The 115066-nt window shown below is 62.6% G+C and carries 106 protein-coding genes and 6 pseudogenes; 35 read left to right on the plus strand and 77 right to left on the minus strand.

The annotated features are described in order from the left end of the window. Positions 1-55: 55 nt before the first annotated feature. Together IWY39_RS05885 and IWY39_RS05890 are read right to left on the minus strand one after the other, a co-directional pair. Positions 56-763, minus strand: coding sequence for a hypothetical protein (locus IWY39_RS05885; RefSeq protein ID WP_196871408.1), 708 nt, complete (start codon positions 761-763; stop codon positions 56-58). A gap of 65 nt (positions 764-828) precedes the next feature. Beyond that, entirely contained in the window at positions 829-1359 is a 531-nt protein-coding gene (locus IWY39_RS05890) for a hypothetical protein (protein WP_145169997.1), read from the minus strand. Positions 1360-2042: 683 nt separating this feature from the next. Here IWY39_RS05890 and IWY39_RS05895 point away from each other — a divergent pair. Beyond that, complete coding sequence (locus IWY39_RS05895; protein ID WP_107126268.1) at positions 2043-3455, plus strand: IS4 family transposase; 1413 nt, start codon at positions 2043-2045, stop codon at positions 3453-3455. A 54-nt stretch (positions 3456-3509) separates the two neighbouring features. Here the strand turns inward: IWY39_RS05895 and IWY39_RS05900 are convergent, their stop codons facing one another. Both IWY39_RS05900 and IWY39_RS05905 read right to left on the minus strand, forming a co-directional pair. Then, on the minus strand, positions 3510-3755 hold the full coding sequence (locus tag IWY39_RS05900) for a hypothetical protein (RefSeq protein ID WP_107126611.1): 246 nt from the start codon (positions 3753-3755) through the stop codon (positions 3510-3512). A gap of 17 nt (positions 3756-3772) precedes the next feature. Further along, positions 3773-4000, minus strand: a pseudogene (locus IWY39_RS05905) (transposase domain-containing protein); the annotation flags it as partial. 306 nt (positions 4001-4306) lie between these two features. Between IWY39_RS05905 and IWY39_RS05910 the strand changes: the two are divergent. Then, positions 4307-4486, plus strand: coding sequence for a hypothetical protein (locus tag IWY39_RS05910; protein ID WP_107126613.1), 180 nt, complete (start codon positions 4307-4309; stop codon positions 4484-4486). A 46-nt stretch (positions 4487-4532) separates the two neighbouring features. Beyond that, positions 4533-4817: pseudogene (locus IWY39_RS05915) on the plus strand (IS5/IS1182 family transposase); the annotation flags it as partial. 27 nt (positions 4818-4844) lie between these two features. Here the strand turns inward: IWY39_RS05915 and IWY39_RS05920 are convergent. Further along, positions 4845-5192 (minus strand): annotated as a pseudogene (locus IWY39_RS05920) (integrase core domain-containing protein); the annotation flags it as partial. Positions 5193-5430: 238 nt separating this feature from the next. Between IWY39_RS05920 and IWY39_RS05925 the strand changes: the two are divergent. Next, a complete protein-coding gene (locus IWY39_RS05925; protein WP_107124880.1) occupies positions 5431-6969 on the plus strand; it encodes an integrase catalytic domain-containing protein in 1539 nt (512 codons plus the stop codon). 151 nt (positions 6970-7120) lie between these two features. Here IWY39_RS05925 and IWY39_RS05930 read toward each other — a convergent pair. Beyond that, positions 7121-7600: pseudogene (locus IWY39_RS05930) on the minus strand (transposase); the annotation flags it as partial. Between the two features lie 241 nt (positions 7601-7841). On the opposite strand from IWY39_RS05930, the gene IWY39_RS05935 reads away from it, so the two are divergent. From IWY39_RS05935 to IWY39_RS05950, 4 genes are all read left to right on the plus strand, one after another. After that, on the plus strand, positions 7842-8873 hold the full coding sequence (locus IWY39_RS05935) for an IS110 family transposase (RefSeq protein ID WP_196871634.1): 1032 nt from the start codon (positions 7842-7844) through the stop codon (positions 8871-8873). Between the two features lie 655 nt (positions 8874-9528). Further along, complete coding sequence (locus tag IWY39_RS05940) at positions 9529-9828, plus strand: tyrosine-type recombinase/integrase (protein WP_229380828.1); 300 nt, start codon at positions 9529-9531, stop codon at positions 9826-9828. Positions 9829-10202: 374 nt separating this feature from the next. After that, entirely contained in the window at positions 10203-12479 is a 2277-nt protein-coding gene (locus IWY39_RS05945) for a TonB-dependent receptor (RefSeq protein WP_107126547.1), read from the plus strand. An 88-nt stretch (positions 12480-12567) separates the two neighbouring features. After that, complete coding sequence (locus IWY39_RS05950) at positions 12568-13989, plus strand: DUF1593 domain-containing protein (RefSeq protein ID WP_107126548.1); 1422 nt, start codon at positions 12568-12570, stop codon at positions 13987-13989. A gap of 27 nt (positions 13990-14016) precedes the next feature. On the opposite strand, the gene IWY39_RS05955 is transcribed toward IWY39_RS05950, so the two are convergent. Both IWY39_RS05955 and IWY39_RS05960 read right to left on the minus strand, forming a co-directional pair. Next, on the minus strand, positions 14017-15279 hold the full coding sequence (locus tag IWY39_RS05955) for an MFS transporter (protein ID WP_107126549.1): 1263 nt from the start codon (positions 15277-15279) through the stop codon (positions 14017-14019). 19 nt (positions 15280-15298) lie between these two features. Beyond that, the gene (locus IWY39_RS05960) at positions 15299-16942 is read right to left on the minus strand and encodes a glycoside hydrolase family 3 protein (protein ID WP_229380829.1); all 1644 of its coding nucleotides are present in this window, start codon (positions 16940-16942) and stop codon (positions 15299-15301) included. Positions 16943-17241: 299 nt separating this feature from the next. Here IWY39_RS05960 and IWY39_RS05965 point away from each other — a divergent pair, with 299 nt between their 5' ends. Further along, positions 17242-18285 (plus strand): LacI family DNA-binding transcriptional regulator, encoded by a 1044-nt coding sequence (locus tag IWY39_RS05965; protein WP_107126551.1) that lies wholly within the window; start codon positions 17242-17244, stop codon positions 18283-18285. Between the two features lie 556 nt (positions 18286-18841). Here IWY39_RS05965 and IWY39_RS05970 read toward each other — a convergent pair. Further along, the gene (locus IWY39_RS05970; RefSeq protein ID WP_196871635.1) at positions 18842-19873 is read right to left on the minus strand and encodes an IS110 family transposase; all 1032 of its coding nucleotides are present in this window, start codon (positions 19871-19873) and stop codon (positions 18842-18844) included. Positions 19874-20176: 303 nt separating this feature from the next. Between IWY39_RS05970 and IWY39_RS05975 the strand changes: the two genes are divergently transcribed. Both IWY39_RS05975 and IWY39_RS23995 read left to right on the plus strand, forming a co-directional pair. Beyond that, positions 20177-21348, plus strand: a protein-coding gene (locus IWY39_RS05975; RefSeq protein WP_107126597.1) for an IS3 family transposase whose coding sequence is annotated in 2 segments (ribosomal slippage) — positions 20177-20441 and positions 20441-21348 — 1173 coding nt in all. Because the reading frame shifts where the segments join, the coding sequence is not laid out codon by codon here. Next, entirely contained in the window at positions 21345-21839 is a 495-nt protein-coding gene (locus IWY39_RS23995) for a hypothetical protein (RefSeq protein ID WP_229380837.1), read from the plus strand. Before IWY39_RS05975 ends, IWY39_RS23995 begins: the two co-directional genes overlap by 4 nt. Before the next feature lie 323 nt (positions 21840-22162). Here IWY39_RS23995 and IWY39_RS05985 read toward each other — a convergent pair whose 3' ends face one another. Both IWY39_RS05985 and pdxR read right to left on the minus strand, forming a co-directional pair. Beyond that, the gene (locus IWY39_RS05985; RefSeq protein ID WP_107126599.1) at positions 22163-23569 is read right to left on the minus strand and encodes an aldehyde dehydrogenase family protein; all 1407 of its coding nucleotides are present in this window, start codon (positions 23567-23569) and stop codon (positions 22163-22165) included. A gap of 149 nt (positions 23570-23718) precedes the next feature. Beyond that, on the minus strand, positions 23719-25206 hold the full coding sequence (gene pdxR / locus IWY39_RS05990; RefSeq protein ID WP_196871410.1) for a MocR-like pyridoxine biosynthesis transcription factor PdxR: 1488 nt from the start codon (positions 25204-25206) through the stop codon (positions 23719-23721). Positions 25207-25396: 190 nt separating this feature from the next. Between pdxR and IWY39_RS05995 the strand changes: the two genes are divergently transcribed. Further along, on the plus strand, positions 25397-25906 hold the full coding sequence (locus IWY39_RS05995) for an antibiotic biosynthesis monooxygenase family protein (protein ID WP_107126601.1): 510 nt from the start codon (positions 25397-25399) through the stop codon (positions 25904-25906). 91 nt (positions 25907-25997) lie between these two features. On the opposite strand, the gene IWY39_RS06000 is transcribed toward IWY39_RS05995, so the two are convergent. Then, the gene (locus IWY39_RS06000) at positions 25998-26591 is read right to left on the minus strand and encodes a plasmid pRiA4b ORF-3 family protein (RefSeq protein ID WP_229380777.1); all 594 of its coding nucleotides are present in this window, start codon (positions 26589-26591) and stop codon (positions 25998-26000) included. After that, complete coding sequence (locus IWY39_RS06005) at positions 26588-27100, minus strand: IS66 family transposase (protein ID WP_196871411.1); 513 nt, start codon at positions 27098-27100, stop codon at positions 26588-26590. The genes IWY39_RS06000 and IWY39_RS06005 overlap by 4 nt, the downstream gene beginning before the upstream one ends. On the opposite strand from IWY39_RS06005, the gene IWY39_RS06010 reads away from it, so the two are divergent. Together IWY39_RS06010 and IWY39_RS06015 are read left to right on the plus strand one after the other, a co-directional pair. Then, a protein-coding gene (locus tag IWY39_RS06010) for an IS3 family transposase (protein ID WP_107124077.1) occupies positions 27090-28261 on the plus strand; the annotation gives its coding sequence in 2 pieces (ribosomal slippage) (positions 27090-27354 and positions 27354-28261; 1173 coding nt in all). The two genes, IWY39_RS06005 and IWY39_RS06010, sit on opposite strands and share 11 nt — an antisense overlap. Before the next feature lie 43 nt (positions 28262-28304). Next, the gene (locus tag IWY39_RS06015) at positions 28305-28571 is read left to right on the plus strand and encodes a winged helix-turn-helix transcriptional regulator (protein WP_229380591.1); all 267 of its coding nucleotides are present in this window, start codon (positions 28305-28307) and stop codon (positions 28569-28571) included. Between the two features lie 28 nt (positions 28572-28599). On the opposite strand, the gene ligA is transcribed toward IWY39_RS06015, so the two are convergent. From ligA to rimP, 18 genes and pseudogenes are all read right to left on the minus strand, one after another. Further along, entirely contained in the window at positions 28600-30711 is a 2112-nt protein-coding gene (gene ligA, locus IWY39_RS06020) for an NAD-dependent DNA ligase LigA (protein ID WP_107124079.1), read from the minus strand. Between the two features lie 52 nt (positions 30712-30763). After that, positions 30764-31138: a putative quinol monooxygenase gene (locus IWY39_RS06025; RefSeq protein WP_196871636.1), complete on the minus strand. Its 375-nt coding sequence runs from the start codon at positions 31136-31138 to the stop codon at positions 30764-30766. A gap of 99 nt (positions 31139-31237) precedes the next feature. Continuing rightward, entirely contained in the window at positions 31238-32902 is a 1665-nt protein-coding gene (gene recN, locus IWY39_RS06030) for a DNA repair protein RecN (RefSeq protein WP_107124081.1), read from the minus strand. Between the two features lie 51 nt (positions 32903-32953). After that, the gene (locus tag IWY39_RS06035) at positions 32954-33739 is read right to left on the minus strand and encodes an outer membrane protein assembly factor BamD (protein ID WP_107124278.1); all 786 of its coding nucleotides are present in this window, start codon (positions 33737-33739) and stop codon (positions 32954-32956) included. Between the two features lie 56 nt (positions 33740-33795). Continuing rightward, positions 33796-34815 (minus strand): sensor histidine kinase, encoded by a 1020-nt coding sequence (locus IWY39_RS06040; protein WP_017184377.1) that lies wholly within the window; start codon positions 34813-34815, stop codon positions 33796-33798. A 147-nt stretch (positions 34816-34962) separates the two neighbouring features. Beyond that, positions 34963-37299: a polyribonucleotide nucleotidyltransferase gene (gene pnp, locus IWY39_RS06045; protein ID WP_017184378.1), complete on the minus strand. Its 2337-nt coding sequence runs from the start codon at positions 37297-37299 to the stop codon at positions 34963-34965. Between the two features lie 298 nt (positions 37300-37597). After that, a complete protein-coding gene (gene rpsO / locus IWY39_RS06050; RefSeq protein ID WP_017184379.1) occupies positions 37598-37867 on the minus strand; it encodes a 30S ribosomal protein S15 in 270 nt (89 codons plus the stop codon). Next, complete coding sequence (gene truB, locus IWY39_RS06055; RefSeq protein ID WP_107124082.1) at positions 37868-38830, minus strand: tRNA pseudouridine(55) synthase TruB; 963 nt, start codon at positions 38828-38830, stop codon at positions 37868-37870. A 32-nt stretch (positions 38831-38862) separates the two neighbouring features. After that, positions 38863-39441, minus strand: coding sequence for a thymidine kinase (locus IWY39_RS06060; RefSeq protein WP_107124083.1), 579 nt, complete (start codon positions 39439-39441; stop codon positions 38863-38865). Positions 39442-39450: 9 nt separating this feature from the next. Continuing rightward, a pseudogene (locus IWY39_RS06065) lies at positions 39451-40360 on the minus strand (alpha/beta hydrolase family protein). Between the two features lie 71 nt (positions 40361-40431). Next, positions 40432-40833, minus strand: a complete 402-nt coding sequence (gene rbfA, locus IWY39_RS06070; protein WP_107124084.1) for a 30S ribosome-binding factor RbfA — start codon at positions 40831-40833, stop codon at positions 40432-40434. 4 nt (positions 40834-40837) lie between these two features. Beyond that, a complete protein-coding gene (locus IWY39_RS06075) occupies positions 40838-41212 on the minus strand; it encodes a helix-turn-helix domain-containing protein (protein ID WP_107124085.1) in 375 nt (124 codons plus the stop codon). Further along, a complete protein-coding gene (locus IWY39_RS06080; RefSeq protein ID WP_107124086.1) occupies positions 41209-41460 on the minus strand; it encodes a type II toxin-antitoxin system RelE family toxin in 252 nt (83 codons plus the stop codon). The genes IWY39_RS06075 and IWY39_RS06080 overlap by 4 nt, the downstream gene beginning before the upstream one ends. A gap of 79 nt (positions 41461-41539) precedes the next feature. Beyond that, positions 41540-44146, minus strand: a complete 2607-nt coding sequence (gene infB, locus IWY39_RS06085) for a translation initiation factor IF-2 (RefSeq protein ID WP_107124087.1) — start codon at positions 44144-44146, stop codon at positions 41540-41542. A gap of 10 nt (positions 44147-44156) precedes the next feature. Next, complete coding sequence (locus tag IWY39_RS06090) at positions 44157-44870, minus strand: DUF448 domain-containing protein (protein WP_107124088.1); 714 nt, start codon at positions 44868-44870, stop codon at positions 44157-44159. A gap of 63 nt (positions 44871-44933) precedes the next feature. Next, the gene (locus IWY39_RS06095) at positions 44934-45170 is read right to left on the minus strand and encodes a tautomerase family protein (RefSeq protein WP_017184174.1); all 237 of its coding nucleotides are present in this window, start codon (positions 45168-45170) and stop codon (positions 44934-44936) included. A 6-nt stretch (positions 45171-45176) separates the two neighbouring features. After that, positions 45177-46775: a transcription termination factor NusA gene (nusA, locus tag IWY39_RS06100; RefSeq protein WP_107124089.1), complete on the minus strand. Its 1599-nt coding sequence runs from the start codon at positions 46773-46775 to the stop codon at positions 45177-45179. An 11-nt stretch (positions 46776-46786) separates the two neighbouring features. Then, on the minus strand, positions 46787-47311 hold the full coding sequence (gene rimP, locus IWY39_RS06105; protein WP_019051723.1) for a ribosome maturation protein RimP: 525 nt from the start codon (positions 47309-47311) through the stop codon (positions 46787-46789). Between the two features lie 269 nt (positions 47312-47580). On the opposite strand from rimP, the gene IWY39_RS06110 reads away from it, so the two are divergent. Next, positions 47581-48714 carry a PQQ-dependent sugar dehydrogenase gene (locus tag IWY39_RS06110; RefSeq protein ID WP_107124279.1) on the plus strand — a complete coding sequence of 378 codons (1134 nt, stop codon included), beginning with the start codon at positions 47581-47583 and terminating at the stop codon, positions 48712-48714. A 93-nt stretch (positions 48715-48807) separates the two neighbouring features. On the opposite strand, the gene IWY39_RS06115 is transcribed toward IWY39_RS06110, so the two are convergent. The 3 genes from IWY39_RS06115 to tpiA all read right to left on the minus strand — a co-directional run bounded on the left by IWY39_RS06115 (position 48808) and on the right by tpiA (position 51812). Continuing rightward, positions 48808-50439, minus strand: a complete 1632-nt coding sequence (locus IWY39_RS06115; RefSeq protein WP_107124090.1) for a CTP synthase — start codon at positions 50437-50439, stop codon at positions 48808-48810. A 90-nt stretch (positions 50440-50529) separates the two neighbouring features. Continuing rightward, positions 50530-50886 carry a preprotein translocase subunit SecG gene (gene secG / locus IWY39_RS06120; protein WP_017184169.1) on the minus strand — a complete coding sequence of 119 codons (357 nt, stop codon included), beginning with the start codon at positions 50884-50886 and terminating at the stop codon, positions 50530-50532. Between the two features lie 185 nt (positions 50887-51071). After that, entirely contained in the window at positions 51072-51812 is a 741-nt protein-coding gene (gene tpiA, locus IWY39_RS06125; RefSeq protein ID WP_107124091.1) for a triose-phosphate isomerase, read from the minus strand. Positions 51813-51981: 169 nt separating this feature from the next. On the opposite strand from tpiA, the gene IWY39_RS06130 reads away from it, so the two are divergent. Both IWY39_RS06130 and trpE read left to right on the plus strand, forming a co-directional pair. Beyond that, complete coding sequence (locus tag IWY39_RS06130; RefSeq protein ID WP_107124092.1) at positions 51982-53934, plus strand: peptidylprolyl isomerase; 1953 nt, start codon at positions 51982-51984, stop codon at positions 53932-53934. A 1-nt stretch (position 53935) separates the two neighbouring features. Beyond that, positions 53936-55465 carry an anthranilate synthase component I gene (gene trpE, locus IWY39_RS06135; RefSeq protein ID WP_107124093.1) on the plus strand — a complete coding sequence of 510 codons (1530 nt, stop codon included), beginning with the start codon at positions 53936-53938 and terminating at the stop codon, positions 55463-55465. Positions 55466-55579: 114 nt separating this feature from the next. On the opposite strand, the pseudogene IWY39_RS06140 reads toward trpE, so the two are convergent. The 3 genes and pseudogenes from IWY39_RS06140 to IWY39_RS06150 all read right to left on the minus strand — a co-directional run. Then, positions 55580-56302: pseudogene (locus tag IWY39_RS06140) on the minus strand (extensin-like domain-containing protein); the annotation flags it as partial. Positions 56303-56305: 3 nt separating this feature from the next. Further along, the gene (locus IWY39_RS06145; protein ID WP_107124094.1) at positions 56306-57088 is read right to left on the minus strand and encodes an NUDIX hydrolase; all 783 of its coding nucleotides are present in this window, start codon (positions 57086-57088) and stop codon (positions 56306-56308) included. Between the two features lie 55 nt (positions 57089-57143). Further along, entirely contained in the window at positions 57144-58019 is an 876-nt protein-coding gene (locus IWY39_RS06150) for a LysR family transcriptional regulator (RefSeq protein ID WP_107124095.1), read from the minus strand. A gap of 106 nt (positions 58020-58125) precedes the next feature. Here IWY39_RS06150 and ilvD point away from each other — a divergent pair, with 106 nt between their 5' ends. After that, positions 58126-59973: a dihydroxy-acid dehydratase gene (ilvD, locus tag IWY39_RS06155; protein WP_107124096.1), complete on the plus strand. Its 1848-nt coding sequence runs from the start codon at positions 58126-58128 to the stop codon at positions 59971-59973. A gap of 178 nt (positions 59974-60151) precedes the next feature. On the opposite strand, the gene IWY39_RS06160 is transcribed toward ilvD, so the two are convergent. From IWY39_RS06160 to IWY39_RS06175, 4 genes are read right to left on the minus strand one after another with little or no spacing between them, the layout of a single operon-like run. After that, on the minus strand, positions 60152-60547 hold the full coding sequence (locus tag IWY39_RS06160; RefSeq protein ID WP_107124097.1) for a ketosteroid isomerase-related protein: 396 nt from the start codon (positions 60545-60547) through the stop codon (positions 60152-60154). Next, entirely contained in the window at positions 60544-61389 is an 846-nt protein-coding gene (gene fghA / locus IWY39_RS06165) for an S-formylglutathione hydrolase (RefSeq protein ID WP_107124280.1), read from the minus strand. The genes IWY39_RS06160 and fghA overlap by 4 nt, the downstream gene beginning before the upstream one ends. A gap of 5 nt (positions 61390-61394) precedes the next feature. Beyond that, positions 61395-61778 (minus strand): VOC family protein, encoded by a 384-nt coding sequence (locus tag IWY39_RS06170; protein WP_107124098.1) that lies wholly within the window; start codon positions 61776-61778, stop codon positions 61395-61397. 14 nt (positions 61779-61792) lie between these two features. Then, entirely contained in the window at positions 61793-62902 is a 1110-nt protein-coding gene (locus IWY39_RS06175) for an S-(hydroxymethyl)glutathione dehydrogenase/class III alcohol dehydrogenase (protein ID WP_019051711.1), read from the minus strand. A gap of 101 nt (positions 62903-63003) precedes the next feature. Here IWY39_RS06175 and IWY39_RS06180 point away from each other — a divergent pair, with 101 nt between their 5' ends. Next, positions 63004-63891 carry a LysR family transcriptional regulator gene (locus IWY39_RS06180; protein WP_017184157.1) on the plus strand — a complete coding sequence of 296 codons (888 nt, stop codon included), beginning with the start codon at positions 63004-63006 and terminating at the stop codon, positions 63889-63891. 71 nt (positions 63892-63962) lie between these two features. Here the strand turns inward: IWY39_RS06180 and IWY39_RS06185 are convergent, their stop codons facing one another. The 6 genes from IWY39_RS06185 to IWY39_RS06210 form a co-directional block, all read right to left on the minus strand. After that, positions 63963-64541 (minus strand): TetR/AcrR family transcriptional regulator, encoded by a 579-nt coding sequence (locus tag IWY39_RS06185; RefSeq protein WP_107124099.1) that lies wholly within the window; start codon positions 64539-64541, stop codon positions 63963-63965. Between the two features lie 44 nt (positions 64542-64585). Then, the gene (gene queA / locus IWY39_RS06190) at positions 64586-65614 is read right to left on the minus strand and encodes a tRNA preQ1(34) S-adenosylmethionine ribosyltransferase-isomerase QueA (RefSeq protein ID WP_107124100.1); all 1029 of its coding nucleotides are present in this window, start codon (positions 65612-65614) and stop codon (positions 64586-64588) included. Positions 65615-65773: 159 nt separating this feature from the next. Further along, positions 65774-66493 (minus strand): peptidylprolyl isomerase, encoded by a 720-nt coding sequence (locus tag IWY39_RS06195; protein WP_196871412.1) that lies wholly within the window; start codon positions 66491-66493, stop codon positions 65774-65776. A gap of 80 nt (positions 66494-66573) precedes the next feature. Then, the gene (gene coaD / locus IWY39_RS06200) at positions 66574-67086 is read right to left on the minus strand and encodes a pantetheine-phosphate adenylyltransferase (RefSeq protein ID WP_017184153.1); all 513 of its coding nucleotides are present in this window, start codon (positions 67084-67086) and stop codon (positions 66574-66576) included. Positions 67087-67091: 5 nt separating this feature from the next. Further along, positions 67092-68006: a polyprenyl synthetase family protein gene (locus IWY39_RS06205; protein ID WP_380790590.1), complete on the minus strand. Its 915-nt coding sequence runs from the start codon at positions 68004-68006 to the stop codon at positions 67092-67094. 5 nt (positions 68007-68011) lie between these two features. Further along, complete coding sequence (locus IWY39_RS06210; protein ID WP_019051707.1) at positions 68012-68284, minus strand: exodeoxyribonuclease VII small subunit; 273 nt, start codon at positions 68282-68284, stop codon at positions 68012-68014. 168 nt (positions 68285-68452) lie between these two features. Here IWY39_RS06210 and IWY39_RS06215 point away from each other — a divergent pair, with 168 nt between their 5' ends. From IWY39_RS06215 to IWY39_RS06225, 3 genes are all read left to right on the plus strand, one after another. After that, a complete protein-coding gene (locus IWY39_RS06215) occupies positions 68453-68833 on the plus strand; it encodes a hypothetical protein (protein ID WP_017184150.1) in 381 nt (126 codons plus the stop codon). A 215-nt stretch (positions 68834-69048) separates the two neighbouring features. Continuing rightward, positions 69049-71238, plus strand: a complete 2190-nt coding sequence (purL, locus tag IWY39_RS06220) for a phosphoribosylformylglycinamidine synthase subunit PurL (RefSeq protein WP_107124102.1) — start codon at positions 69049-69051, stop codon at positions 71236-71238. A gap of 167 nt (positions 71239-71405) precedes the next feature. Next, complete coding sequence (locus IWY39_RS06225) at positions 71406-71753, plus strand: GIY-YIG nuclease family protein (protein WP_107124103.1); 348 nt, start codon at positions 71406-71408, stop codon at positions 71751-71753. On the opposite strand, the gene IWY39_RS06230 is transcribed toward IWY39_RS06225, so the two are convergent. Continuing rightward, positions 71714-72496: a methyltransferase domain-containing protein gene (locus IWY39_RS06230; RefSeq protein WP_107124104.1), complete on the minus strand. Its 783-nt coding sequence runs from the start codon at positions 72494-72496 to the stop codon at positions 71714-71716. The genes IWY39_RS06225 and IWY39_RS06230 overlap by 40 nt on opposite strands. 57 nt (positions 72497-72553) lie before the next feature. On the opposite strand from IWY39_RS06230, the gene IWY39_RS06235 reads away from it, so the two are divergent. The 3 genes from IWY39_RS06235 (at position 72554) to bfr (ending at position 74651) form a co-directional block, all read left to right on the plus strand. Beyond that, the gene (locus tag IWY39_RS06235) at positions 72554-73792 is read left to right on the plus strand and encodes a DUF418 domain-containing protein (protein WP_229380592.1); all 1239 of its coding nucleotides are present in this window, start codon (positions 72554-72556) and stop codon (positions 73790-73792) included. Positions 73793-73851: 59 nt separating this feature from the next. Next, positions 73852-74022: a (2Fe-2S)-binding protein gene (locus IWY39_RS06240; protein WP_017182815.1), complete on the plus strand. Its 171-nt coding sequence runs from the start codon at positions 73852-73854 to the stop codon at positions 74020-74022. 149 nt (positions 74023-74171) lie between these two features. Further along, the gene (bfr, locus tag IWY39_RS06245) at positions 74172-74651 is read left to right on the plus strand and encodes a bacterioferritin (protein ID WP_017182814.1); all 480 of its coding nucleotides are present in this window, start codon (positions 74172-74174) and stop codon (positions 74649-74651) included. A gap of 36 nt (positions 74652-74687) precedes the next feature. On the opposite strand, the gene IWY39_RS06250 is transcribed toward bfr, so the two are convergent. Next, positions 74688-75095 (minus strand): (deoxy)nucleoside triphosphate pyrophosphohydrolase, encoded by a 408-nt coding sequence (locus IWY39_RS06250; protein ID WP_017182813.1) that lies wholly within the window; start codon positions 75093-75095, stop codon positions 74688-74690. A gap of 81 nt (positions 75096-75176) precedes the next feature. Between IWY39_RS06250 and IWY39_RS06255 the strand changes: the two genes are divergently transcribed. Beyond that, on the plus strand, positions 75177-75362 hold the full coding sequence (locus tag IWY39_RS06255) for a Flp family type IVb pilin (RefSeq protein ID WP_017182812.1): 186 nt from the start codon (positions 75177-75179) through the stop codon (positions 75360-75362). A 138-nt stretch (positions 75363-75500) separates the two neighbouring features. Beyond that, positions 75501-75662 carry a Flp family type IVb pilin gene (locus IWY39_RS06260; RefSeq protein WP_017182811.1) on the plus strand — a complete coding sequence of 54 codons (162 nt, stop codon included), beginning with the start codon at positions 75501-75503 and terminating at the stop codon, positions 75660-75662. A gap of 63 nt (positions 75663-75725) precedes the next feature. Here IWY39_RS06260 and IWY39_RS06265 read toward each other — a convergent pair whose 3' ends face one another. The 5 genes from IWY39_RS06265 to IWY39_RS06285 all read right to left on the minus strand — a co-directional run bounded on the left by IWY39_RS06265 (position 75726) and on the right by IWY39_RS06285 (position 81172). Further along, positions 75726-77204, minus strand: a complete 1479-nt coding sequence (locus IWY39_RS06265; protein ID WP_229380593.1) for a M48 family metalloprotease — start codon at positions 77202-77204, stop codon at positions 75726-75728. A 71-nt stretch (positions 77205-77275) separates the two neighbouring features. Then, entirely contained in the window at positions 77276-78220 is a 945-nt protein-coding gene (locus tag IWY39_RS06270; RefSeq protein ID WP_019051698.1) for an acetyl-CoA carboxylase carboxyltransferase subunit alpha, read from the minus strand. 11 nt (positions 78221-78231) lie between these two features. Further along, on the minus strand, positions 78232-79161 hold the full coding sequence (locus IWY39_RS06275) for a tyrosine-type recombinase/integrase (protein WP_107124107.1): 930 nt from the start codon (positions 79159-79161) through the stop codon (positions 78232-78234). Next, positions 79161-80978, minus strand: coding sequence for a hypothetical protein (locus tag IWY39_RS06280; protein ID WP_107124108.1), 1818 nt, complete (start codon positions 80976-80978; stop codon positions 79161-79163). The genes IWY39_RS06275 and IWY39_RS06280 overlap by 1 nt, the downstream gene beginning before the upstream one ends. A 5-nt stretch (positions 80979-80983) precedes the next feature. Then, a complete protein-coding gene (locus tag IWY39_RS06285) occupies positions 80984-81172 on the minus strand; it encodes a hypothetical protein (RefSeq protein WP_017182806.1) in 189 nt (62 codons plus the stop codon). A 94-nt stretch (positions 81173-81266) separates the two neighbouring features. Here IWY39_RS06285 and IWY39_RS06290 point away from each other — a divergent pair, with 94 nt between their 5' ends. The 3 genes from IWY39_RS06290 to IWY39_RS06300 all read left to right on the plus strand — a co-directional run bounded on the left by IWY39_RS06290 (position 81267) and on the right by IWY39_RS06300 (position 83533). Then, on the plus strand, positions 81267-81815 hold the full coding sequence (locus IWY39_RS06290) for a shikimate kinase (RefSeq protein ID WP_017182805.1): 549 nt from the start codon (positions 81267-81269) through the stop codon (positions 81813-81815). Then, positions 81806-82912, plus strand: coding sequence for a 3-dehydroquinate synthase (gene aroB, locus IWY39_RS06295; protein ID WP_107124109.1), 1107 nt, complete (start codon positions 81806-81808; stop codon positions 82910-82912). Before IWY39_RS06290 ends, aroB begins: the two co-directional genes overlap by 10 nt. Positions 82913-83197: 285 nt before the next feature. Continuing rightward, complete coding sequence (locus tag IWY39_RS06300) at positions 83198-83533, plus strand: hypothetical protein (protein ID WP_107124111.1); 336 nt, start codon at positions 83198-83200, stop codon at positions 83531-83533. 116 nt (positions 83534-83649) lie between these two features. On the opposite strand, the gene rpmE is transcribed toward IWY39_RS06300, so the two are convergent. From rpmE to rpsB, 12 genes are all read right to left on the minus strand, one after another. Then, positions 83650-83874, minus strand: a complete 225-nt coding sequence (rpmE, locus tag IWY39_RS06305; RefSeq protein WP_006954711.1) for a 50S ribosomal protein L31 — start codon at positions 83872-83874, stop codon at positions 83650-83652. Positions 83875-84063: 189 nt separating this feature from the next. Next, complete coding sequence (fabZ, locus tag IWY39_RS06310; RefSeq protein WP_107124112.1) at positions 84064-84543, minus strand: 3-hydroxyacyl-ACP dehydratase FabZ; 480 nt, start codon at positions 84541-84543, stop codon at positions 84064-84066. A gap of 6 nt (positions 84544-84549) precedes the next feature. Further along, positions 84550-85206, minus strand: a complete 657-nt coding sequence (locus IWY39_RS06315; RefSeq protein WP_017182801.1) for an OmpH family outer membrane protein — start codon at positions 85204-85206, stop codon at positions 84550-84552. After that, positions 85206-87893: an outer membrane protein assembly factor BamA gene (gene bamA, locus IWY39_RS06320; RefSeq protein WP_181316659.1), complete on the minus strand. Its 2688-nt coding sequence runs from the start codon at positions 87891-87893 to the stop codon at positions 85206-85208. The genes IWY39_RS06315 and bamA overlap by 1 nt, the downstream gene beginning before the upstream one ends. Positions 87894-87980: 87 nt before the next feature. After that, positions 87981-89114, minus strand: coding sequence for an RIP metalloprotease RseP (gene rseP, locus IWY39_RS06325; RefSeq protein ID WP_107124114.1), 1134 nt, complete (start codon positions 89112-89114; stop codon positions 87981-87983). After that, complete coding sequence (locus IWY39_RS06330; protein WP_107124115.1) at positions 89111-90271, minus strand: 1-deoxy-D-xylulose-5-phosphate reductoisomerase; 1161 nt, start codon at positions 90269-90271, stop codon at positions 89111-89113. Before IWY39_RS06330 ends, rseP begins: the two co-directional genes overlap by 4 nt. Next, positions 90268-91044 carry a phosphatidate cytidylyltransferase gene (locus tag IWY39_RS06335; protein ID WP_017182797.1) on the minus strand — a complete coding sequence of 259 codons (777 nt, stop codon included), beginning with the start codon at positions 91042-91044 and terminating at the stop codon, positions 90268-90270. The genes IWY39_RS06330 and IWY39_RS06335 overlap by 4 nt, the downstream gene beginning before the upstream one ends. Before the next feature lie 5 nt (positions 91045-91049). Continuing rightward, positions 91050-91790 (minus strand): isoprenyl transferase, encoded by a 741-nt coding sequence (locus IWY39_RS06340; protein ID WP_019051688.1) that lies wholly within the window; start codon positions 91788-91790, stop codon positions 91050-91052. A 43-nt stretch (positions 91791-91833) separates the two neighbouring features. Then, a complete protein-coding gene (gene frr / locus IWY39_RS06345; RefSeq protein ID WP_017182795.1) occupies positions 91834-92391 on the minus strand; it encodes a ribosome recycling factor in 558 nt (185 codons plus the stop codon). Between the two features lie 4 nt (positions 92392-92395). Further along, complete coding sequence (gene pyrH / locus IWY39_RS06350; protein WP_107124116.1) at positions 92396-93121, minus strand: UMP kinase; 726 nt, start codon at positions 93119-93121, stop codon at positions 92396-92398. Positions 93122-93301: 180 nt separating this feature from the next. Beyond that, positions 93302-94231, minus strand: a complete 930-nt coding sequence (tsf, locus tag IWY39_RS06355; RefSeq protein WP_017182793.1) for a translation elongation factor Ts — start codon at positions 94229-94231, stop codon at positions 93302-93304. Between the two features lie 112 nt (positions 94232-94343). Next, complete coding sequence (gene rpsB / locus IWY39_RS06360; protein ID WP_017182792.1) at positions 94344-95102, minus strand: 30S ribosomal protein S2; 759 nt, start codon at positions 95100-95102, stop codon at positions 94344-94346. 257 nt (positions 95103-95359) lie between these two features. Between rpsB and IWY39_RS06365 the strand changes: the two genes are divergently transcribed. Continuing rightward, entirely contained in the window at positions 95360-95587 is a 228-nt protein-coding gene (locus tag IWY39_RS06365; protein WP_107124118.1) for a hypothetical protein, read from the plus strand. 6 nt (positions 95588-95593) lie between these two features. Here IWY39_RS06365 and IWY39_RS06370 read toward each other — a convergent pair whose 3' ends face one another. Together IWY39_RS06370 and IWY39_RS06375 are read right to left on the minus strand one after the other, a co-directional pair. Further along, the gene (locus tag IWY39_RS06370; RefSeq protein ID WP_017182790.1) at positions 95594-96322 is read right to left on the minus strand and encodes a CDP-alcohol phosphatidyltransferase family protein; all 729 of its coding nucleotides are present in this window, start codon (positions 96320-96322) and stop codon (positions 95594-95596) included. Between the two features lie 50 nt (positions 96323-96372). Next, entirely contained in the window at positions 96373-97107 is a 735-nt protein-coding gene (locus tag IWY39_RS06375; RefSeq protein WP_107124119.1) for a phosphatidylserine decarboxylase, read from the minus strand. Positions 97108-97275: 168 nt separating this feature from the next. On the opposite strand from IWY39_RS06375, the gene IWY39_RS06380 reads away from it, so the two are divergent. Together IWY39_RS06380 and IWY39_RS06385 are read left to right on the plus strand one after the other, a co-directional pair. Further along, positions 97276-98496, plus strand: a complete 1221-nt coding sequence (locus tag IWY39_RS06380; RefSeq protein ID WP_017182788.1) for an NADP-dependent isocitrate dehydrogenase — start codon at positions 97276-97278, stop codon at positions 98494-98496. A 134-nt stretch (positions 98497-98630) separates the two neighbouring features. After that, positions 98631-100244 (plus strand): bifunctional GNAT family N-acetyltransferase/carbon-nitrogen hydrolase family protein, encoded by a 1614-nt coding sequence (locus IWY39_RS06385; RefSeq protein ID WP_017182787.1) that lies wholly within the window; start codon positions 98631-98633, stop codon positions 100242-100244. Positions 100245-100881: 637 nt separating this feature from the next. Here the strand turns inward: IWY39_RS06385 and glmS are convergent. The 3 genes from glmS to glmU form a co-directional block, all read right to left on the minus strand. Further along, the gene (gene glmS, locus IWY39_RS06390; protein WP_107124120.1) at positions 100882-102705 is read right to left on the minus strand and encodes a glutamine--fructose-6-phosphate transaminase (isomerizing); all 1824 of its coding nucleotides are present in this window, start codon (positions 102703-102705) and stop codon (positions 100882-100884) included. A gap of 129 nt (positions 102706-102834) precedes the next feature. After that, on the minus strand, positions 102835-103704 hold the full coding sequence (locus tag IWY39_RS06395; RefSeq protein ID WP_107124121.1) for a metallophosphoesterase: 870 nt from the start codon (positions 103702-103704) through the stop codon (positions 102835-102837). Between the two features lie 85 nt (positions 103705-103789). Beyond that, entirely contained in the window at positions 103790-105082 is a 1293-nt protein-coding gene (gene glmU / locus IWY39_RS06400) for a bifunctional UDP-N-acetylglucosamine diphosphorylase/glucosamine-1-phosphate N-acetyltransferase GlmU (RefSeq protein ID WP_409994360.1), read from the minus strand. 160 nt (positions 105083-105242) lie between these two features. On the opposite strand from glmU, the gene gph reads away from it, so the two are divergent. Beyond that, positions 105243-105911, plus strand: a complete 669-nt coding sequence (gph, locus tag IWY39_RS06405; RefSeq protein ID WP_181316663.1) for a phosphoglycolate phosphatase — start codon at positions 105243-105245, stop codon at positions 105909-105911. Then, positions 105908-106669, plus strand: coding sequence for an enoyl-CoA hydratase/isomerase family protein (locus tag IWY39_RS06410; RefSeq protein ID WP_107124124.1), 762 nt, complete (start codon positions 105908-105910; stop codon positions 106667-106669). The genes gph and IWY39_RS06410 overlap by 4 nt, the downstream gene beginning before the upstream one ends. 226 nt (positions 106670-106895) lie before the next feature. Here IWY39_RS06410 and lpdA read toward each other — a convergent pair whose 3' ends face one another. The 6 genes from lpdA to mdh form a co-directional block, all read right to left on the minus strand. Beyond that, a complete protein-coding gene (gene lpdA, locus IWY39_RS06415; protein ID WP_107124125.1) occupies positions 106896-108296 on the minus strand; it encodes a dihydrolipoyl dehydrogenase in 1401 nt (466 codons plus the stop codon). Positions 108297-108346: 50 nt separating this feature from the next. Then, positions 108347-108610, minus strand: a complete 264-nt coding sequence (locus tag IWY39_RS06420; RefSeq protein WP_107124126.1) for a GIY-YIG nuclease family protein — start codon at positions 108608-108610, stop codon at positions 108347-108349. 78 nt (positions 108611-108688) lie between these two features. Beyond that, positions 108689-109939, minus strand: a complete 1251-nt coding sequence (odhB, locus tag IWY39_RS06425) for a 2-oxoglutarate dehydrogenase complex dihydrolipoyllysine-residue succinyltransferase (protein ID WP_107124127.1) — start codon at positions 109937-109939, stop codon at positions 108689-108691. Positions 109940-109947: 8 nt separating this feature from the next. Beyond that, a complete protein-coding gene (locus IWY39_RS06430) occupies positions 109948-112743 on the minus strand; it encodes a 2-oxoglutarate dehydrogenase E1 component (RefSeq protein ID WP_107124281.1) in 2796 nt (931 codons plus the stop codon). Between the two features lie 82 nt (positions 112744-112825). Then, the gene (sucD, locus tag IWY39_RS06435; protein WP_019051676.1) at positions 112826-113710 is read right to left on the minus strand and encodes a succinate--CoA ligase subunit alpha; all 885 of its coding nucleotides are present in this window, start codon (positions 113708-113710) and stop codon (positions 112826-112828) included. 98 nt (positions 113711-113808) lie between these two features. Next, a complete protein-coding gene (mdh, locus tag IWY39_RS06440) occupies positions 113809-114771 on the minus strand; it encodes a malate dehydrogenase (RefSeq protein ID WP_017182653.1) in 963 nt (320 codons plus the stop codon). Between the last annotated feature and the right edge of the window lie 295 nt (positions 114772-115066).

Here is a 115066-nt window from a genome sequence, read left to right on the forward strand (position 1 = left end):
GCCGCCTCGCAGGAGAGGGTGTTCCGGCAAAATATGCGGGTAGTCGTTCGATCCATCATCGCTGAGTGGCGGTGACTCGCAGGGACTTGAAATAACCCTCCGACCCCGGCCCGACCCAAAGGCCGATGCCGCCTTTTGAGACTGGGAGCTTGAGGTCGTTGACGATCAGGGCCGGCTGCTTCGCACCGTTCACATACAGGCGTGCGGACGAACCTCTGACTATCAGTCTGAGCCGGGTCCATGCACCGGCTTCTAGATCGACGTGAGATTCATATTGCCCCGGCTGATTATTTCGCAGCTTTTCCCATGGATAGCCGGGATGCGAGATATATTGCGTGCTGTGATTACGCCGGAGCTGGTCGTCGGCCCGTCCGTTCGTAGGGCGGATGTAAATCGCCTCGAACCGCTCCAGATCGTCCGACACGCGAAATGCGATGCCGACGAAACCTCGCGCGCTTGACGTGGCATCGATGGGCTTTCCGGCGACCGAAACATCCAGCGTGAAATCCGTAAAAGCAATGCCATCCACCTTGGCGAACGTGGCATCATCGGCAGGATTGAAGGGGTCCACAGTCACAAGCGCAGCAGCGGATCCGCGATAGCGGGATGGTTTAACCGCGACATTCTTGACCGTTAGATTGTCTGCTTCCAAAGATACCAAGCCGGATGCTTCGGCAAGCGCGGTTTCAGCGTACAGCGCATTCACCGGGCACATTGCGAGAATGATCGGCGGCGTAAACAAGATTAGCCGAAGGCGTTTCATACTCTGCGATTCCGATCTCACATCCCAACCGTGCCAGTTCTTTCAAGCAATCGATTCGATCGTCGTTAGGGCGTGCCGTCCACGACAGCCTCATAAATCTGCGATCGATCCGGGCCTTCAGCGATGTGCAGCACTACCCATATGTTTGCACGTCGGGCGATCACTACCCGTATCTGGTCGTTGAAGAGACCGTCCGCCAGTCCCACCGGAGCTACCTTGCCCGAGTTGAGGATGAGTGCTCCCATATCACGTCCGCAGATGGGCCCTACGCACGAGAAGGCGATGGAAAACCCGCCCTTTCTCAACAGGTCTTCATAGTAGCGTTCGATCTGCAAAGGCGCGGTGGCCGGTTTCACGCGATAATCGATGTGCGTCACGCGCCCCTCGACCCGCTCCCTGTTGGATTGTGCCTCGGCATCGGTGATCGGGCCAGTGGGAATGACGATCTCATCGATCGAGGGCGCGCGATAACCGTCGATAACAGCGTCGGGATAACGCTGCAGTAGCGGGTGATCCGCACCGTTAATGTCTTGGGCGAGCAGCGGGGTGGCGAGGGCGAACATGGCGATCACCCCGAAGTATATTGTGGATTTCATGGGGCAATCTCTCGGATAAAGCTTTGCAAGGCCTGCCTCTACGCCGTGCAGACTGACGGTATCATCATATCGCGACAAGTCCACGCATGAAAGCATTCGCTACACGCTCCCTGAATGACTGCCTGCCTCCATAGACCGAACAGCGGAAGGTCTAAGCTGGGCGGCTGCTTTGAGATGTGCCAAGCGCTGCTTCTGGCAGCTTGGATATTCGTGCCGGTAGGTAAGTAGTCAACTGCCGCCCTTCCGCAGGTCGCAAAACGCATCGCAGTCGGCGGCCATCGCCCGTTTGCCGACGTCGGGACGGTAACGGTAATCAGGAAAAGGTATGCGCGCGATGATCGAGCAAACCGTTCTATGCTTAAGGATGTTTTGCGGAACCTTGAGCCTTGGTAAGTGCATCCTCGAAATCTGCTCTGTGTTCGGCCACTAAAGCAGGTAGAAGCTGCGGATCAACAAAGGCATTTGTCTTACCGGCTTTTCGCCGAGCCTGCCTGTCGAGAACGTCCGCCATCTCTGGATGACTGGTCAAAACGATGTCCGCGCGCATTGCGGGTATGCATCCGGTGAAGCTTGCTCTTACCCACAAGTGGTCGCGTGCGTGATTCGGCCTGCCGCGCGCCCATTGCGTGGCTGGAATCACCCATGATTCATTCTCCGGCACCTTTGGATAGTGAGGTGCCGGGATGGAACATAGCTGGGTGGACAAGGAAACGGCCGAGACCAATTTGGGTGATGCGCGGCTGAACCGACGACTTGGAGCGATGCTTGAAGCACTTGAACAGCGCCCTGGGCAATCTCTGCCGACGGCTTTTCAGGACTGGTCGAATACTAAGGCCGCCTACCGGTTCCTCTCGAACGAGAACGTGAGCGAAGACAAAATCCTGGAAGGGCATTTTGCAGCATCCGCCTTGCGCATTCAGGCAACCGAAGGTCCGATCCTCATCTTGCAGGACACCACCGAATTCAATTTCAAGCGCGCGGATCCGGATAAGATCGGATTTACGAAAAGCTCGACTGGTCGCAAGTTGAAGGATGGCCGGTTCCAGAAGTTCACGATCTGCGGCCTTCTGATGCATGTCAGCCTTGCGATTACGCCAGATGGACTGCCGTTGGGTCTCACGGCGGCGAAATTCTGGTCACGCTCCAAGTTCAAGGGAACTGCAGAGCTCAAGCGCAGGGTCAATTTGACCCGAATTCCCATCGATCAAAAGGAAAGTATCCGTTGGCTTGATAATTTGCGCCGGTCTACCGAATTGGCTGGAGAGCCGGGGCGATGTGTACATATCGGAGACCGCGAAAGCGACATTTACGAGCTTTATTGCTTGGCTGAAGAGCTCGGTACCAAATTCCTCGTGCGCAGCTGCGTCGACCGCCTGGCTCAAGATGGCAAGACGACCATCGCCCAAGTTATGGAAAGGACGCCGTGCAGCGGGACCCACGAGATCCAATTCCGCGATGCGAAAGGCAAGGAGCAGCGGGCAGTGCTATCGATACGATATGCAACAATGACGGTCCGGCCTCCAATCGGAAAACAGAAGAAATACATAAACCAAGAGCTTCAGATCATCCATGCCGAAGAACTCAATCCGCCGGAAGATCGCGAACGGATTCACTGGAAGCTTATAACTAATTTGCCTGTCAAAAACCACGCCGATGCCGTGCATAAGCTTGACTGGTACTCCAAGCGCTGGAAGATCGAGACATTCTTCCGGACCCTGAAAACCGGGTGCCGGATCGAAGAACTTCGCCTGACTACGATCAACCGCTTGGCCAATTGTATCGCCTTGTGCTGCGTCGTTGCCTGGCGCGTGTCATGGCTGACGATCCTGGCTCGTGAGGCTCCAGAGGCCACGCCTGCTGCCGTCTTCACCGAAACGGAGCGCAACCTTCTCGATAGCTCGACGCCAAAGTTGAGACGCGCGCCATCCCGCAACCTCGCATTCTATGTCAGAGCCGTCGCAAGGCTCGGAGGCTACCTGGACCGCGCGTCTGACCCACCACCCGGCACGACCGTCATATGGAGAGGAATGACGCGACTCGCCGATCTCGTTGAGGGAGCTCGAATCTCGAGGCCCCCAGCAGGCACTTGTGGGTAAGAGCAAGCCGGTGAAGGCCGCAGCTGAGGGCGGTTCACTGTTGGATTTTGTGGTTTACTTGCCGAGGAATGCCTCGACGCCCTCTTTCGCGAGGACATCGCGGAATGCCGCATCGGCATCGCGATCGGTTGGGAATAGATCGTCCCAGACCGTCGAGGTGCCGTGCTCGTTGACGACCTCGAGGGACCAACCGCGCTCGGTGGCGAGCCGCACGATGTTGATGGTCAGCCTTACGCCCGCCTGTTCGATGGACCGGCAGAGAGAGGATTCAATCAGTTCGGGTTGCGGGCCAAATTCCATGCCGTGATGCTATGAGATCACGGCTCCAGCTTCAACGCTGTTGGTTTCCAATTCCATGGGAGTAGATCGCCAAGCCGATTAGCCGGATGACCGGCGATGCGGGCGAGGACGTCGGCGAGCCAAGCCTGGGGATCGACGTCGTTGAGGCGACAGCTTTGAATGAGCGAAAACATGATGGCGGCGCGCTGACCGCCGCGATCGGAGCCGCAAAATAGCCATGCTTTCCGCCCGAGTGGCATCGCCCGTTCATTCTGCCCATGTCGGCGAAGAGCGGGAAGTTCACTATCTTTGGCATCCCTATTTCGGGCGGAAAGTAAGCGTTCGGCGGGTAGAGGAACGAGCGACCGGCAGGTTCCTTAGGGTGGAAGGCCCGTCTGGCATTGTCGTTTCAATGCCGGAGTGGATGGTGGATCCCGTCGCCTGCGCCGAGATGAGAGTCGGCCTGCCCCAAGTTGATGTCGCGGCGTTGACCGAGCTGAACGGGCTGGTCACCGCGGTGGCTGCTTCCCCAAACTCCCAACGCGATGATGGAGTCGCATGGGAGGAAGTCGATGAACAAGCACGACACGCCCGCACCGGCCTTGGGCAAACAGATGAGCCTGATATTCGAGCCCAGCAGGGTGGACGGGATGAGCGATGCGGAACGGGCGAAGGCCGTAATCACGCTCGCCCAAATTCTGATGCAGGCCGCCGGCCTCGTCGTCAAGGAGTTCGGCGATGACCGGCGCTAATCTGATCCCGGCGCAGCTGCTGAAGCGCAAGGCCGTCACCGGAGCGATACACAAAACACATGGTTTGATCCGAACCTGAGATGCCAGCGCTGCCAATGCCCATAACGGCGCAAGGCTGCCGGTTCTGATCAGCAAGGATAACACTGCCTCCGGCGTCTGGGCTGATACCACCTATCGATCCAAGAAGAACGAGACGTTCCTGGCGGATGGCATGTTCACCAGCCACATCCACCAGAAGCGAAAGCCGAGGCGACCGCTGCCCGAACGGATCGCCAGGGCCAATACCAGGCGCTCAAAGATCCGCGCGCAGGTCGAGCATGTGTTCGCCGGGTGACCTGCCCCCTCGTCAGTCCCTCGATCATAACGACAGTCTTGCGGTTAAATATGATGGCCCCTGCGCCTGCACAAGCGCGTCGGGCGTGATGCTCTCGTCCTGCTCGAACGCCCGACGCGCTTGTGCAGGCGTCCGATTTCCCAACGATGAGTGGGGCCGGACATTGTTGTAATCGTAGCGCCAGATGGCCAGCTTCCGGCGGGCATCGGCCAGGCTGTCGAACAACTCCTCGTTGAGTAGTTCATCGCGCAGCGAACCGTTGAAGGACTCGATGAACCCATTCTGCTGGGGCTTTCCCGGATCGATGTAATGCCACTCGACCTTGTTCTTGCCAGCCCATTCCAGGATCGCCCGACTGGTGAACTCGGTTCCGTAGCACATTGGGAAGCGCCGGTTCGGGAGCCGCTATGGCCCTGATGAAGACAAGGTCGCGAAGCGGCCGCAGGCTTCATCAGGGCAAGCCATGGCCGGTCAGCAGGTGTCTAAAGTGAAGTTGTCGAGACAACACTTTGGAGGCCAACCGACCATCGCATTGCCTCGCCTGAATTGCTCCTGAGTGTTGTCCAGTTGCCTCATCTAAAATGCTCCCGGCGGTGGCAGGGAGGAAACGATGAGGAAGGTGAGCATGGCAACGCGGAGAGAATTGGTTGAAGCGGTTGGCGAGCGGTATCGGGCGGCCGATCGCACGAGCAAGGGTAAGATTCTCGACGAGTTCGTCGCGGTCACGGGATTGCACCGCAAGCATGCGATGCGGATTTTGCGAGAGAAGGCGCCGTCGCGACAGACGGCGCGTCCCGAGCGCAGGATTTATACCGAGGCGGTGCGAACCGCGCTGATCCTATTGTGGGAGGCGAGCGATCGCCTCTGCGGTAAGCGGTTGCGGCCACTCATACCAATCCTGATCGAGGCCATGGAAGGCCATGGCCATCTTGACCTGGATCCGGAGATCAAGGCCAAGTTGTTGCAGGTGAGCGCAGCAACGATCGACCGGGCGTTGAAGACCGTGAGGGAAAGCAGTCCGAGGCTGCGGCGGCGGGGTGTGGCAGGATCAGAATTGAGGCGCAGCGTTCCGATCCGAACGTTCAGCGACTGGGGGGACCCGGCTCCGGGACATATGGAAGCAGACCTTGTGTCACACAGCGGGCCGATTGCGAAGGGGAGCTGGGCCTGGACGCTTACGCTGACCGATATCGCGACAGGTTGGACCGAGTGCGCACCGCTACTGGTTCGCGAACAAACGCTGTTGGTTGCCGTACTTTCCGAACTACGCAAGTTGATGCCGTTCCCGTTGCTGGGGTTCGATTCTGACAATGACAGTGTGTTCATCAATGAGACCGTACGCGACTACTGTGCCGCGACTGGGGTCACCTTTACCCGTTGCCGGCCCTATCGGAAGAACGATCAGGCCTGGGTTGAGCAAAAAAATGGCTCCGTTGTGCGTCGCCTGGTGGGATATCGTCGGTTCGAGGGACTGGAAGCGGCCAGGTCGCTGGCGGAGTTGTACGCCGCATCCCGTCTTTTTGTGAACTTCTTCCAACCTTCGTTCAAACTGGCCGAGAAGCAGCGGAACGGAGCCAGAGTGTATAAACGCTATCATGCCCCGGCGACGCCGTTCCAGCGCCTGATGGATGAGCCCCGGACCAGCGAGCAGACACGTCAGCAGCTTCGGCACATCGCTGCCGGGCTGGATCCGGTTCGGCTGCTGCGCGACATCCGCATGGCGCAGCAAAAACTGGTGATCCTCGCTGATGCGGTGGCCTCGGCGACACCGGCGGGGACAGCGTCGCCCCCGCCGCTGGATGCGTTCCTGTTGAGCCTGAGAACGTTATGGAAAAACGGCGAGGCGCGGCCTACGGCGACAGCGAGACCGCCGCAGAAACGGGGGCGTCGCCGACCAGATCCGCTGGTCCAGGTTGCCGACCAGTTGGAAACCTGGTTCGAGGAAGAACCCTGGCGCACCGGACGGGAGTTGTTGGAAAGGCTCCAGGCCGAGCAACCGGGAAATTACCCCAATGGTCTCCTTCGGACGGTCCAACGTCGGCTGAAAGGCTGGCGCACTGAAAAGGCACGTGCCCTCGTGTTCAGTCATATGCCTGCGGTAACCAGCGAAGGCACAGCAGGCACGATGGCCATGATAAGCGCTGCGTGACGGGTGGCCGCTCCGCCTCGCCTACGGCTCGGCTGCACGGCCACCCGTCACGCAAGTATCGCCATGACTGGCTATGTCCTGTAGGGAACATTTACGTGAGGCAACGATCACTCCATTCGGGAGCATTCCTCCGTGAGGCAATACGACCTCTCATCCAGATCGCCGCGCTATAGCCTTCGATCGGACGATCGAGAAAGGCCTTCACCCGCTCGTCGATCTCCACGCACAGTCGGCTGACCTGGCTCTTTGAGATCCCACTCATGCCCATGGCTTTGACCAGATCGTCCACAGAGCGGGTCGAGATCCCCTGGATATAAGCTTCCTGGATGACGGCCGTCAGTGCCTTCTCTGCCATACGGCGGGGCTCCAGAAACTCTGGAAAATATGTTCCCTTGCGCAGCTTGGGGATCCGCAGCTCGACCGTGCCTGCCCGCGTCTCCCAGTCCCGATCACGATAGCCGTTGCGCTGCGCGAGGCGCTCGGGATCCTTATCGCCATAGGCCGCGCCCGTAAGGTCGCCCACTTCCAGCTCCATCAGCCGCTGCGCGGCAAAGCCGATCATATCGCGTAGAAAATCGCCGTCGGCTGTCTTCCCAACCAGGGCGTGCAGGTCCATCTTGTCATTGGTCATCGGTGGTCTCCGTAAGTTGAGTCTCGCAACCCAAACTTATCCGAAGTTCGCCGGTGACCACCCGCGAAACTGACCGGCCGCTACAGCGCTTTATCGATGAGCGCGCGTCCGGTCAGCTTCGCTAACCCTCAAAACCTACACCACACCACTTAACGTAATCGCCACACTCGACCTCCGCTTCGTTGCGGTAGGATGTCATTGCCGCTTCGGCGCTCGGCCGGAGTCGAACGTGGAGGACGTTATGGGAGTTTTTGCAGCACTGGATGTGTCACAGGAGGAGACGGCGATTTGCCTGGTTGGGGCGGAAGGTGAGATTCTCGCGGAGGCGAAGGTGCCGACCTGCCCTGACGCGATAGCAGACTGGCTAGCGAAGCGCGCTGCGGATGTCGAACGGGTGGGAATGGAGACAGGTCCCCTTGCCGTCTGGCTCTGGAACGCGCTGACGAAGCGGCGTGTCCCGATCATTTGCCTGGATGCGCGTCACGCTAATGCGGTCCTCAAAATGATGCCAAATAAAACCGACAGACATGATGCTCGCGGCTTGGCTCAGATTGTCCGCACAGGTTGGTTCAAGGCTGCCCGGATAAAGAGTCATGAGGCCTATGTTAACCGGGCGATGCTGACAGCGCGCGATACGCTGGTTGGCATGCGTGTGAAGCTTGAAAATGAGATCAGAGGGTTGCTGAAAACGTTTGGCGTGATGTTCGGAAAACGGGTTGGGGGCTTCAAACGCCGTGCGACGGAGATCATCACAGGCGAGCTGGCAGTCGCACCGGAGCTCATACCGATCTTTGAAGCGTTGATGCACGCCCGGAGTGAAATTCTAGCCCGTATTGCCGCTCTCGATGGCAAAATCCGGGCGGTAACCAAACAGAATGGTACGGTACGTCTTTTGATGACAGCGCCGGGAGTCGGACCGATCACCGCGATGGCGGTAACTGCAGCATTCGACGACGCCGAACGCTTCAACCGATCTTCCAGCGCGGGCGCTTATCTCGGTCTGACGCCAAGGCGCTACGAATCTGGCGAAATCAGCCGGAACGGGCGCATCTCGAAAAGCGGTGACAGGTTCGCGCGAAAATGCCTGTACGAAGCAGCAAATGCGATCTTGTCTCGAAAGCTTGGCGGCCCTCGCCTGCGTGAGTGGGCACAGGCGATCGCAGGCCGAACCGGGCCTCGCAAAGCGAAAGTCGCCCTGGCCAGGAAGCTGGCGGTAACATTGCACGCAATGTGGCGTACCAACACGACCTTCCGGGAGGCGGCGATGGCCTGATCCAAATCCGAAGCAATACGCTGAACTCAAGCGCGACAGAACGCGTCCCGCTGGGACGCTTAGCGAGGGTGAGATCGTTCCCGCGAGTGCGGCACGGACCGCGCACACCACTTAGATTCACCCTACTTTGAACGCTAACATGCGGCGTCCAGCGCGACGACCCCGGAGAGAACCCTGGAGCCCAGCGCGCGTGACGAACCGCAAAGAGGTCAGCTGTTGACAGTGGTGATTAGAGAACGCGCCGGGACACGACCCGAGTGCCTATGCCGCGGAGCGCGCGAAGGCGCGCCAGCTGCCCGCCAAGTCGCCGATCGCTGGCATCTGCTTCGCAATTGCTCTGACGCATTACTCAATGTTGTGGAGCGTCGATACCGCGTGGTGCGAGAGGTCGGGAAATCCATAGCCTTGCAGGGGCCGACGCCTGCGAACTGCATATCAGGGGGGCTTCATCTGAAAAAGGCGGCGCGGCATCAGATAGAGCGGCGGCAGAGCCGCAGGGCCGTATTCGAAAAGGTTATCGAGCTGAGGCATCTGGGGTGGAGCCGGTTGGCGATCCAGCGCGAGTTGGGCGTGGATCTGAAAACCATCCGAAAGTGGCTGAAAAACGAGGCACCGGGATCATGGCAACGCACGGTATATAAGGCCAATGCAGCCGATGCGTTCGAAGCCTATCTTCGCCGGCGGGGGCACGAAGGATGCCGGAATGCCATGCCCCAGCATCGGCGCGAAGCGGGTCACGCCACATACGCTGCGCCACAGCAACGCGATGGACCTGCTGCATCACGGTGTTGATCCAGCGGTGATCGCGCTCTGGCTTGGTCACGAGAACGTCGAGACCACCCAGATCTACATTCACGCCGATGCGGATGAAGGAGAAGGCGCTCGCTCGCGTCGCTACTCCGCCCATCCCGTCAGGCCGGTTCCGACCTGCCGACCAACTCCTCGCGTTCCCTGAAGGGCTCTGATTATGCCGAACCGCCGCGCGGCCCAAGGCCAGAAAACTACCCTCAACCAGAGGTCGCGCGGCATAACCCGGGTCGCGGCATTATGGCAATTATGCCGATATCGGCATAACTCGCACGCGACCGGCATTGCATCGAGTTTAGCGATACATTTTTCATTGACAGGCCGGTCGCAGCTGTTATTTTTAACGCTAAATCGGCATGAGATCGAGATTGTTCAGGAGAGTCGAGTATGCCGTTGCGGCGCTGAAAGTATCACCCAACGAAATCAAAAAGCATCGCTCTGCGGTGCATTCAATCCGTGCATCCTCTAAAAAGCCGATCCAATAGAACCTCGCAAAGCGGGGGCATCCTCAGGGAAGAAATTATGACCAAGTTTACGCTGTGCACCTTTGTTTGCCTGCCCGCCCTTCTGGCCGCGTCCCTATCAAGCGCCGCTGCACAAACGGATGCGGACGGTGGCGTGCAGGAGATAGTCGTGACGGCGCAGAAGCGGACCGAGAATGCGCGCGATACGGCGGTCGCCGTCAGTGTCATCGCGCCTGAAGCGCTGGCCAATTCAGGCGTCACCACGATCGACGATCTGGGTAAGGCCGTGCCGTCGTTGACGGCGCTGCCCTCGGCCTCGACGCTTCGTCCCTTCTACACGCTGCGCGGTGTCAGTACGGACGTCATCACAATCGGTGCGCCCAGCGGCGTTGCGGTCATGATCGACGGTGTGACGCTCGCCCCAGAATCGCTGGCAGCCAAGCAACTGGGCGACATCGCCAGCGTCGAAGTGCTGCGCGGCCCTCAATCGACCCTTGGCGGTCGCACTGCGTCTATTGGCGTGATCAACATCGTGACGCGTGAACCATCGCAGCAGTTCGAAGGCAATGCTTCGGCCACCGTGACTGACGACCATGAATATCGCGTGTCGATGTTTGCGGCCGGGCCGGTAACCGACACCCTGTCCGCCAGCATGTCGGCGTTCGGCAATTCTACCAAATTCGATACCCGTAATATCGCAACGGGCCGGTACGACAGCACCGAATCCGTCGGCGTGCGCGGCAAGCTGAAATATGCGCCGACCGATGCCCTGAACATCACCTTGGCCGGCAACTATTCCTACACCAAGGACACTGGCGCGTTTCAGGCGTTCATCAACGTTGATCCCAATGCCCGTTTTCGGGGCGCCTATGCGCAATCTATCGCGCTGCCTGGCATCACGCCGGAACGTGGAAACAAAGATTACAACACGATCACCACGCCGGGACAGGTCGTGCGCGACCAACTCTATACCGCGAAGATCAATTATGAAGTCGGGGATTTTACCTTTAGTTCGCTGACCGCGCGCCAGATCGGCGACCGTACGCTGCGCTATGATGCCTATCTCCAGAAAGTCGACTTCTCCAGTCTCGCTTCGGGCGGCGTCTACTCGTGGGACAATATCCAGACATCGGACATCGCTATCCGCGGCTTCAGCCAGGAATTTAAGGTCGCCACGGAAGATCTGGGCTTTGGACGCTTTCTGGCTGGCCTTTATTATGATCACGCCGAGACCAGCTTCCAATTCGATCGTCCCGCCTTCGGCACCCCGATCCCGTTCGGCGCGTTCCGCGAATCCAACAACAAACATTACGCCGCCTATGCGCGCGGCGAATGGAATTTGACCGACACCACCACGCTGATCACCGGCGCACGCTTCAACTATGACAAGCTGGCCTACATCTATAATCTGCAATATAATTCGACGGTTAACGCTGGCGCGAACGCTTTCACCCGGACCGGCAACAATGGCAGCTCGACCTTCGTCGGCGATGTGACATTAAAGCAGAAGTTGGGTTCGCTGGCCAATATCTATGCGACCTATTCGCGCGGCTATAAGCCCAAGGTCTATAATCTCGACGCCAACATCACGACGACGAGCGCCTTCCCGCCAGTGAACAAGGAAAAAGTCGATAATTTCGAGGTCGGTTTCAAGGGCGACCTTTTCGACCGCGTCCTGTCAATTGCGGTCGCCGGCTTCTACACGACCTACAAGAATTTCCAGGTTCAGGCCGTCGACCCCACCCAGATCGCCCCGACCTTTGAAATCACTAATGCGGGCAAGGCCAGCACGCGCGGTGTCGAAGTCGATGCGACGCTGCGCCCCACGCGTTCGACCACGCTTGGCTTCTCGGGCGCCTATGTCGATGCGAAATATGACAGCTTCGTCGGAGCCAACTGCTATAGCGGTCAGACCGCTGCGCAAGGTTGCGTGGCGCAGGGCGGGGCACGCTTCCAGGATCTGAGCGGAGAGACGCTGGCCCGCGCGCCCAAGTGGAAGTTCGCGGTGAACGCGGATCAGCGCATTCCGCTGGGTGCCGATTACGAAGCCAAGCTTGGCGCCAACTACAGCTATCAGAGCAAGATCAACTTCGATCCCAACAAGAACCCGCTCGCCACACAGGACGCCTATGGCATCCTCAACCTGTCGGTCGGGATCGCGACGACGGATGAAAAATTTGCGCTAACGGCGTTCGTGAACAACGTGACCGACAAGAGCTATGTGTCGAACATCAGCGATGTCGGCGGCCGCTGGGGCGGGTCCACCGCTCTGACCGGCTGGTATGCGCGTGACGCCAGCCGCTATGCCGGTGTGCGGTTCGACTCGAAGTTCTAAAGGTCGGGACTGTCCGCACGATAACGCATATGATTGGGCCAGGGTCGTCATAGACCCTGGCCTGTTTTTTTGACTTAGGAGCGCTCCGATGGGCAAAGGGTTGACCGCTGGCATAATAGTGGGCGCAGCCCTCGCCATGGGCTTGCCTGCCACTGCGAATGGAAGCGCGGTCCCTGCCGCTACCTCGTCCAGTATCGCCAAACCGCGCGTCATCGTGCTGACCGATATCGGCAACGAACCTGACGACTCTGAATCGCTAGTCCGGTTTCTGCTCTATACCGATCAACTGGATGTGGAAGGGCTGATCGCCACGACATCGACCTGGCAGAAGGACCGCGTGCAGCCGCAGATGATCCGCGACAGGCTCACCGGCTATGCCGCCGTCCTGCCCAAACTGCGCAAGCACAGCGCCGGTTTCCCCTCCGCCAAAGCGCTGGAGGATGTTGTCCGCAGCGGCCGCGCTGCCTATGGGATGAGCGGTGTCGGCGACGGCAAGGATAGCGAAGCGTCCCGGCTGATCATCAATGCCGTGGACAAGGCCGATGCCCGCCCGGTGTGGATTTCCGTCTGGGGCGGCGCGGTCGATCTGGCGCAGGCGCTATGGACCGTGCGTGCCACGCGGACGTCAGCACAGCTGGACGCATTCGTTGCCAAGCTGCGGGTCTATTCCATATCCGATCAGGATGACGCAGGTCCGTGGGTAAGGCGGACCTTCCCCTCCCTGTTCTGGATTGTCAGCATCCATGGCTGGAACGAGTATTCGCTAGCGGCATGGAACGGCATTTCGGGGGACTTGATGCGCCCCGAGCTGGGCTGGCCATCGCCCGAACTGGTGAGCAACGTCTGGCTGAAGGAGCATATCCGCCGCGGGCCGCTGGGCGCGCTCTATCCGCCGCATAGTTTCATTATGGAAGGCGACACGCCGGCCTTTCTCTATCTGCTGTCCAATGGCCTAGGCGATACCGAACATCCCGAATATGGCAGTTGGGGCGGTCGCTATGCCAGATCGGACCTGGCTGCCGGGCATTTCGGCGACGTGGCTGATCGCTATGCTATGGCCGACGGCCGATCGTGGCGTAGCGCACCGGCGACGGTGTTTCGCTGGCGCGAGGCAATGCAGAATGATTTCGCCGCGCGAATCGGCTGGACATTGTCCGCCGATCGCCGCGCTGCCAATCATCCGCCCGTTGCGATCCTGAATGGCGTAGCGGGCATAGCTCCGGTTGCGCTGCACGTCCGCAGCGGCCAGACCGTGGACGTTAGCGCACAAGGTTCCAGTGATCCCGATGAGGATGGCCTGTCCTATCGCTGGTGGCACTATGCCGAGCCGTCCGGCGTGCTGGGACTGAAACCGGTGCCGATCAATGCCTCCGAAAATCCCGTCGCGAGCTTCGTCGCACCGAAGGTCGATAAACCGACAACCCTGCACATCATTTTAGAAATTCGCGATCGGGGCAGCCCGCCGCTGACCCGCTATCGCAGGCTGCTAGTGACCGTCGATCCTGCTTGAAGCCTGCCATGCGGCAAGCCCCGTCGGTCATTTCGACCGACGGACCGGTTTGATCGTCAGCGCCCCAAGCAAAGCGAAAACCGCACCCGTGACGTAGATTGCGGTATAATCCTTCCCTGTGCTGCTCCCCAGCATCAGGATGACCGGCGCAATGGCCGGGGCGAGTGATTGCGGTAGGGAGTTGGCGATCTGGAAGACGCCCATATCCTTTGCACGATCCTTGTCACTGGGCAGGATGGCAGCCAGCAAGGCCAGGTCGACCGCAAAATACAGCCCCTTGCCGATGCCCGCGATCGCCACGCCTCCCAGGAACTGATTGACGGATGGCGCAAATGCAATGGTCAGGAATCCCGCGCCTTCCAGAATGGCCGCCAAAAAGATCAACGGCTTGCGACGTCCGGTCCAGTCCGTGATAAACCCGCCAACTACCGAGACGGCGATCGTGGCGACAGCGATGATCGCCATGGACTTCACCATGACCTGCGTTGCGGCCAGTTTGGGGAGGAACAGCTGATCGGTCAGGAAGAAAAGCTGATAGGTGAGCAGGAAGGACCATGCCATCATGATCAGGAAACGGCTGCCAAAGGCCCAACTGAAATCCCAGTCGCGGAACGGCGCGCCGATGGAGCGGATCATGGCGGCCAGGCCGACCGATCGTTCCGCGTCGAGCGCCGCAGGCCTATCTGGCAGGATGAGGCACAGTGTCACGATTCCGATGACAGTGATGCCGAAGGGGGCCATGAACATCAGCATATCGGATGACTGGGTATATTGCGTGATCCAACTGCCAGTGAAGGTGGCGGCGGTTGACGTCATGCCCAGCATGCCTGCGACGCGGCCCTGCCACCGGACTGGAACGACGTCGGGTAGGATCGGCAAACACCCGGCCTGCATGGCGTTGAAGCCAGCCTGACAAATCACCCAACCCAGACCCAAGACAAGCAGATTCGGCGCCGTGCCCAGCAGGGCGAGGCCAGCGCCGCTGACCACCAATCCACCCAGCAGCCAGGGACGGCGGCGGCCAAAGCGACTGCGGGTGAGATCCGACAAAGCGCCGCAGATCGGCGTTGCAATCAACGCCACGAAAGCGCCGACCGCCAGTATCCAACCTAACCAGCGCCCTTTTTCCGCCTCAGTCGCGATCGCGCCGACACGTAATGCGATCGTCATGATAACTGGCGTCAGCAAAGCGACCCAAATGCCAAATTGCGCGAGTATGTAGACGGCGATGAACGCCAACGAAACGGGCTTGCGGGCGTCCGCGCCATCGGACATAATTCTGTTCATCATGCTGCCGCAATCCTGACGATCACCATCGTAATTGCTCCTTGCCGCAAAAAGCGTCGACCGGGCTGACTCCCGCAAATGTCGCCTCGCCCATCAGTCGTTTAGCCACCGCGATCTGAACATCGGGGAGCGATGCATAGGCATTAATGCAGGTCGCGATGTTAGGCGCGTCGTACAGATAGTAGGGCTGGCCAAAGGACAGCAATATCGTGGGAATTTCGCGATTGAACTGGATCATCGCATTGCGGGGACCAGAATGCAGCTTAGCGAAATCCAGGAAGATATGGCCCAGCCCGGGTGTCGCCTCCTGCCCCACCAGATAGAGCAGGAGATCGGTGTCCTGCGGCGTCGGCATGGCTTCCGCATCGAAATGGCGAATCTCACATCCTTTCGCCTCCAGCGCCGAAAGGAGCGGGATGAAACTGCGGTCGGATGCACCGGAAAAGAAACTGCTTCCATCATCGGCGATGATGACGATCCGCTTGTGCTGCTGCGGGTCCAGCGGCAACAGATTCTGCGTATCCTTGACTAGCGTGATGCTGCGCGCGGCGGCATCGACTGCGATGGCGAGGTGGGCCGGATGCCGCATCGTGGTCCGTACCTGTTCGATCGGGGCAAGGCGTTCGTCCAGCGTCATGCGATGCAGGCCCAGCTTTGCCTTGAGCGTCAGCATTCGGGTGACAGCGATGTGCAGCCGGTCTTCAGACAGACGTCCCTCGCGCAGTCCGCGCAGCATCAGCGCCATGTCGGCAGCCGGATCCCGGCTGAACAGAAAGACGTCGCACCCATTTTCGATGATCGCCGGGACAGCTTCGGCGCGATCCATCCAACTGGTAAGGCCTCCCATGACCGTGGCGTCGGATATGATGAGGCCTTCGAATCCCAACTGGTCCCGCAACAGGTCTTCGTTCAGCAAGCGCGAGACCGATGCTGGCTGAAAAGCGCCTCGCCCGGCATGGGGCCATCGTTCGCACACATAAGCCGGCAAGGCTATATGCGCCGACATGACGGTCATCACGCCATCGTCGATCAACGTGCGGAAGATTCGGCCGAAGCTGTCCTCCCATTCCGCCATCGACAGGTCGTTGACGGTCGTTGCCATATGTTGATCGCGGTCATCTACGCCATCGCCCGGCCAATGTTTGAGGCAGGCGGCCACGCCTTCGTCCTGGAGCGTACGGACATAGGTGCGCGCCTGTGCCATGATTTGTTCCGGGTCCGACCCGTATGAGCGGGTGCCGACGATTGCGCTGCGAAACGACGCATTAATGTCAACGACGGGAGTGAAGGACCAGTTATAGCCCATCGCCCGGCTTTCGCGCGCAACTATGCGCGCAAGATCGGCGCTCAGGGCGAGGTCATCGCACGCCGCGATACCCATCTGATTGGGAATGGCGGTCAGGAAAGGCGGGCTGACCATCCCGCCTTCGATATCGCCCGACAGGATCAGCGGAACTTCCGAGCGCTCAAGCGCGTGACGCGTCGCGGTCCATGCCGCATCCAGATCATGGGTAGGAAAGCGATGGACGCCGCCAGGAGCATGAATGGCGATCTCGTCCGCTTCGGCCAGCGTATCGTGGCGCGACGAAAGCACAAAAAGTTGGGCGATCTGCGCTTCGACGGACAGGCTGTCGCGCGTGCGCTCCACCCAGGCATGGTCATCCACGGACAGCGCGAGAGGGTTCTGACGCCTGGACGTTTTGAGTGGGGATTTATGGATAGGGATGCTCATGTGTCGAACGGGTTGATACAGTCTTGCCAGATATAGAAATGCTGACTTCCTAAATCTCTCCAGAATTGTAGCGCTAAATTGACTTCAGTCCGTACTAAGTCAAGGCAAAATTACGCGCTGCGATTTGCTAATCCAGACCCTTGGGGTTTGCCAAGCGCACCTTTTGTAGCGATAAATGTGTCGCAGGCCGCTGGATCGTGCGAAGTTCTGTTAAGGTTCCAAGGAGGAAATAGATGGCCCGACAGGGGCGCCGCGCTAGTCAGGCAATCACGATCCAGACGGTGGCAGATCACGCTGGCGTGTCAGCTATGACTGTGTCGAATGTGCTGAACCATCGTGCAACGGTGCGCGAGGAGACACGTGCACGCGTCATGGCCGCAATCAGCGAGCTCAATTACACGCCCAACCTTGCGGCGCGGTCTTTAGCTGGCGCGGCCACCATGCGCATAGGCCTTCTTCATCGGAACATCGAAAATGCGTTTTTGAGCTCGATTCTGGTCGGCGCATTGGATGCAACGAGTCAAATGGGCGCACAGCTTTTGCTTCGCAGGCTCGAGGGCCCCGATCCGATCGAAATCGGACGGCAGATGCAGGCGCTGGTAGACAATGGCGCCAACGCCATATTGATCGCACCGCCTTATTGCGAAATCGCCAGCCGCCATGGCCTGACCCGGCAATGCCCCGTGCCGGTGGTCGCCATATCGCCGGGCGACGATCTGCCGGGGGAGAATTGCGTACGGATCGACGACCGCAGCGCGGCGCGGGAGATGACGGCCTATCTGATTGGCTTGGGCCACCGCGATATCGGCTTCATTCGCGGTGGCCCAGGCCATTTGATCCATCGTACAAGATGCGATGGCTATATCGACGCATTGAGAGATGCCGGTCTGGACATACGCCCGGAACTGGTCGTGACAGGCGATATGAGCTTTGACTCCGGCCTGACTGCGGGGGAACAGCTGCTTGGCATGCAAGATCGTCCGACCGCCATTTTCGCCAGTAATGACGATATGGCCGCTGCGATCATATCATTGGCCCATCGGCGTGGACTTGACGTTCCACGCGATCTGTCGGTAGCCGGCTTCGATGACACACCCATTGCCGTCAAAATCTGGCCATCGTTAACAACGGTTCAGCATCCGGGGGCAAAAATATCTGCGGAGGCAGCCACGAAAGCGATAATGTTAGCTCGCGATGGCGAACTGTCAGGTGCTGGATCAACTATTTACTCGCCTTCCCAACTTGTCATACGAGAATCCACAAGCCGTTGGCCATAACAGCGCATTTATTGATTACGATCGTTGCTATGTGCGGGTCGCTGGCATCAGGCGGCAGTTTCTGATCCAAGCCTTGAGCTACGGAAACATGTCCCGACGAGAGTCGCTATATTCATCGAATGTCGGCTTCATTCGACTTGGCGTCCATAAGCCGACAGACTGCAAAGTTGTCTAATTGATATTCGCATCGCGGTTCCTTTTTACCCGTGCCCGATTGCCAAAGGTTGTCTTCGAGGTCGTCGGACAGCTGGGAGAGCTTAATGTCCGGGCCTCATGATCGCGGCCGAGCGGTAGCGGGTGGAGGTTGTGTCCCGGGAGGTTCTCTAATCGCCACTGTCAACAGCTGACCTCTTTGCGGTTCGTCACGCGCGCTGGGCTCCAGGGTTCTCTCCGGGGTCGTCGCGCTGGACGCCGCATGTTAGCGTTCAAAGTAGGGTGAATCTAAGTGGTGTGCGCGGTCCGTGCCGCACTCGCGGGAACGATCTCACCCTCGCTAAGCGTCCCAGCGGGACGCGTTCTGTCGCGCTTGAGTTCAGCGTATTGCTTCGGATTTGGATCAGGCCATCGCCGCCTCCCGGAAGGTCGTGTTGGTACGCCACATTGCGTGCAATGTTACCGCCAGCTTCCTGGCCAGGGCGACTTTCGCTTTGCGAGGCCCGGTTCGGCCTGCGATCGCCTGTGCCCACTCACGCAGGCGAGGGCCGCCAAGCTTTCGAGACAAGATCGCATTTGCTGCTTCGTACAGGCATTTTCGCGCGAACCTGTCACCGCTTTTCGAGATGCGCCCGTTCCGGCTGATTTCGCCAGATTCGTAGCGCCTTGGCGTCAGACCGAGATAAGCGCCCGCGCTGGAAGATCGGTTGAAGCGTTCGGCGTCGTCGAATGCTGCAGTTACCGCCATCGCGGTGATCGGTCCGACTCCCGGCGCTGTCATCAAAAGACGTACCGTACCATTCTGTTTGGTTACCGCCCGGATTTTGCCATCGAGAGCGGCAATACGGGCTAGAATTTCACTCCGGGCGTGCATCAACGCTTCAAAGATCGGTATGAGCTCCGGTGCGACTGCCAGCTCGCCTGTGATGATCTCCGTCGCACGGCGTTTGAAGCCCCCAACCCGTTTTCCGAACATCACGCCAAACGTTTTCAGCAACCCTCTGATCTCATTTTCAAGCTTCACACGCATGCCAACCAGCGTATCGCGCGCTGTCAGCATCGCCCGGTTAACATAGGCCTCATGACTCTTTATCCGGGCAGCCTTGAACCAACCTGTGCGGACAATCTGAGCCAAGCCGCGAGCATCATGTCTGTCGGCTTTATTTGGCATCATTTTGAGGACCGCATTAGCGTGACGCGCATCCAGGCAAATGATCGGGACACGCCGCTTCGTCAGCGCGTTCCAGAGCCAGACGGCAAGGGGACCTGTCTCCATTCCCACCCGTTCGACATCCGCAGCGCGCTTCGCTAGCCAGTCTGCTATCGCGTCAGGGCAGGTCGGCACCTTCGCCTCCGCGAGAATCTCACCTTCCGCCCCAACCAGGCAAATCGCCGTCTCCTCCTGTGACACATCCAGTGCTGCAAAAACTCCCATAACGTCCTCCACGTTCGACTCCGGCCGAGCGCCGAAGCGGCAATGACATCCTACCGCAACGAAGCGGAGGTCGAGTGTGGCGATTACGTTAAGTGGTGTAGCTTCCGCCGGTAGCGAAGCTGACCGGACGCGCGCTCATCGATAAAGCGCTGTAGCGGCCGGTCAGTTTCGCGGGTGGTCATCGGCGAACTTCGGTAAGTTTGGGTTGCAACACTCAACTCACGGAGACCCCCGATGACTGAGGTGGTGCCGGAAATTCGGACAGGGTGTTAAGCTCATCCCGACCTGAAGGAATGGGCGGGAATGAAGACGACGAGAAAGCGCTACAGCGCGGAGTTCAAGGCGAAGGTGGCGATGGAAGCGATCCGGGGCGATCTGACGCTGGCGGAGCTGGCGGCCAAACATGGCATCCACCACACGATGATCGGGGCATGGAAGCGGCAGGCGATGGAGGGCCTGGCCAGCCTGTTCGATAATGGCGATCAGAGCTCAAAGGCTGCCAGTGAAGCGGAAATCGAGAAGTTGCACGCCAAGATCGGGCAATTGCTGGTGGAACGCGATTTTTTGGCGAAAGCCTCCGGTCGATGAGCGTGGCCTGGAGGCGATCGAAGATCAAGCCAGCACACCAGCACCTGTCGATCGCGATGCAGTGCCGCCTACTGTCGATCAGCCGGTCGTCCTATTACTACACGCCGGTGCCGGAAACCGACGAGACGCTGGCGCTGATGACGGTGATCGACGAGACGTTCATGGAATGCCCGTGGTACGGCAGCCGGCAGATGGCGCGGCATTTACGGCGTCTGGGCCATGCGATCGGCCGTCGCCGGGTCCGGCGGCTGATGGCGAAGATGGGGCTGGCGGCAATTTACCAGCGTCCTCGCACGAGCGATCCGCATCCCGAGCATCGGATTTATCCCTATCTGCTGCGCAATCTCGAAATCACACGCCCCAACCACGTCTGGTGCGCGGACGTGACCTATCTGCCCATGCGCCGGGGCTTCCTGTATCTGGTCGCCATCATGGACTGGGCAAGCCGCAAGGTGCTGGCCTGGCGGCTATCGAACACCATGGATGCCGGCTTTTGCGTAGAGGCCCTGGAGGAGGCGCTGGCCCGTTTTGGTAAGCCCGATATCTTCAATACCGATCAGGGCAGCCAATTCACCAGTAATGCCTTCACCGGTGTGCTGCGCGCAGCCGAGATCAAGATCAGCATGGACGGCCGGGGACGCTGGATGGACCATGTCTTCATCGAACGGCTCTGGCGGTCTGTGAAGTACGAATGCGTCTATCTGCACGCCTTCGAAACCGGATCTGAACTGCGCGCCGGCCTTGGCCGATGGTTCGCATATTATGACAACCATCGCCCGCATTCACGCCTTGCGGGCAAAACCCCAGGCGAGGCATATGGGCAAATCGGCGCTTCAAATCCTGGGGGGCATGCCCCCCAGGATTTGATCACCCAAATGGCGGCATGAACGACATCCGGGATGAGCTTAACCTAGCCGCCAACCTGTCCAAGAAGGCGAGGCCACCTCACTTCGATCACCGCGGGAACAAAGCCCATCCCCTCGGCCCGCTCTCGGAAACGCCCTCGCCAGTTATAAAGCTGTTGCGGGAGCATGCCATGACGCCGCGCCACCTCGGCCACATTCGCTCCCTGCTTGAAACTCTCCTCTATGATCCGCGCCTTCGCCGCCCGCGTCCATCCACGGTTGTCATTCGACAATGGAATGACATCAAGACGCTCGGCCTTGCCTGCCCTCCCCCCCTTTCAGTTTCGAAATTGGTTTCGAAATCACCACTCATCGCCACCTCGCATATGCAAGGCTCAACACCTACCAAATCGCCAAATCATGAAAATGTGGGGGATTTTTACCGCTTACCGTGCTCCGGGCAAGTTCATCTCTATAACGCTTTAAGGGGCTTGCAATATGGGCCGCTGTTAGACGACAGCCTGGGGCGATAGCTGCCAAAGCGCGGGTGGCGAAAATCACATGACGGGCGGCGGCATTCGCCTGTTTGCCGGTCGTGCGAGATGTCGGCGAGTTCGAAAGAGAAGCTCGTAGAACCGGCGCTTTATACACTCCAGCGCGCGCAGCCTCTACCTGCGATATCGGCAGACATGGCTGATAAAATCGAGCTGTCGGTGCCGGTGAAACACTATCCCTCGTACTGAAGCCGCTCGGCGAATATATGGGATTACGGCCTATCTTACAGTGTCTTGCTCGGCGCAAAGCCGGGATGCCCCGATCTAAGCCGCGCGGCCCGCAGCGACACAGACTTGGCCGATTACGCTTTCGCCTCGTTGATCACATGGATCTGCGTAAACTCATGCAATCCCTCCTGCGCGAACTCGACGCCAAGACCGGATTGCTTGGCGCCGCCGAACGGCATTGTTGGGCCAAAATCGAGATGTTTGTTGATCCACACCGTGCCGGCTTCCATACGCATAGCAAGATCGTGGGCTCTTTGACGGTCGGCAGACCAAATGGAGCCACCCAACCCCATGTCTGACGCGTTGGCGCGCGCAAGCGCATCTTCGGAGTCGTCAAAGCGGATGATGGGAAGCACGGGACCGAACTGCTCCTCGTCTACCAGATGCGCGCCATCGCTGATATCGCGCACGATGGTCGGACGGACGAAATAGCCGGGGCGATCCAGAACCTTGCCGCCAGCAATGATCGTCCCATCGGCGCGCGCGCTTTCAACAAGGGCCTTGACCTTTTCATATTGCGCCTTGTTCTGCAGTGGACCAATCTGGGCACCTTGTTTGAGCCCATCGTCCACCACAGCCTCTTCGGCAAGTCGCGCCAATTCGGCGCAGAGCGCGTCATAAATGTCGGAATGAGCATAGACGCGCTTGATCGCGAGACAGATCTGACCGGCGTTCATAAAAGCGCCGCTGAAGATGCCTGGCGCAACTTTGATGGGGTCCGCATCTGCAAGCACGATCGCGGCGTCATTGCCGCCCAGCTCCAGTGTGAGACGCTTGATCGAGGCGGCTGCACTGGCCATCACCTTGCGGCCCGTTTCGGTAGAGCCGGTAAAGCTGATCTTGGCGATGCCCGGATGCGTCGTGAGCTGCGTCCCAAGGTCGTTCTGATCGGTAATGATATTGACGGCACCCGCCGGGAAAATCGCAGCCATTAGTTCGCCCAGACGCAGGGTGGACAGCGGCGTGGTCGGCGCTGGCTTGACCACGAGCGTATTGCCTGCCAGCAGAGCGAACGGCAGCTTGAAGGCGACGATCAGGATAGGGAAGTTCCACGGGATGATCGCACCAACAACGCCCAGCGGGCGCCGGTGCAATTCGACGCGTCGCGTATCATTATCCTCAAGAACCTGCACAGGCAGGTCGTAGCTGGCAAGTTGACGGATGAAGGCAACGCTATAGCCGATCTCGGCACCTGCCTCGCTCAGCGGCTTACCCTGTTCCTGCGTCAGCAGCCGCGCCAGTTCCTCGGCATGGACCTCGATGCTGTCGGCAAATTTGAGAATGAGCGCGCGGCGCGCGGCGATAGACGTCCGCGACCATGCAGGAAAGGCAGCTTGCGCCGCTGCGACGGCCTCATCGAGTTGCTGGGCGGAGGCGCGGGGGCAGCGGGCCAAAACCTCTTCGGTCGCCGGATTGAGAACGTCCATGACGGCCGCTCCATCAACCAGCCTGCCATCGATCAAAAGCTTATATTCTGCCATTGCATCCTCCCGGGGGCGATCCGCCAATCGCCTTACAAGGCCGCGACCGGCACCTGTCATCTCTTGGTGACGTCGGATGTTAAGCCCGGCACTGTCAGGGACATAGGACCATTCAATCCCTTATTTATGGTGCCAGTCGCGACGTTGGATCATCGACCGCGGTCGAGAAGATCCGCGACGCGCCCAAAGGCTTCGCGAATATCCCCCTCGCCCAGACCGGTATAGCCAAGCACCAGAGATCGCTCGCGAAATCGCCCTGGCATTCCATATTCATGCACGGCGGCGCCAGAAAAGGGATAGAGGCCAACGCCGCAGTTCCGAGCGAGGCGATGCATTTCATTGGCTGATGGAAGGTCGGGCGGAAGCGTCCACATCATGTGCATCCCGCATTCCTGGCCCAGAAGCACGCCGCCCGGAAAATGCTTCTCGACGGCTTCTACCACGGCGTCTCTTGCACCCATGTAGGAGCGACGGATGCGTCGCAGATGGCGCAGGAACGCCCCTTCCTTCAAGAAGTCGGCGATCACCGCTTGTTCGAGCCATGGCGCGCCGTTGTCGGTCAGCGTCTTCACGATCCGTGCCGGCTCGACAAGATGGCGCGGGAGCACCGCATAGCCAATCCGCAAACCTGCGCCGATCGACTTGGAGAAGGTGCCAAGGTAGATGACGTGACCATTGCGGTCGAGCCCGGCAAGCGCCGTCAGCGGCGGCCCATCATAACGGAAGTCGCTGTCGTAATCGTCCTCGATAATATAGCTGCCAGTCTGATAGGCCCAGTCGAGCAGATGCAGGCGCCTGTCGAGGCTCAGCGTGCATCCGGTCGGGAACTGGTGTGAAGGCGTGACGTAAACGAGATTGCCCATGAAACCGTTGAGTTGCGAGACTATGATGCCCTGTTCGTCGACATCTATCGGTCGAATGCTCGCTCCATAGCTGCCGAAAAGATAGGCCGCCCCCTGGTAGCAGGGATTTTCGACCGCCACGCTCGCCTTGGATGTGCCGGTGAGGAATATCCGTGCCAACAGATTGAGCGCACCCTGGATACCCGACGTGATCATGATCTGGTCGGCATCCGGACTGATGCCCCGTGTCTCGGCCAGATGGGCCGCTATCGCTTCGCGGAGGGCCGCAAGGCCCTGGGGATCGCCATATTCAGTTTGGGCACCACGTGAATAGGCTAGGTGCTTTGTAACCGCCCGCTGCCAGAAAGTTGTCGGGAAACCGGCAGGAAGGGGGCGGCCCACAAAAAAATCGAACTGCGGCCGCGCGCGCTTCTCGTGCCAGAGCTGGGGCGAGCGGCCGGTGAATGTGGGGTTCTTGCCCAGACGAAGGCGTTTACGGGCGGGTTGGGCGGCACCATGGCCGTTGCGCAACAGCACCGTTGCGTCCGGCAGCTTGTGATTGACGAATATTCCAGCCTTGGCGCGCGAGGTGATATAATCCTCTGCGGCCAGTCTTTCATAGGCCAGCATGACGGTGTTACGGGCGATGCCCAATTGCTCTGACATGCTGCGAGTGGATGGCAAGCGCTTGCCGGCAGACAGGCTTCCGTTGAGGATCTGCTCGCGCAACGCTTCATAAAGCTGCGTTTGCAACGATCGCTCGTCGTTGCGGTCAACGGTGATGATGAGGTTCATCGACATCGTGATCAGGATGCCTCTCAAAAGCGGTTTCACCCAACTCTATCGCCTGTCTGATTGAATGATAGGGCCGCCTTACTCTGGCACCATAAAGTTTCCCGGTCTTGGTCCTACCGCATGGCCACGCCGTACCTATTCCTCTCAGGCACAGCTCGCAGGGCTGGACTCATCGAGGGGAGTACAAAAAATGTCCGTCTTTCTCAGCATGCAGCGCGTGCGCTTTTCCAGTCCGGACGGCTATGAAAAGTTCAAGGTGATTTTCGCCGACACCCGCAACCATCTCATGAAGATGCCCGGCTTCCTGCATCTCACCTGGTGGGTGCATCCCGAGGACCCGGGTTGGTTCAACGAAGTCAGCTTCTGGGTGGATCGTGCGTCGCTCAAGGACTGGCACATGAATGTCTACCATAAATATGCGAAGGAATGGGCCGCGCGCGGCGCCATTATGGAAGACATCATCACCAATTTTGAACTGACAAACACACGCCTACTGCGCGTCTGTCCGTGTTGCGGCCTGGTCGAGGATAAGGCGTTCGATCTTCAGGAAGAGCAGAAGGTGCTCGCTGAACCCTGCCCACAGTGCGAATTCCACTTCCCGGTGATGCCCAACACGCCGAGCAGCTTCGCCGTCTTCAAGGACGTGCCAAAGCTTCTGCAGGAATCGCGCGCGGAGGCAGATTTGCCGTCAACGACCTGATCGCCCGATCGCGAACGGCTTGCCAATACTCGAACGCCGCAAAGGCAGATGGAGCGTAAGCGCCGACGGAAGGTGGCGTTGACGCGGCCTGTCAGGCTTTCCGGCGTGTTCGCGGCGCCCATTTTTTCGCGAGCGCTTCCAGCCTTGCCTCGATCAGGGGGATATCGGGCTGGGCGTTGGGATCATGGTCTTCGCCGAGGGTATCGAGCGCTTCTTCATGATACTCATGCTGGGGGTCGCCGAGCGCTTCGAGCTTTTCGGCGTAACCCCATGGGCCGCCACAGTCCTCTGGAGGCCGCATGCCTACTGCGTCGAGGATGAGTGGATATGTCAGGTGCGGGCTGGCCGGGCTGACGCGCTCGATCTTGACGCTATGCTCCCAGGCGTCGCCAAAGTCATAGAGATATCGGAAGGTCTTGCGCCTCGTATCCGCCAGGACCTGGGCGAGAGTGGCCTTACGGGCATCGAGCGGCCCGTCGAAGCCATATTCAGGATCAGGGATGCCAAAGCCAGTCTGCCCGAAGCTCATTTCCCACAGGTGAGAGTCCGTCCACGAGAAGGCGGTCTGGATGACGGTGTGCAAGCGGTCCAGGCGGATATTGAGCGGCACCTCCAGCGTTCGGCTGACGGCCGGTGTGACATCGTCCAGCGCAATCTTCATCCGCACCACAGTGCCGTTGCTCACGCAGCCTTCTCCAGATCGTTGCTCAGCTTTGATGCCTGCCATTTCCACGGCAGGAAGTCATCGATCCGATTGATCGGATGGTTGCCGATGCGCTCAATGACGTCTGTGAACCACGCTTCAGGCTCGACGCCGTTGAGCCGGCATGTGCCGGCCAGGGAGTAAAATAACGCGGCCGCCTCTCCCCCCTTCATGGAGCCGACGAACATCCAGTTCCGGCGCCCGAGCGCGACACCGCGCAGGGCATTTTCCACCAGATTGTTGCTGATCTCAAGCCGACCGTCATCGCAGTAACGGATCATGGCCTGCCAGCGGTTAAGCGGATAGCGACACGCACGCGCCAGATTGCTGTCAGACGACAAGCCTCGGTTCTGGGTTTCGAGCCAGACGCGCAGCGCCTCCAGCTTCGGCACCGCCTTGATCTGGCGGATGCGTCGTTGATCTGCCCCCTGCTGAGTGGCCCAGAGACTATGATAGTCTGGACCACGAAGGGGAAAATGAATGCCGAGCAAGAAGCACAAGCCGGAAGAGATTATCGGCAAGCTGCGTGAAGTTGAGATTGTGCTGGCGCAGGGGGCCTCGACAGCGGAGGCCTGCCGGCGGATCGCGGTCAGCGAGCAGACCTATTATCGCTGGCGGAAGGAATATGGCGGGCTGAAGACCGACCAGGCGCGGCGGATGAAGGATTTGGAGAAAGAGAACCAGCGTCTTCGCCGGGCGATTTCGGACCTGACGCTGGACAAGTTGATCCTGCAGGAGGCTGCCAAGGGAAACTTCTGAGCCCTGCGCGGCGGCGGCGCTGCATCGATCATTTGCGACAAGAGCTTCCGGTGTCCGAGCGACGGATATGCCGGGTGCTGGGTCAGCATCGATCGACACAGCGCAAGGTGCCGCGCGGGGCGGATGACGAACAGGCACTGACAGAGGATATCATCGCTTTGGCGAAGCAATATGGTCGCTATGGCTACCGCCGGGTGACGGCATTGCTGTGCCATGCGGGATGGACGGTGAACCATAAACGCGTTGAGCGGATCTGGCGGCGTGAGGGGCTGAAGGTTCCGCTGCGCCAGCCAAAGCGCGGACGCCTATGGCTCAACGACGGATCCTGTATCCGCCTGCGGCCCGAATATCCAGGTCATGTATGGGCCTACGACTTCGTCGAAGGGCGCACGCATGACGGGCGCAAGTTCCGCATTTTGACGATCATCGACGAGGCCAGCAGGGAGTGCCTGGCGCTCATCGTCGCGCGGCAGCTCAAGCATGAGGATGTTCTGGCAGCGCTCGCCGACCTGTTCATCTCGCGCGGGCCACCGGCGCATATACGGTCCGATAATGGCAGCGAATTTATCGCGACTGCCGTCCAGAAATGGTTGGGGCAGATCGGCGTGAAGACGCTCTACATCACGCCGGGTTCACCATGGGAGAATGGCTATAACGAAAGCTTCAACGGGTCGCTTCGCGACGAACTGCTCAACGGCGAGATCTTCTACAGCCTTGCCGAGGCCAAAGTGCTGATCGAAGCCTGGCGGCGGCATTACAACACCGTCCGCCCGCATAGCAGCCTGGGCTATCGACCACCGGCCCCGGAAACGGCAACACCGCCATATCCGGCCTCCGGTTCCGCTTCGCTCCACCTCCACCCGGATATGGCGGCGATGAGCTTAATGCACTAACAAACCAATCGGTCCACTCGGTGGGGGCAGATCAGACGGGCCGGTGCGCTTCAACCTGCTGCGCCGCCGGATCGGCGCGATTTCGCAAAAGATGCTGTCGCAGACCTTGAAAAGCCTGGAGCGCGACGGCCTGGTCAGCCGCGCCGCCTTTGCCACCGTGCCGGTGACGGTGGAATATCGGCTGACCCCGCTGGCAGGCGGGCTGATCGGCATATTGGACCAGATCACCGGCTGGGCCGAAGCCCATGTCGGCGACATCATGGCCGCCCGGCGCGCGCATGATGCAGGGGTGGAGGCGATGGCGGCTTAGGACCGCTCGGAACGAAGGGCTGTCGGTTTCATCCCGCCGCCTTCACAATCTCCGCCCATTCCTCTTCGCTGATCACCTTGATCCCCAGCGCCGCGGCCTGCTTCAATTTGCTCCCCGCCCCCGGCCCGGCGACGACCAGATCGGTCTTGGCGCTGACCGATCCCGCCGCTTTCGCGCCCAATCGTTCGGCCTGCGCCTTGGCCTCGTCGCGGCTCATCGTTTCCAGCTTGCCGGTGAACACCACGGTTTTGCCGGTGACGGCGCTGGCGGTGGTTTCCACGACATAGTCGGGCGGCGTGACTTCGGACAGAAGATCGTCCCAGGCCGCGACATTGTGCGGTTCATGGAAGAAGTCGGCGAGCGCATGGCCGACCGCCGCGCCGACATTTTCCACCCCGATATGGTCGGCGATCGCCTTGTCGCGCTTGGCCGACGTGTCAAATGGCTGGTCGCGCAGAGCCATAATCTCTTCCGCCAAAGCGCGCACGGCCGGCAGCGTCGTATAGCGCTTCATCAGATCGCGCGCCGTCACCGCGCCGACATGGCGGATGCCAAGGCCGAACAGCAGCCGTGCCGCGTCCGGCGCGCGCTTCGCCTCGATCGCGGCGAGCAGATTGTCGACCGACTTTTCCTTCCACCCTTCCCGGCCGATCAGGTCGGGGCGGTGGCGCTTCAGGCGGAAAATATCGGCCGGTTCGGTGATCCAGCCGAGGTCCAGAAATTCCTGGATCGACTTCTCCCCCAGCCCCTCAATGTCGAGCGCGACCCGGCTGACGAAATGGCGCAGCCGCTCGAACCGTTGCGCCGGGCAGATCAGCCCGCCCGTGCAGCGATAATCGACCTCGCCCTCCTCGCGCACCGCCTCGCTGTGGCAGATCGGGCATTCGGGCTTGAACATATAAGGCGCGCCGGGGCGATCGCGGTCGAGATTGTCGACCACCTGCGGGATGACGTCGCCCGCGCGCTGGACGATGACGCGATCGCCGGGCCGCACGCCCAGCCGGGCGATCTCGTCGGCATTATGCAGCGTGACGTTGGAGACGACGACGCCACCGACCGTCACCGGGGTCAGGCGACCCACCGGGGTCAACTTGCCGGTGCGCCCGACCTGAATGTCGATCGCCTCCAGCGTCGTCTGCGCGCGTTCGGCGGGAAATTTATGCGCGATCGCCCAGCGCGGTGCCTTCGCAACGAAGCCCAGCCGCTGCTGCCAGTCGAGCCGGTCAACCTTATACACCACCCCGTCAATGTCGAAGGGCAGGTCGGCGCGCGCACGCTCGATGCTGCGATAATGGTCGAGCAGGGCTTCGAGCGTGTCGACGCATATCAGCCGGTCCGACACCGGCAGACCCCAGGCTGCAATTGCCTGCATCACACCCAGTTGCGTGTCGGCGGGCAAGGCGCTGTGCGCGCCCCAGCCATGGGCCAGGAAGCGCAGCGGGCGGCTGGCGGTGACGGTCGCGTCCTTCTGCCGCAGCGATCCGGCGGCGGCGTTGCGGGGGTTGGCGAACTGGCGCGCCTTGTCCGGATCGTCCGCTTGCTCCAGCAGCCGGGCGTTGAGCGCGGTGAAATCCGCCTTGGCCATATAGACCTCGCCCCGCACCTCGAACAGGTCGGGGATCGCGTCGCCCGTCAGCCGCTGGGGTATGTCGGCAATGGTGCGGACATTGGCAGTGACATCCTCCCCCGTCGCGCCGTCGCCGCGCGTCGCGGCGAGCACCAACTCGCCCTGCTCATAGCGCAGCGAACAGGACAGGCCGTCAATCTTCGGCTCGGCGGTCAGCGCGACCGGCGCATCGTCGGGCAACGCCAGGAAGCGGCGCACGCGGGCAAGAAATTCGGCAATGTCCTCGTCCGCGAACCCATTGTCGAGGCTCATCATGCGGACGGCGTGGGGGATTTTCTTGAGCGAGGAGGTGGGGGCCGCGCCCACCTGCGCATTGGGCGAATCGGCGCGGACGAGGTGCGGGAACTGGGCTTCCAGCGCATTATTCTCGCGGATCAGCGCGTCATAGTCCGCGTCGCTGATCTCCGGCGCGTCCTGATCATGGTAGAGCCGGTTATGCCTGGCCACTTCGCGCGCCAGACGCATCAGACGGTTGGCAGCTTCGGCTTCGGAGAGAGTGGCGGGATCGGTCATAGGGGTGGACATAACCGCTGTTATGCTCCGGCGAAAGCGGGCGCGCGCTGTTTCAGATGCCCGCCACCGGCACCGTCTCGAACCGCTGCCCGAAACCGGCGATGATCGGGCGGGCCTTGGCGACGGCGGCCTGCACGGCGGGCAGTTTGAGCGAGGCCATGTAGTTGTCGCGATTGTCCCACACTTCGGTGATCCACAGCGCGTCGGGGTTGGCGGTATCGAGCGCGATGACATAGGACAGGCAGCCGGGCATCCCGGTCGTGCCTTCGCGCAGACAGGTCAGCAATGCGTCGCGCTTGCCGGGTTTCGCGATCATCTGGCCGATCAGGCCGTAGCGGGGCTGGGCCGATTGCGCGGTGGCCGGGATGGCGCTGGCGGCGATGGCGGCGGCGGTCAGGCCCAGCATGTCTCTACGGTTATGGGTCATCATGCTTTCCCCTGCCATTCCATTGTTCGTGTTCCCGCGCAGGCGGGAACCCAGTTCGGAGCGTGGGACTGGGTTCCCGCCTGCGCGGGAACACCGGCACTAAACCCGCTCCAGCAACCGTTCCGCCTGCGCGCGCGCTTCCGCGGTAATTTCCGCGCCCGACAGCATCCGCGCGATTTCCTCGCGCCGTTCCGCGTCGTCCAGCGCATGAACGCCCGTCCGCGTCACCGTGCCGTCGCTGGACTTGGCGATCAACAGATGCCCCGCGCCCCGCGCGGCAACCTGTGGACTGTGGGTGACGACCAATATCTGGTTGCTGCGGGCAAGCCGCGACAAGCGTTCGCCAATGGCGGACGCCACCGCGCCGCCCACGCCCCGGTCGATTTCGTCGAAGATCAGCGTATCCGCCCCGCCCTGCTCAGCCAGCGCGACTTTCAGCGCCAGGATGAAGCGCGACAATTCGCCACCCGACGCGATTTTCGTCAGCGGGGCGAAAGGTGCGCCGGGGTTGGTCGAAATCTCGAATTCGACCCGGTCCATGCCCTGCCCGCTCCATTGCCCCTCATCCAGCGGGGCGACCACGGTGCGGAAACGGGCGGCGTCCAGCTTCAACGGCGCGAGTTCCGCCGCGACCGCCGCGTCCAGCTTGCCCGCGGCTTGCTGGCGCTCGTCCGACAGCCCCTGCGCAGCGGCGCGATAGGCCGCCGCCTTCTTGGCAACGTCCGCCTCCAGCGCGGCGATATGCTCTTCTCCACCCTCGATCGCGGTCAGGCGCGCGGCCATATCGGCGCACAGGTCGGCCAGATCATCGGGCTGCACCTGATGCTTGCGCGCCAGGCCGCGCAGGTCGAACAGCCGGGTTTCGATGTCGTCGAGCCGGGCGGGATCGAAGCTCAATGCTTCCGCCACTTCGGCAAGCCTGTCCTCCGCCTCGCCCGCTTCCACCACGGCCCGGTCCAGCGCTTCGAGGACAGCAGCCAGTCGCTCATCCTCCGCCGCGATCCGGTCCAGCCGCCGCGCCGCTTGCCGCAACTGGGCAAGGCCACCGTCGGAGCCGGTCAGGCAGTCGGCAATTGCGGACAGATCGTCGGTCAAGCGCGCACCCTTCTGCATCGACGCGCGTTCTTCCGCCAGCGTCGCCTCCTCCCCCGGTTCGGGGCGAAAGCGGGTCAATTCATCGACGGCATGGGCCAGATAGTCACGGTCGCGCGCGGCGGTATCAACGGTCGCACGGGCTTCGGCCAATATGCTCGCCGCCTTGCGCCAGGCGCCATATGCCGCGCCGACGGCGCCTGCATCGCAGCGGCCATAGGCATCGAGCAGCGCGCGATGCCCCCGCGCGTTGAGCAGACCGCGATCGTCATGCTGGCCGTGAATTTCCACCAGACACCCGCCCAGTTCGCGCAACAGCGCAGCCGAGCAGGCTGAATCATTGACGAAGGCGCGGCTCCCGCCATCGGCCTTCACCGTCCGGCGGATCAGCAGCGGCTCGCCCGGCTCCATCTCGATACCATTGTCCGCCAGCAGCATCGCGGCGCGATGACCGGCAGGCGGCGGGTCGAAGGTCGCGGTGACGCTGGCCTGCGCCTCGCCAGTGCGGACCAGCCCGCTATCGGCGCGGGCGCCGAGCGCCAGTCCCAGCGAATCGAGCAGGATGGATTTGCCCGCCCCCGTTTCCCCGGTCAGCACGGACAGGCCAGCGCCAAAATCCAGGTCCAGCGCCTCGATCAGCACGACATTGCGGATGGACAAGGCGCTCAGCATGACGCGCTTCTACCCGTCAATGCACAAAAGGGGAACAGGCAAGAAAGGCGACTACGCCGTGCCGCCATGTTCCTGCATCAGCTTGTAGCTGCGCGCATACCATTTGGTGCCGGGATAGTTGGCGCCCAGCACGGCCGCGGCCTTGCGCGCTTCGTCGGGGATGCCGAGCGAAAGATAGGATTCGACCAGCCGCTCCAGCGCTTCAGGCGTGTGGGTCGTGGTCTGATATTTATCGATGACGGTGCGGAAGCGCAGCGTGGCGGCAAGCCACTGGCCACGCCGCTGGTAGAAACGGCCCACTTCCATTTCCTTGCCGGCCAGATGGTCGTTGACCAGATCGACCTTCAACCGGGCATCGGCGGCATAGCGTGTGTCGGGATAGCGGCGGATCAGTTCGCCCAGCGCGTCGAGCGCCTGCTGCGTGATTTTCTGGTCGCGGCTGACATCGGCAATCTGCTCATAATAGCAGAGCGCGATCAGATAATAAGCGTAGGGCGCGTCCTTGTTGCCGGTATGGATCGACAGGAAGCGCTGCGATGCCGAAATGGATTCGGCATAGTCGCTGTTCATATAATAGCTGAACGCCGACATGAGCTGCGCCCGGCGCGCCCAGGGCGAATAGGGATGCTGGCGCTCCACTTCGTCGAACAGCGCGGCGGCGAGCTTATACTGGCCGCGATCGAGCCGGTCCTTGCCGCTATTGTAGAGGGTCGACACGTCACGGGCGACATATTGCGTGTCGGCCTTGTTCTTGGACGTCGCGCAACCTGCAAGCAGGGCGGCAAGCAGAAGCGGGGCGGTGGCCGCGCCGATGCGCGTTACGGTTTTCATCAGCATGGGGCGGGTCATAGCCGAGCGGATCGCTGCCGCCAAGCGGCAGAATGGAGTCAGGATCAACAGGCGGTGCGTGCAGGCAGATCGAGCCGCGCCACGGCGCCGCCATTCGCGCCCGGCGTCAGCGAAAAGCGCCCGCCCAGTTGCGCCGCCAGCGCATTGGCAATGCGCAGCCCCAGCGACTCGCTGGAATCATGCTGAAAGTCCGGGGCAACGCCATGACCGTCATCAACGATGCGCAGCGCCAGCGCGCCCTCCACTTCCTCCAGCATCACCGCCACCTTGCCGGGCCGGTCGGGCAGGCCATGTTCGATCGCATTGCTCACCGATTCCGCGACGATCAGCGCCAGAGGCACGGTGACGGACGGTTCGATCGCCAGCCCGTGGGGCGCTGTCACCGCAACATCGATGTCGGTACGGCCACTCGCTTCCAGCACGTCGGCGGACAGCGCGGTCAGGAAGCCGCGAATGTCCTGCCCCTTGCCTGACGGATCATAGAGCGCACGGCTGATGCGGCCCACCAGCGCCAGCCGGGCCGACGCATCGTCCAGTGCCTTGCGCGCCACGTCATGATCGACATGGCGACGCTGAAGCGCCAGCATGGCCGCGACGACCTGAAGATTGTTGGATACGCGGTGCTGGAGTTCGTGGAACAGAAGCTCCCGGTTTTCCGCCAGCGCGCGGCTGCGCTCACGCTCCACCGCCAGATGAAAATTGGCGCGCTGCATGAAATGAATCAGCATGATGTCGACGGCCACCACGCCGATATAGAATAGCATGGCGACGGCCACCGCCGGGTTCATGACGAAGCTGTAAAATGGCGCGATAAAGACATACCAGGATAGCAGTCCGCAGAATATCGCCGCAAAAATGCCCGGCCCAATTCCGAACAGGAAGGATGACAGGATGACCGCCGGGAAGAAGGTGACGAACGGATAGCCATTGGGCAGCAGCGGTTCGGCCGCAATCCGCAGCAGCAGCGCCGCGCCGGAAAAGAGCAGCGTCAGTCCATAGGCATAAGCTGGCCGATCGAGGACGAGCGGAAGGCGTTCGACAAAGCGCGCATTGCTCCGCTGCATGGATGTTCCCCAAATGATCTATCGTTACAGTAGCAGAACTTTGATTCTATGCCTTGATCGAAATTAGTCCATCGCGCGCCCGACATAAAAAAGGGCGCCCGGCTGAACCGGACGCCCCATTTTAACCTCAGTTCGTCGGATGGACGATCAATCCTGGGTCAGGAAGTCAGGCAGACCGCCCGGTGCCGGGCCGTCTTCATTGCCGCCTTCGCTGCGTTCCCGACGCGGACCACGATCGCCACCGTCGCGGCGCGGGCCGCGACCGCGATCACCACGACCTTCGCCGCCTTCGCGACGTGGGCCACGATCACCGCCGCCATCACGGCGCGGACCACGATCACCGCGCGGCTCGCGCGCTTCGCGGGGAGGACGCGTATCCTCCAGTTCTTCGCCGGTTTCCTGATCGACGACGCGCATCGACAGGCGCACCTTGCCGCGCGGGTCGATCTCCAGGACCTTGACCTTCACTTCCTGCCCTTCCGACACGACGTCGGTGGGCTTTTCCACGCGCTCATTCTTCATTTCGGAAACATGGACCAGACCGTCCTTGCCGCCCATGAAATTCACGAACGCACCGAAATCGACGATGTTGACGACCTTGCCGTCATAAATCTTGCCGACTTCCGCTTCCTGCGTGATGCCCAGGATCCACTTGCGTGCAGCCTCGATCTGCGCCGGATCGGACGAGCTGATCTTGATCAGGCCTTCATCGTCAATGTCGACCTTCGCGCCGGTTTCGGCGACGATCTCACGGATGACCTTGCCGCCGGTGCCGATGACTTCGCGGATCTTCGACTTGTCGATCTGCAACGTCTCGATGCGCGGGGCATGGGCCGACAGTTCGGTCCGGGTCGAAGCCAGCGCCTTGCTCATTTCGCCAAGGATGTGGGCACGGCCTTCCTTCGCCTGGGCAAGCGCGGTTTCAAAGATTTCGCGCGTGATGCCCGCAATCTTGATGTCCATCTGCATCGTGGTGATGCCTTCGGACGTACCGGCCACCTTGAAGTCCATGTCGCCCAGATGATCTTCATCACCCAGAATGTCGGACAGGACGGCAAAATTCTTGCCTTCCAGGATCAGGCCCATGGCGATGCCGGACACCGGGCGCTTCAATGGCACGCCAGCATCCATCATCGACAGCGAACCGCCGCAGACAGTCGCCATCGAGGACGAACCATTGGATTCGGTGATGTCGGACAGGACGCGGATCGTATAGGGGAATTCGTCCTTGCTGGGCAGCACGGGGTGCAGCGCACGCCAGGCCAGCTTGCCATGACCCACTTCACGACGACCCGGCGCGCCGAAGCGGCCGACTTCACCGACCGAATAGGGCGGGAAGTTATAGTGCAGCATGAAATTTTCATAATGCAGGCCAGTCAGGCCGTCGATCATCTGCTCGGCGTCCTTGGTGCCCAGCGTGGTGGTGCAGATGGACTGCGTTTCACCGCGCGTGAACAGGGCCGAACCATGGGTGCGGGGCAGGAAGCCGACCATGGCTTCGATCGGGCGGATCTGCGTGGTCGTGCGCCCGTCGATGCGCTTGCCGTCCTTCAGGATGGCGCCGCGCACGATTTCCGCTTCCAGCTTCTTGGTCAGCTTGATGCCGGCCATGACAGTCTGGGCGTCGAGACCATCGGCAACGAACGACGCCTTCGCCTTGGCGCGGGCTTCGTTCAGCGCGTTGGAACGCGCCGACTTGTCGGTCAGCTTGTAGGCGGCGGTGATGTCCTTGCCGATCAGCTTCTTCAGCTTCTTCTTCAGGTCATCGAGATTGTCGCCCTGCGGCATGTCCCAAGGATCCTTGGCCGCCTTTTCAGCCAGGCTGATGATGGCGTCGACAATCTTCTTGCTCGCGTCATGCGCGAACAGGACGGCGCCCAGCATGACTTCTTCCGAAAGCTCCTTGGCTTCGGATTCGACCATCATCACCGCGTCGTAGGTCGCGGCGACGACCAGATCGAGTTCACCGGCCTTTGCCTCGTCCAGCGACGGGTTGAGCTGATATTCGCCATCCTTGTAACCGACGCGGGCCGCGCCAATCGGTCCCATGAAGGGCACGCCGGAGAGGGTCAGCGCAGCCGACGCGGCGATCATCGCCACAATGTCCGGCTCGCTTTCGCCGTCGAACGACAGCACCTGGGCGATGACGTTGATTTCGTTATAGAAACCTTCGGGGAACAGCGGACGGATCGGACGGTCGATCAGGCGGGAAACCAGCGTTTCCTTTTCGGTCGCACCGCGCTCACGCTTGAAAAAGCCGCCGGGAATGCGGCCGGCGGCGGAATATTTTTCCTGATAGTGAACGGTCAGGGGGAAGAAATCCTGGCCTTCCTTCACGCTCTTGGCGGCGGTCACGGCGCACAGCACCACGGTTTCGCCATAGGTCGCCAGCACGGCGGCGTCAGCCTGGCGGGCGATGCGGCCGGTTTCGAGGGTCAGCGTCTTGCCGGCCAGCTCGATCGATACTTTCTTGACATCAAACATAGTTTTTTCCTTCGCCCGCGTCGGCCCTATTGCCGGGCGGGGCCTTTGGCGGAGCCGATGAGGCTCCATGGGTGAGGAGCGAACTCCTCATATCCGTTCGCCCTGAGCGAAGTCGAAGGGCTTAGCTGAGCGCAGGCGAAGCAAACTTCGCTTCGCTCGGCAGAAGGCTTCGACAGGCTCAGCCCGAACGGTGTGGGGAAGTGTCCCCCGTATCATGAACGCCGTGCCGGATTGCCCGACGCCATGTTTCAGAATCAGAAACGGCCCCGCATGGGGGCCGTCCCGTTGAAGGTCCGCGTTACTTGCGCAGGCCCAGCTTGGCGATCAGGTCGGCGTAGCGCGCCTGATCCTTCTTCTTGAGATAGTCCAGCAGCGAACGACGCTTGTTGACCATCATCAGCAGACCACGACGGCTATGATTATCCTTGTGGTGACCCTTGAAATGCTCGGTCAGGTTGGTGATCCGCTCGGTCAGGATCGAAACCTGGACCTCTGGCGAACCCGTGTCACCCTCGGCGCGGGCATATTCCTTGATCAGCGCTTCCTTGCGCTCGGCAGTAATCGTCATCTATTCGTCATCCTTCGACATCAGGTTGAAACCGCGCACCACGATGATCTGATGATCATCCGACCGGACCAGCGCGACGGGGATAGTCCCGTCCATCGCCAGATGAAGGCCAGTGGTGGCAGTGATCCCGGTCAGAACCTTCCCCTGTCGGAGCATCAGGGCCTGATCGGGCGAGACGGGGAGAGCCGGGATGTCGTCCAGCCCCGCCGTCAGCGGCAGCATAAGGCTACCGATGGCGCGCTCGTTAGCAGCATGACGCAATTTGTCCAGCGAAATCGCGGAATCGAGGGTAAACGGCCCCGCCTTGATCCGGCGCAGCATGGTCACATGGCCGACCGTGCCGAGCGCCAGCGCAATGTCGCGGGCAAGGCTGCGGATATAGGTGCCCTTGGAAACATGGGCGCGCAGGGTGATGGCGTCAATCCTCTCCCCCTCTCCAAGCTGCGCTAGCCCGCCATGCGGGCAAGCTGCGCTATCCTCTCCCCGCCGGGGAGAGGGGATTTGCAGGCCATGCACCGTCACCCCCCGCATCTTCATTTCCACGTCCGCCCCGGCACGCGCCAGATCATAGGCCCGCTGGCCATCGATCAGGATCGCGCTATAGGCGGGCGGCGCCTGTTCGATCGGCCCGGTGAAGCGCGGCAACACCGCCTCCACCTGTGCCAGCGTGGGCCGCTGATCGCTGGTCGCGACCACCGCGCCTTCCAGGTCGAGCGTGTCGGTCTGCGCCCCGAACGCCACGGTAAAATCGTAAATCTTGTCGCTGTCGAGCATCCGCCCGGCGAGCTTCGTCGCCTCACCGATCGCGATCGGCAGCACGCCGGTTGCCAGCGGATCGAGCGTGCCGCCATGGCCGACCTTGCACTTGCCAGCCCCGCTGTCGCGCAACGCGCGCTTGACCGCGCTGACGGCCTGGGTCGAGCCGAGCCCATGGGGTTTGTCGAGGATGATCCAGCCGTGCATGGACGCGCGCCTACACCGCGGCAGGCCGCTTGTCAGCCGCCCATCTGTTCCCGATAATGGCGGCGGCAGAGTGCGACATAGCGATCATTGCCGCCAATCTGCGTCTGCGCGCCGTCGCGCACCGCCTGCCCCTGCCCGTCAACACGCAGGTTCATCGTCGCCTTGCGCCCGCAATCGCACACCGTCTTGATCTCGCTCAGCGTGTCCGCCAGCCCCAGCAGGTGGGCGCTTCCCTCAAATAATTCCCCCCGAAAATCGGTGCGCAGGCCATAGCAAAGCACCGGGATGTTGAGATCGTCGCACAGCGCCGCGATCTGCCATACCTGCGCGCGGGTCAGGAATTGCGCCTCGTCGATCAGAACGCAGGACAGGGGCGTCGCCGCATGCTGGCGCGCCACGGCGGCGAAAATATCGACCGCCGGATCGAACAGGTGCGCGTCCGTTTCCAGCCCGATGCGCGACGCAATGCGGCCATGCCCAAAGCGATCGTCGATCGCCGCGGTCCACAACATCGTCGCCATGCCGCGCTCACGATAATTGAAGTCCGATTGCAGCAACGTCGCGGATTTGCCCGCATTCATCGAGCTATAATAGAAATAGAGCTTTGCCATGCCCGACGCTTAGCGGATGGTCGGCGCGACGCCAGAGAGGAAACGCACCAGCGCATCGGCCAGCGCGATCCTTTTGTCCGAAAAACTGTGATCGGTCGGCCAGACCATCAGCCGCGCATTGGGATTGGCCCCCTGCGCATCCGCCGCCACCGTGCGCGCTTCGGCCCCCAACCCCTTCTCCGCGCCAAGGATCGTGAGCGGACGACGGCCATAGCCCGCCAGTCGGCGGCCAAGGTCGAACTTCTCGCCATTGCCCTTTATCTCGGCGGTCAGGCTGTCATAGGTCGCGCCATGCAGCGGCGGCAGGTCGCTCTCCACTTCCGCCTTCCACGCCGCTCGCCAGCGCGGCGACGGTCTGCGCAGGATCCCACGGGTCGATCAGGAACAGCCCGGCCACGCGCGGTTCGGCGGCGGCAATGTCCGCCGCCATGAAGCCGCCCATGCTATGCCCGGCCACCACGATCGCGCTCGTGTCGATGCGATATTTGGCGACGGTCGCGGCTTGCTGGAGAAATTGCAGCGCGGCAAAGGCATCGTCTGACGCATTGCCGAAGGAGAAATTGCCCGGACTGCCCCACGACCCGCGATAATGGAGCGTCAGCACATTCCATCCGGCCCGGCGCGCGGCCTGCGCCAGGTCCAGATTCTGCTCGTTACCGGGAAAGCCGTGAAGCAACAGCAGCGTGGGATGCAGCCCGGCCCCGGCGGCGGTGTACATGACGGCGTTCATCGCGCCATCGCCCGAAGGCAGGACGAAGGCGCTCATGCCGGCCGGATGGGCGGCGTCCGGTGCGGGATCGCTGATGACGGCGGGGTGGATCGCGGGATCCTTGGCGGCGGCGGGGGTGATGGCGCCCAATGCTGCCGCCACGCCAAACAGCCACATCATCCGCATCGCTCGATCCTCATTCTTGCACATGCGCGGACATGCCATCACATGCCGGTCCGCCTGGGGAGTGCCATCATGGCGAAGAACAATGTGGGCGGCAATCAATCCGCGTCATCATCCTTGACCAGATCCTGCGCGACCTTGGGATCGCGCAGCAACTTGTCGATATGGCTGCCCTCGTCGAAACTGTCGTCGGGCAGAAACTTGATCTTCGCGGCATATTTGAGCCGCGTGCGCGCCGCGACCTCGCGCTGGAAATAGGCGGTGTTGGTGCGCAGCGCCTTCAGCACCACTTCCTCGTCCCGCCCCAGCAGCGGCTTGATGAAGGCGGTCGCGTGGCGCAGGTCGGACGACATGCGGACTTCGGTGACGCTCACGACATGCCGCGCCAGCACATCGTCATGCACATCCCCGCGTTGCAGGATGTCGGACAGAATGTGGCGCACCTGCTCCCCTACGCGGAGCGCACGAACGGACGGGCCTTGGGTTTGTTGCAATGTCATAGGTTCAGCTTTCCGGCGCTATATCTTCAATTGCGACGTTCAGTTCGTCAGCAAGTTTGCGCCACAGGGCAAGTCCGCCTGCTTTCTTGCCATTTTCGACGTTACTTAAATATGTATGGCTATGACCGACACGGCGACCCAAATCCACAAGTGTGAAACGGCGATGCTTGCGCCAGGCGCGAAGGGGGCTGTCGCCAGCCATTATCGCATCCACAACCTCAGCCGGCACATATTCCTCGCCGTCCTCTCGGCGAGTTTGCGCCTTTTCGGCCGCCAGCAAATCCGCCCTGTCCTCGGCAATATCGACCAGCCGCTGATAATCTTCTATCGGCAGCATAGCGATTTTCTGGCCTGCGATTTCGACAATCTGGGCAGTCATGGGTTCACCTCATAAGCCGATCCACGCGGAGCGATATCGTCGATCCAGAGGATATTCTGCTCGATGCGAAAAATCACACGCCAGTCTTGCACCCGCAACCGATATTCCGGTCGCCCCTGCAACCGCTTCATGTTCGCCGCGAGCGAGTCTGGGTCTTGCGCCAGTTCCTCGATCTTCTGTCGAATGAGCGTGCGCTTGTTGGAGCGCAGCAACGCCTTCATTGCCGTTTTCGAAAAACGAATATCCACATCGCCATGCTAGGCCGATGCGCAACCGCGGTCAACGAATTTAACCATTGGATAAATTCGTTGACCGCCTGCTTGTATCTTACAGCGTGCGGACCCGTTCCTCGACCTCGAACAGTTCGAGCGTATCGCCCGGCTTGATGTCGTTGGTATCCTGCAACACGGCGCCGCATTCCATGCCGGCGCGCACTTCGGACACATCGTCCTTGAAGCGGCGCAGCGAGTGGATGACCGTCTTGGACACGATGACATCGTCGCGGGTAAGGCGCGCATTGAGCCCCTTGCGGATGACGCCTTCCTTGACCAGAAGCCCGGCCGCCTTGTCCTTCTTGCCCGCAGGGAACACCTGCAACACTTCGGCGCGACCCACGATCGTTTCGATGCGTTCGGGGGCCAGCTGGCCCGCCATTTCATTGCGCACTTCTTCGAGCAGGTCGTAGATCACGTCATAATAGCGCAGCGAGATTTTCTCGCGGATCGCCAGCGGACGCGCCTTGGCATTGGGGCGGACGTTGAAACCGATCAGCGGCGCGCGGCTGGCCGACGCCAGCGTAACATCGCTTTCGGTGATCGCGCCGACGCCGGAGCTCAGGATACGCACCTTGATCTCGTCGGTCGAAATGCGGTTCAGCGCATTGACAATCGCTTCGACCGAACCCTGCACGTCGCCACGGATGACCACCGGATATTCGATGACCTTCGTGCTCAATGCCGAGAACATATTTTCAAAGTTCGTCGGCACCGATGCGGTGCGCTTGCGGGTGATCTGTTCCTGACGATAGGCGGCAACCTCACGGGCGCGCGCTTCATTCTCCACGACCGTCATCTGGTCGCCTGCCATCGGCACGCCAGACAGGCCCAGCACCTCGACCGGGACCGAAGGACCGGCGGACTTGACCTGCTGGCCCTTGTCATTGACCAGCGCACGCACCTTGCCGCTTTCCGCGCCGATGACGAATGTGTCGCCGACCTTGAGCGTACCGCGACGCACCAGCACGGTGGCGACAGCGCCACGGCCCTTGTCGAGCTGCGCCTCGATCACATTGCCTTCGGCGGCGCGATCGGGGTTGGCGGTCAGTTCCATCAGCTCGGCCTGGAGCAGGATCTTCTCGATCAGCTCGTCCAGCCCGGTCTTCTTGAGCGCCGACACCTGCACGTCCTGCACGTCGCCACCCATATCCTCGACTACGATTTCATGTTCGAGCAGGCGCTCACGCACCTTTTGCGGGTTGGCTTCGGGCTTGTCGCACTTGTTGATCGCCACGATCATCGGGACGCCGGCCGCCTTGGTATGATTGATCGCCTCGATCGTCTGCGGCATCAGCCCGTCGTCGGCCGCCACCACCAGAATGACGATGTCGGTTACGTTCGCACCGCGCGCGCGCATTTCCGAAAAAGCCTCATGGCCCGGCGTGTCGAGGAAGGTGATGATGTCGCCGCCCTTGGTCGTCACCTGATAGGCGCCGATATGCTGGGTGATGCCGCCGCTTTCGCCCGCGACTACATCGGTCCCGCGCAGCGCGTCGAGCAGGCTGGTCTTGCCATGATCGACATGGCCCATGATCGTCACGACAGGCGCGCGCACCTTGAGCGATTCGACCGGATCGACATCGCCTTCGATGCCGATTTCGACGTCGGCTTCGGACACGCGCTGGATGCGGTGGCCGAATTCCTCGACCAGCAGTTCGGCGGTATCCTGATCGATCGACTGGTTGAGCGTGACCGCCTGCCCCATCTTGAACAGCGACTTGACCAGGTCCGCGCCCTTTTCGGCCATACGGTTGGCCAGTTCCTGCACGGTGATGACTTCTGGCACCACCACGTCGCGCGACTGCTTTTCGCGCGTCTTGGAGCCACCGGCATAGTGGGCGCGGCGTTCCTTTTCACGCGCGCGCTTGAGCGCAGCGAGGCTGCGGGCGCGGGCGCTGTCGTCATCGGCCAGCGCCTTGGTGACGGTCAGCTTGCCAGCCTGGCGACGATTATCCTCGCCCCGTTTGGCGCGTTCGGGCTTGGCCGGTTCGGGCCGCTTGATCGGGGTGACCGGGGTGAAGCGACGCGGCGGCGGCGGCGCGGCAGTGGTGGCTGCGGGCTGCTCGTCCGTCGGCGCAGCCGCTTCGGGCGCGGCGGCGCTGTCCTGCGGCGCAGCGGCGGCGGGCGCTTCAGGCGCGGGCGCCGCTTCGGGAGCCTTGGCTTCTTCGACAGCAGGCGCGGACGCGGCAGCTTCGGCAGCCTGGCGATTTTCCTCCGCCCGGCGCTTTTCATCCTCGGCAGCCGCTATGCGTTCGGCCGCTTCGCGACGACGCGCTTCCTCCAGCGCGTTCATGCGCGCTTCTTCTGCTTCACGCAGCAGCTTGGCCTGCAATTCCTGACGCGACATCAGGCTTTGCGGCGGCGACTGGCGCGCGGGGGCAGGCTGCGGCGCGCGCTGCTGCGGCGGCGGCGGGGCGGCGGGACGGGGCGCTGCGGGCGCGGGAGCGGCGGGCACCGGATCGGCCTGTGGCGCAGCAGCGGGCGCAGCGCCGGCGGCTTCGCCCGGCTTGCCCAGGACGCGGCGCCGCTTCACCTCAACCACGACCGTATTCTTGCGGCCATGGCTGAACTGCTGCTGCACCTGGCCGGATTCCACGGTCCGCTTGATGCCCAGCGGCTTGCGGCCCAGAACCGGCTTGTCTTCCTTGCTGTCACTCATACGACTGAACTTAACCCTTCACTTCATCACCGGCCGGTGCAGGCACCGACGCATCATTCCATGCAATCTCGGCACCCTGCGCAGCGGAGGATCGCTCCTCCGCCTGCGCGGGCGCCTCGATAACGCAACCCAGATAGCTTTCCAAGCGGCCCAGGGCCGCACGCAGGCGCAATGCCGCGCGCGAGTCGGTCACCGCAACATGGACGACATTATCGCGCCCCATTGCCATAGATAGGGCCTCGCGGTCCACAGGCAAGACGATACCTGCAAGATCGCTGCCTTCCGCTTCCTGTCCGACGCGCAGCGCCTGGTCCAGCTTGCGATTGCCGTCGGCCGCCGCATCGGCGGCATGGAGCAGCAATTTGACCAGCCCCTTGCGGCACGCGGTATCGATTTTTTCCGAACCTGTGAGCAGCATGGAGGCACGCGCCTCCAGCCCCAGACGGCTGAGCAGATCCTGCCGCAACGCCTGTTCGATCCGTTCGGGCAGGTCCGCCCCGATCTGAAGCGCCCCGTCCTTGAAGGAACGCGCGATCGCGCCCTTGAGCTTGCCCTTGGCGAGCGCGGTTTCCAGCTCGGCCCGGCTGACGCCGATCCAGGCGCCCCGCCCCGGCGCCTTGGCGCGGACGTCGGGCAGCACCTGCCCGTCCGGTCCGATCGCCAGGCGGATCAGCGTTTCAGGGTCGGCGCGGTCGCCGGTCAATATGCATTTGCGTTCGGTCATGCGTGCCCCTCCGCCAAAACGGATGGACTGGCAACCCCAACGCTATTGGATAGGCCTAAACGCTCATCGGGGAGTGTCCGCAGCAATGGCGTCCTCCCTATGAGAGGGCGCTGGTGCGCGGTCGGCCAAAAGCTGCCCGCCCGCCGCGTAATTTTCCAGGCTCAGTTCGGTGATATTGATCTGCACGGCAGCCGCCGGCTTCCCCAGCCGCTCAACGAGCGACTGGGTGATGTCGGCGACCAGCGCGGCTTTCTGCTCGCGCGTGACGCTACCGGCCAGACGGATATCAACGAACGGCATGGCGGATCAGGCTTCCTCGTTCTCGAGCCCCGACGCGGATGCGTCATCTTCAAACCAATGCGCGCGTGCGGCCATGATGATCTCATTGCCCTGCTCGTCCGACAGGCCATAGGCGGCCAATATGCCACCCTTGTCCTCGGCGCTTTCGGTCTTGCGGCGGCGCTGGTCGACGCGCTTCTTCTGCACCAGTTCGTCGGTGGCAAGGTCTGCCAGATCGTCGAGCGTCTTGATGCCCGCCTTGCCCAGCGTCACCAGCATCGCTTCGGTAAGGTGCGGCATGTCGGCCAGGGCATCCTCGACGCCCAGAGCCTGCCGTTCTTCCCGCGACGCGGCTTCGCGCCGTTCCAGCGCCTCTAGCGCGCGGCTCTGCAATTCGCCCGCCAGATCATCGTCAAAGCCTTCGATCGAGGCCAGTTCGTCGATGCTGACATAGGCGACTTCTTCCAGCTCACCAAAGCCCTCGGCCACCAGCAGCTGCGACAGCGTTTCATCCACGTCCAGTTCGTTCTGGAACATTTCGGACCGGGTGACGAATTCCTTCTGCCGCTTCTCGCTGGCGTCGGCTTCGGTCATGATGTCGATCGCCTTGCCAGTCAGCTGGCTGGCGAGGCGGACATTCTGGCCACGACGACCGATGGCGAGCGAGAGCTGATCGTCGGGAACGACGACTTCGATCCGCTCTTCTTCCTCGTCGATCAGCACGCGGCTGACCTGGGCGGGCTGAAGCGCGTTGACGACGAAGGTTGCCGTATCTTCCGACCAGGGGATGATGTCGATCTTTTCGCCCTGCATTTCCTGCACGACGGCCTGCACGCGGCTGCCCTTCATGCCGACGCAGGCACCGACCGGATCGATGCTCGAATCGCGGCTGATCACGCCGATCTTGGCGCGGCTGCCCGGATCGCGCGCGGCGGCCATGATGGTGATGACGCCATCATAGATTTCGGGCACTTCCTGCGCGAACAGCTTTTTCATGAATTCGGGGTGCGCGCGGGACAGGAAAATCTGCGGCCCGCGATTTTCGCGGCGCACGTTCAGCACGACCGACCGGATGCGATCGCCAACGCGGACGACTTCGCGCGGGATCTGCTGGTCGCGGCGGATGACGCCTTCGGCCCGGCCCAGATTGACGACAACATGGCCGAACTCGACCGATTTCACGACGCCGGTGATGATTTCACCCACGCGGTCCTTGAATTCCTCATACTGACGCTCGCGCTCGGCATCGCGGACCTTCTGGAAGATCACCTGCTTGGCCGACTGGGCATCGATGCGGCCCAGGTTGATGGGGGGCAGCGGATCGACGATGAAATCGCCGACGACTGCGCCCTTCTGCAACTTTTGCGCGGCCTTGATGTCGACCTGCTTGAAATAATCCTCGACCACATCGACCACTTCAACGACGCGCCACAGGCGCAGGTCGCCGCTGTCGGGGTCCAGCTTGGCGCGAATGTCATTCTCGGCGCCGTAACGCGCCCGCGCAGCGCGCTGGATCGCGTCCTCCATCGCCTCGATGACGATCGCCTTGTCGATCATCTTTTCGCTGGCCACCGAATTGGCGATGGCGATCAGTTCGGCCCGGTTGGCGGAAATGGCGTTGGCCATGGAAAGAACCCTTATCCTTCGGTTTCGATATCGTCCGCACCCTCGGCAGAGAGCGGCATGGTAGCATTAATCAGCGCGTCCGTCAGCACCAGCTTGGCAGTGTCGATCAGGCCAAAGGGGATGACGACATGCCCGACCTTGGTATCCTTGAACCCAATATTCTCGCCCTCGACCGGGCCAAGCACGCCCTTGAACGTCTTGCGATTGTCGATCGGCTCGGTCACCGTGATCCGCGCTTCGAACCCGCCCCATTCGACAAAATCGTGCAGGCGGGTGAGCGGACGGTCGATCCCCGGCGAACTGACCTCCAGCCGATAGGCTTCCTCGATCGGATCAACCTCATCGAACAGGTCCGACAGGCGGCGCGAGATCGTCATGCAATCGTCGATCACCAGCTGCCGCGTTTCCCGACGCTCGGCCATGATCTGAAGCGTGCGCTCATCGCCCTGCCCAAACAGCTTCACCCGCACAAGGTCAAAGCCCAAAGCCTTGACCTCCGGTTCGATCAGCGCAGTCAGTGCGGCGATGTCCGCCATGCAATCTCCAGACTATATAAACCCGCCGCTGCCGCAGGCGGTGTGCCTGCGACCCTGACATGTTTGACGATGTAAGGAAGCAGGCGTCATATAGGCAGGCCGCCGATAATCTGCAACATTATTCGTTCTGCTGTATTCTAACCGTTCGGGCTGAGCGAAGTCGAAGCCCTCCACCGAACGAAGAGAGGTGTTTCGCCATGCTCGGCATAGCCCTTCGACTTCGCTAAGAGCCTGCCCCCGGCTTGATCGGGGGGCGAACGGAGAAAAGCGTGACCCGAAGCTTTATCGCTACCCTGCCCCTTATCCTCATTGCCTGTTCGGCCGACAATGCCACCGGCCAGAATGCCGCCGCGCCGGACAAGCCGTTCAAGGTCGCGACCATCGCCGACTTCGACGCCCCCTGGGCCATGACGTTCCTGCCCGACGGGCGCACGCTGGTGACGGAGAAAGCGGGCGAGATGATCCTGTTCGATCCGAAAAACGGCACCAAAATTCCGGTCGCGGGCATCCCCGCGGTCGACAGCGCTGGTCAGGGCGCGCTGATGGACGTCGTCCTCTCCCCCCATTTCGCGCAGGACAAGACGGTCTATTTCAGCTTTTCCGAAAGCCGCGACGGGGTGAAGGGCGTGGCGCTGGCCAAGGGCGCCTTTGCCCAGGCCAGCGACGGGACGACCCGGCTGGACGGCGTTCAGGTCATTTTCCGCGCCAGCCCCTATGTCGATGGTAATGGCCATTATTCGGGCCGCATCGCCTTTTCGCCGGACGGCAAATATCTCTTCTTCACCAATGGCGAGCGGCAGAAATTCGATCCCGCCCAAGACCCCAAGGCAACGCTGGGCAAGGTGCTGCGCCTCAATCTGGACGGCACGCCCGCGGCGGGCAATCCGCTGGCCGCTCAGGGGTTTAACCCGGCGATCTGGTCCTATGGCCATCGCAACCTGCTCGGCATCGCCTTCGACAAGGATGGGCGCTTGTGGGAACAGGAAATGGGACCAAAGGGCGGGGACGAAGTGAATCTCGTCAAACCGGGCCTCAACTATGGCTATCCCAAAGTGTCGAACGGCGACCATTATGATGGCAAGCCGATTCCCGACCATGCACCGGGCGACGGATTTGAAGCGCCCAAGGTCAGCTGGAATCCTGTCATCTCACCGGCTGGGCTGCTCTATTATACCGGCGACCCTTTCCCGCAATGGAAGAACAGCCTCTTCATCGGCGGCCTGTCGAGCCAGAGCCTGGTCCGCGTGAAGCTGGACGGCGATAGCGCTGCCAAGGCGGACCAATGGAACATGGGCGCCCGCATCCGCGAAGTGGAACAGGGGCCGGACGGCGCGCTCTGGCTGCTGGAGGATGGCGACCGGGGATCGCAGGGCCGGATGCTGAAACTGACGCCTGCGGGGTAATTTCAGCCGTTCGTCATGCTGACGAAAGTCAGCATCCAGGGCGGCACAAACCCGCCCTGGATGCCGGGTCAGGCCCGGCATGACGACGTATAATTACACCAACCGGCTCTGCTTGACCGCCGCTTCGATGAAGCTGGCGAACAGCGGGTGCGGGTCGAACGGTTTGCTCTTGAGTTCCGGGTGGAATTGCACGCCGACAAACCAGGGATGGTCGGGCCGCTCGACGATTTCGGGCAGCGTGCCGTCGGGCGACATGCCGGAAAAAATCAGCCCGCCCTTTTCCAGCCGCTCGCGATAGCCGGCATTGACCTCATAGCGATGGCGATGCCGCTCGCTGATCTCGTCCGCGCCATAAATGCCCGCGACCACGCTGTTGCCGGTCAGTTTTGCGGGATAGGCGCCCAGCCGCATCGTGCCGCCCAGATCAGTTTCGGCGGTGCGCTTCTGCAAGCCTTCCGCGCTCATCCATTCGGTGATGAGGCCGACGACCGGCTCCGACGTTTCGCCAAATTCGGTGGTCGAAGCATCCGCTATGCCCGCCGTATTGCGCGCACCCTCGATGCAGGCCATCTGCATCCCCAGGCAAATGCCGAAAAATGGCACATTGCGTTCACGCGCGAATCTGACGCTGGCGATCTTGCCTTCCGACCCGCGCACGCCAAAGCCGCCGGGGACCAGAATGCCGTGCATCGGCTCCAGGAACGCGGCGACATCATCGCCCTTCTCGAACAGTTCGGCGTCGATCCACTTGATCTTCACCTTCACCCGATTGGCAAAACCGCCATGGGTCAGCGCCTCGTGCAGCGATTTATAGGCGTCGGGCAGGCCGACATATTTGCCGACCACGCCGATCGTGACCTCGCCTTCCGGATTCTGCTGCCGGTCCATGATGTCGTCCCACCGCTCCAGCGACGGCATCGGCGACCCTTCGATGCCAAAGGCGCGCAGCACTTCGGCGTCCAGACCTTCGGCATGATATTGCGCGGGCACCGCATAGATGCTGCTGGCGTCGAGCGCGGGGATGACGGCTTCGGGCCGCACATTGCAGAACAGCGCGATCTTGCGCCGTTCGCCTTCGGGCAAAGGCTGCTCACAGCGGCACAGCAAAATGTCGGGCTGAATGCCCAGCGACGTCAGTTCGCGCACGCTATGCTGGGTCGGCTTGGTCTTGAGCTCACCTGCCGCCGCAATATAGGGCACCAGCGTCACATGGACGAAGATCGATTGGCCCCGGTCCAGATCATTATGCAGCTGGCGAATCGCCTCCATGAAAGGCAGCGATTCGATGTCGCCCACCGTGCCGCCAATCTCGCACAGCACGAAATCAATATCGTCGGTATCGGCCAGGGCGAACGCCTTGATCTCGTCGGTGACGTGCGGAATGACCTGCACCGTCGCGCCCAAATAGTCGCCGCGCCGTTCCTTGGTGATGATCGTCTGATAGACGCGGCCCTGCGTCACATTGTCGCTCTGGCGCGCGGAAACGCCGGTAAAGCGTTCATAATGGCCCAGATCCAGGTCAGTCTCCGCCCCGTCGTCGGTCACATAGACTTCGCCATGCTGATAGGGCGACATCGTGCCCGGATCGACGTTCAGATAGGGATCGAACTTGCGGATTCGCACGCGATAGCCCCGCGCCTGCAACAGCGCTGCCAGGGATGCAGCCATCAGGCCTTTACCAAGCGAGGAGACCACGCCGCCGGTGATGAAAATATACCGCGTCATGGGAGAAGAGGCCTAGCCTTTCAGAACAACAAAGAGCAAGCGCGCGAATCCACGCGCGCTCAAAAAATATTGGAAATGTCGGTGAACGGGTTAGTTGGCGAGCGGAACGGCGCTGTTGCCTGCCGCATTCGCCGCACCCGCCAGCGGATCGGCGCTGGTGGCCGGCGCGTTCTGCGTGACCGGCGCCTGCTTCACCAGCGACGTGTCGATGTCGCTGGGCGCATGACGCACCGACGCGATCACCGCCATGACAATGGACAAAGTGACGAAGATCGTCGCCAGCACCGTGGTCGATCGCGTCAGGAAATCCGCCGCGCCGCGCGCCGACATGAAGCCCGCCGGACTACCGCCAACGCCCAGCCCGCCGCCTTCCGACTTTTGCATCAGGATGACGGTAACCAGCAGGGCGGCGATGATCGCCTGCACGACGAGAAGAAAAGTGAACATGCGACGGGTTCTGTCCGGAAATGGGATATGTTGCCGCGCACATAGCGACGAAGCGTCGCGGGGGCAACCATTGCGCGTGGCGTCTTTGGCTTAACACACCATCCGTTCGCTTCGAGCGCAGTCGAGAAGCCGCACAAATAGCGCCAGCGTTTCTCGACTTCGCTCGAAACGAACGGAGGTTGGGATTAATCAGCAGCGGCAATAATCGGCGCGAACTTGTCCGCCGTCAGGCTGGCCCCGCCGACCAGCCCGCCATCGACGTCGGCGATTCCCATCAATTCCGCGGCATTGTCACCGTTCATCGAGCCGCCATAGAGAATACGCATCCCCGCTGCCTCGTCGCCGATCCGGCTGGCCAGCGCATCCCGCAACGCCCGGTGCATTGCGTCGACCGCCTCCATCGTCGGTATCCGCCCGGTGCCGATCGCCCAAATGGGTTCATAGGCGATCGCCAGCCAGTCGGCCGCCGCGCCTTCGGGCAGCGACGCCAGCAACTGCGCCGAAACGACCGCTTCAGCATCGCCCGCGTCGCGCACGTCCAGGCTTTCACCCACGCACAATATCACCTTCAGGCCCGCCGCCTTTGCCGCCAGCGCCTTGGCCGCGACATCAGCGTCGCTCTCGCCCTGTTCCTGCCGCCGCTCGCTATGACCAACGATTGTCCAGCCTGCCCCCGCTTCGGCCAGCATCGCGCCGGACAGGCAGCCGGTATGGGCGCCGCTGGCGTTCATGTGGCAATCCTGCGCCCCAATAAAGGCTCCGCCCCGAACCTGCGCCGCCGCCGCGATCAAAGTCGCTGGCACGCATAGTCCAACATCCACCCCCTGATGATTGGCCGCGATGCCGCCAATCGCTTCGACTTCGCCCAGATGCGCCTTAAGGCCGTTCATCTTCCAGTTGCCGACGACAAGTTTACGCCTGTTCATGGATTATATTTCCCCATATTTGTTTTTGCTGCACGCGTGGTCGCGATGAACGGGGCGGGTGCATTTGTCCAGACTGGCTGCGCCAGACATTGCATGACCGTGGGCGCTTGCCGCCGCGCCTATACCGCCTTAAAGCGACCGCCATCACGCCCGCTGTTCGGACATTTTCATGCTTGCTGTCTTTCGCCGCTTCACTCGCTCCCGGTTCGGCGCGGTCTTTGCGATCCTCTTCCTGGCGGTCATCGCCGGCGCCTTCATCCTGGGCGACCTGTCCAACGGCCAGTTCGGCAGCACCCTGCGCGGCAGCGGCGGCACGGCGGCCAAGGCTGGCGGCCATAGCCTGTCGCAAAGCGAAGTGCAGGATCGCATCCAGCGCGTCTATGAAAATGCCCGCAGGTCCAATTCCGCTTTGACGATCGGCGAATTCTTTGCGCAGGGCGGCGCGACACAGGTGTTCGACCAGTTGGTCGCATCGCTGACGCTGCGCGCCTTTGCCGATGATCAGGGCGTGCATATTTCCAAGCGGCTCGTGGATGCCCAGATTGCGCAGATCCCCGCCTTTCAGGACGCGGCGGGCAATTTCAGCCAGGATAATTTCCGTTCGCTGCTGATCCGCGAACGCATCACCGAACAGGCGCTGCGCGATGACATCAGCCGCGAAATTCTGGAGCGCCAGTTGCTGGGTCCGGTGGGCCTTGGCGTCAAGCTCTCCGACTCGCTGGTGCTGCCTTACGCATCGCTGCTGCTGGAAGCGCGGCAGGGTACGATCGCCGCGATCCCGGCGGTCGCCTTTCTGGACGACAAGGTGCCGACCGACGCGCAACTGACCGATTATTACAAGCGCAACGCAGACCGCTTCACCATCCCCGAACAGCGCCGCATCCGGTATGCGGTGATCGACGCCCAGCGGTTCGCGCAGGCATCGCAGCCCAGCGACGCGGAAATCGCCGCCGCCTATAATCAGAACAAGGCCGCCTATGCCGCCAAGCAAAACCGCAGCGTCGAACAGCTGGTGCTGCCGACGCAGGCCGGTGCCAAGGCGATCGCTGACAAGGTGAAGGGCGGCACCGCGCTGTCCGCCGCCGCAAAGGACGCCGGCCTTGAAGCGCTGACGCTGACCGATCAGAGCCAGGCCGCCCTCACCGCGTCGGCGGGCAAGGCGGTTGCCGATGCCGCCTTTGCCGCCAAGCAGGGCGACATTGTCGGTCCCGTGCGTGGTCCGCTTGGCTGGATCGTGCTGCGCGTCACCGCAATCACGCAAACCCCGGCCCGTCCGCTTGCCGCGGTACGCAGCGAGATTGTCGAGACATTGCGCGCGCAGAAGGAAAAGGCGCTGCTCACCGAACTGACCGGCAAGCTGGAGGATCAGATTGCCGATGGCGGCACATTCGATGAAGTGGCCAAGGATAATGGCCTGAAACTCGAAACCAGCCCGCTGCTGCTCGCCACCGGCAAGCAGGTCGAGGATTCGGCCTATGTCCCCTCTCCCGACCTGCAACCGCTGATCGCGCCTGCATTCGCCATGAGCGCGGATGACGACGCGCAGCTGGTGCCGATCACCCCGGACAAGCGCTATGCGCTCATCGCTCCCACTGACATTGTCGCGGCCGCGCCGCCGCCGCTGGCTAAGGTCAAGGCGCTGGTGCAGGCGCAGTACCAGCTCAACCAGGGGAATGAGAAAGCCAAGAAGGTGGCCGAGGAGATTCGCGCCAAGGTCGCCAAGGGCATGAAACTGGCCGATGCCGTCGCCGCTGTCGGCGTCAAGCTGCCCGCGCCGCAGGTGCTGGGCGGCCGCCGCGCCGACATCATGCGCGGTGAACAGCGTCCGCCCGCGGAAGTCGCCATTCTCTTCTCGATGGCCCCCAACACAGTCAAGACCCTGCCGATCGGTCAGGATCGCGGTCAGTTCGTCGTCCAGTTGAACGCGATTCAGCGCGGCGATGCCAAGGATCAGCCTGAACTGCTGAAACAGGTGCGCGATCAGCTGAGCGAAGTCGTCGGCCAGGAATATGGCCAGCAGTTCGAGCGCGCGGTCGAAAAAGAGTTGGGCGTGACCCGCAATGCCAAATCTGTGGCAGAAGCCCGCACGGCGCTGACCGCCACCAATAGCGGCGGCCAATAATATGGGCGCAACGGGCGGGGACGGCATCGCTTTCGCGCGCGCGGCGCTGGCGCGGGGCGAATCGGCGCTGGTGTGGCGGCGTCAGATTGCCGACACCGACACGCCCATTTCCGCCGCGCTCAAATTGTTCGAGGCGGATCGCGGCGACTTCCTGCTTGAATCGGTGGAGGGCGGCGCGGTGCGCGGTCGCCACAGCCTGATCGGCCTCGCCCCCGACCTCCTGTTCCGCGCCGATGGCGACAAGGCGCAGATCAACCGCCAATGGGCGACCGACCGCACCGCGTTCGAGCCGCTGGAGGCCGACGCGCTGACGGCGTTGCGGGCGCTGGTCGCCGAATGCCGCGCGGAACTTGATCCCGCCCTGCCCGCCGCGCTCGCCTGCCTTGTCGGCTATTTCGGCTATGAGACGGTCGGGCTGGTCGAAAAACTGCCCCGCCCCGCGCCCAATCCCATCGCCCTGCCCGACATGCTGTTCGTGCGCCCGACCGTGATCCTGATATTCGACCGGCTGGCCGACGCCCTCTATCTGGTCGCGCCGGTGTGGAAGGGCAGCTTTACCGATGCGGAAGGCGCTGCTGATCGGGCGATCGACGCCGCGCTCGAACGGATCGACGCGACCGCCGCGCGCCTCGCCGCCCCGCTGCCTGCCACCCCCGCCCCGGCGAACATGGCCGACATCGCGGTGACCCCGGTTCTGGAGCCTGGCCGCTATGCCGCCATGGTGACCAGGGCCAAGGACTATATCGTCGCGGGCGATATTTTTCAGGTCGTGCTGGCGCAGCGTTTCACCAGCCCGTTCAGCCTGCCGCCGATCGCTCTCTATCGCGCGCTGCGGCGGATCAATCCCTCGCCCTTCCTTTATTATCTCGACCTGCCCGGCTTTGCGCTGATCGGATCGTCGCCGGAAATATTGGTTCGCGCCCGTAATGGCGAAGTCACGATCCGCCCGATCGCGGGCACCCGCTCGCGCGGCAAAAACGCCGTGGAGGACGCCGCCAACCGCGAAAGCCTGTTGTCCGATCCAAAGGAACGGGCCGAACATCTGATGCTGCTGGACCTTGGCCGCAACGATGTCGGCCGTGTCGCAACTGCTGGTAGCGTGACCGTGACCGACAGCTACACGGTCGAATTCTACAGCCATGTCATGCACATTGTTTCCAACGTCGTTGGCCAGCTGGCGCCGGACAAGGACGCGATCGACGCGCTGTTTGCAGGCTTCCCGGCGGGCACCGTATCGGGCGCACCCAAGGTCCGCGCGTGCGAGATCATCGCCGAACTGGAGCCTGAAACCCGTGGCGCCTATGCTGGCGGCGTCGGCTATTTCAGCCCGGACGGCAATATGGACAGCTGCATCGTCCTGCGTACCGCCGTGCTGAAAGACGGCGTCATGCATGTCCAGGCAGGGGCCGGGATCGTCGCCGATTCCACCCCCGAATATGAACAACGCGAATGCGAAGCCAAGAGCGGCGCGCTACTGGCGGCAGCGCGTGAGGCGGTGGCGCTGGCGCGCGAAAGCGGGTTCGGCCAATAAAATCCTCTCGTCATCCCAGCGAAAGCTGGGATCTCCCTTCTTTTGCTCAAGCGCCGAAAAGAAAAATGGGATGCCAGCCTTCGCTGGCATGACGTATTGAGCGGAGCAATGTCGCCGGCACGCCCGTCCGCCAATTGCGCCGCGTTCCGCCTGATCCAGATGGAAATGATCGCGGTGCGCCTTGTTATAGTCAGGCGACAGCACGGTCGAAAACAGGTCGCACGCCCCGTCCCGCACCGCGCGCAGAAACTCAGCGTCTCTGGCCTTGCCGTCCCAATCGTTCAGCACGCTGATCTGCCGCCCGTCCGCCAGGACAAAGGCAGCGATGTCGATCGCATCAGCAGTCGCATGTTCGCTGAAATCGCCAGCGCTGCGCCCGTACATCCGCCGACAGCTATAGCTGCCAAAATGCCGCAGCGACGCGACCGGCTGGCCATAGATGCGCTGCGCGGCAGGCTGGACCACCTGCCACTCCCATAACTTGAGCGCAGCCACCACCGGGCAGGAAGGCGCGACCGCCGCCGGGGCGTAGGCCAGCGCCCCACGTTCGGCTTTCAGCCGTACGGCATCATCATAGACGCACTGCCCCGACCCGCCCGGCTCCATCGCGCTATAGGGCACGCCCGCCTGTTCCAGCAGCGCCAGACATTGCGCCCGCTCCCCCGTCAGCGCCGCCAGCTTGCGCCCGGTAAACAGGCCAATCGGCTGATCAAGGTCGATCTTTGTCCAGGGCAGGTCCTGCGGCCGCTGCCGCAGCACGGCATAGGCCAGCAGGATCAGGCAGAGCAAAACGCCCCAGAACAGGATGTGACGCAGGAACAGGTGGATTTGACGCATCCCCTAACCACGCCGGACCTGCCAGAAAGGTTCCGATGTGACGGGATAGCCCAAATGATCCGGGATACATAAATGCTGTTCGCCGTCGCGATCTTCCACCCATGGCCGCACTTTTTCAACCGGGTGGGCGGCGGCATGGGCGATCATCTCGGCATGGCTTCCCGCCAGCGCCAACCGCTCCAGATTGCGCCGGGTGGGAAAGATGATACGCCCATCCCCCGCATCGCATCGCGCCAGCGTGGCGGTGGCGCTGCTCCAGAACAGATGCACATTCTCCGTCGCGTCGGCGACGGCTTCCTGCGCGTCGGGCGCGCGCGCGATGTAAAAGCGCGTGTCATAGACCCGGATCGCCTTTTCAAACGGTGCCGGATGCCATCGGGCAAAGGGCGTCAACTGATCGAGCGCCAGCGTCAGGCCATGGCTATCGAGCAAATCGCCCAGCATCGTCCCGGCCAGCAACCCCTGTCGCAGCGACAACACCACCGGCCCGTCGACCGCGCCTGCCAACTCCCCCATCAAGCCAATGCCCAGCCCGCTTTCCTCAATCGTTTCGCGGATCGCCGCGATCCGCGCCGCGGCCTCATCCTGTTCAAGCCCATGATCGATCCGTGCCGCCAGCACATGGTCATGCGCGTCCACCCCGCCGCCGGGAAAGACCAGCGCGCCCGCGGCAAAGGCCATGGTCGATGCCCGTTCCATCATCAATATGTCGGGCGGCCCATCGGGCCGATCGCGCACGATCACTACCGTCGCTGCGGGGCGACCTGCATCATCTTCCATTGTCATGCCCTTGCTCTACGCCCGGCGATGCCAGCCGGTAAAGCCCGCGCCAGCGATCTTCTCATGCCCCTTGTGCCAATTCCAGAAACTGGCGCAATGTCGGCGTCTCATCCTCCCGCCGCCACGCCAGCCCGGTTTCCAGCATTGGCGGATCGCCAAGATCGGCATAGACCACGCCCGCCCGCGCCAGATTGCGCAGCGAAGCCGGAACCAGCGCAATCCCCAGCCCCGCCGACACCAGGCTGATGATCGTCTGCATCTGGATCGCCTGCTGCACGATATTGGCCTGCGCGCCGCGCGCCGCATAATAGCCGGTGACCAGATCGTGAAAGGCGGGCGCCACCGCGCGCGGGAACAGGATCAGCGGCAGCGACACGATCGCCGCCGCATCGATCGCCCCTGCCTCCACCCATTGCTCCGGCAATGCCGCGACCAGCGGTTCGCGGATCAGGCGGCGATAGCACAGGTCCGGCGGCAAGGGCGCATCAGCGGGCGGGATCAATATGCCCGCATGCGCCTGCCCCGCCAGCAATGCCGGAATCTGCACGTCGCTGGTCGCCTCCGTCAGGCGGATTTCGACCTGCGGGAACAGCGCGGCATAGCGGCGCACCAGCGCGGGCAACACGCTATAATCGGCGGTGCTGACGAAGGAGAGCGCCAGATGCCCGGCCCGCCCCTCGTGCAACTGCCGCGCCGCATCCGGCAGCGCGTCGATCGCGGCGATTGCCGGGCGCACCTGCTCCAGCCATTGCGCCCCGAACGGGGTCAGCGCGACCCGCCGCTTGGTCCGTGCGAACAGCGGCGCGCCCAGTTCGCGCTCCAGCATCAGGATCGACTGGCTGAGCGGTGGCTGGGTCATATGCAGCCGTTCCGCCGCCTGCCCGAAATGTAGCGTTTCGGCGACCATGACGAAATGCCGCAACTGGCGGATGTCCATGTTTCATATGTCCTGCGACCTAATGAAGCATAAATAATATATTTCATACCCAAACCCAACGGGTATAGAGCCGCCCGCGAGGATTATCTTTTCAGGGACATCGACCATGCCTGCCTATCGCTCCAGAACCACCACCCATGGCCGCAACATGGCGGGCGCGCGCGGGCTGTGGCGCGCGACGGGCATGAAGGATGAGGATTTCGGCAAGCCGATCATCGCCGTGGTCAACAGCTTCACCCAGTTCGTCCCCGGCCATGTCCACCTCAAGGATCTGGGCCAGCTGGTCGCCCGCGAGATCGAGGCGGCAGGCGGCGTCGCCAAGGAATTCAACACCATCGCGGTCGATGACGGCATCGCCATGGGTCATGGCGGGATGCTCTATTCGCTCCCCAGTCGTGATCTGATCGCCGACAGCGTCGAATATATGGTCAACGCCCATTGCGCCGACGCGATGGTCTGCATCTCCAATTGCGACAAGATCACGCCCGGCATGTTGATGGCCGCGATGCGCCTCAATATCCCCGCCGTGTTCGTTTCCGGCGGGCCGATGGAAGCGGGCAAGGTCGTGATGCGCGGCAAGGAAGTGGCGCTCGATCTGGTCGACGCCATGGTCGTCGCCGCCGACGAAAGCTATACCGACGAAGAAGTCAAAACCATCGAACGTTCCGCCTGCCCCACTTGCGGGTCATGCTCTGGCATGTTCACGGCCAATTCGATGAACTGCCTGACCGAAGCGCTTGGCCTCTCGCTGCCCGGCAATGGTTCGACGCTCGCCACCCATGCCGATCGCGAACGGCTGTTCCGTGAAGCGGGCCATGTCATCGTCGATCTCGCCAAGCGCTGGTATGAACAGGATGACGCCACCGCCCTGCCGCGCACCATTGCCAGCTTCGCCGCGTTCGAAAATGCGATGAGCCTGGACATCGCCATGGGCGGCTCGACCAACACCGTGCTTCACCTTTTGGCCGCCGCCCATGAAGGCGGGGTCGATTTCACCATGGCCGACATCGACCGCCTGTCGCGCCGCGTCCCCTGCCTGTGCAAGGTCGCGCCCGCCAAGCAGGACGTGCATATGGAGGATGTGCACCGCGCCGGTGGCATCATGGCGATATTGGGCGAACTGGAGCGCGCGGGGCTGGTAGACACCAGCCTGCCGACCGTCCACGCGCCGACGATGGCCGCAGCGCTCGCCCGCTGGGATATTGGCCGCACCAACAGCGATGAAGTCCGCGCCTTCTTCCGCGCAGCGCCCGGCGGCGTCCCGACCCAGACCGCGTTCAGCCAGTCGGCCCGCTGGGACGAGCTGGACCTGGACCGCGAAACGGGCGTGATCCGCTCCGCAGACCATCCCTTTTCCAAGGATGGCGGCCTTGCCGTCCTCTATGGCAACCTTGCGCCCGAAGGCTGCATCGTCAAGACGGCGGGCGTGGACGATAGCATCCTCACTTTCCACGGCACGGCGCGCGTCTATGAAAGTCAGGACGCCTCGGTCGCGGGCATTTTGGGCAATGAGGTCAAGGCCGGCGACGTCGTCGTCATCCGCTATGAAGGGCCAAAGGGCGGACCGGGCATGCAGGAAATGCTCTATCCGACCAGCTATCTGAAATCCAAGGGACTGGGCAAGGCATGCGCCCTCATCACCGATGGCCGCTTTTCGGGCGGCACGTCGGGCCTGTCGATCGGCCATGTCTCGCCCGAAGCAGCCGAAGGCGGCCTGATCGCGCTGGTCCAGACCGGCGATCCGATCGTCATCGACATTCCCAATCGCATCATCAAGCTGGACCTGGACGATGCCGTCCTGGCCGAACGCCGCACCGAAATGGAAAAGATGGGGGCAAAGGCGTGGAAGCCCTTTGGCCGCAAGCGCGACGTCTCACCGGCCCTGCGCGCCTATGCCGCCATGACCACCAACGCCGCCAAGGGCGCAGTGCGCGACGTCAGCCAGATCGAATGATCAGAATATCCTCCCCTTTAAGGGGAGGTGGCTGGCCGCAGGCCAGACGGAGGGGTGTCCTTCTATCGATAGGGTGACACCCCTCCGTCATCGCTACGCGCTGACACCTCCCCTTGCAGGGGAGGATTTTCGTGCAGGACTTGCAAAGGGTATGAATCGCTTCCCGTTATGGCGGGCCTCACCCCACCTGCGCCAGCCAGTCCGCCAGATTATAATGGTTGCTCACCCGCGCGATCCTGCCGTCGCGCATCTCGAAAAACGCCCCGACCCGCAGCCGGTATCGCTGCCCGGCCGCCGCGGGCAAATCGCCGTCGGTCACCAGATATTTGCCCTCCAGCATGAACTCCGCCGCCGCCCGCGTGCCGTCGGCCGATGTCAGGAACACAGGCTCGATCACCGTCTCGCTATAGCAGCGGTTCATATGGTCCAGAAATTCGGCAAAGGTCGCCTTGCCGTTGCGCACCGCGCCCTGGCTCGGTTCATGCACCACATCGTCGGTCAGCAGCGCCAGCATCGCGGCGCTGTCCCCGCGATTGAAGGCGGCATAATAGTCGCGCAAAATCCTATCGCTCATGCCCCTTGCCCCAATCTTTCCCCATGCCAACGCAGATGATCCGCCATGAAGGTGGAGATGAAATAATAGCTATGGTCGTAGCCGTCCCGCACCGTCAGCGTCAGGTCGATCCCCGCCGCGTCGCAGGCCGTGCGCAGCAGGTCCGGGCGCAGTTCCTTGTCCAGAAACCCGTCCGCTCCACCCTGATCGACCAGCAATGCATCGACCCGCGCGCCATCCTTGATCAGCGCGACCGCATCATGCTTGCGCCACGCCGTCTTGTCATCGCCCAGATAGCCTGACAGCGCCTTCTGACCCCATGGCACCTGGCTTGGCGCGACGATCGGCGCAAAGGCCGACACCGCCTTGAACCGATCCGCCAGCGTCAGCCCGATCGTCAGCGCGCCATGCCCGCCCATCGAATGGCCCATGATCGACTGCCGCCCCATGTCGGCGGGAAATTCCGCTGCGATCAGCGCGGGCAGTTCTTCCGTCACATAGGACCACATCTTGTAATGCGCCGCAAAGGGCGCCTCGGTCGCATCGACGTAAAAACCGGCGCCCAGCCCGAAATCATAAGCGCCATCGGGATCGTCAGCCACGCCTTCGCCCCGCGGCGACGTGTCGGGCGCGACGAAGATCAGCCCCAGTTCGGCGCAGATCGCGCGAAACTCGCCTTTCTCGGTCACATTGGCATGGGTGCAGGTCAGGCCCGACAGATACCAGACCACCGGCAGCTTCGCCCCCGCCTCATGCGGCGGCACGAACACGGAAAAGACCATGTCCGTCCCCGTGCTGGCCGATGCATGGCGATACACGCCCTGCACACCGCCAAAGGCGCGATTTTCCGAAACAGTCTCCACGCCGTTCAATCCTTCGGCCCGACATTGGGCGCATAGGCGCAAATCTTGTTACCGTCCGGGTCACGCAGATAGGCGCCATACATATTGCCGGGCGAATTGGCACGGAAGCCCGGCGCGCCTTCGCTCGTGCCGCCTGCCGCAACGCCATTGTCGTGAAAGGCGTCCACCTCGGCATAGCTTTTCGCGGCAAAGCCCAGCGTATGGCCGTTGGCAGAGGTCGCTGGCGCGCCATCGGCGGGCTTGGCCACCACCACCGCGCCGCTGGCCGACGGATAGATCAGGCCATTGGGATAGGGGGCCGCGGCATAGCCCAGCGCCCCCATGGTCGCGTCCCAGAAGGCGCGCGCCTTTTCAATGTCGTTGGTGCCGAAATAGACATGGGTAAACATGGATCGCTCTCCGTTCAGAACACAACGACGCTGCGGATGCTCTCGCCCGCATGCATCAGGTCAAACCCTTTGTTGATCTCTTCCAGGCTCAGCATATGGGTGATCATCGGGTCGATCTCGATCTTGCCGTTCATGTACCAGTCGACGATCTTGGGCACATCGGTCCGGCCCTTGGCCCCGCCGAACGCGCTGCCCTTCCACACCCGGCCAGTGACCAGCTGGAACGGGCGGGTGCTGATTTCCTTGCCCGCTTCGGCCACACCGATGATGATGCTTTCGCCCCAGCCGCGATGGCACGCCTCCAGCGCGGTGCGCATCACCCCGGTATTGCCGGTGCAATCGAACGTATAGTCCGCCCCGCCATCGGTCAGCGCGACAAGATGCTGGACGATGTCGCCCTCCACCTTGTTGGGATTGACGAAGTGGGTCATGCCGAACCGGCGGCCCCATTCTTCCTTGCTGTCATTGATGTCGACGCCGATGATCATGTCCGCGCCGACCAGCTTCGCGCCCTGAATGACGTTCAGGCCAATGCCGCCCAGGCCGAAGATGATGACGTTGGACCCCGGCGTCACCTTGGCGCTGTTCACCACCGCGCCCACGCCCGTGGTCACGCCGCAGCCAATGTAACAGCTCTTGTCGAACGGCGCGTCCTCGCGGATTTTCGCGACCGCGATTTCGGGCAGCACGGTGAAGTTGGAGAAGGTCGAGCAGCCCATATAGTGAAAGATCGGCTGGCCCTTGTAGGAAAAGCGCGTCGTGCCGTCGGGCATCAGCCCCTTGCCCTGCGTCGCGCGGATCGCGGTGCACAGGTTGGTCTTGCCACTGAGGCAGCTTTTGCACTGGCGGCATTCGGGCGTGTAGAGCGGGATGACATGATCGCCCGGCTGCACGCTCGTGACGCCCGGTCCCACCTCGCGCACGATGCCCGCGCCTTCATGCCCCAGGATCGACGGGAAAATGCCCTCGCTGTCGAACCCGTCCAGCGTGTAGGCGTCGGTATGGCAAATGCCGGTCGCCATGATCTCGACCAGCACTTCACCCGCTTTCGGCCCCTCCAGATCGACCTCGACGATCTCCAGCGGCTTTTTGGCTTCAAAGGCGACGGCGGCGCGGGTTTTCATGGGGAAAGCTCCTGTTTTGATATGGCTCCGCCCTAGCAATATCCCACCCGCGCGATAAGGAGGGATTGTTGCAATTCATTATTTCATATCAGGGATAATCCATGCGTGGCTGGGATGGGATCGACGAATTTGTCGCCGTGGCGACCACCGGCAGTTTCAAGGGCGGCGCGGATGCGCTCGGCCTGTCCACCACCCATATGAGCCGCGCAATCGCCGCGCTGGAAAATCGGGTGCAACGCCCACTCTTTCACCGCACGACCCGCACCGTCCGGCTGACCGACACGGGCCGCCTCTTCTACGATCATTGCAGCCGTATCGTCACCGAACGGGACGAAGCCATTGCGCTGATCAGCGAAGGGGCGGAACCGCAGGGCGACCTGCGCATCACCTGCTCGACCGCCATGGGGGAGCGCTTCATCGCCCCCATCGTCCGCGCATTCGCCGCGCGCTATGTCAAACTCGCTGTCACGATAGAGCTGACCAACCGGCTGGTGGACCTGATCGGCGAGGGGTATGACATGGCGATCCGCACGGGAACGCTGGCCGATAGCCGCCTGATCGGCACGCGCATTGCTTCGCGCACCCTCTATACCTGCGCCGCCCCAGCCTATCTCGCGGCGCGCGGCACGCCCAACGCCATTGCCGACCTTGCCCATCATGACTGCCTGATCGGCACCACGACCAGTTGGCAGTTTCGCTCCTGGGGCCGGATCGAAACCATCCGCCCGCGCGGCCGCTGGCGCTGCAACAGCGGGGAAGCGGTGGCGCAGGCCGCCATCGCAGGCATGGGCATATGCCAGCTGCCCGAATTTTACGTCCTGCCCCATATCGCGTCCGGCGCGCTGGTGCCGCTGCTCGCCAATTTCGCGATGGAGGATGAACCGATCTGGGCCGTCTATCCCCAGCGCCGACACCTCTTGCCCAAGATTACCGGCCTGCTCGACCTGTTGCGCAGCGAATTGCCCGTGGCGCTGGCCCGGCGGGACTAGGGCATGACGACTTGCCTTGGCCCGTTCGTTTCGAGCGAAGGTTGGGAGTTTCACCCTGAAGTCATGACATTCTAATCCTCGTGCCGGAAGATCCGCGCCACCTGCACCGCAATCTCGCGCGGGGTCAGGCGACCGGGCCTGAACCAGTCCGCCGCGGCATTGAGTTGCGACAGGAGCAGATTGCGATAGATCGACCTGTCGATCCCCGCCGGTAAAGGCAGGTCGGCCACGATCGCCCGGAACAGCCCCTCGAAACGGTCGCGCCGCGCCACAAGCTGCATACGCACAACGTCGGGCACTTCGCGAAAATCATTCATCATCGGCGTCGTCAGCGAATCGGGTGCCAACTGCACCTCCAGCAGCGCGACGCACGCCGCTTCCAGTCGGTCCCACGGATCGGCCAGGTCCGCCACGGCGGCCGCGATCCGCGCCTCCGCTTCATCGAGCGCGCCATTATGCAGTTCAACGAACAGCGCGTCCTTGGACTTGATATGGTGATAGAGCGATCCGCCCAGCACCCCGGACGCCTCGCCAATGTCGCGCATCGACGTGCCACGATAGCCCTTGCGCGCGAACAGCTGCGCCGCGATCGCGAGTATCTCCTCGCGCCGGGACCGCCCGCCTTCCTCGCTTCCCGCCTGCTTGCTCATGCGCGCTGGCCTAGCACAAAATGCCGCCCCGGATCATCCCGGCGTCACGGCAGCAGCAGCGACGAATCGCCATAGCTGTAGAAACGATAGCCCGCCCCGATCGCATGGGCATAAGCCGCCCGCATCCGCTCCGTCCCCATCAGCGCGCTGACCAGCATGAACAGGGTTGATTTGGGCAAATGGAAATTGGTCATCAACCCGTCGACCGCCCGGAACCGATAGCCCGGCGTGATGAAAATCCGGGTTTCGTCGGCAAAGGCACGGATGATGCCATCCTCGCCCGCCGCGCTTTCCAGCAGGCGCAGGCTGGTGGTGCCAACGGCAATCAGCCGCCCGCCCGCTGCCCGCGCAGCATTCAGCCGCTCCGCCGTTGCCGCCTCGATCCGGCCCCATTCGGCGTGCATCCGATGATCGTCGGTATCGTCCGCCTTGACCGGCAGGAATGTCCCCGCGCCCACATGCAGCGTCAGCGTCTCGGTCACGATGCCGCGCTCCGCCAGCGCCGCCATCAAGGTCGGGGTGAAATGCAGCGCAGCCGTGGGCGCTGCCACTGCACCATCCTCCCGCGCGAACATCGTCTGATAATCGGCCCGGTCGCGCTCGTCGGTCGGACGCTTGCTGGCGATATAGGGCGGCAATGGCATCCGCCCCGCCCGCTCCAGCAATATCTCCACCGGCTCCTCGCCCTCGAAGCTCAGCGTCACCCCGCCATCATCGTCGCGCGGCCCGGCAATGGCCGAGACCCCCGCGCCGAAATCGATCCGGTCACCGTCACGCACCCGCTTGGCATTGCGCAAAAAGGCTTGCCACTGGCGCAGCCCCAGCCTTTTGTGCAGCGTCGCCCCGATCCGCGCATTGCCGCGCATCCCCTCCAGCTGGGCAGGAATGACGCGCGTGTCGTTGAACACCAGCACATCGCCCGCCCGCAACAGCGAGGGCAGGTCACGCACGCTCAGATCAGCAAAGTCACCCTGGTCCGGCACCAGCAGCAAGCGCGCACTATCGCGCGGCGACGCAGGCCGCAGCGCAATATTCTCCGGCGGCAGGTCGAAATCGAAAAGGTCTACGCGCATGGTCTAAACGCTGCCCTGTTCAGCCTTTATCGGTGTTCCCGCGAAGGCGGGAACCCAGTCCCCCTCTGGACTGGATTCCCGCCTTCGCGGGAACACCCGGTGCTATAATTATGATAAAGCGAAGGGATGGTGGCCGGACGAACCAGCCCCTTCTCCCGCTTATTTCGCCGGCGCGCCAATAATCGACGGTGCAACCGGGGCGACGGGCGCGGTCACCGGCGGCTTGCCGACGCTCTCGATCGATGCTTGCAGGATCACGGTCGGGTTGGCGGGCGGTTCGCCCTGCGCAATCGCATCGACATAATTCATGCCCTCGATCACCCGGCCAAACACCGTATATTTCTTGTCGAGCTGCATTCTGGGCAACAGCACGATGAAGAACTGGCTGTTGGCGCTATCCTCGCTCTGGGCGCGGGCCATCGACACGGTACCGCGCAAATGGGGCATCGGGTTGAACTCGGCCTTCAGGTCCGGCAAGGTCGAACCGCCCGTGCCATCGCCCTTGGGGTCGCCGCCCTGCGCCATGAAGCCCGGAATGACGCGATGGAATTTCAGGCCATTGTAGAAACCCTGCCGGGTCAGTTCCTTGATCCGCTCGACATGGTTGGGCGCGATGTCGGGGCGCAGCTGGATACGCACCCGCCCGCCGCTCGACAGGTCCAGATCCCAGATATTCTGCGGATCGGCCGGCACCACCGCAGGCGGCAGCTTGGGGGTCAGGTCGCCGCCCAGCGACTTGGCATTCTCCGCCGCCCGCGCCGCAGCCTCCGCCTTCTTCATTTCATCGCCCTTGCTACCGCCGCCCTGGGCATAGGCCATGCCGGACGCAGTGAGGGCGATGCCGATCGCCACGGTCTTGAGCGCGCAGGTGAAACGCATGGGACTTACTTTCCTCAATATCTTGGCCGTCCTGATAGCGCGCTGATCGCGATTGGCAACTGAACGCAGGCTGAGCGAGCTTATACGCTGCCCTTGCGCCCCAGTTTTTCTACCCGCGCCACGACTTCGTCGCGCACCACCGGCCCCACAAATTTATGGATCGGCCCGCCATAGAGCGCGATTTCCTTGACCAGTCGCGACGCGATCGGTTGCAGGCACACATCCGCCATCAGGAATACCGTTTCGACGCGGGCGTTGATCTGCTGGTTCATCCCCGCCATTTGATATTCATATTCAAAGTCGGCGACCGCGCGCAGCCCGCGAATGATGACGCTCGCGCCCTGCGATTCGGCAAAGTCCATCAGCAGCGAGTTGAAGCCGACGACCACAATGTCGGCGTCGATCGCCGCGCATTCGCGCCGGACCATCTCCAGCCGTTCCTCATCGCTGAACATGGGCGACTTGCTGATGTTGGTCGTCACACCGATCACCAGCCGGTCGACCAGCTTCGCGCCGCGCCGGATGATGTCCATATGCCCCAATGTAATCGGGTCGAACGTGCCGGGATAGACACCTATGCGCTGCTTGCTCATGCCGTTTAGCGATCCCTTTCCACGATATAGTCGGCTATGGCGCGCAGCAGGTCGGCTTCCGCGCCATAGCCATGCAGATGCGCCTTGGCCTGATCGACCAGCATGTGCGCCTGCGCCCGCGCCCGATCGACGCCCAGAAGCGACACGAAGGTTTCCTTGCCCGCCGCCGCATCCTTGCCCAGCGCCTTGCCCGCCAGCGTCGCGTCGCCCTCTACATCCAGCAGATCGTCGGCAATCTGGAACGCCAGCCCGATGTCGCGCGCATAGCCATGCAAGCCGGTACGCGCATCGACCGGGATGCGGGCCATGATCGCGGCGGCATCGACGCAAAAGGCGATCAGCGCCCCGGTCTTTAGGTTTTGCAGCCGGGTGACGGTGGCCAGGTCGAACCGGGCATGTTCCGCCTCCAGGTCCATCATCTGTCCGCCCGCCATGCCAGCAGGACCGCTGGCCAGCGCCAGCGCGCGCACCAATTCTATCCGCACGAACGGGTCGGGATGGGTTTCCTCGTCGGACAGGATCTGGAACGCCAGATCGTGCAGGCAATCGCCGGCCAATATGGCCGTCGCCTCGTCAAACGCCTTGTGGACGGTCGCCTTGCCCCGGCGCATGTCGTCATTGTCCATCGCGGGCAGATCGTCATGCACCAGCGAATAGACATGGATGCACTCGATCGCCAGGCCGACCCGCAGCGCCGATTCGCGCGACAGATGGAACAGGTCGCTGGTCGCCTGCACCAGCAATGGCCGCAACCTTTTGCCGCCGCCGATCGCGGCATGTCGCATCGCCTCATACAGTCGCGCCCGTGGATCGTCCGGCACGCCCAACAGATGGTCGAACGCGCGGTCGATCGCGGCCGCGACTTCTGCCGCGCGCGCCTTGACCAACGCCCCGGCGGAGGCCGTCTCTCCCCCGATCATGCCGCTCATTCCGCGCCGAACGGCTGCGCGCCGGTTACGGCGCCGCTGGCGTCTGTCGTCAGCTTGGCGATCCGCGCCTCCGCCGACGCCAGCCGCTCTGTACAGCGTTTGCGCAATTCCTCGCCCTGCGCATAGAGCGAGATCGACTCGTCGAGCGGCACGTCGCCGCTTTCGAGCCGCCGCACGATCGTTTCGAGCGCGCGCAGCGCATCCTCGAAAGAAAGATTGGCCGGATCAAGGGCCGAATTGGAAGGGGCCGTGCTGCTATCGTCTGCCATGTCCCTGCATTGACCGCCACTGCCGCCCCGGTCAAGCCATCACACCGGCTTTCGTGCCCGCTTTCATGACTGTCATCGTGTCGTCATGACGTCATATGATAGCGATGGGGGATTAAGCGCAGTTTTGCGTTGACGCAGGTTGTTGCAGGTGCACATAGAAGGACCGCTATGAAATTTTACATTCCCCTGATCGCCGTTGCCTCGCTCACTCTGCTGAGCGCCTGCAACAAGAATGACGAACCTGAAGTCGTTGGCGGCCCTGCCGATCCGATGGCTGCCGAACTGGCCAACGCCGCGCCTGTCGAGCTGCCCCCGTCGGTCAAGGCCAACAAGCAGTTCCGGTGCAAGGACAACAGCCTGATCTTCGTCGACTATATGAGCGACGACAAGACGGCCCAGCTGCGCACTGAAAAGGGCGGCCCCGCCACCACGCTGAAGGCGGAAGAAGTCGGCAAGCCCTTCACGGCCGAAGGCTTTGAAGTCAGCGGCGCGGGCGACGAAGTCACCATCACCGTGCCCGGCAAAGGCGCACAGGCCTGCCACGTCTAAGACGCACGCAGCTTCCTCATTCCCGGGCCGGACCTTTCCCCAAAGGTCCGGCCTTTTTCTTGTCCCACACATCTTCTCCCCGCTGGGGAGAAGGATACGCAGCCTTGTCAGCTTGCTGGCTAGGCGAAGTTGGAAGAGGGGGTTCGACGTGGGTGCTGCGCGTACCCCCACACCCACCATTGTGAATCCTGCGCCGCCCCGCTAAAGGCGCGCACATGTCCAGCACCGCTCCCCACATCACCCCGGAAATCGTCGCCGAACATGGCCTCAGCCCGGAAGAATATGACCGCGTTCTGAAAGCGATCGGCCGCGAACCGAACCTCACGGAACTGGGCATATTCTCGGTCATGTGGTCGGAACATTGCAGCTATAAAAGCTCCAAGATCCACCTGATGAAGCTGCCGACCACTGGCCCGCAGGTCATTTGCGGCCCCGGCGAGAATGCAGGCGTGGTCGATATTGGCGATGGTCAGGCGGCGATCTTCAAGATGGAGAGCCACAACCACCCCAGCTATATCGAACCCTATCAGGGTGCAGCGACCGGCGTTGGCGGCATTTTGCGCGACGTGTTCACCATGGGCGCGCGCCCGGTCGCCAATATGAACGCGCTGCGCTTCGGTCGGCCCGATCATCCCAAGATGCGCCACCTGATCAGCGGGGTGGTGCGCGGCATTGGCGGCTATGGCAATTGCGTCGGCGTGCCCACCTTGGGCGGCGAGGTCAATTTCCACCCCGCCTATGACGGCAATATCCTGGTCAACGCCATGACCGTGGGCATCGCGGACACCGACAAGATTTTCTATTCCGCCGCGTCGGGCGTTGGCAACTCCATCGTCTATGTCGGCTCCAAGACCGGCCGCGACGGCATCCATGGCGCGACCATGGCCAGCGCCGATTTCGGCGACGATGCCGACGCCAAGCGCCCGACCGTGCAGGTCGGCGATCCCTTCACCGAAAAGCTGCTGATCGAAGCCTGCCTTGAACTCATGGCGTCCGACGCGATCGTCGCTATTCAGGATATGGGCGCGGCGGGCCTCACCTCCTCCAGCGTCGAAATGGCGTCGAAGGGCGGCGTCGGCCTGCTCCTCAACATGGATGCCGTGCCGCAGCGCGAAACCGGCATGACTGCCTATGAAATGATGCTCTCCGAAAGCCAGGAGCGCATGTTGATGGTCTTGAAGCCGGGCCGCGAAGCCTTTGCCGAAGCCATTTTCCACAAATGGGAACTGGATTTCGCGGTCATCGGCGAAGTCACCGACACGGGCCGCATGGTCCTGGTCCATCATGGCGAAACCGTGTGCGACATTCCGCTGGCTCCGCTGGCGGACGACGCCCCGCTCTATGATCGCCCCTCCATGCCGCTGGACGACTATAAGGCCTGGTCGGGCGTCCAGCCGCTCGGCGACATCCCCGAATCCACTGACATCGGCGCGGACCTCATCACGCTGATGGGCAGCCCGGACATCGCCAGCCGCCGCTGGATCTGGGAACAATATGACCATATGGTCGGCGCGGACACCGTCCAGCGCCCCGGCGGCGATGCGGCCGTCGTTCGCGTCCACGGCTCCAGCAAGGGCATTGCGATCAGCACCGATTGCACCCCGCGCTATTGCTATGCAGACCCCTATGAAGGCGGCAAGCAGGCGATTGCCGAATGCTATCGCAACCTGAGCGCGGTCGGCGCAAAGCCGCTGGCCGTGACCAACTGCCTTAATTTCGCCAACCCCCAGCGCCCCGAAATCATGGCACAGCTGACCGGCTGCCTTGACGGCATGGGCGACGCCTGCCGCGCATTGGACTTCCCGATCGTAAGCGGCAACGTGTCGCTCTATAACGAAAGCAAGGCGACCGGCGGCGGCAGCGCCATTTTGCCTACGCCCGCAATTGGCGGGATCGGCTTGCTGGCGGATGTCGATGTGATGGCGACGGTCGCGTTCAAGAATGAAGGCGACGCCATCTGGCTGATCGGCGGGCCAGAGGGCGCTTTGGGCACGCATCTGGGCCAGTCGATCTGGCTGCGCGAAATCGCGGGTCGTGAAGCGGGCGAAGCACCCAAGGTCGATCTGGCTGCCGAGCGCGCCAATGCCGACATGATCCGCACCCTGGTCGCATCGGGCTCGGTCAATGCCGTTCATGATATTGCCGATGGCGGCCTGATCGTCACGATCGCCGAAATGGCGCTGGCGGGCAAAATCGGCGCGCAGCTCGACGACACGCTCTCCACCGCCGCTGCCTTTGGCGAAGATCAGGGCCGCTATGTCGTCACCGCATCGCCAGACATCGACATTCCGGGCGCAATCCGTATCGGCACCACCGGCGGATCGACCGTTGCCGGCATCCCCCTCACCGACCTGCGCGCCGCCCATGAAGGCTTCTTCCCCAAGCTGATGGACAGCGAACTCTAATCCCAAACCCCCGTCGTCCCCGCGGAGGCGGGGACCCAACGCCCGTCACGCACCTTGATACAATCGGCGCGCAACGCGCCCGCCCTTAGCGCACCCCCGCGCCTACCGTTCAGTGCAACATGGGTTCCCACTTCCGTGGGAACGACGGCTATTGTTAAAATCACGCCATGCGAATCCGCCAGCCTTGCGTGTATATCCTAGCCAGCCAACGCAACGGCACCCTCTATATCGGCGTTACATCAGACCTCATCGCCCGCCTCCACCAGCATCGCACCAGTGCAGTCCCCGGCTTCACCCGTGATTACGGCGTAAACCGCCTCATGTGGTTCGAGCAGCATGGCACGATGGATGAAGCTATCCTCCGTGAGAAACGCTTGAAAAAATGGAACCGTGCCTGGAAAATCAGCATGATTGAGGAATTGAACCCGCACTGGGACGATCTCGCTGTCGGATTAGGTTTTGAACGCCTGCCGGATCACGCCACGCCTCGCGTCACCCGTCCAAACAGAATCTGATAGCTATCATTGCTGCCTTCAGCCTCGAATGCGGCCATCACCCGCCGCAAATCGCCCGGCGATAGCGGCGCGCGCCCTTCGCCCGGCACCACCGCGCCAATCCCGCGCAAATGGGCGATCAGCCCCCGCGCGCCGCCGCAATCCAGCGCATACTCCTCGTCAAAGGCGAAGGCGTCGCCAAACCGCGCCAGCATCGCGCGCAAATCGTCCAGCGTCGGATAATCCGGCACGCCAGCCACCAGCCCGCAGCGCGCGTGCGCGGCCCGCCAGCGGGCAAAGCTGCCCTGCCCCATGGTCGAGAAGATCAGGCTCCCGCCCGGCCGCAACAGCTCCACCAGCCGCGCAATGCCGCTCGCCAGATCATCGAACCATTGGAACGCCAGGCTGGACACGATCAGATCAAACCATGGCCCGTCGAAGATCGGCGCTTCCCCGTCCATCGTCAGGAACCGCCCCGCGACATGGCCTGCGGACGCGGCCTGTTCCAGCATCCCTGGCGACAGGTCGGTCACGACCATCTCTGCGCCCGGCCAGCGCGCCTGAATGTCGCGCGTCAGGAACCCGGTGCCGCAACCAATCTCCAATATCCGCGTGACCCCATCGGGCTTTTGCCGCTGGGCAATGTCCGCCACCAGCGCCGCCGCCAGCCGCTGCGGCCCGGCATGGTCATCATAATGCGCCGCCGCCGCGCCGAAGGCGTCGCTGATCCGTTGCTTGCGCCATTGCCTGGAGCCATCAATCATGGCTACGCGCCTTGGCAGAGGCTTGCGCCGCTGACCAGTCCCCTTCAAGGAAGCGTCATGACATCCCCCCGTATCCCCGCCATGGACGTGCTGCGCGGTTGCGCGGTGATGGGCATCCTGTGGATGAACATCACGGCCTTCGCCCAGCCCCAATCCGCCTATTTCAACCCGGCGGCATCGGGGCCGCTCGGCATTGGCGACATCGCTTTCTGGATGAGCAGCCTGATTCTGTTCGACGGCAAGATGCGCGCGCTGTTCGCCATGCTGTTCGGCGCATCGATGCTGTTGCTGATCGACCGGGAGGAAATGGCCGGGCGTGACGGCCGCCGCAGCCAGATGATCCGCGCAGGCTGGCTGTTCATCATAGGCATAGCGCATTATCTGCTGCTCTGGTGGGGGGACATATTGGCGATCTATGCGGTCGTCAGCCTGGTGGCGCTCGGCTTCGTGCGACAGGAACCCATGGCGCTCGTCAAAAGCGCTTTCCTTATCTTCCTTTTTCACTTCCTGATCTGCGCCGCCTTCCTCGCCACCCTCTATGCCTGGGGTCATGCCGCCGCCTTGCCCGGCGCGGGAACGGCCACGCGCAACGGCTTTGCGACCTTCATGGCATCGCTGGCGGACCCGGCCAGTCCCGGCGTCCGCGCGGACATCGCCACCTATCGCAGCGGCTTCGGTACGATCCTGTCGCACAAGCTCGCTTCTTTCCCCGGCGAATGGTTCTGGGGTTTCATGTTCACCGCCCTGGACGTGCTGGGCTTCATGCTGCTGGGCATGGCGATGCTCAAGGGCGGCTTTCTCACGGGCCGCTGGCCTGCCGATCAATATTGGCGCACCGCGCGCCATTGCTTCCTCATCGGCCTGCTGCCGATGATCGGCCTTGCCATCTGGATCATCGCCAGTGACTTTGCCCCGCTGCCTGCTTTCGGCACCGTCCTGCTCTGGTCTTTCCCCTTCCGCATACCGCTTGCCGTGGGCTGGGCCGCGCTCATCCTGTGGCTGCTTGCCAGTCATCGCGATCACCCGCTGGTCGCCCGCCTGGCTGCCACGGGGCGAATGACGCTCAGCAACTATCTGGGGTCCACCCTGCTCATGACCTCGCTCTTCTATGGCTGGGGGCTGGGCCTGTTCGGCCATGTCCGCCCCGCCCTGCTCCTGCCCTTCGTGCTGGGCGCCTGGGCGTTGATGCTGCTCTGGTCGCCGCTTTGGCTGTCGCGATTCGCCGTTGGCCCGGCGGAATGGCTCTGGCGCAGCCTGATCCGCGGCCAACCGCAAAAGATTCGCAAGAGCAGCTGATTACTATTGCGACCTATTATCATCTGCGCTATCTCTCTCCTTATCAGGAGAGTGCTTCGATGGTCGTCTGTGTTTGCAATGCCATTCGTGAAAAGGACTTGAAGGAAGCCGTGCGCGATGGCGCCGACACGCCGTGCAGCGCCTATGCCCGCTTTGGCCGCCGCCCCAAATGCGGCCAGTGCGTGCCCTTCGCCCGCACGATCATCGCCGCGGAACGCGCCTCGGCCTGATAGCATTGCAAATCATCCGCACTTGCCGATCGCGAAGCCGGCGCAATAGCGGATGATAAAATGGCGGAATATCAAGGTTTTTTGGCTTAACAGCAACGAACCCGACGCCTATAGTCCGGCGGTAATCCCCCCAAGCCGGAGTATCCGCCATGAAAGGCGACCCGAAGGTCATCGACTATCTGAACGAGGTCCTCAAAAATGAGCTAACCGCGATCAATCAATATTTCCTCCACTATCGCATCCTCAACCACTGGGGCGTCGAAAAGCTCGCCAAGTTTGAATATGAGGAATCGATCGACGAGATGAAGCACGCTGACAAGCTGGCGGAGCGCATCCTCTTCCTCGACGGCCTGCCCAATTTTCAGCTGCTTGGCCGCCTCAAGATCGGCGAAACGGTCGAGGAAATATTGAAGGCCGACCTGGCGCTGGAATATGAAGCGCTGCCCCCGCTCAAGGACGGGATCGCTTATTGTGAATCGATTCGCGATTATGTGACCCGCGACCTGTTCCAATATATCCTCGAAAGCGAGGAAGAGCATATCGACACGCTGGAAACCCAGTTCGAAATGATCGAGCGGATGGGCATCCAGAATTATGTCCAGCTACAGAGCAAGCCGGCCGAGGGCTGATATATGTCGCCGGGAGGGGGCGTCGTCCCCTCCCCCTTAGAGCAAAGCCTCCAATATCCCGATCAGCGGCAGATCGGCGGGCGGCATGTCCAGACCGTACATCTGCGCGGGGCGCACCCATTGCAGCGCGGTGGCATGGCGCGCCTGCGCCACACCTTCCCATTTCCGGCAGACATAGAGCAGCAGCAGCAAATGCCTGTCGCCCAGCGGTTCGCTCGCAAAGGTTGCGGGCGCCAGGCAACTGGCATGGGTGCGGATACCCAGTTCCTCCTCCAACTCGCGGATCAGCGCCGCTTCGGGCGTTTCACCGGGTTCCAGCTTGCCGCCGGGAAACTCCCATAGCCCTGCCATCGCCCGACCAGGCGGTCTTTGCTGCACAAGAACGCGGCCATCCGCGTCGATCAAGGCGGCGGCGACCACCCATAAAGGCGAAAAACTGTCCATAAAGGTCCGATGAAAGGGCTTTGTTAACCGTGCGTCTTTTACAGGTCTATGCGGGACTGTCTGTAGCGAACTGGAAGCCATATGCGCGGGTTCATCGAAATCATCGCCCGCTTGGGGCTCATACGATGCGAACGTGGGGCGACCGCGGTCGAATATGGCCTGATCATCGCCATGGTTGTGCTCGCCATGATCACTGCCCTGACGAACGTCGCAAACAAGACGACGGGCATGTGGAACAACGTGGCCCATGAAGTAACGTCCCGTTAACCATCAATATCTGACAGCCGCTTGATCCCCATTAACCGTTTTTCAACTGACCTTCTCTAATTCATTCCTTGCTGACCACATCAATTTGAGCGGGGCGGCCGGGTAGTTAAACGCAGTTTCAAGACAAGGAGACATCACATGCAGTTCATCCGTAAGATGCTGAAGAACGAAAAGGGCGCCACCGCCATTGAATATGGCCTGATCGCGGCTCTGATCGCCGTCGCTGCCATTGGCGCGATGACCAGCCTGGGCACGAAGCTCAGCGGCACCTTCAACAACGTTTCGGGCAACCTGAAGTAAGCCCGACACATTGTCGAAACAGGGGGCGGCGAAGGCAACTTCGCCGCCCCTTTTCGTTTGACTTTACCAGGTGACGATCTTCACGCGCTGCCCCGGTCGCAGCGATGCATTCGCCGCCAGCGCGTTGATCGTCAGAAACCGCTCCAGCTGATAATCGCTATAGGCCATGCGCCGGCTGAGCGACTGAACAGTATCGCCCGCCTTGACCGTCAAGACATCGACCCGGCGGGGCTTGATGGCAGCAGCTTCCTGCGGTGACAGGCGCTGGACCGACTGGACCATGGTGTTGAACGGGCCGATGCCCTGTCCTGCTGCTGTCAGCAACAGAAAGTGGTAGGCCTTCCCATCGCCAAAATCATAAGCGAAAACAGTCGCATCGACTGCGCCCGACTGGCTGTTGGCGCGCACTGTGCGCCACGCGGCTGGCATACCGTTGATCGTCGTGCGACGCGCCTCACCTTCCGGCACGCTGCCATTGGCGCCGCCCAGTTTCGCAAAGACATTGTCGATATAGGCCGCCAGATTGCCGGAATAGGGCGCCGCGCCAAATTGCGCTTGCCCGCCCGATCCCGTCACCGAAACCGCGTCCGCGCTATTTTCCATGCCGAAGCCGTTTGGCGCGGTGAAGCTCAGGCGAAGGTCGGGATGACGAAAGCGGTTACCCTCGATCACGCCCTGCCGGGGATCGTCGCCATAGAGCAGGCCGTCAAGCGCATTGAGGAAGGCGTCCCGGTTGCGCACCACGCTCTTCGATCCGCTGCTCGCTGCGCCCTTTGACGCGCGCGCAACGCGCGATGCGGGGTCAGGATGGGTGCTGGCCCATTCCGGCATGGTCCGCGCACTGCCCGTAACCCGCGCATCCAGATTGCTCTGCGCCGCCAGTGACGCCAGCATCCCCGATAAAGCGCGCGGATCATAGCCGCCCGATGCCAGGTAACGAATGCCCAGATCGTCGGCCTCATATTCCTGCGTGCGTGAAAATCGCAGCGTCAGCAACTGGCTGCCCGTACCGATCCCTTTCTGAATCAGCCCGGCAAAGCCCGAATCGCCCAGCAACGCGCCAGTCAGAACGCCCAGCAAGGCGCCGCCGATCGCATTGCGCTGCGCCGCCTGTTGCCGACGCTGCCCATGGCGGGCCGCGACATGGCCGACTTCATGCCCCAGCACCCCGGCCAGTTCCGCCTCATCATTCATCAGCGCCATCAACTGGCGCGTGACATAGACATAGCCGCCGGGAATCGCGAAGGCGTTGTTGACCGGCGAATTGAGCAGCGTGACGGTAAAATCACTCTGGGCGTTGGACAGGCCGGATTGCACCGCGATGCGACGCCCCACGCTCTCGACATAGCGCGCCTGCGGCCCTGCATAGGCGCCGCCAAATTCCTTGAGCAGTTCAGGATGCTGCTTGGCCCCGCTCGCCTTGTCCTGCGCGCTGATCGACGACGTGGTGCGTATGGCACGCTGCTGGCCCACGACGGCAGGCGCAGCCGCCAGCGCGGCCATGCCCGCTCCGGCGCATGCCAGAGACAACTTCCAGTTCATCCCCTGAATTCCTCCTCAATTACCGCATCGTAACGAGAAGAAAGGCCGGAGCGTTCCCCGTCAAGCGTCGTTCAAGCGCCGATGGCGAGAAATTTGTCCGCCCTGTCGGTGCGCAGCGCCAACGCATCCATCCCGTCGAGCGCCGCCAGTTCCGCCTCGATCGCCGCGCCCAGGCTGGCAATCGCCTCGACCGGATCGCGATGCGCGCCGCCCACTGGTTCGGGCACGATCGTGTCGATTACGCCCAGATTTTTCAGATGCTGCGCCGTCACCTGCATCGCCGTGGCCGCGTCGCTCGCCTTGTCGGCGGTGCGCCACAGGATCGACGCGCAGCCTTCGGGGGAAATCACGGAATAGACGGCATGTTCGAACATCAGCACGCGATTGGCCGCCGCCAGCGCGATCGCGCCGCCAGAACCGCCTTCGCCCACCACGGCCGACACCATTGGCACACCCAGCTTCAGGCACGCCTCGGTCGACCGCGCAATCGCTTCGGCCTGCCCGCGCTCTTCGGCCTGCACGCCGGGGAAAGCGCCCGACGTATCCACCAGCGTCACCACCGGCAGGCCGAACCGATCCGCCAGTTCCATCAGGCGGATCGCCTTGCGATAGCCTTCGGGCTTGGCCATGCCGAAATTGTGCCGCACCCGGCTGGCGGTATCGTCGCCCTTCTCATGGCCGATCACCATCACCCGCCGTTCGCCCAGCGTGGCAAAGCCGCCCAATATCGCCTGATCGTCGGCAAAGGCGCGATCGCCCGCCAGCGGCAGGAAATTGTCGAACATGCCCGCAACATAATCCTTGAAATGCGGACGTTCGGGATGACGCGCCACCTGCGTCTTTTGCCAGGGTGTCAATTTGGCATAGGTATCGGCCAGCATTTTCGCCGCGCGCTGTTCCAGCGTCGCGATCTCGCCGTCGATATTGATGTCGCCGACGCTGGCAGTGGCGCGCAGTTCGACAATGCGCGCTTCCAGTTCGGCAACGGGCTTTTCAAATTCCAGAAAGCTGACCATGGCGCATGGCGTTAGGGCGATGAAGCGTCGTCGTCAACGCGCGGCTGCGGCATTTTCGGCACCATCTGCCCCAATGGGTGGCGGCTATTGACCAGTTCGACGAGGCGGCGGCTGTCCACATGGGTATAGATTTGCGTCGTGCCGATGTCGGCATGGCCCAGCATCGACTGGAGCGCGCGCAAATCCGCGCCGCCCTCCAGCAAATGGGTGGCGAAAGCGTGGCGCAGCACATGCGGGCTGACCCGTTCGGGCGCTATCCCCGCCGCCGCAGCCAGCGCCTTGACGATCTGGTACAGCCGGATGCGGCTCAAATAGCTTTTCCCCGACGGAAACAGCCAGGCGCTTTCGGACGGCACATGCGTCAGCCAGCTTGCAACCGCGGCCCGCGCCCGATCGGAAATCGGCACCAGCCGCTCACGCCCGCCCTTCCCCTTCAAAATCAGAAAGGGCCGATCCGCCGCCAGCGCCCGGCGCGGCAGGGAGACGAGCTCGGTCGCGCGCAGGCCGGACCCGTACAGCAGCTCGATCAATGCCGACAGCCGCAGATCGCCGGGCGCCGGATGCGCCACCGCCAGCCGCTCGGCGATCAGCGCGAACAACATATCGATTTCGGCCCCCGACAAAATCTTGGGCAATGGCCGCCGCATCACCGGGCGCGGCAGCGCGCTGGCGGGATTATCCGCGCGCAGCCCTTCTTCTTCCAGAAACCCGTAAAAGGCCCGCAGCGCGGATGCCTTGCGCGCCACGGACGATGCCGCCAGCGTCGCCCATTCACCCGCCAGCCTGCCCAGCGCCTCCTTGCTTGCCCCGGCCAGGCCGCCGATCAGCGCACCTGCGCCGTTCAGGTCGGCGCGATAGGCCAGCAACGTGTTGCGCGAAGCGCCCCGCTCCGCCGCCATCATTTCCAGAAAACGGTCGATCAGGGCATCATCGTCCCCCATCAAAGCCGCGTGATCGCCTCCGCCGCGATCATCCGCGCTTCAGGGTCCAGCCCGACGCGATGAAGCGCGGCGACGATATGATAGAGATGCTCCGGCGGCAGGCGGTTCCAATCGCTCCCCTGCATCCCCACCGCCGCCAACAGCGCGACCGTACCCTTTTCACCACGCTGGGCCGCCGCGCCAATCGCGCGCGCCCAGCGGCTGTTGGCGGCCAGATTGACGCCATTATCACGCGCCAGGCTCACCATGTCATTGGCCGACAGCCGCGCCAGACCCGCCAGCGCCGCGATCAGCATCCGGCCCTTTTGCGGCCCCGCTTCGCCAATATAGCTGGATATCCGGCCTTCGTTGATGTCGACCACCGGGCTTGGCGCACCAACGGCGAGCAGCCCCCAGAATTGCGCCGCGCCATCGCCATTGATCTGGCCCAGCGCCCGCGCCCAGCGCGCCGCATTGCGATCATAACCGGCGGTCATCATCGCCGCGACCAGATTGGCGGCATCGCGAGCGTCGGCCTGCGCGACCGGCAGGGCCGCCGCTGCCCGCGCGGTCGCGATCAGCCCAACATAGTCAGGCCGTGCGCCATCCTGCCACCAAGTCTGCATCGCGCCGATCCGCGCGCCCACCGTCGCACCGGTATAGGCGGTGCGCAGCGCGTCGATCCGGTCGGCAATCTCTGTCGACGCATCGCCATCGGCCGCCAACTGGCTGTAGAAATCAACCAGCGCCGCATTGGAAAACACGCCAAGCCGCGCCGCGATGTCGACCGCAGGCTGGCGCTGCACCGGCGCCAGCGCGGGCGCACGCGCTTCCCACGCCCGCACATGCGTTCCGACCGTGCCATATAGCGCGTCGGGAATCTCGACATTCAGCGCAGTCGCCAGACCAAAGCGCCAGGCGGTCAGCCGATCGACCCCGTCCCATTCTATCTTCACCGAACGACGCGCATTGAAGCCGGTGCCGACCAGCTTTTCCGCTAGCCGATAGTCGACGCCGCGCACCACGCCGCGCCGCTGCGCCTGGTTAAGCGCACCGCTGGCCGACCCCTGATCGCCCGACAACGCCGGGCAGATCGCCCGCGTCATGTCCCAGCCCGGCTCCTTGCTGAAACGCAGCGCCCCTTCCGACAGCGGGCATAGCCCGGCCGGGTCCGCGCTGGCCAGATAGGTCTGCATCGCGATGGCATAGAGGCGCGGGGAATAGCGGTCGGGATCGACGCTCTGCACCAACAGCCGGGCGCTGTCCGCCTCCCCCATGCGCAGCAGCAGCCAGGCGCGCTCGGCCACCCAGTCCGCTCCGTCAATATCGCGCGGCGTATCCACCGCCGACAACAGCGCCCGTCGCAGCAGGATCGCGGCCCAGCGCGACATGATCGGCGCATGGGTCTGCTGCATCAGCGTGGCAAGGAATTTGCCCGACTGGTTGCCAAAGGCATTGGGCTCCATCCCGCGCGTCGCGGGCGTCAGCGGGCCGATGCGGTCCAGCGAGCGGCGCGCCGTTTCGGGCAGGTCATATTTGGCCTTCTGCGCCGCCAGTTCTTCGGGCGTCAGTTCCTCTTCGGCGGCATTGGCCGCCTCATCCGGCAGCAGCGCCAGGTCGGGCGGGGTCGCGGGATTGAGCGCGGGGGCTGGCACGCCGCCGGGCGTTGGCGTCGGCGCGGGTGCCGGGCGCGTGGGGGCCGGCGCTGGCGTTTCGGGCGCGTCGCCAAAACCGGGCGGCAACAGCGATTCGGGCGCCTGTTGCGCCACGACGGGCAGCGCCAAAGCCAGCGCAAAGCTGCCGAACGCCCATTTCGCCTTACCCCCGGACCTGCGCATGGGCGTTACTGGCCCAGCTTCTCGGCAGGGATGACTTTCTCGACACGCTGCTGCGGCTGCTCGCCACCGCGCGACCACAGGAAGGCCAGCAGCGCGACGACCAGCACCACCAGGATGATGGGCAGAATCGGCAGGCGCGTACCACGACGGCGGCCAGCGCCCTCAAAACTGCTCAAATTGCGGTTGTTCTTCATGAGTCCTTGCTACGGCTGGTCCCGCCATCATGCGAAACGACAGGGAAAGATGCGATTTGCCTCTGTGACGGCTGGCTGTATAGCCCCGGTCGCCATGCAGCGAAACAGCAAATTCCCCGCTACTCACGCCAAGCGCGGTCCCATCGTCCTGGTAGGCATGATGGGCGTGGGCAAATCCACCGTCGGACGGCGGCTTGCCGCGCGGCTTGGCGTCGCTTTCGTCGATGCCGATGAAGAGATTGAAAAGGCCGCCGGGCTTTCCATCACGGAGATATTCGCCCGCTATGGCGAACCCCATTTCCGCGACGGCGAACGCCGCGTGATAGCCCGGCTGATGGACGGCGCGCCCAAGGTGATCGCGACCGGCGGCGGCGCTTTCATGCAGGATGACACGCGCGCGCTGATCCTGGATCAGGCGACCGCGATATGGCTGGACGCCGACATCGACGTGTTGGTCGATCGCGTGTCGCGCCGCGAAGGCCGCCCCCTGCTCAAGGATCGCGATCCCCGCACGGTGCTGACGGATCTGGCCGCAGTGCGCAATCCGGTTTACGCGCTCGCCCCCATTCATGTGAAGAGTATTGCGGCACCCCACGACATCACGGTCGACCGCATCATGGAGCATCTGACGGCATGGCAATAGTCCCGGTCGCGCTCGGCGCGCGCAGCTATGACATCATCGTGGAACAGGGCGCGCTCTACCGCGCTGGCGCCATCCTGGCCCCTTATGCGCGCAAGGGCCGGATCGTCGTCGTCACTGACGCCCATGTCGCCGCCGCCCAGCTTCCCCGGCTCGACGCCAGCCTGCGCGCCGCCAATGTGACGCTGGAACCGATCATCCTGCCGCCGGGCGAACAGACGAAGAGCTGGCGGCATCTGGAACAATTGCTCGACGCGCTGCTGGCGCTGGAGATTGAGCGCGGCGATCATGTCGTAGCTCTTGGCGGCGGCGTGATCGGCGATCTCGTCGGCTTTGCCGCCTCCATCCTCAAGCGCGGCTGCCACTTCATCCAGGTGCCCACCACGCTGCTGGCCCAGGTCGATTCGTCGGTCGGCGGCAAGACCGCGATCAACACGGCGGCAGGCAAGAATCTGATCGGCAGCTTCTACCAGCCCGCCCTCGTCCTGATCGACCCGTCGACGCTCGACAGCCTCCCCCAACGCGAAACCCGCGCGGGCTATGCCGAAGTCGTCAAATATGGCCTGATCGACGATCCCGATTTCTTCGGCTGGTGCGAAGCCAATGCGCAGGCGCTGCTGGCCGGAGATCCCGAAGCCCGCACCATCGCGATCGAACGTAGCGTCCGCGCCAAGGCGGCGATCGTCGCCGATGACGAGCGCGAGACGTCAGGCCGCCGCGCCCTGCTCAACCTTGGCCACACATTCGGTCACGCGCTGGAGGCCGACACCGGATTTTGCGACACGCTGCTGCATGGTGAGGGCGTCGCGGCGGGCATGGCGCTCGCCTTCCGCTATTCCGCGCATCTCGGCCTTTGCCCCCAATCCGATGCCGATCGCGTCACCGCGCATCTCAAAGCCGTCTGCCTGCCCCACAATCTCGCCACCGCCCACGTCACCGCCAACGGCGCGGCGCTGGTCGGCCATATGCTCCACGACAAAAAGATGGCGGCCGGCACCCTCCCCTTCCTTCTCGCCCGCGGCATCGGCCAGACCTTCCTGTCAAAAGATGTCGTACTGGACGACGTGGCGGCGTTTCTGGACGCGGATCGATCAGCCTGAAGACAGCCGCGCTCGTCGAGGGCGCAGAGGAGATGGACGGGAAGCGACCATAAGCGCCCGCACATTCCTCCCCTGCAAGGGGAGGGGGACCACGAAGTGGTGGAGGGGTGTCGCCCTATCGAGAGGCGGATACCCCTCCGTCTGGCCTACGGCCATCCACCTCCCCTTACAGGGGAGGATGATCGGGAACGACCATTTGCCGACGCTAAGCAACTTCGCAATTCGGCTCAAAACCGGACGCTCGAAAGCATTGCTGTTCATCACAGCCCTCCGCATAATAAGCTCATGAAAAACATCCAGATCATTGACGGTGCGCTCAATGCGACCTTCAGCCTGTTTCAAGCCACTGACGATGAATTTGGTGCGATTTTTGTCGGGAATAGTGACATGGCAATCATTGAGGACGTGTTTGCGCGTCTTGGGGACGCCGAAGCGGGCCGCGTTATTTCGCCTCTGTGGGATCGCCCTATTCTGAAGAGCGAAGCGCAGGGGATACATGGAACGCTATTCTACGACTATGATGACCGGCGAGAAATCTTCCCGCCATCAATGCGTGAGGTTGATTGGGATGAGCTTTCTATCAATCAGGCGCAAAGAGAACTGTTTCGCGCAAAGCGGTAAGGCTGCTTCCACCTGAAACTGCGAGCGAAGCCGCCAGTCCGCTCCCACCCATCACCGCCACCAACAAAAAGGGCGCCTCGCGGGCGCCCTTTTCATTTCTGCCTTTGGAAGGCCGATTACTTCTTCAGCGTCAGGCCGCCAAAGCGCTTGTTGAAGCGCGCCACCTGGCCGCCCTGATCCAGCTGACGCTGGCCACCGATCCATGCCGGATGCGACTTGGGGTCGATGTCGAGCGCCATCTTGTCGCCTTCCTTGCCCCAGGTCGAACGGGTCTGGAACGTCGTACCGTCGGTCATCTGGACGGTGATCATGTGGTAGTCGGGGTGAATATCGGCCTTCATGGCGTCGTGCTCCGTAATGTGCCGGTTCCGACCGGCTGTGGATGCGGGAAAAGTGCGAAGGCGCGCCGTTAGCGGGTTTGACGCCCTGTGGCAATAGTCCGTCATCCCGGCGAAAGCCGGGATCTCACTTTTCCTCGGATGCAACAGAGGAAGCGAGACCCCAGCTTTCGCTGGGGTGACAGGAATAGTTCAATCCTTGGGCGAGTCGCTGATCATCGCGACGAACTGTGCTTCCGCGGCCAGCTTGTCGCCCAGCATCGCCTTGCCCGCAAATTTGCAGATCGCGCCGCGATTCTGGGTCACTTCGACATGCAGGTCGAGCAGACAGCCCGGCTCCACCGGCGACCGGAATTTCGCGCCGTCGATGCTCATGAAATAGACGAGCTTGCCCGAATCGGCCAGGTTCATCGATTCCACCGCCAGCACGCCCGCCGCCTGCGCCATCGCTTCGACGATCAGCACGCCCGGCATGATCGGCCGGGTCGGGAAATGGCCCTGAAAAAAGGGTTCGTTCACCGACACCGCCTTGATCGCGTGGATCGACTGGTTGGGCACCAGCGACACCACGCGGTCGATCAGCAGCATCGGGTAACGATGCGGCAGCGCGGCCATGACCCGACGGACATCCATCGGGCCACGCGCGCTGATCGTTTCAACCTCTCCCGTCATTATCTATCAGCGCGACTTGGGGGCCTGCGCCGGGTTGGCAGGCGCGGCAGCCGGGGCTGCGGCCTGACCCTGACGGCCCGGCTGCCAGCCGGCCGGCGGCGTGATCGACACGCTGGGCACCAGTGCGTTGATTTCGGTCACGACGGCATCGGTAATATCGACGGTCGGCTGATAGGACACGGTCGCATCGGGGGCCAGCACCAGATCGACCTTCGCCTTCGCCATCGCCGCCTTCAGCGCGTCGGACAGCTTGGCCGTGATCTGTTCTTCGACATAGGCATTGGCCAGCGCGATCGGCTGGCCCATGCGCTGCAGTTCGGCCTGGGCGCTCTGCTGCGACTGCTGGAACGCCTGATACTGGGTTTCGATCGCCGGGGTCGGCTTGTTGCCCGCTGCGGTCAGCGCCTTCTGGATCGCGTCGCCCTTCGTCTTGAGGTCGGCGTCGATCGCAGTCTTGCGCGCGTTGAACGCATCGATCTGCGGCTTGTAGGTCGTCTGCATCTGGGTGCGGGCGACGGTATAGGCGGCGCTGGTGCCGACCGCGCGCTGCAGGTCAGCGACGGCAATGCCCATCTTGGACTGGGCTGCGGCCGGAACGGCGGTCAGCGCAATGGCGGTCATCGGCGCGAAAACGAGCGCCGCAGCCTTGATAATGGTCTTCATCAGAATTGAGTCCCTACGTTGAAGGTGATGAGCTTGGTGTCGTCCCCTGGTTCTTTCAGCAGCGCCTTGGCGATGTCGATACGGAACGGGCCGAAGGGCGAGTTCCAGTTGACGCCAAAACCGACCGACAGGCGCGGCTTGAGCGTGTCGCCGAGATATTCTTCCTCGAAATTGCCGCCCGAGAAGGTGAAATTGGTGCCGCAGACCGGCGCCCGCGCCGTGCCGGTGGCGCGCACCCGCGTCGATCCGGTCGGTGCGTTGGTCGTTGGGTCGCAATAGCCGGCGAAGCTGCCATTGCCATTGATCAGCACCGGATCCTTGATGCCGGCCACCGCGCCTGCGTCGACAAAGATCGACGGCCGCAGCCCCATTTCACGCGCGCCCGATCCCAGCGGTATCTCCACTTCGGCCCGCGCCTGGTAATAGATGCGGCCTCCCAACGCGTCGTCGGTGATGTTGTTCCGGCCAGTGACCCGGTCATAGCCGGTGATGTTGTTGTTCTCATCGGTCGTGGCCTGGAGGAAGTAACGCTTCACCCGCGGACCCACGCCGCGGATGTTGAAGCCGCGGAACTGTGGTTCGCCAAGGAAGAAGCGATCAACCAGCCGGATGCGCTCGGTCGGGTTGCCGTCCGGGTCGAGCCGTTCGCCTTCCAGCGAATGAATGTAGCCGCCTTCACCCGACAGGGAGAAGATGAAGCCCGCGCCCAGCGGCCAGAATTTGGACGCGTTGACGCGCGTGCGGACATATTTGACGCTGCCGCCCAGACCCGCGAAATCCTGGCTTAGCACCACATTGTTGCCCCGCGTCGGGCGGATGCGGTTGTCGCGCGTGTCATAAATCAGCGAGTAGCCCAGCGACGATGTCGTCCGCTTGCCAATCGCGTCGCACAGATAGCGACCGGCGAGCAGCGGGTCGCAACGCTCCGCCAGCGGACCCGCGCCATCGGGATCGGAATAATAGGTCGCCCTGTCGAGCGTCACATCGTCGAAATTGAGGCTGTAACGCAGCGCCAGCGACATATATTCGGTGATCGGTACGCCCGCCCGGATCTGAAAGCCGGTGGTCGTCTGTTCATAGGTCGTATCGCGACTGTTGGTCCCGTTACCCAGGAACCGGAAGTTGTTGAGATCGCGGCGATAGATGTCGCCGCCCAGCGCGATATTCTTGTCCAGGAAATAGGGTTCGGTGAACCCGACTTCGACCGACTTGCTATAGGCCGAATAATTGACCGACGTGCGCAGTTCCTGGCCCTTGCCGCGGAAATTGCGCTGGGTGATCGACGCGGACACGATGAAGCGTTCCAGCGACGAGAAACCGGCTGACAGCGACAATTCGCCGGTCGATTTTTCCTGCACATTGGTTTCCAGGATGATCCGGTCAGGCGCGGAACCGGGCTTCTGCTCCACGTCCAGCTTCTCCTGGAAGAAGCCGAGCGAGTTGATCCGGTCCTTCGACCGCTTGACCAGGAAGCTGTTGAAGGCGTCCCCTTCGGCCAGACGGAATTCGCGGCGTACCACCTTGTCCTGCGTCAACGTATTGCCGTTGATGTCGACCCGCTCGACATAGACGCGCGGCGCATTGGCGATGCGGAAATTGATCCCCATCGTCAGCGTATCCTTGTCGCGCTGGAAATCGGGCGACACGTCGGCAAAGGCATAGCCGAACAGGCCGGCAGTCTCGCTCAGCGTATCGACCGTATCCTCGACCAGCTTGGCATTATACCAGTCGCCCTTCTTCATCGGCAGGCGCTTGGTCAGCCCATCGCCCGACAGGTCGCGAATGTCGGATTCGACCTTCACATCGCCAAATTTGTAGCGATCGCCCTCTTCCACCACATAGGTGATGATGAAGTCCTGCTTGTCCGGCGTCAGTTCCGCCACGGCCGAAATCACCCGGAAATCGGCATAGCCTTCGGTCAGGTAGAATTGGCGCAGCTTCTGCTGGTCATAGGCCAGACGATCAGGATCATAGCTGGTGCCCGACGAAAAGATGCGGAACCAGCGCGACTGCTTGGTCACCATCTGGCTGCGCAGTTCGCCGTCCTTGAACTTGTCATTGCCGATGATGTTGATCTGGCGGACCTTGGACTTTGGCCCTTCGGTAATTTCAAAGACAATGTCGACGCGATTCTGGTCGAGCTGCACCATCTTCGGCTCGACGCTGGCGGCAAAGCGGCCTTGACGACGATAGAGTTCGATGATGCGGGCCACATCGGCGCGGACCTTGGAACGGGTATAGATCTGGCGCGGGGCCAGCTTGATTTCGGGCCGGATCTTGTCGTCCTTCAGCCGCTTGTTGCCTTCCAGCACGATGCGGTTGATGACCGGATTTTCCTTCACCTCGACCGTCAGCGTGCCGTTGTCGTTGCGGATCTGGACGTCGGCGAACAGTTCGGTCTCGTACAGGTCGCGCAGACCCTGATCGAGCGTTTCCTGGGTGAAGGGCTGGCCGACGCGCAGCTTGGTGTAGGACAGGATGGTGTCCGGCTCCAGCCGCTGGGTGCCGGTGACATTGATTGCGCGGATCGTACCCACCGGTGCCGGGGCAACGGGCGGCGCCAGCGTCGGTGCGCCGGCCGGGGGAGCAGCCTGCTGCGCCTTTGCCGGAACCGCTGTCAGCCCGGCGATCATCGTCGTCGCCAACAGGGCCGTGACGACCGGGCGCTGCCTCTTGCTGCTCATCATCGCTGTCACCCGCATCACCTCAAACAGTATAAAATTGTTTCCGCCGACACAGACGACGCCAAACCGCGCCTCCCTGCCCCATGCGCGTCAGCCGATCAAGCCGGACAGGCTTTTCCAAAGCCCGAAAGACGACAAATCGTTGAAAGTCACCAGCACCATCATAGTCAGCAGCGCGGCCAAGCCAGATTTATAGGCCCATTCCTGCACCCGTTCGCTGACCGGTCGCCGCTGCACCGCCTCTATCCCGTAAAACAGCAGATGCCCGCCATCCAGCATCGGGATTGGCAACAAGTTGATGAACCCCAAGTTAATCGAGATAAGCGCGACGAAGAAGATGAAGCTTTCCAGCCCCATCGTCGCCGCCTGCCCGGAAACCTGCGCGATCTTCAACGGGCCGCCCAGTTCCTTGACCGATCGGCCACCGCTGATGATCTGGCCCATCGTCTCGACCATGGTGCGGACGATCTGCCCTGTCCGCTCCACCGCGACCACCGGTGCACGCAACAGGCTTACCGGCTCGACCACCGGATCGCCGGGGGCCAGCCCCAGCCGGCCGATCTGGAACTTGTTCCCGAAGCCGTCATCCTCGGTCACGCTGCCAATCTTGCCGTCCTTGGCGAACATCCTGCCATCGCGCTCGATCACCATGGCGACCGCTTCGCCGGGACGGATCTGGGCATAGAGGCGAATATCGTCGAAGGTCGTCATCTCGCGCCCGCCCAGCGACACGATCCGGTCGCCCGGCAATATCCCCGCCGCCGCCGCCGCGCTGCCCGGCTGCACCTGTCCCGCAACCGCCGGAGTCCGGCTTTCGCCATGCACGAAGGCGAACGTCGCCAATATCAGGATCGCGAACAGGGAATTGATCGCCGGCCCCGCCGCCACGATCGCCGCGCGCTGCCACAGCGGCTTGGCCGGAAAGCTCTGCGCCCGCTCGGCGGCGGGCAGTTCCAGCCATGCCGGATCGGTCATGCTGGCCGCGTTCATGTCGCCCTTGAAGCGGACATAGCCACCCAGCGGCAGAGCCGCGACGCGCCAGCGCGTGCCGCGCTTGTCGACCCAGGCGAACAGTTCCGGCCCGAAGCCGATCGAAAACGCCTCCGCCTTCACCCCGCACCAGCGCCCGACCAGATAATGGCCCAGCTCATGCACGAAAACGAGCGGCCCGATGACCGCCACAAATGCCAGAACAGTCAGCAGAAAACCGGGATTGTGGATCAAACCGTCAATCTTTCCATCACATCGCCCGCCACGGCACGCGCACCGGCGTCGGCCGCCAGCACGTCTTCAATCGTGGAGGGCGTCGGCGCGCTATAGCGGTTCAATACTTCCTCCACAATCATGGCGATATCAAGGAAGCCGATCCTGCCGCCCAGAAACGCCGCGACCGCCGCCTCATTGGCTGCGTTCAGGATCGCGGGCATCGCCCCGCCAGCCGCCGCCGCCTCGCGCGTCAGGCGCAAGGCGGGGAAGCGATCCTGATCGGGCGCCTCGAAATCCAGTCGGCCGATCCTGGCCAGGTCGAGCGGCTGACATGGCGTCGCGATCCGCTGGGGCCAGGCGAGCGCATGGGCGATCGGTATCCGCATATCGGGCGATCCCAGCTGCGCCAGCGTCGATCGGTCGCGATATTCGACCATCGAATGGATCACCGATTGCGGATGGACCAATATCTCGATCCGGTCGAGGCCGACGGGGAACAGATGCGCCGCCTCGATCAGCTCCAGCCCCTTGTTCATCATCGTCGCGCTATCGACGCTGATCTTGGCGCCCATCGACCAGTTGGGATGCGCCACCGCCTGCGCGGGGGTGATGTCGGCCATCTCCGCCCGGCTCCGCGTGCGGAACGGTCCGCCGCTGGCGGTCAGCGTAATGCGCGCGACATCTTCTAAAGAACTACCGGCAAGGCATTGGAAAATCGCATTATGCTCACTGTCCACCGGCAATAATGTCGTGCCGGACACGCCAGCCGCCGCCATCATCAGCCCGCCCGCCGACACCAGCGATTCCTTGTTGGCCAGCGCGACCGTGCCGCCCGCCTTCAGCGCCGCCATGGTCGGTCGCAGCCCTGCGCACCCCACGATCGCCGCCATCGTCCAGTCCGCCCCGGCCCCCGCGACATCGACCAGCGCCTGCTCGCCCGCCGCCGCCTCGATCCCCGTCCCGGCCAGCGCCTCCTTCAGCGCGCCGTACAGCCGCTCCTGACCGATGACCGCCACCTTGGCGCCCGCCTCCCGCACCAGCGCCACCAGACTGTCCAGGTCACTGTTCGCCGTCAGCGCCACCACGTCATAGGCGTCGCGATCCCGCCGGATCAGGTCCAGCGTCGATTGGCCCACCGACCCGGTCGCGCCGAAAATCGAAACCTTCCGCGTCATCGCAGCACCAGCATCAGATAGAGCAGGGCCGCCAGCGGCGCGGCGGTCACCACCCCGTCCAGCCGGTCCAGCACGCCGCCATGACCCGGCAGCAGCGATCCGCTATCCTTGACCCCCGCCCGCCGCTTCATCGCGCTTTCCAGCAGGTCGCCCGCCTGCGCCGCCACCGCGAGCAGGCCGCTTGCCGCCGCCAGTTCGATCGGCAGCCCGGCAAAACGGTGCAACAGAAACCCGATCAGCAACGCCGCCACTACGCCGCCACCCAGCCCCGACCAGGTCTTGGACGGGCTGATCCGCGGCGCCAGCTTCGGTCCGCCGATCGACCGGCCCGCAAAATAGGCGCCAATATCCGTCGCCCACACCAGGGCCAGCGCCCACAGCGCCAGCGTCAGGCCAAAGATGTTCGGCCCCTGCCCGCGCAGGAACAGCAACGCCATGACCGGCAGGCAGACATACAGGACACCCAGCGCCAGCCGGACGGATCGGGTCGCCCCGATCACGAACAGAAAGGCCGCGACCAGCAGGCCGATCGCAAACCAGGACAGGCCAGCGGCCAGCGGGCATAATATCGCCAGCGGCACCGAAACCGCGTACATCGACAATTTCTTGTGATCGGCCGATGCGCCGCTCAGGTCCGCCCATTCGGCCTGCATCAGCACGCCCGCTACCGACAGCAGCGCCCAGAACAGCAGTCCGCCAGACAGCAACGCACCCAGCGCCACCGCAATCAGCACGACGCCCACGACGGCGCGGGTGCGCAATTCACTGCCCATGCCGCTCACAGCCCGCCGAAACGGCGGTCCCTCAAACGGAAAGCATCCAACGCCTGCGCCAGCGCCTGAGCGTCGAAATCGGGCCACAGCATGTCGGTGAAATACAACTCGGCATAGGCCGCCTGCCACAGCATGAAATTGCTCAGGCGCTGCTCGCCCGACGTGCGGATCAGCAGGTCGAGCGGCGGCAGATCAGCCGTGTCGAGCGCCGCATCAATATCGCCCACGCCAATCGCGTCGGCGGCAATCTCGCCCGCCGCGACCCGCTGCGCCATAGCCTGGACCGCGCGCACCATCTCATCCTGCGCGCCATAGTTGAGCGCGATCGCGATGATCGGCCCGCTATTGCCCGCCGTGCGCGCCACCGCCTCGTCGATCAGCGCGACCAGCGAAGGCTCCAGCGCCTTGTAATTGCCGATGATCCGCAACCGCACGCCATTGGCATGAAATTCGTCCAGATCCGCCTTGATGAAATGGCGCAGCAGCCCCATCAGGTCCGCGACTTCGCTGGCGGGCCGCTTCCAGTTTTCCGACGAGAAAGCGTAGAGCGTCAGGCACTCCAGCCCCATCTCCCGCGCAGCGCGCGACACGCGCCGCACCGCTTCCACCCCGGCACGATGACCGGCGATACGCGGCAGCAGCCGCTTCTTCGCCCAGCGACCATTGCCGTCCATGATGATGGCGACATGGCGCGCGCCATGGGCGGGCGCGGCCTGGGACAGATCGGGCCGGACTTGCGTCGCCATCAGTCGGTGGGGGTTGCGCGGATCATGGGCGGAACATCCCGGCTTACTGGCCGAGAATTTCCTTTTCCTTGGCCGCGAAGGTCGCATCCAGCTCGGCAATCACGCCGTCGGTCAGCTTTTGGACTTCCGCTTCCTTGCGCTTGCGTTCGTCCTCGCTGATTTCGCCCTTCTTCTCGTCGGCCTTCAGGCTGTCCATGCCGTCGCGCCGCACGTTGCGCACCGCGATGCGCGCCGCTTCGGCATATTTGCTCGCCAGCTTGGCCAGTTCCTTGCGGCGTTCCTCGGTCAGGTCGGGAATCGGCAGGCGCAGCGTCTGTCCATCGACGATGGGGTTCAGGCCCAGCCCCGCAGACCGGATCGCCTTGTCCACCGGCCCCACATTGGTCTTGTCCCACACCTGCACCGACAACATGCGCGGTTCGGGCGCGGATACGGTCGCCACCTGATTGAGCGGCATCGACGCGCCATAGACGGTGACGGTCACCGGATCGAGCAGCATCACATTGGCACGCCCGGTGCGCAGGCCCGAAAGATCGCCCTTGAGCGATTCGACCGCGCCAGCCATGCGGCGTTCCAGGTCCGATTTGTCATATTGCGCCATGTGATCAGCTCTCCTGATTTTGTACGATCGTCGCCACACCCTGCCCGGCCAGCACAGTTGCCAGATTGCCGGTTTCGCGGATGTTGAACACGACGATGGGAATATGATTGTCACGGCACAGCGCAATCGCGCTGGCGTCCATGACCTTGAGATTGTCGTTCAGCACCCGGTCGAAACTGATTTCGTCATATCGGGTGGCGTTGGGCACCTTCTTGGGATCGGCATTATAGACGCCGTCGACGCTGGTGCCCTTGAAGATCGCGTCGCAATTCATTTCGGCCGCGCGCAGGGCAGCGGTCGTGTCGGTGGTGAAGAAGGGATTGCCCGTGCCCGCCGCGAAGATGACGATCCGGCCCTTCTCCATATGCCGCACCGCCTTGCGCCGGATATAGGGCTCGCACACCGACGCCATCGGAATTGCCGACTGGACGCGCGTATCGCATCCCATCTTCTCCAGGGCATTCTGTACCGCCAGCGCGTTCATGACGGTTGCCAGCATGCCCATATAGTCGGCGCTGGTGCGATCAAAGCCCTTGGCCGCGCCGGCCAGACCACGGAAGATATTGCCGCCGCCCACCACGACGCACAGCTCGAACCCGGCTTCCTTGGCCGCCGCGATCTCCCCTGCGACCCGATCGACGGTTTCGGGGTCTATACCGAACTGGCCCGATCCCATCAGCACCTCGCCAGACAATTTCAGCAATATGCGCTTGAAGGATGGCCGGGTCATGCGGGGCAAATTCCATCTGGTCGGGGCCCAACTCTGGGCAAGGAAATGGCGCGCACCTTAGCAGTGCGCGCCAGTATGTGAAGCGGGGTTTTGGCGATTCACGCCACCCCCTTGTCCGTTCGCTGCGCGTCTGTCGAGCGAAGTTTCCCGACCGACACGCCAAAGCGAACCGACTATGCGTCAGGCAACGCCAGCCGCTGCCGCGACTTCGGCGGCAAAGTCGCTGACTTCCTTCTCGATGCCTTCGCCCAGCTGGAAGCGGACATAGCTCGTCAGGGTGATCGACGCGCCCGCTTCCTTGGCGGCCTTGGCCACCACGTCGGCGATCGGGGTCTTGTTGTCCATCACGAACAGCTGCGACAGAAGCGCATTTTCCTTGGCATATTTGGCCACCGCGCCATCGACCATCTTGGCGATGATCTCGGCGGGCTTGCCCGATTCGGCGGCCTTCTCGGTCGCGATGGCGCGCTCACGCTCCAACTGGACCGGATCGATGTCGGCAGCCGACAGCGCCAGCGGGAAGGCAGCGGCGATGTGCATCGCGATCTGCTTGCCCAGCGTTTCCATCGTGTCGGCAGGCGCGTCGCCTTCCAGCGCGACGAGCACGCCGATCTTGCCCAGGCCCGGTGCGGCGGCGTTGTGAACATAGGGAACGACGACGCCCTGGTTCACCGACACATGCGCGACGCGACGGACATTCTGGTTTTCGCCGATGGTCGCGATGTTGGCGACCAGCTTTTCGGACACTGTGCCGCCCGACGGATAGGATGCCGCCAGCAGCGCTTCAGCATCGCTCACGCCGCTTTCCAGCGCGATGGTCGACACGGTGCGGACGAAATCCTGGAACTGCTCGTTCTTGGCAACGAAATCGGTTTCGCTGTTCACTTCGACGGCAACGCCCTTCGTCCCGGCAACGGCGACGCCGACCAGGCCTTCGGCTGCGGTACGGCTCGACTTCTTCTGCGCAGCGGCCAGACCCTTGGCGCGCAGCCAGTCGGTCGCCGCTTCGATGTCGCCGTTGGTTTCGGTCAGCGCCTTCTTGCAATCCATCATGCCGGCGCCCGAACGGTCGCGCAGTTCCTTGACGGTGGCGGCGGTAATATCGGCCATGTTTCGGCTCCTAATATATTTGTGGTTCAAACAAGCGGGTCTTGAACAAGCACTAGGGCGCGTCTCCAAAGAGCGCGCCCTAGCCTGTCAGTCTTACGGTTGTGCGACGCCTTCAGGCTTCGGCGACAACCTCTTCAGCCATCGGCTCGTCCATCGCGCCCAGGTCGACACCCGAAGCCTGCTGCGCACCACGGTTGCCCTTGGTGGCGGCGGCGGCAATGGCCTCGCAATACAGGCGGATGGCGCGGCTGGCGTCGTCGTTCGCGGGAACCGGGAAAGCGATGCCGTCGGGCGAAACGTTGGAATCGAGGATCGCAACGACCGGGATACCCAGCGTATTGGCTTCCTTGATCGCCAGCTCTTCCTTGTTGGCGTCGATCACGAACATGACGTCGGGAATGCCGTTCATGTCACGGATGCCGCCCAGCGACAGTTCCAGCTTCTCGCGCTCGCGAGTCATCTGGAGCACTTCCTTCTTGGTGAAGCCGTGGGTGTCGCCCGACAGCTTTTCCTCAAGGGTCTTGAGACGCTTGATCGAACCCGAAATCGTCTTCCAGTTGGTGAGCATGCCGCCCAGCCAGCGATGGTTGACGAAATGCTGGCCGGACTTGCGCGCAGCGTCGGCGATCGGGTCCTGCGCTTGGCGCTTGGTGCCAACGAACAGCACCTTGCCGCCAGCGGCGACGGTCGACGACACGAAGTCGAGCGCACGGCCGAACAAAGGCACGGTCTGCGACAGGTCAAGAATGTGGATGCCGTTGCGCTCGCCGAAGATGTACGGCTTCATGCGCGGGTTCCAGCGATGCGTCTGGTGGCCGAAATGCGCGCCAGCGTCGATCAATTGGTGCATGGTGACGACAGGTGCCGCCATAAGATATTCTCCTTCCGGTTGTGCCTCTGGGAATCAGGAACCGGGAAGGAGCCTCAAAGACCCCGCCGGCACCGGATATGTCGATTCCCATGTGGAATAGGGCGCGCCTTTAACGGCAGGCGAAACATTGCGCAAGGGGTTGACTTGCCCCAAAGATAGGAACATAACGTGAACAAGCGGAACAAATGGGCCTAACCGCCGTTTGAACCGTCATTGTGGGACAAGCCGTGCAAATGGCAAGATAGAAAGTGATCTCCATGTTCACATTCGTTGCAGTGACCCTGTTTACCCTGGCCTTCATGATGGCCATCGGCACGATCGCGTGGATGCTGCTCCACTATCATGACAAAATGGTGGCGGCCTTGCTGTTCCAGCCCATTCCGCAGGACGCGCCCGTCTATCATGTCCGTATCCGCCGCCCGCGCGTCACCCCCTCCGCGCGCAGCGCCAACCGCGCCCTGCCAAACGGCATGCTCGCCGCTTGACGATATTCAGGCGGGGCCGGGATTGGCCTCGCGCTGACGGCGGACCTTGGCGTAGGACAGGATGCCAAACGGGATCAGCGCCACATATATGCCGCAGATCAGCAGCAGCGTCAGCCAGGGATCGGTCACCAGCGAGGCGGCCAGCAATCCGGCCAGGGCAATCGTTTCCAGCCTGATCCGCTTGCGCAACCGCAAGGCCGACCAGCTATAGGTCGCAATGTTGGAAATCATCAGGAAGGCGATGAACGCGGTCCAGGGCGCCACGACATACCAGGCCTGGAAAATCGGTTCCCCCGTCACGAGCCACAGATAGAGCGGCACGAAGGTCAACCCTGCGCCAGCGGGCGCAGGCACGCCGGTCAGGAAGCCAGCCGACTTGTGCGGCTGCACATCGACATCGATATTGGCGTTGAACCGCGCCAGCCGCAGGGCACAGGACAGCGCATGAGCGAGCGCGAAGATCCAGCCGAATTTGGGCATCGCATAGAGCGACCATAGATAGAGGATCAGCGAAGGCGCCACGCCGAACGCAATCGAATCGGACAGCGAATCCAGTTCCGCGCCAAAGCGGCTCTCGCCACGCAGCAACCGGGCGATTCGCCCGTCCAGGCCATCCAGCACGCCTGCGAACAGGATGGACAGGACCGCCCGCTCCCATTCACCCGATATGCCATACCGCACGCCGGTCAGGCCAAAGCACAGCGCCATTGCCGTCACCGCATTGGGCGCAACCATCCGCAGGGTGATTCCCCGGCGCAACCCCCGTGGCACGGCGCGGCGCTGCCTCACTGTTGGATGCCCGCAATGACGCGGCGGTCGCCGACCTGACCCAATATGGTCTCGCCCGCGACCGTTCGTTGCCCCAATATCACGCGCGGCGCCGTCCCGGCGGGTAGGTACACATCCACCCGGCTGCCAAAGCGGATCAGGCCGATGCGCTGCCCCGCCGCCACCATGTCACCGGGCTTGACGAAGGGTACGATCCGCCGCGCGACCAGACCCGCAATCTGGGTGAAGCCGATACGCAGCCCGTCGTGCCGCTCGACCAATATATGCTGGCGCTCATTATCCTCGCTCGCCTTGTCCAGGTCCGCGTTCAGGAACTTGCCCGAAATATAGACCACCGACTTGATCGTCCCGCCGATCGGCGTGCGATTGATATGGACGTCGAACACGCTCATGAAGATGGACACGCGGATCAACGGCTGATCGCCAAGACCCGCCGACCCGGCCATCTCGCGCGGCGGCGGCACTTTCTGGATCAGCGTCACCAGACCATCGGCGGGCGCAATGATCGCGCCTTCATCCTGCGGCACCGCCCGCACCGGATCGCGGAAGAAGGCCAGCACCCACATCGTCACGATCAGCATCAGCCAGCCGACCACTTCCCAACCCATCAGAAAGAAAACGCCCGTGATAGCCGCAGCGATCAGGCCGAATTTCACGCCTTCCGGATGAACCTGGGGGAAGCGCCATTTGACATTGCCGCCGGCGGCAATCGTGATCTCGTTATTTTCCATAGCCACCGTCTTTAGGGAGAGACCCTCGCCCTGACAACGACCGATGCCGCGCTATGTATCCTTGCCTGTCCGGAACGCCAGAATCCCTGCCAGAACGGTTGAACATTGGCCGCGCTTTGCCTAGGGCGTTTTGCAAATCCACCCAGAATGAAGAAGGCGAACAGGCGCATGGCGAAGATCAAGGTGAAAAACCCGGTCGTGGAAATTGACGGCGATGAAATGACCAGGATCATCTGGCAATGGATTCGCGAACGCCTGATCCTCCCCTATCTCGACATCGACCTGAAATATTACGACCTGAGCGTCGAAAAGCGCGACGAGACCAATGATCAGATCACGGTCGATGCCGCCAATGCCATCAAGGAATATGGCGTCGGTGTTAAGTGCGCCACCATCACCCCGGACGAACAGCGGGTCGAGGAATTCAACCTCAAGCAGATGTGGAAGTCGCCCAACGGCACCATCCGCAACATCCTGGGCGGCGTCGTATTCCGCGAACCCATCGTCATCAAGAATGTCCCCCGCCTCGTTCCCGGCTGGACCGACCCGATCGTCATCGGCCGTCACGCCTTTGGCGACCAGTATAAGGCGACCGACTTTCTGGTCCCGAGCGCTGGCAAGCTGACCATGGTGTGGGACGGCGACAATGGCGAAAAGATCGAAAAGGAAGTGTTCAACTTCCCCGCCGCCGGCGTTGCCATGGGCATGTATAATCTCGACCAGTCGATCATCGACTTTGCCAAGGCGAGCATGAACTATGCGCTCGACCGCAAATGGCCGCTCTACCTGTCGACCAAGAACACCATCCTGAAGGCCTATGACGGCCGCTTCAAGGATCTGTTCCAGCAGGTGTTCGACGAAGAATTTGCCGATCGGTTCAAGGCGGCGGGCATCGTGTACGAACATCGCCTGATCGACGACATGGTCGCCTCCGCGCTCAAGTGGAGCGGCAAGTTCGTCTGGGCCTGCAAAAATTATGACGGCGACGTCCAGTCGGACACCGTCGCGCAGGGCTTCGGCTCGCTCGGCCTGATGACCTCCGTGCTCCTCTCGCCCGATGGCAAGACGGTCGAGGCCGAAGCCGCCCACGGCACCGTCACCCGCCACTATCGCCAGCATCAGCAGGGCAAGGCGACCTCGACCAACCCGATCGCCTCGATCTTCGCCTGGACCCAGGGACTTGCTTTCCGCGGCAAGTTCGACGGCACGCCCGACGTCACCAAATTCGCCGAAACGCTGGAGCGCGTCTGCGTCAAGACTGTCGAGGATGGCGCAATGACCAAGGATCTGGCGCTGCTGATCGGCCCGGAACAGGCGTGGATGACCACGGAACAGTTTTTCGAAACGATCCGCGTCAATCTGGAAGCCGAAATGGCGACATGGAACTGATAGCCGCTTGAGGCTTTCAATTCGCAAACGGAACGAGGCGGCGCCGTGCAACGGAGCCGCCTTTTTCACGACTGGCCAACCGACCGGAAGGAAATCTCTCTCCGTTCGGGACTGACTTTACAGGAGACGCGGAGATGACAACGACAGCCCGCAAACGCCTGGAAGTCCGCACCGCCGTACCGTCCGACGTGCGCGCCATCCTGCGGCTGATAGCCCGCGTCTATCCGGGCCTGCCCAATTATTCCCCCGCGACAGTCCGGGGCCAGATCAACAATTTCCCCGATGGCTGTTTCGTCGCGCTCTACGACAATAAGGTCGTGGGCTATTGCGCGACCATGCGGGTCAGCAAATCGATGGCCTTCTCCCCCCATGACTGGGACGAAATCACCGCGAATGGCTTTGGCACCCGCCACAGCGCGGCGGGCGAATGGCTCTATGGCTATGAAATGGCGGTCGATCCCAAGCTGCGCGGCCTGCGCATCGGCCAGCGCATCTATGACGAGCGCAAGGAACTGGTTGAACAACTCGACCTGCACGGCATCGTCATCGCCGGTCGCATGCCCGGCTATCTGCGCACCAAGCGCAAGGTGGACGGACCGAAAGATTATCTCGACAAGGTCGTGCAGGGCAAGATCCGCGACCAAGTGGTCAGCTTCCAGCTTAAAAACGGCTTCGAACCGCTCGGCGTCCTCGAAAATTACCTGCCGGAGGACAAGCAGTCGGACGGCCATGCTGCGCATCTGGTGTGGCGCAACCCCTATGTCGACCCGGACGAAGCGCCCGAAATGCGCGTCCCGCGCGGCGTCGAAAGCGTCCGCCTCGCCACTTGCCAGCTACAGGCGCGCGCCGTGCAGGATTTTGACGAGTTTATCCGCAACATCGAATATTTCGTCGATGTCGCCGCCGACTACCGCTCGGACTTCATCGTCTTTCCCGAACTCTTCACCCTGCCCCTCCTGTCGTTCGAGACGAAAAAGCTCAACCCGATGGAGGCGATCGACAAGCTGACCAACTATACGCCCCGCCTGACCAAGGAATTGGGCCGCATGGCGCTGGAATATAATATCAACATCATCGGCGGTTCCCACCCGACCCGCGCCGATGATGGCGACATCCAGAATATCGCCTATGTCGCGCTCCGCGACGGATCACTTCACACTCAGGAAAAAATCCACCCGACCCCCAACGAGGCCTTTTGGTGGAATATCAAGGGCGGTGACGCGCTGGACGTGATCCAGACCGACTGCGGGCCGATCGGCGTTCTCATCTGCTACGACAGCGAATTTCCCGAACTCGCCCGCCGCCTGGTGGATCAGGGCGCGCGCATCATCTTCGTCCCCTTCTGCACCGATTCCCGCGCCGGCTATATGCGCGTGCGCTATTGCGCGCAGGCCCGCGCGATCGAAAATCAATGCTATGTCGTCATGTCGGGCAATGTCGGCAACTTGCCCAATGTCGACAATATGGACATCCAATATGCCCAGAGCGCCATCCTGACCCCCTGCGACCTGCCCTTCGCACGGGACGGGATTGCGGCGGAATCATCCGAAAATGTCGAAACCCTGACCATGGCCGACGTCAACCTGGCTGACCTCAGCTGGGCCCGCGCCGAAGGCACCGTCCGCAACCTGCGCGACCGGCGCTTCGATCTCTATCATATCGAATGGGACAACAACCCCGACCACGCCCACGCCCAGAGCGGCGGCCCGGTCCCGGCGGGCGGCCATAATTCGCCGGGTGGTGGGTGAGAAGACACTATAAGGGTGGGTGGCGACCTGTCGGCTTTCGGAGCATAAAGGAGGCGATTGGGCGCGAAAGATGGGAATGGGGTTCGTTGCCGAATTCAGCAATGAAGTTTTGTTTTTGATTGATCGGGATTGGTTCGGCTGGCCTGATCCGCCCCGATGGGGACTGGCATCGTTTGATCCGGCCAATGGAAAGTGGAACCTGTGGGGCAACTTTTCAGATTTGCCTTCTGCGTGGACTGTTCCTGCCGCCCTAGATGGACCGGAACGAAACCCTACTTAGTCCGGCTCTGGGCCAGATTTATTTGCAATTGATTGACCGGCTTTTAGTCGTTCCCGATCATCCTCCCCTATAAGGGGAGGTGGATGGCCGTAGGCCAGACGGAGGGGTGTCCCCCCGCGATAGGGTGACACCCCTCCACCACTTCGTGGTCCCCCTCCCCTTGCAGGGGAGGAATTTGCGGGCGCTTCTAGGCAATTTCTACCCCCGCAACCCCGTTCGCCCTGAGCTTGTCGAAGGGTCGCACTTTCTCCGTGCCTCTATACCCGTCGCAAGAAAGACGGGGGCTTCGACAAGCTCAGCCCGAACGGTAGTGGGTGGCACTCCCGATCGTAAACTGACCCGGACCGCATCCCCCGCTCACTCCACCGTAACACTCTTCGCCAAATTCCTCGGCTGATCCACATCCGTCCCCTTGGCCACCGCGACATGATAGGCCAGCAACTGCACCGGCACCGCATAGACCAAAGGCGCGATCAGCGGATGCACCTTGGGCATCTCGATCGTCGCCATGCAGCCCTCGCCTGCCAGTGCGATCCCTTCCGCATCGGAAATCAGCACCACCTTGCCGCCGCGCGCCTGCACTTCCTGCATGTTGCTCACGGTTTTCTCGAACAGCGGGCCGGACGGCGCGATCACGATCACCGGCACCGCCTCGTCGATCAGCGCGATCGGGCCATGCTTCATCTCGCCAGCCGCATAGCCCTCGGCGTGAATATAGCTGATTTCCTTGAGCTTGAGCGCCCCTTCCAGCGCCATCGGATAATCCGGCCCACGCCCCAGATACAGCACGTCACGCGCCGGGGCGATCAGGTGCGCCATTGCCTCTATGTCGCCATCATGGCCCAGCGCCTCGTTCATCGCGGCCGGGGCTTCGGACAGGTGCCAGACGATCTCGGCTTCTTCCGCCGGGGTCAGCAGCCCCTTGGCCCGCGCCAGATTGGCGGCCAGCGCAGCCAGCACCGCCAGCTGGCAGGTAAAGGCCTTTGTCGACGCCACGCCGATTTCCGGCCCGGCATGGGTCGGCAGCAACAGGTCAGCCTCGCGCGCCATCGAACTGGTCGGGACGTTCACCACCACAGCGATGATCTGGTCCGCCGCCCTGGCGTGGCGCAGCGCCGCCAGCGTATCGGCCGTCTCGCCCGACTGGCTGATGAACAGCGCCAGGCCGCCGGGTTCCAGTACCGGGTCGCGATAGCGGAACTCGCTCGCCACATCGATGTCGACCGGCACACGCGCGAATTTCTCGAACCAATATTTGGCGACCATCCCGGCATAGAAGCTGGTGCCGCAGGCGACGATGGTGATCCGCTTCACCGCCCCCAGATCGAAATCCATGTCCGGCATGGCGACCTCATTCTCCATCCGGCGCAGATAGGCGCGCAGCGTCTGGGCGACGACGACCGGCTGCTCGTAAATCTCCTTCTGCATGAAGTGGCGATGATTGCCCTTGTCGATCATCGCCCCCGACACGCCGGAGACCGTCACGGCCCGCTCGACCGGCACATTATCCTTGTCGAAAATCTCGGCGCCATTCTTCGTGATGACGACCCAGTCGCCCTCTTCCAGATAGGCGATCTTCTGCGTCAGCGGTGCCAGCGCCAAGGCATCCGACCCCAGATAGGTCTCACCATCGCCATAGCCGACCACCAGAGGCGATCCCAGCCGCGCGCCGATCAGCATGTCGGGATGGCTGCGGAACAATATCGCCAGCGCGAACGCCCCGTGCAGGCGTGGCAACACTTGGCGCACGGCTTCCTTGGGCGAAGCCCCCTGCTCCACCAGTTCGCTCACCAGATGGGCGACCACCTCGGTATCGGTCTGGCTGTCGAAAATGCGCCCCCGCGCCATCAGTTCCGCACGCAGCGGCTTGAAATTCTCGATGATGCCATTGTGCACCAGCGCCACCTCGCGCGTCGCATGGGGGTGCGCGTTGCTGGTCGTCGGCGCGCCATGCGTGGCCCATCGTGTATGCGCGATGCCGGTCGTGCCGGGCAGCGGCTCGTCGCGCAACTCGGTCACCAGATTGGCGAGCTTCCCCTCCGCCCGCCGCCGCTCGATCGCCCCGTCATGGACGGTCGCGACCCCCGCGCTGTCATAACCGCGATATTCCAGCCGCTTTAGCCCATCGACCAGCCGCTCCGCCACGTCGCTGTTGCTGATGATGCCAATGATGCCGCACATGAGCCGGGGGAGCCTTTCAGAGTTGATAAGGGACGCGGATGCCCGGCGTCTGTGCCGGATAATCGTTAGTATTGCGTGTCACGGCAATGGCCACTCCCGTCAAGGTGGGGCGCGTTCAGTTTAATATGTTCAGTTCGGTGTCGGCTTTATCGTGATCAACCAGATGTCGGGAGGCGCGAGCAACCGGAACGGCAATCCGCTGGTGCCGATCCCGGCCGCGACGATCATCGTCTTGGCTCCATCGCGATACAGGCCGCAGCCATAGCGCGTTCCATATTTCGACGGCACATAGACGATACCGGCAAAGGGCAAAGCCACCTGCCCGCAATGGGTGTGCCCCACCAGTGTCAGCGACGGCGTGTTCGGCAGAGCGGGAAACACATCCGGCCCGTGCGACAGGATCAGCCGCGCGCCACCCATTCGCGCCATCGCTGTCATCGTATCGGGCAGGTCGGGCTTTCGCGTATAAATATCCTTCAACCCGCCGATCACCAGCGGCCCGCGCCGCACCACACCATCCTGCAACAGGGTGATGCCGATCCGCGAGAAGGCCACCGCCCAGTCCCGACTGCTCAACGCAACACGGTTCAGTGCGCTGCGGCTGTCATGATTGCCCAGCACCGCCACCACGCCCAGCGGCGCGCGCAGCCCGGCGAGCGGCGCGATGCTTGCCCGCGCGTCATAGGTCGCCCCGCCCTTGTCATCGCCAATATAGTCGCCGCCCAGCAGGATAAGGTCCGGGCGCAGCGCGCTGATCTGCGCCACGATCCGCGCCATCCGCGCCGGGCTGTTGTCCGGCCCCGACATATGCGTATCGGTCAGCAGCGCGACGGTGACAGGATCGCGCGCCGCGTCGGCCGGGAAAGGCAGCGCGATCTCGGCCAGCCGAACCTGTGGCATGGCGCTGGCGTTCAGGATCAGCCAGCCAGCCCCTGCCAGAATCAGGATCAGCGTGCAGACCAGTCCCGCCAACCAGGGATGCCGCTGGACCAGCTTCATCCCACAACGTGCTCCCGCGCAGGCGTGAGCCCAGTCCCACGCTCCGATCTAGGCTCCCGCCTGCGCGGGAGCACGCAGCCTTTTCTCACTTCGCCGCCTTCTTCGCCATCATCCGCGCACGAAACCGCTTGGCCCAGCCCGGCTTTGCCTCCTGCGCGGGTCGGACCAGACACAGCGCGTCGGCCTCCACATTCCGCGTCACCACGCTTCCCGCCGCCACGATCGCGCCATCGCCGATCGTCACCGGCGCGACCAGCGCGCTGTTCGACCCGACAAAGGCGTCCGCGCCAATCTCGGTCTTATATTTGAAGAATCCATCATAATTGCAGGTGATCGTGCCCGCGCCGATATTGGCCCCCGCACCCACGCTGGCATCGCCAATATAGGACAGATGGTTGACCTTGGCTCCTTCGCCCAGCACGGCCTTCTTGATCTCGACGAAATTGCCGACCTTGGCCTTGACGCCGATCTGCGCACCGGGCCGCAGCCGTGCATAGGGTCCGACAGCCGCGCCGCTTTCAATGCTGGCCCCTTCCAGATGGGAAAAAGCGTGGATGACCACCCCGTCCGCCACCCGCACGCCCGGCCCGAACACCACGTTCGGTTCCACCACCACATCGCGGCCCAATATCGTGTCATGGGCGAAGAACACTGTCTCCGGCGCCACCAGCGTCGCTCCTTCGCGCATCGCCTCTACCCGGCGGCGCGCCTGCCACATTGCCTCCACCCCCGCCAGTTCGACCCGGCTGTTGACGCCCGCCACTTCCCACGCGTCCGTCTCGATCACCGCACTGGGCGCACCGGGCAGCATGATGATGTCGGGCAGATAATATTCGCCAGCGGCATTATCGTTACCGATCTGGTCCAGCAGGACGAACAGATCGGTCGATCGCACCGCCATCAGCCCGCTATTGCACAAAGTGACTGCCCGTTCGGCCTCACTGGCGTCCTTATATTCCACCATCTTCCCGATGATGCCCTGCCCATCGGCAATGATCCGGCCATAGGCGGCAGCGTCGTCCGGTCGGAACCCCAGCACGACCGCCCGCGGATCGTCCCCCCGGTTCAGCCGATCGAGCATCGCCCGCATCGTCGCCCCGCTCACCAATGGCACGTCGCCATAGAGGATCAACACATCGCCCGCGAATCCCGCTAGCGCATCATGCGCCTGTGCAACGGCATGGCCGGTGCCAAGCTGCTGGTCCTGCACCGCGATCACCGCGCCGGTGCCCGTCACCGCTGCCTCGACCTGCTCCCGACCAGCGCCGACCACCACGACCTGCCGCTCCGGCTCCAGCGCCGCGACGCTCGCCAGCAGGTGCAGCAGCATCGGGCGTCCCGCAACCGGGTGCAACACCTTGTGCAACGACGATTTCATGCGTGTGCCCTGACCGGCGGCAAGGATGATGACGGCCAATGGGCGGGCGACTGGACGGCTGGCGGTCACGATATCTCTGTCCCTCGAAAATGGGTCTGTGGCCTTCGGCTCTGCCATGTTTGGCTTGCCTTTGCCACCGCGCTCGCGGCATGCCGCGGCCATGGCAAACATAAATTTCGATATTGTCGGTTTCGACCTAGACGGCACGTTGATCGACACGAGCGGCGACCTTGCCGCCGCCGTCAACCACGCCATCGCGACGATCGACCGACCGCCTTTCCCGGTGGAGGCCATCCGCCCCTTTGTCGGCAAGGGCGCGAAGGTCATGCTCGAACGCGCGCTGGGTGCGTCGGGCGGCTATGACGACGCGACGCTCGCCCGGCTGCTGCCCGTCCTGCTCGACTATTATCAGGATAATCTCAGCGCCCGTTCCGTCCCCTATCCCGGCTTGATCGCCGCGATGGACGCGCTGGCCGCGGCAGGCGTCAAGCTGGCCATCTGCACCAACAAGGCAGAGCGCTTCACCATTCCGCTGATCGATCAGCTTGGCCTGACCCCGCGTTTCGCCAGCATCGTGGGCGGCGACACGGTGGGCGTCGCCAAGCCCGATCCCGCCCCCATCCGCGCCATGATCGAACGCGCGGGCGGTGGCCGGACAATCTTCATCGGCGACACGATCAACGACATAGCGGGCGCGCGCAATGCGGGCATCCCCAGCGTCGCGGTCAGCTTCGGTTTCCTCGACGGCCCGGTCGAGGATCTGGAAGCCGACGCCGTCATCGACCATTTCGACGATCTCGTCCCGCTCCTGCAAAGCTGGCCCACATGAGCTTGCGGCTGGAGCGGGACGGGGCCATCGCCCGCCTGCTGATCGACCGCCCGGCACGTCGCAACGCCATGACGCAGGCGATGTGGGAAGAGCTGCCCGTGCTGGTGGCGCAGGCGATGGCCGACGACGCCGTCCGCGTCCTGATCCTCGGCTCCGCCACGCCCGGCATTTTCTGCGCCGGGGCGGATATCGGCGAATTTGCCCGGCACAGCAGCGACGAAGCCTGGCGCATAGCCAATCAGGCCGCGATCCGCGCCAGCCAATATGCGCTAGCCCATGCGCCAAAGCCGGTGATCGCGGCCATTGACGGCGATTGTGTCGGCGGCGGTTGCGGCCTCGCCATCGCCTGCGACCTGCGCATCGCCGCCCCCACCGCCCGGCTGGGCATCACGCCTGCGAAGCTCGGCATCGTCTATTCGCTGTTCGACACCAAATTGCTGGTCGATCTGGTGGGTCCGGCCCGTGCCAGACGCATCCTTTTCACCGGCGCGCTGCACGGCGCGAACGATGCCCTCGCCATCGGCCTGATCGACGAGATCGCCGACGATCCCTTCGCCGCCGCGACGGCTTTGGCCCGCACCATCGCCGCCAATGCGCAGCATAGCGTGCGCGCGTCCAAGGCGATTATCCGTCGCATATTGGACGGTCAGGCCGATGATGACGAGGTGACGCTGGCGATCTTCCGCGACGCCTTCACCCTGCCCGATTTTGCCGAGGGCGTGGCTGCCTTTCAGGCGAAGAGGCGACCTGATTTCTGACCACGGCCGTCAAACATAAAATCCTCCCCTGCTAGGGGAGGTGGATGGCCGTAGGCCAGACGGAGGGGTGTCGCCCTCTCGATAGCATGACACCCCTCCACCGGCTTCGCCGGTCCCCCTCCCCTTAAAGGGGAGGATTTGGGTAGCGAGTTTGCAATGGGCATAATCACCAACAAAAAAGGCCCCCGAAACCGGAGGCCCTTCTTTGTCCTGATCTGCTGTGCAATCACATATGGATCGGCTTGCCGGTCACCGCCATCGCCGCTTCCTTGATCGCCTCGCTATGCGTCGGATGGGCGTGGCAGGTATAGGCGATATCCTCGCTCGATGCGCCAAATTCCATCGCCTGCACGACCTGCGCGATCATGGTGCCTGCCGGTACGGCGATGATCCACACGCCCAGCACCTTGTCGGTCTCAGCGTCGGCAATGACCTTCACGAAGCCGTCCGGTTCATGGTTGGTCTTGGCGCGGCTGTTGGCCATCATCGGGAATTTGCCGACCTTGATCGGTCCCTTTTCCTTGGCCTGCTCCTCAGTCAGCCCGACGCCTGCAATTTCAGGCTTGGTGTACACGACACCGGGGATCAGGTCATGGTTCACGATGCCGGTCAGGCCCGCGATATTCTCGGCAACGGCAATGCCCTCATCCTCGGCCTTGTGGGCCAGCATGGGGCCGGGGATCACGTCGCCAATCGCCCAGACGCCGGGCACCTTCGTGGCGAATTCATGATCGGTTTCGATCTGGCCGCGCTTGTTCAGTTCCAGCCCGATCTTGTCGAGGCCCAATCCATCCGTATTGGGGCGACGGCCGATCGACACCAGAACCACATCCGCCTCGATCGTTTCGGCCGCGCCGCCTGCAGCAGGCTCGACGGTCAGGGTCACGCCCTTCTTGCCCGCCTTCGCGCCGGTCACCTTGGTGCCGAGCCGATATTCAAAGCCCTGCTTCTTGAAGATCTTGTTGGCTTCCTTGCGGATTTCGCCGTCCATGCCGGGCAGGATCTGGTCCAGATATTCCACGACCGTGACCTTGGACCCCAGCCGACGCCACACGCTGCCCAGTTCCAGGCCGATGACGCCGCCGCCGACAACGACCAGATGCCCCGGCACCTTGTCCAGTTCCAGCGCACCGGTCGAATCGACGATCTGGCCGCCGGCATTGTCCACATCGACACCCGGTAGCGGCATGACCGACGATCCGGTGGCGATAATGATATTCTTCGCCGTCACCGTTTCGCCGCCGACTGCAACCGTGTTTGCGCCGGTGAAGCTCGCCAGCCCCTTGAGCCAGGTCACCTTGTTCTTCTTGAACAGAAATTCGATGCCGCCGGTCAGACCCTTGACTGCGTCGACCCGTTGCCCCTGCATGGTCGACAGGTCGAGGCTCATCTTGTCGATCTTGACGCCCAGCTTGGCGAGCGTGCCGTTGGCCGCTTCGTTATAGAGTTCCGACGCATGAAGCAATGCCTTGGACGGGATGCAGCCCACATTAAGGCAGGTGCCGCCCAGCGTCTCACGGCTTTCCGCGCACGCGACCTTCAGGCCCAGCTGCGCCGCCCGGATCGCGGCCACATAGCCGCCGGGGCCAGCGCCGATCACCAGAACGTCATAATCATACTCGGCCATCGTTCTTCTTCCTCATAGTGTTCCTGCGAACGCAGGAACCCAGGGCGTCGTCAGAACAGCGTCTCGAACAAATCCCGCCACTGCGGATTTTCCCGTTCGATCAACTCGATCTTCCAGGCGCGCTTCCATTTCTTCATCTGCAGTTCGCGAAGCCTCGCTTCCTGCAAATCATCATATGACTCAAACCACACCAACATGGTGCAGCCATGTCGCTTCGTAAAGCCTTCAACCAAAGCGTTTCGATGCTGATATGCCCGGCCAGCCAGATCGCTTGTAACACCCAGATAGAGGGTGCCATTGCGTCGGCTGGCAATCAGATAGACATATCCCGCTTTCGTTGCATTTCTCCGCCCTGGGCTCCTGCGTTCGCAGGAGCACGTGGGAAATAAGCCTTACAGGTCGATCAGCAGACGGGTCGGGTCTTCAATCGCATTCTTCACCGCGACCAGGAAGGTCACCGCCTCGCGACCGTCGATCAGACGATGGTCATAGGACAGCGCCAGATACATCATCGGACGCACCACGACCTGACCATCGCGCACCACAGGACGATCCTCGATGCGGTGGAGGCCAAGCACTGCCGACTGGGGCGGGTTGATGATCGGGGTGGACATCAGGCTGCCGAACACGCCGCCATTGGAGATGGTGAAGGTGCCGCCCTTCATATCTTCCATGGTCAGCTTGCCTTCCTTCGCCTTGCGGCCAAAGTCGCCAATCGTCTTTTCGATCGTGGCCACGCTCATGCTTTCCGCGTTGCGGATGACCGGGACGACCAGACCGGTCGGCGCCGACACCGCGACCGAAATGTCGCAGAAATCGTTATAGACGATCTCGTCGCCCTCGATCTGGGCGTTGACGCCAGGAATGTCCTTCAGCGCCATGCAGACGGCCTTGGTGAAGAAGCCCATGAAGCCCAGACGGACGCCATGCTTCTTTTCGAACAGGTCCTTATACTTGGCCCGCGCCTCGATCACCGCACTCATGTCGACATCGTTGAAGGTGGTCAGCAGCGCGGCATTATTCTGCGCTTCCTTCAGGCGCTTGGCGACCGTCTGGCGCAGGCGAGTCATCTTGACCCGTTCCTGCGCGCGACCGGGACCGGACGCCGGTGCCGCTGCCGCAGGGGCCGAATCCGCAGCCGTCGCGGCCGCCGCCTTCGCCGTGCCAGCCGCTACAGCCGCCGTCACATCATCCTTGGTCAGGCGGCCGTCCTTGCCGGTGCCCTTGATCTTGCTGGGGTCCAGCCCATGCTCCAGCACCAGACGGCGCACGGCGGGCGACAGGGTCAGATTGCCGCCCTCCTCATCGTCCGATGCAGCAGGCGCGGGGGCCGAAGCGGCCGGTGCAGGCGCGGCGGCCTCCGCCTTGGCGGCGGGTGCAGCGGCAGGCGCGGCAGCAGCAGCTGCACCTTCGTTGATCAGCGCCAGCAGTGCGCCGACATTCACCGTATCGCCTTCCTTGGCGATGATGTCGCCCAGCGTGCCTGCGACCGGCGCGGGCACGTCAACCGCGACCTTGTCGGTTTCCAGGCTGACGATAGGCTCATCGAGCGCGACGGCTTCACCGGGCTTTTTGAGCCACTGGCCCACGGTTGCTTCGGTAACGGATTCGCCCAGGGTAGGGACTTTGACTTCGGTGGCCATGAGCTTGTTCAGCCTTTCTTCTGGCGACGGATTTCTTCACGAACGCTGTGACCCAGCGCATCGGCGACGAGGGCGCCCTGTTCGGCGACATGGCGCTTGGCGAGGCCCGTGGCGGGCGACGCCGATGCCTTGCGACCGGCATAGCGGGCGCGCATCGGCGCCTTGCCGGCACTCGCCAGCGCTTCCTCGATATAAGGCTCCACATGGAACCATGCACCATTGTTGCGCGGTTCTTCCTGGCACCAGATCACTTCCGCCAGATTGGTCATCCGCTTGATACGGATGGCCAGCGCATCGGTCGGGAAGGGATAGAGCTGTTCGATACGCACGATCTGGGTATTCTTGTCACCCGCCGCATCGCGCGCCTCAATCAGGTCATAGGCGACCTTGCCCGAACACAGAACCAGACGCTCCGTTTCCGCGTCCGGCGCCGGGTTGGTATCCGACAGGATGCGCATGAAGTGCGTATCGCCCTGGAAGTCCTGCGCCTGACTTACCGCCAGCTTGTGCCGCAGCAGAGACTTGGGCGTCATGATGATCAACGGCTTGCGGAACGGGCGCAACATCTGGCGACGCAGGACATGGAAATAATTGGCCGGCGTCGTGATGTTGGCGACCTGGATATTGCCTTCCGCGCACAGTTGCAGGAAGCGTTCCAGACGCGCCGAACTATGTTCCGGCCCCTGCCCTTCATAGCCATGCGGCAACAGGCAGACGAGCCCGTTGGAGCGCAGCCATTTGGTTTCCGACGATGCGATATACTGGTCGAAGATGATCTGCGCGCCATTGGCGAAGTCGCCAAACTGCGCTTCCCACAGCACCAGGCTCTTGGGGTCGGCCAGCGCATAGCCATATTCAAAGCCCAGCACGCCATATTCGGACAAGGGGCTATCCAGCACCTCGAACCGGCCATGGGGCACGGTCGACAGCGGGATATATTTCTTCTCCGTATTCTGGTCGACCCAGACCGAATGGCGCTGGCTGAACGTGCCACGACCGGAATCCTGCCCCGACAGTCGCACGCCATAGCCTTCCGACAGGAGCGAGCCGAAGGCCAGCGCCTCGCCCGTCGCCCAGTCGAAATTCGCGCCTGACTTGAACATCTCCGCCTTGGCATCCAGCACGCGCTGAAGCGTCTTGTGGACGGTGTGGCCCTGCGGCACGGTGGTCAGCGTCTTGCCCAGGCTGTCGAACAGCTTGGGGCTGATCGCCGATTCAACGCTCTGGCGCGCGGTTTCAGCATCGGCAGGCTTGTGCAGTCCCGACCAGCGGCCCGCAAACCAGTCGGCCTTGTTGGCCTTGTAGCTTTTGGACGCCTCGAACTCGTCTTCCAGATGGTTGACGAAGTCGCCCGTCGTCTTGGTGACATAATCATCGTCGACCACGCCCTGCGCCTTCAGGCGGGTGGCGTAGACTTCACTGACCGGCGGATGCTGGCGGATCTTCGCATACATCAGCGGCTGGGTGAATGACGGCTCGTCGCCTTCATTATGGCCGAAGCGGCGATAGCACCACATGTCGATTACGATGTCGCGATGGAAGGTCTGGCGATATTCGACCGCCAGCTTGCAGGCGAAAGTCACCGCTTCGGGATCGTCGCCATTCACATGCAGGATCGGCGCCTGCACACCCTTCGCCACGTCGGACGGATAGGGCGAACCGCGCGAAAATTGCGGGCTGGTGGTGAAGCCGACCTGATTGTTGACGATGAAATGGATGCAGCCGCCGGTATTGTAGCCCGCAACCCCGGAAAAGCCGAGACATTCCCAGACGATACCCTGACCCGCAAAGGCCGCGTCGCCATGGATGAGCACCGGCAAGACCTGCTCATGCTTGGCCAGATCGTCGCGGAACGTCTGCTGCGCACGCACCTTGCCGAGCACCACCGGATCGACGGTTTCAAGGTGCGAGGGGTTGGGGACCAGCGACATGTGGACCTTGACCCCGTCAAATTCGCGGTCGGTCGATGTGCCCAGATGATATTTGACGTCGCCCGAACCACCGACATCTTCCGGGTTTGCGGTGCCGCCGGAAAATTCGTGGAAGATGACGCGAAAGCCCTTGGCCATCACATTGGCCAGCACGTTCAGGCGGCCACGATGGGCCATGCCATAGACGATTTCACGGATGCCCGACTGGCCGCCATATTTGATGACGGCTTCGAGCGCAGGAATCATCGATTCGCCGCCGTCCAGACCAAAGCGCTTGGTGCCGACATATTTGCGCCCCAGGAACTTTTCATATTGTTCGCCCTGGATGACCTTGGCCAGGATCGCCTTCTTGCCCTCTGGCGTGAAGATGATTTCCTTGTCCTTGCCTTCCATCCGCTCCTGAAGGAAACGGCGTTCCTCCACATCGGCGATGTGCATATATTCCAGGCCGACATTGCCGCAATAATTGGCGCGCAGGATCGCGACGATTTCGGTTACGGTGGCAAATTGCAGGCCCAGCGTACCGCCCAGGAATATCTTTTTGGCCGGATCGGTCAGGCCATGATATTCCGGCGTCAGATCGGCCGGCAAGTCGCGCTGGGTCAGCCCAAGCGGATCGAGATTGGCAGCGAGATGACCGCGCACGCGATAGGTGCGGATCAGCATCTGCGCGCGAATGGCGTCCTCTGCCGCCTGTGCTATCTCGGCGTCCGACGCAGGCTTGCCCGCAGACTTGGCGGCGGCCTTTACGGCCACCTGCATCTGGGTCGGGTCCATCGCCCCGGTCAGGTCGTCCGTATCCGCCAGCGGCCAGTTGGGTCGCGCCCAGCTTGGACCTTGCTCGACTTCAAAATCCTGGTTTTCGTAACCCATCATCATATCCCATCCGTGCCGCGTGCAGTCGCGGTCGGGCAAAGGACGGCCGGGGTGCAGCCCGACCGCCTTACAGGCCTGATCAGCCCTTCAGCACTTCCAGCAGGGTCGTGCCCAATTCGGACGGGCTGGCCGCAACCTTGATGCCCGCCGCTTCCATCGCGGCGATCTTGCTTTCCGCGTCGCCCTTGCCACCCGACACGATCGCGCCGGCATGGCCCATGCGGCGGCCCGGAGGCGCCGTGCGACCGGCGATGAAGCCAGCCATCGGCTTCTTGCGGCCCTTCTTGGCTTCGTCGATCAGGAACTGCGCCGCCTGCTCTTCCGCGTCACCGCCGATTTCACCGATCATGATGATCGATTCGGTGGCGTCGTCGGCCAGGAACAGTTCCAGCACGTCGATGAAGTTGGTGCCATTGACCGGATCGCCGCCAATACCGACCGCCGTGGTCTGACCCAGGCCAGCGTTCGACGTCTGGAACACCGCTTCATAGGTCAAGGTGCCCGAACGCGACACGACGCCGACGCTGCCCGCCTTGAAAATGCTACCGGGCATGATGCCGATCTTGCATTCGTTGGGGGTCAGCACGCCGGGGCAGTTCGGGCCGATCAGGCGCGACTTGCTGCCCGACAGTGCGCGCTTCACGCGGACCATGTCGAGGACGGGGATGCCTTCGGTGATGCAGATGATCAGCGGAATTTCCGCGTCGATCGCTTCCAGGATCGAATCGGCCGCAAATGGCGGCGGCACGTAAACAACCGACGCATCCGCGCCGGTCTTGGTCTTGGCTTCCAGCACCGTGTCGAACATGGGCAGGCCGATATGGGTCGAACCGCCTTTGCCCGGCGTGACCCCGGCAACCATCTGGGTGCCATAGGCGAGCGCCTGTTCGGTGTGGAAGGTGCCGGTGGCACCGGTCATCCCCTGGGTGATGACCTTGGTGTTCTTGTTCACCAGAATGGACATGCGTGTCCCTTTACATTCTGTGGACGTGGCACTTGGTCGAATGCATCCCGTTTCAGGCTGCGCACTTACCTGAAACGGGATGGTGCAGCTCTGAAGTGTCAGGCGAGCGAGGGATCAATACCCTTGCACGCTTCCAGCAGTTCCTTGACGGCGTCGACCGAAACCTGAAGATTGGCTTTGGCTTCGTCGTTGAGTTCGATTTCGATGACCTGCTCGACACCATCCTTGCCGATGATGACAGGCACGCCGACATAGAGATTGTCGACGCCATATTGGCCGGTCAGGTTGGCCGCGCAGGGCAACAGGCGCTTCTTGTCGCCCAGATAGGATTCCGCCATCGCGATCGCGCTGGTGGCGGGCGCGTAGAAGGCAGAGCCGGTCTTGAGCAGCGCGACGATTTCGCCGCCGCCCGAACGGGTGCGCTGAACGATGGCGTCGATACGCTCCTGGGTGGAGCGGCCCTGCTTGATGAGGTCAGGCACAGGGATGCCCGCGACGGTCGAATATTCGATCACCGGCACCATGGTATCGCCATGGCCACCCAGCACGAAGCTGGTGACGTCCTTGGCCGACACGTTGAATTCTTCGGCCAGGAAGTGGTTGAAGCGCGAGCTGTCCAGCACGCCGGCCATGCCGACGACCTTGTTGTGCGGCAGGCCCGAAAATTCGCGCAGCGCCCAAACCATCGCGTCGAGCGGGTTGGTGATGCAGATGACGAAGGCGTCGGGCGCGTTGGCGGCAATGCCTTCGCCCACCGCCTTCATGACTTTCAGGTTGATGCCCAGCAGGTCGTCGCGGCTCATGCCCGGCTTGCGCGCAACACCGGCGGTCACGATGATGACATCGGCGCCAGCAATATCGGCATAATCGTTGCTGCCGGTGATCTTGGCGTCGAAGCCTTCGACCGAAGCGCACTGGGACAGGTCGAGCGCCTTGCCCTGCGGCACGCCTTCCACCACGTCGAACAGGACGATATCGCCCAGCCCCTTCAGGGCCGCGAGATGCGCGAGCGTGCCGCCAATGTTACCAGCGCCGATGAGCGCGATCTTGTTACGGGCCATATGTCTGTCATCCTCCAAGACGTAAACTCTGGAATTGATGGCCCGCTTAAGCCGATAATGCAGGGGTTTCAACTAACAAAGGCCGTACGAGCAAATTATCTTTGCAACTCATTCTCAATTGCGATAAGAGCAGCAACACCCTGTCGCTCCCGGCTCCCACCCTGGCCGTCGAGCTGTCCCTGCAGCGGTATCCTGCCGGATGCTTTCCCGACGGAGAGCATCCGGTCTGTTTTTCCCCGTTTTCAGCAAGAAGATTGCGTCATGATGACGGCAGCGCACGGCGGGCCGTGCCCGC

It is taken from the genome of Sphingobium sp. JAI105 (assembly GCF_015752145.1).
Classification (GTDB): Bacteria; Pseudomonadota; Alphaproteobacteria; order Sphingomonadales; family Sphingomonadaceae; genus Sphingobium; species Sphingobium xenophagum.

Bases quoted from the DNA above. Each gene is read 5' to 3' on its own strand.
- IWY39_RS06385 (WP_017182787.1), top strand. From the start codon at position 98,631: ATGACAACGACAGCCCGCAAACGCCTGGAAGTCCGCACCGCCGTACCG.
- IWY39_RS06330 (WP_107124115.1), bottom strand. From the start codon at position 90,271: ATGACGCGGAAGGTTTCGATTTTCGGCGCGACCGGGTCGGTGGGCCAA.
- IWY39_RS06090 (WP_107124088.1), bottom strand. From the start codon at position 44,870: ATGACCGAACGCAAATGCATATTGACCGGCGACCGCGCCGACCCTGAA.
- recN (WP_107124081.1), bottom strand. From the start codon at position 32,902: ATGCTGAGCGCCTTGTCCATCCGCAATGTCGTGCTGATCGAGGCGCTG.
- infB (WP_107124087.1), bottom strand. From the start codon at position 44,146: ATGAGTGACAGCAAGGAAGACAAGCCGGTTCTGGGCCGCAAGCCGCTG.
- IWY39_RS06240 (WP_017182815.1), top strand. From the start codon at position 73,852: ATGGTCGTCTGTGTTTGCAATGCCATTCGTGAAAAGGACTTGAAGGAA.
- rpsB (WP_017182792.1), bottom strand. From the start codon at position 95,102: ATGGCGGCACCTGTCGTCACCATGCACCAATTGATCGACGCTGGCGCG.
- IWY39_RS05895 (WP_107126268.1), top strand. From the start codon at position 2,043: ATGGAACATAGCTGGGTGGACAAGGAAACGGCCGAGACCAATTTGGGT.
- IWY39_RS06075 (WP_107124085.1), bottom strand. From the start codon at position 41,212: ATGACTGCCCAGATTGTCGAAATCGCAGGCCAGAAAATCGCTATGCTG.
- sucD (WP_019051676.1), bottom strand. From the start codon at position 113,710: ATGTCCATTCTGGTGAACAAGAACACCAAGGTCATCACCCAGGGGATG.
- IWY39_RS05985 (WP_107126599.1), bottom strand. From the start codon at position 23,569: ATGGCAGAATATAAGCTTTTGATCGATGGCAGGCTGGTTGATGGAGCG.
- IWY39_RS05950 (WP_107126548.1), top strand. From the start codon at position 12,568: ATGGGCAAAGGGTTGACCGCTGGCATAATAGTGGGCGCAGCCCTCGCC.
- IWY39_RS06210 (WP_019051707.1), bottom strand. From the start codon at position 68,284: ATGGCAGACGATAGCAGCACGGCCCCTTCCAATTCGGCCCTTGATCCG.
- IWY39_RS06255 (WP_017182812.1), top strand. From the start codon at position 75,177: ATGCGCGGGTTCATCGAAATCATCGCCCGCTTGGGGCTCATACGATGC.
- IWY39_RS05955 (WP_107126549.1), bottom strand. From the start codon at position 15,279: ATGATGAACAGAATTATGTCCGATGGCGCGGACGCCCGCAAGCCCGTT.
- IWY39_RS05940 (WP_229380828.1), top strand. From the start codon at position 9,529: ATGCGTTCGAAGCCTATCTTCGCCGGCGGGGGCACGAAGGATGCCGGA.
- IWY39_RS05910 (WP_107126613.1), top strand. From the start codon at position 4,307: ATGAACAAGCACGACACGCCCGCACCGGCCTTGGGCAAACAGATGAGC.
- IWY39_RS06270 (WP_019051698.1), bottom strand. From the start codon at position 78,220: ATGGTCAGCTTTCTGGAATTTGAAAAGCCCGTTGCCGAACTGGAAGCG.
- IWY39_RS06225 (WP_107124103.1), top strand. From the start codon at position 71,406: ATGCGAATCCGCCAGCCTTGCGTGTATATCCTAGCCAGCCAACGCAAC.
- IWY39_RS06130 (WP_107124092.1), top strand. From the start codon at position 51,982: ATGCTTGCTGTCTTTCGCCGCTTCACTCGCTCCCGGTTCGGCGCGGTC.
- truB (WP_107124082.1), bottom strand. From the start codon at position 38,830: ATGCACGGCTGGATCATCCTCGACAAACCCCATGGGCTCGGCTCGACC.
- gph (WP_181316663.1), top strand. From the start codon at position 105,243: ATGGCAAACATAAATTTCGATATTGTCGGTTTCGACCTAGACGGCACG.
- IWY39_RS06215 (WP_017184150.1), top strand. From the start codon at position 68,453: ATGAAATTTTACATTCCCCTGATCGCCGTTGCCTCGCTCACTCTGCTG.
- IWY39_RS06235 (WP_229380592.1), top strand. From the start codon at position 72,554: ATGACATCCCCCCGTATCCCCGCCATGGACGTGCTGCGCGGTTGCGCG.
- IWY39_RS06060 (WP_107124083.1), bottom strand. From the start codon at position 39,441: ATGGCAAAGCTCTATTTCTATTATAGCTCGATGAATGCGGGCAAATCC.
- trpE (WP_107124093.1), top strand. From the start codon at position 53,936: ATGGGCGCAACGGGCGGGGACGGCATCGCTTTCGCGCGCGCGGCGCTG.
- tsf (WP_017182793.1), bottom strand. From the start codon at position 94,231: ATGGCCGATATTACCGCCGCCACCGTCAAGGAACTGCGCGACCGTTCG.
- IWY39_RS06170 (WP_107124098.1), bottom strand. From the start codon at position 61,778: ATGTTTACCCATGTCTATTTCGGCACCAACGACATTGAAAAGGCGCGC.
- IWY39_RS06115 (WP_107124090.1), bottom strand. From the start codon at position 50,439: ATGACGCGGTATATTTTCATCACCGGCGGCGTGGTCTCCTCGCTTGGT.
- IWY39_RS06285 (WP_017182806.1), bottom strand. From the start codon at position 81,172: ATGAAGAACAACCGCAATTTGAGCAGTTTTGAGGGCGCTGGCCGCCGT.
- frr (WP_017182795.1), bottom strand. From the start codon at position 92,391: ATGGCGCAATATGACAAATCGGACCTGGAACGCCGCATGGCTGGCGCG.
- IWY39_RS06145 (WP_107124094.1), bottom strand. From the start codon at position 57,088: ATGACAATGGAAGATGATGCAGGTCGCCCCGCAGCGACGGTAGTGATC.
- IWY39_RS06300 (WP_107124111.1), top strand. From the start codon at position 83,198: ATGAAAAACATCCAGATCATTGACGGTGCGCTCAATGCGACCTTCAGC.
- IWY39_RS06395 (WP_107124121.1), bottom strand. From the start codon at position 103,704: ATGAAGCTGGTCCAGCGGCATCCCTGGTTGGCGGGACTGGTCTGCACG.
- pdxR (WP_196871410.1), bottom strand. From the start codon at position 25,206: ATGAACCTCATCATCACCGTTGACCGCAACGACGAGCGATCGTTGCAA.
- IWY39_RS06380 (WP_017182788.1), top strand. From the start codon at position 97,276: ATGGCGAAGATCAAGGTGAAAAACCCGGTCGTGGAAATTGACGGCGAT.
- rpmE (WP_006954711.1), bottom strand. From the start codon at position 83,874: ATGAAGGCCGATATTCACCCCGACTACCACATGATCACCGTCCAGATG.
- rbfA (WP_107124084.1), bottom strand. From the start codon at position 40,833: ATGACATTGCAACAAACCCAAGGCCCGTCCGTTCGTGCGCTCCGCGTA.
- rimP (WP_019051723.1), bottom strand. From the start codon at position 47,311: ATGGCGGACATCGCCGCACTGACTGCGCTGATCGAACCGGAGGTCAAG.
- pnp (WP_017184378.1), bottom strand. From the start codon at position 37,299: ATGTTTGATGTCAAGAAAGTATCGATCGAGCTGGCCGGCAAGACGCTG.
- IWY39_RS06095 (WP_017184174.1), bottom strand. From the start codon at position 45,170: ATGCCGTTCGTTGATATCCGTCTGGCCGGTAGCGTCACGCGCGAGCAG.
- IWY39_RS06375 (WP_107124119.1), bottom strand. From the start codon at position 97,107: ATGGAAAATAACGAGATCACGATTGCCGCCGGCGGCAATGTCAAATGG.
- IWY39_RS06185 (WP_107124099.1), bottom strand. From the start codon at position 64,541: ATGAGCAAGCAGGCGGGAAGCGAGGAAGGCGGGCGGTCCCGGCGCGAG.
- odhB (WP_107124127.1), bottom strand. From the start codon at position 109,939: ATGGCCACCGAAGTCAAAGTCCCTACCCTGGGCGAATCCGTTACCGAA.
- IWY39_RS06365 (WP_107124118.1), top strand. From the start codon at position 95,360: ATGTTCACATTCGTTGCAGTGACCCTGTTTACCCTGGCCTTCATGATG.
- IWY39_RS06175 (WP_019051711.1), bottom strand. From the start codon at position 62,902: ATGAAAACCCGCGCCGCCGTCGCCTTTGAAGCCAAAAAGCCGCTGGAG.
- glmS (WP_107124120.1), bottom strand. From the start codon at position 102,705: ATGTGCGGCATCATTGGCATCATCAGCAACAGCGACGTGGCGGAGCGG.
- IWY39_RS05885 (WP_196871408.1), bottom strand. From the start codon at position 763: ATGAAACGCCTTCGGCTAATCTTGTTTACGCCGCCGATCATTCTCGCA.
- IWY39_RS05965 (WP_107126551.1), top strand. From the start codon at position 17,242: ATGGCCCGACAGGGGCGCCGCGCTAGTCAGGCAATCACGATCCAGACG.
- IWY39_RS06250 (WP_017182813.1), bottom strand. From the start codon at position 75,095: ATGGACAGTTTTTCGCCTTTATGGGTGGTCGCCGCCGCCTTGATCGAC.
- IWY39_RS05995 (WP_107126601.1), top strand. From the start codon at position 25,397: ATGTCCGTCTTTCTCAGCATGCAGCGCGTGCGCTTTTCCAGTCCGGAC.
- IWY39_RS06160 (WP_107124097.1), bottom strand. From the start codon at position 60,547: ATGAGCGATAGGATTTTGCGCGACTATTATGCCGCCTTCAATCGCGGG.
- IWY39_RS06340 (WP_019051688.1), bottom strand. From the start codon at position 91,790: ATGGCGACGCAAGTCCGGCCCGATCTGTCCCAGGCCGCGCCCGCCCAT.
- IWY39_RS05925 (WP_107124880.1), top strand. From the start codon at position 5,431: ATGAGGAAGGTGAGCATGGCAACGCGGAGAGAATTGGTTGAAGCGGTT.
- IWY39_RS06290 (WP_017182805.1), top strand. From the start codon at position 81,267: ATGCAGCGAAACAGCAAATTCCCCGCTACTCACGCCAAGCGCGGTCCC.
- IWY39_RS06315 (WP_017182801.1), bottom strand. From the start codon at position 85,206: ATGAAGACCATTATCAAGGCTGCGGCGCTCGTTTTCGCGCCGATGACC.
- IWY39_RS06150 (WP_107124095.1), bottom strand. From the start codon at position 58,019: ATGGACATCCGCCAGTTGCGGCATTTCGTCATGGTCGCCGAAACGCTA.
- IWY39_RS05900 (WP_107126611.1), bottom strand. From the start codon at position 3,755: ATGGAATTTGGCCCGCAACCCGAACTGATTGAATCCTCTCTCTGCCGG.
- queA (WP_107124100.1), bottom strand. From the start codon at position 65,614: ATGCGCGTAGACCTTTTCGATTTCGACCTGCCGCCGGAGAATATTGCG.
- IWY39_RS06260 (WP_017182811.1), top strand. From the start codon at position 75,501: ATGCAGTTCATCCGTAAGATGCTGAAGAACGAAAAGGGCGCCACCGCC.
- IWY39_RS05945 (WP_107126547.1), top strand. From the start codon at position 10,203: ATGACCAAGTTTACGCTGTGCACCTTTGTTTGCCTGCCCGCCCTTCTG.
- bamA (WP_181316659.1), bottom strand. From the start codon at position 87,893: ATGATGAGCAGCAAGAGGCAGCGCCCGGTCGTCACGGCCCTGTTGGCG.
- IWY39_RS06035 (WP_107124278.1), bottom strand. From the start codon at position 33,739: ATGCTGATGAAAACCGTAACGCGCATCGGCGCGGCCACCGCCCCGCTT.
- secG (WP_017184169.1), bottom strand. From the start codon at position 50,886: ATGTTCACTTTTCTTCTCGTCGTGCAGGCGATCATCGCCGCCCTGCTG.
- fabZ (WP_107124112.1), bottom strand. From the start codon at position 84,543: ATGACGGGAGAGGTTGAAACGATCAGCGCGCGTGGCCCGATGGATGTC.
- ilvD (WP_107124096.1), top strand. From the start codon at position 58,126: ATGCCTGCCTATCGCTCCAGAACCACCACCCATGGCCGCAACATGGCG.
- IWY39_RS23995 (WP_229380837.1), top strand. From the start codon at position 21,345: ATGAACGACATCCGGGATGAGCTTAACCTAGCCGCCAACCTGTCCAAG.
- IWY39_RS05935 (WP_196871634.1), top strand. From the start codon at position 7,842: ATGGGAGTTTTTGCAGCACTGGATGTGTCACAGGAGGAGACGGCGATT.
- IWY39_RS05970 (WP_196871635.1), bottom strand. From the start codon at position 19,873: ATGGGAGTTTTTGCAGCACTGGATGTGTCACAGGAGGAGACGGCGATT.
- IWY39_RS06230 (WP_107124104.1), bottom strand. From the start codon at position 72,496: ATGATTGATGGCTCCAGGCAATGGCGCAAGCAACGGATCAGCGACGCC.
- IWY39_RS06265 (WP_229380593.1), bottom strand. From the start codon at position 77,204: ATGAACTGGAAGTTGTCTCTGGCATGCGCCGGAGCGGGCATGGCCGCG.
- pyrH (WP_107124116.1), bottom strand. From the start codon at position 93,121: ATGACCCGGCCATCCTTCAAGCGCATATTGCTGAAATTGTCTGGCGAG.
- IWY39_RS06410 (WP_107124124.1), top strand. From the start codon at position 105,908: ATGAGCTTGCGGCTGGAGCGGGACGGGGCCATCGCCCGCCTGCTGATC.
- lpdA (WP_107124125.1), bottom strand. From the start codon at position 108,296: ATGGCCGAGTATGATTATGACGTTCTGGTGATCGGCGCTGGCCCCGGC.
- glmU (WP_409994360.1), bottom strand. From the start codon at position 105,082: ATGAAATCGTCGTTGCACAAGGTGTTGCACCCGGTTGCGGGACGCCCG.
- IWY39_RS06025 (WP_196871636.1), bottom strand. From the start codon at position 31,138: ATGACCCATAACCGTAGAGACATGCTGGGCCTGACCGCCGCCGCCATC.
- IWY39_RS05890 (WP_145169997.1), bottom strand. From the start codon at position 1,359: ATGAAATCCACAATATACTTCGGGGTGATCGCCATGTTCGCCCTCGCC.
- purL (WP_107124102.1), top strand. From the start codon at position 69,049: ATGTCCAGCACCGCTCCCCACATCACCCCGGAAATCGTCGCCGAACAT.
- bfr (WP_017182814.1), top strand. From the start codon at position 74,172: ATGAAAGGCGACCCGAAGGTCATCGACTATCTGAACGAGGTCCTCAAA.
- nusA (WP_107124089.1), bottom strand. From the start codon at position 46,775: ATGGCCAACGCCATTTCCGCCAACCGGGCCGAACTGATCGCCATCGCC.
- IWY39_RS06195 (WP_196871412.1), bottom strand. From the start codon at position 66,493: ATGCGTTTCACCTGCGCGCTCAAGACCGTGGCGATCGGCATCGCCCTC.
- coaD (WP_017184153.1), bottom strand. From the start codon at position 67,086: ATGAGCAAGCAGCGCATAGGTGTCTATCCCGGCACGTTCGACCCGATT.
- IWY39_RS06205 (WP_380790590.1), bottom strand. From the start codon at position 68,006: ATGATCGGGGGAGAGACGGCCTCCGCCGGGGCGTTGGTCAAGGCGCGC.
- IWY39_RS06275 (WP_107124107.1), bottom strand. From the start codon at position 79,161: ATGGGGGACGATGATGCCCTGATCGACCGTTTTCTGGAAATGATGGCG.
- mdh (WP_017182653.1), bottom strand. From the start codon at position 114,771: ATGGCCCGTAACAAGATCGCGCTCATCGGCGCTGGTAACATTGGCGGC.
- IWY39_RS06280 (WP_107124108.1), bottom strand. From the start codon at position 80,978: ATGCGCAGGTCCGGGGGTAAGGCGAAATGGGCGTTCGGCAGCTTTGCG.
- rpsO (WP_017184379.1), bottom strand. From the start codon at position 37,867: ATGACGATTACTGCCGAGCGCAAGGAAGCGCTGATCAAGGAATATGCC.
- IWY39_RS06430 (WP_107124281.1), bottom strand. From the start codon at position 112,743: ATGGGTTACGAAAACCAGGATTTTGAAGTCGAGCAAGGTCCAAGCTGG.
- aroB (WP_107124109.1), top strand. From the start codon at position 81,806: ATGGCAATAGTCCCGGTCGCGCTCGGCGCGCGCAGCTATGACATCATC.
- tpiA (WP_107124091.1), bottom strand. From the start codon at position 51,812: ATGAACAGGCGTAAACTTGTCGTCGGCAACTGGAAGATGAACGGCCTT.
- IWY39_RS06370 (WP_017182790.1), bottom strand. From the start codon at position 96,322: ATGGTTGCGCCCAATGCGGTGACGGCAATGGCGCTGTGCTTTGGCCTG.
- IWY39_RS06335 (WP_017182797.1), bottom strand. From the start codon at position 91,044: ATGGGCAGTGAATTGCGCACCCGCGCCGTCGTGGGCGTCGTGCTGATT.
- ligA (WP_107124079.1), bottom strand. From the start codon at position 30,711: ATGACCGATCCCGCCACTCTCTCCGAAGCCGAAGCTGCCAACCGTCTG.
- IWY39_RS06180 (WP_017184157.1), top strand. From the start codon at position 63,004: ATGCGTGGCTGGGATGGGATCGACGAATTTGTCGCCGTGGCGACCACC.
- IWY39_RS06040 (WP_017184377.1), bottom strand. From the start codon at position 34,815: ATGCAGCGGAGCAATGCGCGCTTTGTCGAACGCCTTCCGCTCGTCCTC.